At 68.1% G+C, this 94,980-nt stretch carries 92 protein-coding genes and 2 pseudogenes (1 of these 94 only partly in view); 32 read left to right on the top strand and 62 right to left on the bottom strand.

Features of this window, described 5'->3' with window-relative positions; genetic code table 11:
* A partial coding sequence (locus A5764_RS09875) for a PE family protein (RefSeq protein WP_156664597.1) occupies positions 1–396 on the bottom strand: 396 nt, incomplete at its 3' end.
* Between the two features lie 247 nt (positions 397–643).
* On the opposite strand from A5764_RS09875, the gene A5764_RS09870 reads away from it, so the two are divergent.
* The gene (locus A5764_RS09870; protein WP_082951617.1) at positions 644–1,774 is read left to right on the top strand and encodes a PQQ-dependent sugar dehydrogenase; all 1,131 of its coding nucleotides are present in this window, start codon (positions 644–646) and stop codon (positions 1,772–1,774) included.
* A 4-nt stretch (positions 1,775–1,778) separates the two neighbouring features.
* Here A5764_RS09870 and A5764_RS09865 read toward each other — a convergent pair whose 3' ends face one another.
* The 6 genes from A5764_RS09865 to gatC all read right to left on the bottom strand — a co-directional run bounded on the left by A5764_RS09865 (position 1,779) and on the right by gatC (position 8,380).
* The gene (locus A5764_RS09865) at positions 1,779–2,315 is read right to left on the bottom strand and encodes a flavin reductase family protein (RefSeq protein WP_067112357.1); all 537 of its coding nucleotides are present in this window, start codon (positions 2,313–2,315) and stop codon (positions 1,779–1,781) included.
* Between the two features lie 76 nt (positions 2,316–2,391).
* Positions 2,392–3,903, bottom strand: a complete 1,512-nt coding sequence (gatB, locus tag A5764_RS09860) for an Asp-tRNA(Asn)/Glu-tRNA(Gln) amidotransferase subunit GatB (protein ID WP_067112285.1) — start codon at positions 3,901–3,903, stop codon at positions 2,392–2,394.
* A 10-nt stretch (positions 3,904–3,913) separates the two neighbouring features.
* A complete protein-coding gene (locus A5764_RS09855; protein ID WP_231989663.1) occupies positions 3,914–5,005 on the bottom strand; it encodes a MinD/ParA family protein in 1,092 nt (363 codons plus the stop codon).
* Between the two features lie 500 nt (positions 5,006–5,505).
* Complete coding sequence (locus A5764_RS09850; protein ID WP_067112282.1) at positions 5,506–6,537, bottom strand: ATP-dependent 6-phosphofructokinase; 1,032 nt, start codon at positions 6,535–6,537, stop codon at positions 5,506–5,508.
* Between the two features lie 47 nt (positions 6,538–6,584).
* A complete protein-coding gene (gene gatA, locus A5764_RS09845; RefSeq protein WP_067112280.1) occupies positions 6,585–8,084 on the bottom strand; it encodes an Asp-tRNA(Asn)/Glu-tRNA(Gln) amidotransferase subunit GatA in 1,500 nt (499 codons plus the stop codon).
* Positions 8,081–8,380, bottom strand: coding sequence for an Asp-tRNA(Asn)/Glu-tRNA(Gln) amidotransferase subunit GatC (gene gatC, locus A5764_RS09840; RefSeq protein ID WP_067112277.1), 300 nt, complete (start codon positions 8,378–8,380; stop codon positions 8,081–8,083). Before gatC ends, gatA begins: the two co-directional genes overlap by 4 nt.
* A gap of 107 nt (positions 8,381–8,487) precedes the next feature.
* On the opposite strand from gatC, the gene A5764_RS09835 reads away from it, so the two are divergent.
* Positions 8,488–9,144: an amino acid-binding protein gene (locus tag A5764_RS09835; RefSeq protein ID WP_156664596.1), complete on the top strand. Its 657-nt coding sequence runs from the start codon at positions 8,488–8,490 to the stop codon at positions 9,142–9,144.
* 4 nt (positions 9,145–9,148) lie between these two features.
* On the opposite strand, the gene ligA is transcribed toward A5764_RS09835, so the two are convergent.
* The 4 genes from ligA to A5764_RS09815 form a co-directional block, all read right to left on the bottom strand.
* On the bottom strand, positions 9,149–11,227 hold the full coding sequence (gene ligA, locus A5764_RS09830; protein ID WP_067112271.1) for an NAD-dependent DNA ligase LigA: 2,079 nt from the start codon (positions 11,225–11,227) through the stop codon (positions 9,149–9,151).
* Positions 11,228–11,441: 214 nt separating this feature from the next.
* Positions 11,442–11,768 (bottom strand): helix-turn-helix transcriptional regulator, encoded by a 327-nt coding sequence (locus A5764_RS09825; protein WP_067112268.1) that lies wholly within the window; start codon positions 11,766–11,768, stop codon positions 11,442–11,444.
* A complete protein-coding gene (locus tag A5764_RS09820; protein ID WP_067112265.1) occupies positions 11,765–12,250 on the bottom strand; it encodes an SRPBCC family protein in 486 nt (161 codons plus the stop codon). The genes A5764_RS09825 and A5764_RS09820 overlap by 4 nt, the downstream gene beginning before the upstream one ends.
* Before the next feature lie 69 nt (positions 12,251–12,319).
* Complete coding sequence (locus tag A5764_RS09815; protein WP_067112350.1) at positions 12,320–13,345, bottom strand: methionine synthase; 1,026 nt, start codon at positions 13,343–13,345, stop codon at positions 12,320–12,322.
* A 95-nt stretch (positions 13,346–13,440) separates the two neighbouring features.
* On the opposite strand from A5764_RS09815, the gene A5764_RS09810 reads away from it, so the two are divergent.
* Positions 13,441–14,085, top strand: coding sequence for a sensor domain-containing protein (locus tag A5764_RS09810; protein WP_067112347.1), 645 nt, complete (start codon positions 13,441–13,443; stop codon positions 14,083–14,085).
* Positions 14,086–14,087: 2 nt separating this feature from the next.
* Here A5764_RS09810 and A5764_RS09805 read toward each other — a convergent pair whose 3' ends face one another.
* From A5764_RS09805 to A5764_RS09775, 7 genes are all read right to left on the bottom strand, one after another.
* Complete coding sequence (locus A5764_RS09805; RefSeq protein ID WP_067112262.1) at positions 14,088–14,372, bottom strand: hypothetical protein; 285 nt, start codon at positions 14,370–14,372, stop codon at positions 14,088–14,090.
* Positions 14,373–14,468: 96 nt separating this feature from the next.
* Complete coding sequence (mnmA, locus tag A5764_RS09800) at positions 14,469–15,545, bottom strand: tRNA 2-thiouridine(34) synthase MnmA (protein ID WP_156664595.1); 1,077 nt, start codon at positions 15,543–15,545, stop codon at positions 14,469–14,471.
* Positions 15,546–16,724 (bottom strand): cysteine desulfurase family protein, encoded by a 1,179-nt coding sequence (locus A5764_RS09795; protein WP_067112259.1) that lies wholly within the window; start codon positions 16,722–16,724, stop codon positions 15,546–15,548.
* A 91-nt stretch (positions 16,725–16,815) separates the two neighbouring features.
* Complete coding sequence (locus A5764_RS09790) at positions 16,816–17,652, bottom strand: 1-acyl-sn-glycerol-3-phosphate acyltransferase (protein WP_067112256.1); 837 nt, start codon at positions 17,650–17,652, stop codon at positions 16,816–16,818.
* Positions 17,649–18,506, bottom strand: a complete 858-nt coding sequence (locus A5764_RS09785; protein ID WP_067112253.1) for a GNAT family N-acetyltransferase — start codon at positions 18,504–18,506, stop codon at positions 17,649–17,651. Before A5764_RS09785 ends, A5764_RS09790 begins: the two co-directional genes overlap by 4 nt.
* A gap of 166 nt (positions 18,507–18,672) precedes the next feature.
* On the bottom strand, positions 18,673–19,629 hold the full coding sequence (locus A5764_RS09780) for an electron transfer flavoprotein subunit alpha/FixB family protein (RefSeq protein ID WP_067112250.1): 957 nt from the start codon (positions 19,627–19,629) through the stop codon (positions 18,673–18,675).
* A 37-nt stretch (positions 19,630–19,666) separates the two neighbouring features.
* Complete coding sequence (locus A5764_RS09775) at positions 19,667–20,467, bottom strand: electron transfer flavoprotein subunit beta/FixA family protein (RefSeq protein ID WP_067112248.1); 801 nt, start codon at positions 20,465–20,467, stop codon at positions 19,667–19,669.
* Positions 20,468–20,694: 227 nt separating this feature from the next.
* Between A5764_RS09775 and A5764_RS09770 the strand changes: the two genes are divergently transcribed.
* The 3 genes from A5764_RS09770 (at position 20,695) to A5764_RS09760 (ending at position 24,453) form a co-directional block, all read left to right on the top strand.
* Positions 20,695–21,540 carry a bifunctional 2-polyprenyl-6-hydroxyphenol methylase/3-demethylubiquinol 3-O-methyltransferase UbiG gene (locus A5764_RS09770; protein ID WP_067112245.1) on the top strand — a complete coding sequence of 282 codons (846 nt, stop codon included), beginning with the start codon at positions 20,695–20,697 and terminating at the stop codon, positions 21,538–21,540.
* Positions 21,537–23,117: a glycoside hydrolase family 57 protein gene (locus A5764_RS09765; protein WP_067112242.1), complete on the top strand. Its 1,581-nt coding sequence runs from the start codon at positions 21,537–21,539 to the stop codon at positions 23,115–23,117. The genes A5764_RS09770 and A5764_RS09765 overlap by 4 nt, the downstream gene beginning before the upstream one ends.
* Positions 23,118–23,208: 91 nt before the next feature.
* The gene (locus tag A5764_RS09760; protein WP_067112341.1) at positions 23,209–24,453 is read left to right on the top strand and encodes a glycosyltransferase family 4 protein; all 1,245 of its coding nucleotides are present in this window, start codon (positions 23,209–23,211) and stop codon (positions 24,451–24,453) included.
* A gap of 5 nt (positions 24,454–24,458) precedes the next feature.
* Here A5764_RS09760 and A5764_RS09755 read toward each other — a convergent pair whose 3' ends face one another.
* Both A5764_RS09755 and A5764_RS09750 read right to left on the bottom strand, forming a co-directional pair.
* On the bottom strand, positions 24,459–25,139 hold the full coding sequence (locus tag A5764_RS09755; protein WP_067112239.1) for a phosphodiesterase: 681 nt from the start codon (positions 25,137–25,139) through the stop codon (positions 24,459–24,461).
* Positions 25,140–25,201: 62 nt separating this feature from the next.
* A complete protein-coding gene (locus tag A5764_RS09750) occupies positions 25,202–25,906 on the bottom strand; it encodes a hypothetical protein (RefSeq protein WP_067112236.1) in 705 nt (234 codons plus the stop codon).
* A gap of 322 nt (positions 25,907–26,228) precedes the next feature.
* Between A5764_RS09750 and A5764_RS09745 the strand changes: the two genes are divergently transcribed.
* The 5 genes and pseudogenes from A5764_RS09745 to A5764_RS28210 all read left to right on the top strand — a co-directional run.
* Complete coding sequence (locus tag A5764_RS09745; protein ID WP_067112233.1) at positions 26,229–26,672, top strand: STAS domain-containing protein; 444 nt, start codon at positions 26,229–26,231, stop codon at positions 26,670–26,672.
* Between the two features lie 141 nt (positions 26,673–26,813).
* Entirely contained in the window at positions 26,814–27,335 is a 522-nt protein-coding gene (locus tag A5764_RS09740; protein ID WP_067112230.1) for a MarR family winged helix-turn-helix transcriptional regulator, read from the top strand.
* Positions 27,336–27,442: 107 nt separating this feature from the next.
* Positions 27,443–27,922: a TspO/MBR family protein gene (locus A5764_RS09735; protein ID WP_067112227.1), complete on the top strand. Its 480-nt coding sequence runs from the start codon at positions 27,443–27,445 to the stop codon at positions 27,920–27,922.
* A gap of 11 nt (positions 27,923–27,933) precedes the next feature.
* The gene (locus A5764_RS29680) at positions 27,934–28,056 is read left to right on the top strand and encodes a hypothetical protein (RefSeq protein WP_255361073.1); all 123 of its coding nucleotides are present in this window, start codon (positions 27,934–27,936) and stop codon (positions 28,054–28,056) included.
* 39 nt (positions 28,057–28,095) lie between these two features.
* Positions 28,096–28,245: pseudogene (locus A5764_RS28210) on the top strand (DUF4333 domain-containing protein); the annotation flags it as partial.
* On the opposite strand, the gene A5764_RS09730 reads toward A5764_RS28210, so the two are convergent.
* Positions 28,242–28,979 (bottom strand): acyltransferase, encoded by a 738-nt coding sequence (locus A5764_RS09730; RefSeq protein WP_067112224.1) that lies wholly within the window; start codon positions 28,977–28,979, stop codon positions 28,242–28,244. The pseudogene A5764_RS28210 and the gene A5764_RS09730 sit on opposite strands and share 4 nt — an antisense overlap.
* Positions 28,980–29,126: 147 nt before the next feature.
* Here A5764_RS09730 and A5764_RS09725 point away from each other — a divergent pair, with 147 nt between their 5' ends.
* Both A5764_RS09725 and A5764_RS09720 read left to right on the top strand, forming a co-directional pair.
* Positions 29,127–30,410: a PQQ-binding-like beta-propeller repeat protein gene (locus A5764_RS09725; protein WP_231989666.1), complete on the top strand. Its 1,284-nt coding sequence runs from the start codon at positions 29,127–29,129 to the stop codon at positions 30,408–30,410.
* Positions 30,411–30,416: 6 nt separating this feature from the next.
* Positions 30,417–30,755: a hypothetical protein gene (locus tag A5764_RS09720; protein WP_067112218.1), complete on the top strand. Its 339-nt coding sequence runs from the start codon at positions 30,417–30,419 to the stop codon at positions 30,753–30,755.
* Between the two features lie 45 nt (positions 30,756–30,800).
* Here the strand turns inward: A5764_RS09720 and A5764_RS09715 are convergent, their stop codons facing one another.
* From A5764_RS09715 to ctaD, 8 genes and pseudogenes are all read right to left on the bottom strand, one after another.
* Complete coding sequence (locus A5764_RS09715; RefSeq protein WP_067112215.1) at positions 30,801–31,484, bottom strand: esterase; 684 nt, start codon at positions 31,482–31,484, stop codon at positions 30,801–30,803.
* Positions 31,485–31,554: 70 nt separating this feature from the next.
* Entirely contained in the window at positions 31,555–32,769 is a 1,215-nt protein-coding gene (locus A5764_RS09710; RefSeq protein ID WP_231989665.1) for a class I SAM-dependent methyltransferase, read from the bottom strand.
* On the bottom strand, positions 32,766–33,740 hold the full coding sequence (locus A5764_RS09705) for a class I SAM-dependent methyltransferase (RefSeq protein ID WP_067112213.1): 975 nt from the start codon (positions 33,738–33,740) through the stop codon (positions 32,766–32,768). The genes A5764_RS09710 and A5764_RS09705 overlap by 4 nt, the downstream gene beginning before the upstream one ends.
* A 13-nt stretch (positions 33,741–33,753) precedes the next feature.
* A pseudogene (locus A5764_RS09700) lies at positions 33,754–34,434 on the bottom strand (enoyl-CoA hydratase); the annotation flags it as partial.
* The gene (locus A5764_RS09695) at positions 34,431–35,252 is read right to left on the bottom strand and encodes an NUDIX domain-containing protein (protein ID WP_067112210.1); all 822 of its coding nucleotides are present in this window, start codon (positions 35,250–35,252) and stop codon (positions 34,431–34,433) included. The gene A5764_RS09695 and the pseudogene A5764_RS09700, both read right to left, overlap by 4 nt.
* Positions 35,249–36,091, bottom strand: a complete 843-nt coding sequence (locus A5764_RS09690) for an ABC transporter ATP-binding protein (protein WP_067112207.1) — start codon at positions 36,089–36,091, stop codon at positions 35,249–35,251. The genes A5764_RS09695 and A5764_RS09690 overlap by 4 nt, the downstream gene beginning before the upstream one ends.
* A gap of 111 nt (positions 36,092–36,202) precedes the next feature.
* The gene (gene serB, locus A5764_RS09685) at positions 36,203–37,441 is read right to left on the bottom strand and encodes a phosphoserine phosphatase SerB (protein WP_067112204.1); all 1,239 of its coding nucleotides are present in this window, start codon (positions 37,439–37,441) and stop codon (positions 36,203–36,205) included.
* A gap of 26 nt (positions 37,442–37,467) precedes the next feature.
* Positions 37,468–39,228 (bottom strand): cytochrome c oxidase subunit I, encoded by a 1,761-nt coding sequence (ctaD, locus tag A5764_RS09680; RefSeq protein ID WP_067112335.1) that lies wholly within the window; start codon positions 39,226–39,228, stop codon positions 37,468–37,470.
* Between the two features lie 158 nt (positions 39,229–39,386).
* On the opposite strand from ctaD, the gene A5764_RS09675 reads away from it, so the two are divergent.
* Positions 39,387–40,463 carry an iron-siderophore ABC transporter substrate-binding protein gene (locus A5764_RS09675; protein WP_369807297.1) on the top strand — a complete coding sequence of 359 codons (1,077 nt, stop codon included), beginning with the start codon at positions 39,387–39,389 and terminating at the stop codon, positions 40,461–40,463.
* A 141-nt stretch (positions 40,464–40,604) separates the two neighbouring features.
* Complete coding sequence (locus A5764_RS09670) at positions 40,605–41,645, top strand: NAD(P)-dependent alcohol dehydrogenase (RefSeq protein WP_067112198.1); 1,041 nt, start codon at positions 40,605–40,607, stop codon at positions 41,643–41,645.
* On the opposite strand, the gene A5764_RS09665 is transcribed toward A5764_RS09670, so the two are convergent.
* The 5 genes from A5764_RS09665 to A5764_RS09645 form a co-directional block, all read right to left on the bottom strand.
* Positions 41,634–42,038, bottom strand: coding sequence for a DUF3349 domain-containing protein (locus A5764_RS09665; protein WP_067112195.1), 405 nt, complete (start codon positions 42,036–42,038; stop codon positions 41,634–41,636). The two genes, A5764_RS09670 and A5764_RS09665, sit on opposite strands and share 12 nt — an antisense overlap.
* Before the next feature lie 85 nt (positions 42,039–42,123).
* On the bottom strand, positions 42,124–42,624 hold the full coding sequence (locus A5764_RS09660; protein ID WP_067112192.1) for a hypothetical protein: 501 nt from the start codon (positions 42,622–42,624) through the stop codon (positions 42,124–42,126).
* A gap of 107 nt (positions 42,625–42,731) precedes the next feature.
* A complete protein-coding gene (locus A5764_RS09655) occupies positions 42,732–43,223 on the bottom strand; it encodes a hypothetical protein (RefSeq protein ID WP_067112190.1) in 492 nt (163 codons plus the stop codon).
* Positions 43,224–43,465: 242 nt separating this feature from the next.
* Complete coding sequence (nrdF, locus tag A5764_RS09650; RefSeq protein ID WP_197501269.1) at positions 43,466–44,440, bottom strand: class 1b ribonucleoside-diphosphate reductase subunit beta; 975 nt, start codon at positions 44,438–44,440, stop codon at positions 43,466–43,468.
* Positions 44,441–44,646: 206 nt separating this feature from the next.
* Complete coding sequence (locus A5764_RS09645; RefSeq protein WP_067112187.1) at positions 44,647–45,249, bottom strand: TetR/AcrR family transcriptional regulator; 603 nt, start codon at positions 45,247–45,249, stop codon at positions 44,647–44,649.
* 94 nt (positions 45,250–45,343) lie between these two features.
* Here A5764_RS09645 and A5764_RS09640 point away from each other — a divergent pair, with 94 nt between their 5' ends.
* Positions 45,344–46,927 (top strand): NAD(P)/FAD-dependent oxidoreductase, encoded by a 1,584-nt coding sequence (locus A5764_RS09640; protein WP_067112184.1) that lies wholly within the window; start codon positions 45,344–45,346, stop codon positions 46,925–46,927.
* Here the strand turns inward: A5764_RS09640 and A5764_RS09635 are convergent.
* On the bottom strand, positions 46,924–47,499 hold the full coding sequence (locus A5764_RS09635) for a TetR/AcrR family transcriptional regulator (RefSeq protein ID WP_067112181.1): 576 nt from the start codon (positions 47,497–47,499) through the stop codon (positions 46,924–46,926). The genes A5764_RS09640 and A5764_RS09635 overlap by 4 nt on opposite strands.
* Before the next feature lie 102 nt (positions 47,500–47,601).
* Between A5764_RS09635 and A5764_RS09630 the strand changes: the two genes are divergently transcribed.
* Positions 47,602–48,522: an SDR family NAD(P)-dependent oxidoreductase gene (locus tag A5764_RS09630; protein WP_067112330.1), complete on the top strand. Its 921-nt coding sequence runs from the start codon at positions 47,602–47,604 to the stop codon at positions 48,520–48,522.
* Positions 48,523–48,538: 16 nt separating this feature from the next.
* On the opposite strand, the gene A5764_RS09625 is transcribed toward A5764_RS09630, so the two are convergent.
* The 3 genes from A5764_RS09625 to A5764_RS09615 all read right to left on the bottom strand — a co-directional run bounded on the left by A5764_RS09625 (position 48,539) and on the right by A5764_RS09615 (position 51,903).
* Positions 48,539–49,438: an NmrA family NAD(P)-binding protein gene (locus A5764_RS09625; protein ID WP_067112178.1), complete on the bottom strand. Its 900-nt coding sequence runs from the start codon at positions 49,436–49,438 to the stop codon at positions 48,539–48,541.
* A gap of 144 nt (positions 49,439–49,582) precedes the next feature.
* A complete protein-coding gene (locus tag A5764_RS09620) occupies positions 49,583–51,136 on the bottom strand; it encodes an NAD(P)/FAD-dependent oxidoreductase (RefSeq protein ID WP_067112175.1) in 1,554 nt (517 codons plus the stop codon).
* 101 nt (positions 51,137–51,237) lie between these two features.
* On the bottom strand, positions 51,238–51,903 hold the full coding sequence (locus tag A5764_RS09615; RefSeq protein WP_067112173.1) for a TetR/AcrR family transcriptional regulator: 666 nt from the start codon (positions 51,901–51,903) through the stop codon (positions 51,238–51,240).
* 101 nt (positions 51,904–52,004) lie between these two features.
* On the opposite strand from A5764_RS09615, the gene A5764_RS09610 reads away from it, so the two are divergent.
* A complete protein-coding gene (locus A5764_RS09610) occupies positions 52,005–53,588 on the top strand; it encodes an MFS transporter (protein ID WP_067112170.1) in 1,584 nt (527 codons plus the stop codon).
* Positions 53,589–53,646: 58 nt separating this feature from the next.
* On the opposite strand, the gene A5764_RS09605 is transcribed toward A5764_RS09610, so the two are convergent.
* The 9 genes from A5764_RS09605 to A5764_RS09565 all read right to left on the bottom strand — a co-directional run bounded on the left by A5764_RS09605 (position 53,647) and on the right by A5764_RS09565 (position 64,977).
* Positions 53,647–54,387 carry a TetR/AcrR family transcriptional regulator gene (locus tag A5764_RS09605; protein ID WP_067112167.1) on the bottom strand — a complete coding sequence of 247 codons (741 nt, stop codon included), beginning with the start codon at positions 54,385–54,387 and terminating at the stop codon, positions 53,647–53,649.
* 83 nt (positions 54,388–54,470) lie between these two features.
* Positions 54,471–55,448, bottom strand: a complete 978-nt coding sequence (locus A5764_RS09600) for an AraC family transcriptional regulator (protein WP_067112164.1) — start codon at positions 55,446–55,448, stop codon at positions 54,471–54,473.
* A 293-nt stretch (positions 55,449–55,741) separates the two neighbouring features.
* Positions 55,742–58,600 carry an RND family transporter gene (locus A5764_RS09595; RefSeq protein WP_067112160.1) on the bottom strand — a complete coding sequence of 953 codons (2,859 nt, stop codon included), beginning with the start codon at positions 58,598–58,600 and terminating at the stop codon, positions 55,742–55,744.
* Positions 58,597–59,040 (bottom strand): MmpS family transport accessory protein, encoded by a 444-nt coding sequence (locus A5764_RS09590; RefSeq protein ID WP_067112157.1) that lies wholly within the window; start codon positions 59,038–59,040, stop codon positions 58,597–58,599. Before A5764_RS09590 ends, A5764_RS09595 begins: the two co-directional genes overlap by 4 nt.
* A gap of 214 nt (positions 59,041–59,254) precedes the next feature.
* The gene (locus tag A5764_RS09585; protein WP_197501268.1) at positions 59,255–60,658 is read right to left on the bottom strand and encodes an FAD-binding oxidoreductase; all 1,404 of its coding nucleotides are present in this window, start codon (positions 60,656–60,658) and stop codon (positions 59,255–59,257) included.
* A gap of 270 nt (positions 60,659–60,928) precedes the next feature.
* Positions 60,929–63,106 carry a class 1b ribonucleoside-diphosphate reductase subunit alpha gene (gene nrdE / locus A5764_RS09580; protein WP_082951613.1) on the bottom strand — a complete coding sequence of 726 codons (2,178 nt, stop codon included), beginning with the start codon at positions 63,104–63,106 and terminating at the stop codon, positions 60,929–60,931.
* On the bottom strand, positions 63,076–63,555 hold the full coding sequence (gene nrdI / locus A5764_RS09575; RefSeq protein ID WP_067112148.1) for a class Ib ribonucleoside-diphosphate reductase assembly flavoprotein NrdI: 480 nt from the start codon (positions 63,553–63,555) through the stop codon (positions 63,076–63,078). The genes nrdE and nrdI overlap by 31 nt, the downstream gene beginning before the upstream one ends.
* Before the next feature lie 71 nt (positions 63,556–63,626).
* Positions 63,627–63,866, bottom strand: coding sequence for a redoxin NrdH (locus A5764_RS09570; RefSeq protein WP_067112145.1), 240 nt, complete (start codon positions 63,864–63,866; stop codon positions 63,627–63,629).
* Between the two features lie 514 nt (positions 63,867–64,380).
* Positions 64,381–64,977: an NAD(P)H-dependent oxidoreductase gene (locus tag A5764_RS09565; protein WP_369807296.1), complete on the bottom strand. Its 597-nt coding sequence runs from the start codon at positions 64,975–64,977 to the stop codon at positions 64,381–64,383.
* A 50-nt stretch (positions 64,978–65,027) separates the two neighbouring features.
* Between A5764_RS09565 and A5764_RS09560 the strand changes: the two genes are divergently transcribed.
* Together A5764_RS09560 and A5764_RS09555 are read left to right on the top strand one after the other, a co-directional pair.
* Positions 65,028–65,630 (top strand): TetR/AcrR family transcriptional regulator, encoded by a 603-nt coding sequence (locus tag A5764_RS09560; protein WP_067112321.1) that lies wholly within the window; start codon positions 65,028–65,030, stop codon positions 65,628–65,630.
* A complete protein-coding gene (locus A5764_RS09555) occupies positions 65,618–66,667 on the top strand; it encodes a DNA polymerase IV (RefSeq protein WP_197501275.1) in 1,050 nt (349 codons plus the stop codon). Before A5764_RS09560 ends, A5764_RS09555 begins: the two co-directional genes overlap by 13 nt.
* Before the next feature lie 69 nt (positions 66,668–66,736).
* On the opposite strand, the gene A5764_RS09550 is transcribed toward A5764_RS09555, so the two are convergent.
* Together A5764_RS09550 and A5764_RS09545 are read right to left on the bottom strand one after the other, a co-directional pair.
* A complete protein-coding gene (locus A5764_RS09550; RefSeq protein WP_067112142.1) occupies positions 66,737–67,651 on the bottom strand; it encodes an SDR family oxidoreductase in 915 nt (304 codons plus the stop codon).
* A 27-nt stretch (positions 67,652–67,678) separates the two neighbouring features.
* A complete protein-coding gene (locus A5764_RS09545; RefSeq protein ID WP_067112319.1) occupies positions 67,679–68,323 on the bottom strand; it encodes a TetR/AcrR family transcriptional regulator in 645 nt (214 codons plus the stop codon).
* A 115-nt stretch (positions 68,324–68,438) separates the two neighbouring features.
* On the opposite strand from A5764_RS09545, the gene A5764_RS09540 reads away from it, so the two are divergent.
* Positions 68,439–69,920: a cytochrome P450 gene (locus A5764_RS09540; protein WP_067112139.1), complete on the top strand. Its 1,482-nt coding sequence runs from the start codon at positions 68,439–68,441 to the stop codon at positions 69,918–69,920.
* Between the two features lie 21 nt (positions 69,921–69,941).
* On the opposite strand, the gene A5764_RS09535 is transcribed toward A5764_RS09540, so the two are convergent.
* From A5764_RS09535 to A5764_RS09520, 4 genes are all read right to left on the bottom strand, one after another.
* Positions 69,942–70,436 carry a homocitrate synthase gene (locus A5764_RS09535; protein ID WP_067112136.1) on the bottom strand — a complete coding sequence of 165 codons (495 nt, stop codon included), beginning with the start codon at positions 70,434–70,436 and terminating at the stop codon, positions 69,942–69,944.
* A 262-nt stretch (positions 70,437–70,698) separates the two neighbouring features.
* Positions 70,699–71,712 (bottom strand): sensor histidine kinase, encoded by a 1,014-nt coding sequence (locus A5764_RS09530; RefSeq protein WP_156664593.1) that lies wholly within the window; start codon positions 71,710–71,712, stop codon positions 70,699–70,701.
* 109 nt (positions 71,713–71,821) lie between these two features.
* Positions 71,822–73,270 carry a FadR/GntR family transcriptional regulator gene (locus A5764_RS09525; protein WP_067112130.1) on the bottom strand — a complete coding sequence of 483 codons (1,449 nt, stop codon included), beginning with the start codon at positions 73,268–73,270 and terminating at the stop codon, positions 71,822–71,824.
* Positions 73,271–73,292: 22 nt separating this feature from the next.
* Positions 73,293–74,486 carry a thiolase family protein gene (locus A5764_RS09520; RefSeq protein WP_067112316.1) on the bottom strand — a complete coding sequence of 398 codons (1,194 nt, stop codon included), beginning with the start codon at positions 74,484–74,486 and terminating at the stop codon, positions 73,293–73,295.
* Between the two features lie 63 nt (positions 74,487–74,549).
* Between A5764_RS09520 and A5764_RS09515 the strand changes: the two genes are divergently transcribed.
* Entirely contained in the window at positions 74,550–74,894 is a 345-nt protein-coding gene (locus A5764_RS09515) for a Zn-ribbon domain-containing OB-fold protein (protein ID WP_156664592.1), read from the top strand.
* 111 nt (positions 74,895–75,005) lie between these two features.
* Here the strand turns inward: A5764_RS09515 and A5764_RS09510 are convergent, their stop codons facing one another.
* Together A5764_RS09510 and A5764_RS09505 are read right to left on the bottom strand one after the other, a co-directional pair.
* On the bottom strand, positions 75,006–77,171 hold the full coding sequence (locus tag A5764_RS09510; protein ID WP_067112124.1) for an acyl-CoA dehydrogenase: 2,166 nt from the start codon (positions 77,169–77,171) through the stop codon (positions 75,006–75,008).
* Positions 77,172–77,341: 170 nt separating this feature from the next.
* The gene (locus A5764_RS09505) at positions 77,342–78,100 is read right to left on the bottom strand and encodes an SDR family NAD(P)-dependent oxidoreductase (protein WP_067112121.1); all 759 of its coding nucleotides are present in this window, start codon (positions 78,098–78,100) and stop codon (positions 77,342–77,344) included.
* Between the two features lie 111 nt (positions 78,101–78,211).
* On the opposite strand from A5764_RS09505, the gene A5764_RS09500 reads away from it, so the two are divergent.
* From A5764_RS09500 to A5764_RS09480, 5 genes are read left to right on the top strand one after another with little or no spacing between them, the layout of a single operon-like run.
* Positions 78,212–79,753, top strand: a complete 1,542-nt coding sequence (locus A5764_RS09500) for an ATP-dependent DNA ligase (RefSeq protein ID WP_067112118.1) — start codon at positions 78,212–78,214, stop codon at positions 79,751–79,753.
* Between the two features lie 41 nt (positions 79,754–79,794).
* Positions 79,795–82,056 (top strand): carbon starvation CstA family protein, encoded by a 2,262-nt coding sequence (locus A5764_RS09495; RefSeq protein WP_067112115.1) that lies wholly within the window; start codon positions 79,795–79,797, stop codon positions 82,054–82,056.
* Between the two features lie 9 nt (positions 82,057–82,065).
* Complete coding sequence (locus tag A5764_RS09490) at positions 82,066–83,592, top strand: Hsp70 family protein (RefSeq protein WP_067112113.1); 1,527 nt, start codon at positions 82,066–82,068, stop codon at positions 83,590–83,592.
* A 30-nt stretch (positions 83,593–83,622) separates the two neighbouring features.
* Positions 83,623–84,501, top strand: a complete 879-nt coding sequence (gene ppk2 / locus A5764_RS09485) for a polyphosphate kinase 2 (protein ID WP_067112110.1) — start codon at positions 83,623–83,625, stop codon at positions 84,499–84,501.
* Between the two features lie 31 nt (positions 84,502–84,532).
* Positions 84,533–85,360, top strand: a complete 828-nt coding sequence (locus A5764_RS09480; RefSeq protein WP_067112106.1) for an oxidoreductase — start codon at positions 84,533–84,535, stop codon at positions 85,358–85,360.
* Positions 85,361–85,363: 3 nt separating this feature from the next.
* Here the strand turns inward: A5764_RS09480 and A5764_RS09475 are convergent, their stop codons facing one another.
* On the bottom strand, positions 85,364–86,320 hold the full coding sequence (locus A5764_RS09475; RefSeq protein WP_067112103.1) for an LLM class F420-dependent oxidoreductase: 957 nt from the start codon (positions 86,318–86,320) through the stop codon (positions 85,364–85,366).
* A gap of 211 nt (positions 86,321–86,531) precedes the next feature.
* Here A5764_RS09475 and A5764_RS09470 point away from each other — a divergent pair, with 211 nt between their 5' ends.
* Both A5764_RS09470 and A5764_RS09465 read left to right on the top strand, forming a co-directional pair.
* The gene (locus tag A5764_RS09470; protein ID WP_067112314.1) at positions 86,532–87,305 is read left to right on the top strand and encodes an enoyl-CoA hydratase/isomerase family protein; all 774 of its coding nucleotides are present in this window, start codon (positions 86,532–86,534) and stop codon (positions 87,303–87,305) included.
* Positions 87,306–87,326: 21 nt separating this feature from the next.
* A complete protein-coding gene (locus A5764_RS09465) occupies positions 87,327–88,622 on the top strand; it encodes an acyl-CoA dehydrogenase family protein (protein WP_067112100.1) in 1,296 nt (431 codons plus the stop codon).
* Here the strand turns inward: A5764_RS09465 and A5764_RS09460 are convergent.
* The 3 genes from A5764_RS09460 to A5764_RS09450 form a co-directional block, all read right to left on the bottom strand.
* A complete protein-coding gene (locus A5764_RS09460; RefSeq protein WP_197501273.1) occupies positions 88,619–89,302 on the bottom strand; it encodes an MspA family porin in 684 nt (227 codons plus the stop codon). The two genes, A5764_RS09465 and A5764_RS09460, sit on opposite strands and share 4 nt — an antisense overlap.
* A 444-nt stretch (positions 89,303–89,746) precedes the next feature.
* Positions 89,747–90,700 carry a phosphotransferase family protein gene (locus A5764_RS09455; RefSeq protein ID WP_197501264.1) on the bottom strand — a complete coding sequence of 318 codons (954 nt, stop codon included), beginning with the start codon at positions 90,698–90,700 and terminating at the stop codon, positions 89,747–89,749.
* Positions 90,697–91,506 (bottom strand): SDR family NAD(P)-dependent oxidoreductase, encoded by an 810-nt coding sequence (locus tag A5764_RS09450; protein ID WP_067112094.1) that lies wholly within the window; start codon positions 91,504–91,506, stop codon positions 90,697–90,699. Before A5764_RS09450 ends, A5764_RS09455 begins: the two co-directional genes overlap by 4 nt.
* Positions 91,507–91,677: 171 nt before the next feature.
* Here A5764_RS09450 and A5764_RS09445 point away from each other — a divergent pair, with 171 nt between their 5' ends.
* Positions 91,678–92,313 (top strand): HD domain-containing protein, encoded by a 636-nt coding sequence (locus A5764_RS09445; protein ID WP_067112091.1) that lies wholly within the window; start codon positions 91,678–91,680, stop codon positions 92,311–92,313.
* Here A5764_RS09445 and A5764_RS09440 read toward each other — a convergent pair.
* Both A5764_RS09440 and A5764_RS09435 read right to left on the bottom strand, forming a co-directional pair.
* Positions 92,282–92,725, bottom strand: a complete 444-nt coding sequence (locus A5764_RS09440; protein WP_067112088.1) for a DoxX family protein — start codon at positions 92,723–92,725, stop codon at positions 92,282–92,284. The genes A5764_RS09445 and A5764_RS09440 overlap by 32 nt on opposite strands.
* A 6-nt stretch (positions 92,726–92,731) precedes the next feature.
* Positions 92,732–93,646, bottom strand: coding sequence for an alpha/beta hydrolase (locus A5764_RS09435; RefSeq protein ID WP_067112086.1), 915 nt, complete (start codon positions 93,644–93,646; stop codon positions 92,732–92,734).
* A gap of 73 nt (positions 93,647–93,719) precedes the next feature.
* On the opposite strand from A5764_RS09435, the gene A5764_RS09430 reads away from it, so the two are divergent.
* Together A5764_RS09430 and A5764_RS09425 are read left to right on the top strand one after the other, a co-directional pair.
* On the top strand, positions 93,720–94,115 hold the full coding sequence (locus tag A5764_RS09430) for a glyoxalase/bleomycin resistance/extradiol dioxygenase family protein (RefSeq protein ID WP_067112083.1): 396 nt from the start codon (positions 93,720–93,722) through the stop codon (positions 94,113–94,115).
* Between the two features lie 64 nt (positions 94,116–94,179).
* Positions 94,180–94,914 (top strand): hypothetical protein, encoded by a 735-nt coding sequence (locus tag A5764_RS09425; protein WP_067112080.1) that lies wholly within the window; start codon positions 94,180–94,182, stop codon positions 94,912–94,914.
* Here A5764_RS09425 and A5764_RS09420 read toward each other — a convergent pair.
* Positions 94,904–94,980, bottom strand: partial view of an alpha/beta fold hydrolase gene (locus A5764_RS09420; RefSeq protein ID WP_067112077.1) — the end only. Its footprint extends 769 nt past the window's final position; 77 of the gene's 846 nt are visible here — the last part of the coding sequence; its start codon lies beyond the right edge, outside the window; its stop codon occupies positions 94,904–94,906. The two genes, A5764_RS09425 and A5764_RS09420, sit on opposite strands and share 11 nt — an antisense overlap.

The raw sequence follows: 94,980 nt of genomic DNA, 5'->3' as shown, positions 1-94,980 counted from the left end.
CGGGCTGGCCGCCGTCCCGTCAGCACCATTGCCGATCAGCGGGCGTCCCAGCAGCGTCTGGGTCGGCGCGTTGATCGCGCCAAGCACGTCCTGCTCCAGTGTCTGCAACGGCGACGCGTTGGCGGCCTCGGTCGCCGCATACGACAGGCCCGCGCCGCTCAGCGCTTGCACGAACTGGTCGTGAAACGCCGAAGCCCGCGCGCTGAGCGCCTGATACGCCTGCCCGTACTCACCGAACAGCGCCGAGATCGCAACCGACACCTCGTCGGAGGCCGCCGCCTGTATTTGGGCCGTCGGGGCCAGCGCCGCGTTCGCGGCGCTTATCGCCGACCTGATACCGGCTAGATCCGTCGCTGCCGCCGTCATACTTTCCGGCGTTGCGAGCACAACTGACATGGCGGGCCCCCCATCGACGCGGGAAGCTTATCCGTCCGCCCTCGGCGTGCGGGCCGTTTAGTACAAATCACATGTTTTCAGCGGCATTTGGTGATTGCAATCCAATTGCTTGCGTGATCCCGCTTGGTGCCCAACGCGCAACACAGCAGCGGGTTAGAGAGAGTGTTTGTGGGGTCGGCGGAGCTCCGGGGGCGGACACGGGCACGCATGTGGCGGCGGTGCCCGCACAGTCCGTAGCCTGTCGGTCATGCGACTAGGGCGATCAGGGCGCTCCGTGCGGGGCGTGCTCGCCGCGCTCGGCGCGGTCGTGCTGGTCGCCGGCGGCTGCGCACGGTTCAATGACGCCCAGTCGCAGCCGTTCACCACCAATCCCGAACTCAAGCCGCAGCCGAGCTCGACGCCTCCCCCGCCGCCTCCGCTGCCGCCCACCCCCTTTCCGAAGGCGTGCCCGGCCCCCGGCGTGATGCAGGGCTGCCTGGAGAGCACCAGCGGCCTGATCATGGGCACCGACAGCAAAACCGCGTTGGTCGCCGAACGCACCACCGGCGCCGTCAAGGAGATCTCCGTCAGCGCCGAGCCGAAGGTGAAGATGGTGATTCCGGTCGACCCGTCCGGCGACGGCGGCCTGATGGACATCGTGCTCTCGCCGACCTACACGCAGGACCGGCTGATGTACGCCTACATCAGCACGCCGACCGACAACCGGGTGATCCGCATCGCCGACGGCGACATCCCCAAGGACATCCTGACCGGAATCCCGAAGGGGGCCACCGGCAACACCGGCGCGTTGATCTTCACCAGCCCCACCACGCTGGTCGTGATGACCGGTGACGCGGGGAACCCGGCCGCGGCCGCCGACCCGAAGTCGTTGGCCGGCAAGGTGCTGCGCATCGAGCAGCCGACCACCATCGGTCAGGCGCCGCCGACGACGGCGCTATCCGGGGTCGGGTCTGGCGGCGGGCTGTGCATCGACCCGGTCGATGGGTCGCTGTATGTCGCCGACCGCACCCCCACCGCGGACCGGTTGCAGCGCATCACCAAAACCTCGGACGTCTCGACGGTGTGGACGTGGCCGGACAAGCCGGGGGTGGCCGGGTGCGCGGCGATGGACGGCACCGTGTTGGTCAACCTGATCAACACCAAGCTGACGGTGGCGCTGCGGCTGGCACCGTCGACGGGCGCCGTCACCGGTGAGCCCGAGGTCGTGCGCAAGGACACCCACGCCCACGCGTGGGCGTTGCGGATGTCCCCTGACGGAAACGTCTGGGGCGCAACGGTTAACAAGACGGCCGGGGATGCCGAGAAGCTCGACGACGTGGTGTTCCCGCTCTTCCCGCAGGGCGGCGGATTCCCGCGCAACAACGACGACAAGACCTAGCGCGTCACAGGCCGCCGAGTGTGAACCTCAGGCCGTATTTGCGCGGCTCGCCGGACGGCTTGTGCAAGACGAACCGCTCCGCCGCCTCGTGGCCGGGTTCGAGGTCGTCGAGGTCGGAAAGGTAAAGCACATCGTCGTGGGACTCCGGAACCCATCCGGCAACGGGTTCCACAATGTAGGCCACGTGATCTCCGATATCGATCCAATGCGCAGTCCTCCCGACGAACCACGCGATGGCCTCATCGAGAATCGGCATCCCATTGGGGCCGCCGCGCCACGAGCAGCGACCGAATTTGTCTGCCTCGTCGTCCGTTTCGCCGTCGAACAGCTCGGCCAGGGCAACGTTGTGGTGCGGCAGCACGTGCACCGCCAGGTGCTCGGATCGGCGCGCCGCAACGCAGGTGCCGCTGCCGCGGGGAAGCACGACCATAAAGCTCGGGGGCTGCACGCTGGTCTGCGTGGCGAAACTGATCAGACAACCCGACGGTTGATCATCGGCCTGGGTGGTTACGACGAGAACCGGACTGTCCAGCATCGCCATCAAGTCGTTGAACACATGACCATCATGGATCCGCACGACCTTTCCAACGCTGTTTACGTGCGATCGGTCGGCCCGGTCAGCCCTGACCGCAGGCGGTCAGGACGAGTTCACGCACCCGCGCCGCGTCGGCCTGTCCGCGGGTGGCCTTCATCACCGCACCGACGATGGCGCCGGCGGCGGCCACCTTGCCACCGCGGATCTTGTCGGCCACATCGGGATTGGCGGCCAAGGCTTCGTCCACGGCGGCCTGCGTCAGGGAGTCGTCGCGCAGCAGTTCCAGGCCGCGGGCGGTCATCACCTCTTGTGGCTCACCTTCGCCGCCCAGCACACCCTCCACCACCTGGCGCGCCAGCTTGATGGACAGCCTGCCCTCGTCGACCAGGGCGATCACCGCGGCGACCTGAGCGGGCGTAATGGCCAGCTCGTCCAGCGCGACGTTCGCCTGGTTGGCCTTCTGCACCAGGAAGTTTCCCCACCAGGCCCGCGCCTGCTCGCTGGGCGCGCCGTGCTTGACGGTCTCGATGACCAGGTCGACGGCGCCGGCGTTGACCAGGTCGCGCATGACCTCGTCGGACACACCCCATTCCTGCTGAATCCGCTTGCGGGTCAACCACGGTAGCTCGGGGATGGTCTCCCGCAACCGCTCGACCCACTCGCGGCTGGGCGCGACGGGTTCCAGGTCGGGTTCGGGGAAGTAGCGATAGTCCTCGGCGGTTTCCTTGGTGCGGCCCGGGCTGGTGTACCCCGACTCGTGAAAGTGCCTGGTTTCCTGGGTGATTCGACCACCCGCCGTCAGCACGGCGGCCTGGCGCTGCATCTCGTAACGGACGGCGACCTCGACGCTTCGCAGCGAGTTGACGTTCTTTGTCTCGGTGCGGGTCCCGAACTCGGCGGCGCCCTTGGGCATCAGCGACACGTTGGCGTCACAGCGCATCGACCCTTGGTCCATCCGCACATCGGATACGCCCAAGGCGCGCAACATGTCTCGCAACGCGGTCACGTAGGCGCGGGCGATCTGCGGTGCTCGGGCCCCCGCACCCACGATGGGCTTGGTGACGATCTCGATCAGGGGCACGCCGGCGCGGTTGTAGTCGATCAGCGACGTCGTCGCGCCGTGGATGCGACCGGTCTCGCTACCCAGGTGGGTGAGCTTGCCGGTGTCCTCCTCCATGTGTGCCCGCTCGATCTCCACCCGCCAGGTGCTGCCGTCCTCCAGGGGCGCCTCGAGGTAGCCATTGATGGCGATCGGCTCGTCGTACTGCGAGATCTGATAGTTCTTCGGCATGTCCGGGTAGAAATAGTTCTTCCGCGCGAAGCGACACCACGGCACGATCTCGCAGTCCAGCGCCAGCCCGATCCGGATCGCCGACTCCACCGCGGCCTGGTTGAGCACCGGCAGCGAGCCCGGCAACCCCAGGCACACCGGGCACACTTGGGTGTTGGGTTCGGCGCCGAAGGTGGTGGCGCAGCCGCAGAACATCTTGGTCACAGTGGACAGCTCGACGTGCACCTCGAGGCCTAGCACCGGATCAAAGCGCGCGACGACCTCGTCGTACTCCAGCAGTTCGGGCCCGGCGGCAACACTCATGCCGTCGATCCTAACGAGCGTCGCTGATCTCCGACCCGCGTGGCGCCCGCCGGGCCCCGAACCGCAAGTTTTCCTGCCCGGCCCGCGGGCCGAACATGTCGGCGATCGCACTCGCCATCTCCAGGTAGGCGCGCCTGCTTTCCCTACTCATTCGATCCAGCCCGATCTCTTTGCCGTCATGCACATGCCGGTCAAAGGGCAGCACCACGCTGGCGGCGACGCGGGCGGACAACTCATCGAGTTCCTTGGCGGCCAGGACGCCGACCTTGCCCGGCTGGACGTGGTTTATCACCAGCACCGTGGACTCCATCAGTCGCTGATACCCGTTGTTGTGCAACAGATCCAGGGCGGTCCTGGTCTTGCGTATCGCGTCGATAGAGGTGCTGGTGACCACCACCAGGGCCCGCGCCTCGGGCAGGACGGCGTCCATCACGGCCGAATTGACCGCCTTGACGCAGTCCACCAACACAACCGAATAGTGTTTGCGCAGAATCGAAAACACTTTGACGACGTCGCGACGCTCCAGCCGCCAATTGGTGCGGGCATAGTCGGGCAGGCCCAGCACCTCCAGCCCGAAGCTGTTCATGTAGGTGTGCGCCCGAACCTGCGAATAGTGCGCGACCGAGTCGTCCGAGAGCAGGTCGGCGATGCTCAGCGGGTTGCGGCGGCCGTGGCGTTCCGCCAAGTCCCCGGCGTCGAGGTCGACGGCGATCACCCGGTCGTCGCGCACCGCGGCGAAGGTCGAGCCGAGAGCCTCGACCACCACGGTCTTGCCCACCCCGCCTTTCAGGTTGAGCACCGCGATGGGAAACGCACCACCGATCGGGGTGCGGATGCGCTCCCGCAGGTCGTGTTCGTATGCCGCGTCCCTGCCGGGGCCGAGGTCGATGCCGGTGAGGCGGCGGAGCCTTTCCCGCCAGCTGGACGTTGCCGAGTCCTTCAGCTCCGGCTGGTCGAGGCCGTCGAGAGCTGTCCCACCCAGCGTCGGCTCCCGCCGAAACGGCGACACGACCCGTGGTACCGGGGCCGGGGCGGTCTGGGGAGCCGAAGCCGGCCCGGACGGCTGACGCGCGGCCGCGGCCGGGCGATAGGGCTCGGGCACCGTGGCCGGAGTCGGGTTGGCGTCGCCGCGCCAGCGTGGTGGCGGTGCGTGACGATCCGGCGATCGAGATGGCCTTGCCGGCGCGGCGGGCGGCTGAACTACTCCGCGAAGTGAACCGCGGTTGCTCATGCCTCACGGTATAACCGCTTCGAACTGGCAGAAAACCAGGAACGTCGCGCCGGCGGGGCGTGAGCTGGGGAATCCGACGGCAAATTCAGCCGGTCGTCGAGTCGGTGCTACCGGATGTTTGCAAACCCGTCGCCGGGGCGAAACGGGTCGCCACCAGTTAGCCCGCGGCGATCGCGAGGGCGGCGCAGCCGGGCGAAGCGGCTCGCCAGTTAGCCCGTGGCGATCGCGAGGGCGGCGCAGCCGGGCGAAACGGGTCGCCACCAGTTAGCCCGCGGCGATCGCGAGGGCGGCGCAGCCGGGCGAAGCGGGTCGCCAGTTAGCCCGTGGCGATCGCGAGGGCGGCGCAGCCGGGCGAAGCGGGTCGCCACCATTTAGCCGAAGAACGCGACCGCGTCGTCGTAACGGCTGTCGGGCACCAGCTTGAGCCGGCGCGTCGCGTCCGCCAGCGGCACCCGGCCGATGTCCTGACCGCGCAGCGACACCATCTGGCCGTACTCGCCCGCGTGCGCGGCGTCGGCCGCGTTGACGCCGAAGCGGGTGGCCAGCACCCGGTCGTAGGCCGTCGGCGTCCCGCCCCGCTGGACGTGGCCGAGCACGGTCACCCGGACCTCCTTGTTGATCCGCTTTTCCACCTCGGCGCCCAGCTGCGCGGCCACCCCGGTGAAACGCTCGTGGCCGAACTCGTCAATTCCGCCTTCGCGCAAGGTGATTGAGCCCGCGACGGGCTTGGCGCCCTCGGCCACCACGCAGATGAAGTGCGAATCCCCGCGCTGGAAGCGCCGTTTGACGAGCCGGCACACCTCCTCGACGTCGAACGGCTGCTCGGGGATCAGCGTCATGTGCGCGCCCGACGCCAGCCCGGCGTTCAGCGCGATCCACCCCGCGTGCCGGCCCATCACCTCGACCAGCATCACCCGCTGGTGGGATTCGGCGGTGCTGTGCAACCGGTCGATGGCATCGGTGGCGACCGTCAGCGCGGTGTCGTGGCCGAAAGTAACATCGGTGCAATCGATGTCATTGTCGATGGTCTTCGGCACACCAATCACCGGAACGTTCTCCTCCGACAGCCAATGCGCGGCGGTCAGCGTGCCCTCGCCGCCGATCGGGATCAGCACGTCGATGCCGTTGTCGTCCAGGGTCTGCTTGATCTGGTCCAGCCCGGCCCGCAGCTTGTCGGGGTGCACCCGGGCGGTGCCCAGCATCGTTCCGCCCTTGGCCAGCAGCCGGTCGTTGCGGTCGTCGTTGTGCAGCTGCAGACGCCGGTTCTCCAGCAACCCGCGCCACCCGTCCTGGAAGCCGACCACCGACGAGCCGTACCGGGCGTCGCAGGTGCGCACAATCGCCCGGATGACGGCGTTCAGGCCGGGGCAATCGCCGCCTCCGGTGAGAATTCCGATCCGCATCCCTTCATCTTGCCCGCGGGAGGCGGTCTACGGCGCGCGGTTGACCGCTAAACAGTGGGAGCCGAAGGCAGCGGGCCGCGGGCGGCCTCGTAGGCGGCGGCCACCCGGTAAAGCCGGTCGTCGGCCAGCGCGGGGGCCATGATCTGCAACCCGACCGGCAGCCCGTCGTCCGGCGACAGCCCCGAAGGCACCGACATGCCGCAGTGGCCGGCCAGGTTCAGCGGCAGCGTGCACAGGTCGAACAGGTACATCGCCAGCGGGTCGTCGACCTTTTCACCCAGACCGAAGGCGGTGGTCGGCGTCGTGGGCGACACCAGTACGTCGACGGATTGATAGGCCTCATCGAGGTCGCGGGCGATCAGCGTGCGGACCTTCTGCGCCTGGTTGTAGTAGGCGTCGTAGTAACCGGCCGACAGCGCGTAGGTGCCGATCATGATGCGCCGCTTGACCTCCGGGCCGAACCCGGCGGCCCGGGTCAGCGCCATCACTTCCTCGGCGCTGTGCGTGCCGTCGTCACCGACCCGCAGCCCGTAGCGCATCGCGTCGAAGCGGGCCAGGTTGCTCGAGACCTCCGACGGCAGGATCAGGTAGTAGGCGGCCAGCGCGTGATCGAAATGGGGGCAATCGACTTCGCTGACCTCGGCGCCCAACTCGGTCAACTGCTCGACGGCCGCCTCGAACGACGCCAGCACCCCCGGCTGGTAGCCCTCGCCGCGCAGCTGCCGCACCACCCCGATGCGCACGCCGCGCAGGTCACCGGCCGCCCCGGCACGGGCGGCGCCGACGACGTCGGGCACCTCGGCGTCCACGGAGGTGGAGTCGCGGCCGTCGTGCCCGGCGATCACCTGGTGCAGCAGCGCGGTGTCGAGCACGGTGCGCGCGCACGGGCCGCCCTGGTCCAGCGACGACGCGCAGGCGACCAGCCCGTAGCGCGACACCGTGCCGTAGGTGGGTTTGACCCCCACGGTCGCGGTCAGCGCGGCCGGCTGGCGGATGGAGCCCCCGGTGTCGGTCCCGATGGCCAGCGGCGCCTGGAAGGCGGCCAGCGCCGCCGCGCTGCCACCGCCCGAGCCGCCGGGCACCCGGTCGAGGTCCCACGGGTTGCGGGTGGGGCCGTAGGCAGAGTTCTCCGTCGAGCTGCCCATCGCGAACTCGTCCATGTTCGTCTTGCCCAGGATCGGGATGCCCGCGGCGCGCAGCCGGGCGGTGACGGTGGCGTCGTACGGCGAACGCCAGCCCTCGAGGATCTTGGAACCGCAGGTGGTGGGCATGTCGGTGGTGGTGAACACGTCCTTGAGCGCCAGCGGGACCCCGGCCAGCGCCGACGGCAGCCGCTCGCCGGCGGCCACGGCGTCGTCGACCGCGGCCGCCGCCGCCAGCGCCTCGTCGGCCGCCACATGCAGAAAGGCGTGGTAGCGGTCGTCGGTCGCCTCGATCTGGTCCAGGCAGGCCCGGGTGACTTCGGTGGACGACAGCTCCTTGGCGGCGATCTTGGCGGCCAGCGTCGCGGCGTCGGCTCGCAGCACGTCGTCGCGGTGCGCGGTCACTGGGCGTCTCCGAGGATCTGCGGGACGGCGAAGCGCCCGTCGACGGCCTTGGGCGCCTCGGCCAGGGCCTCCTGCTGCGTCAGGCACGGTGTCATCTCGTCGGGGCGTGTGACGTTTACATCCTTCAGCGGGTTGTCGGTGGCTTCGACGCCGGTAACGTCGACCGCCTGGATCTGGCTGACGTGGGTCAGGATGGCGTCGAGTTGGCCGGCGTAGCTGTCCAGCTCGGCATCGGTCAACGCCAGCCGGGCCAGCCGGGCAAGGTGCGCCACCTCGTCGCGGGAGATCTGAGACACGACCCGAAAGCCTACCTAGCCGGGAGCGTGGGGCTGGCTTCGCGCTCGCCACCAACGCCACCCAAGCCGAAATGCCATCGACACACCGCTGTGCAACAGTGTTGGCCGTGCCGTCGTATCTGTTGCGCATCGCGCTGGCCGACCGCCCGGGCAGCCTGGGCTCGCTGGCCGTGGCGCTCGGCTCGGTGGGGGCCGACATCCTGTCGCTCGACGTGGTGGAGCGCAGCTCGGGCTACGCGATCGACGACCTGGTCATCGAGCTGCCGCCCGGGGGAATGCCGGACCGGCTGATCACCGCCGCCGAGTCGCTCCCCAACGTCCGCGTGGACAGCGTTCGCCCGCACACCGGGTTGCTGGAAGCCCACCGCGAGCTGGAGCTGCTCGATCATGTCGCCGCGGCCGGCGACAACGCGTCGCGGCTGCAGACGCTCGCCGACGAGGCGCCCAAGGTGCTGCGCGTCAGCTGGTGCACGGTGTTGCGCAGTGATCACGGAGAGCTGCACCGCCTCGCGGGCAGCCCGGGATCCCCGGAAACCAAGGCGGATTCGGCGCCGTGGCTGCCGATCGAGCGCGCCGTGACGCTGGACAACACCGGCGAGTGGGTGCCCGCGGCGTGGCGGGACATGTATATGACCATGGTCGCCGCGCCGTTGGGCGACCCGCACACCGCGGTGGTGCTGGGCCGTCCCGGCCCGGAGTTTCGGCCGTCGGAGGTGGCGCGGCTCGGCTACCTCGCCGGGATCGTGGCCACCATGCTGCGCTGAACCGCTACTCCGAACCGTCCGCCGGACCTTCGTCCAGCAACCGGCGAAACCCGTCCTCGTCGAGGATCGGCACCCCGAGTTCCACCGCCTTGTCGTACTTGGAGCCCGGCGAGTCGCCGGCGACGACGTAGTCGGTCTTCTTCGACACCGACCCCGCGGCCTTGCCGCCACGCGCCACGATCGCCTCCTTGGCGTCATCGCGCGAAAAACCCGTCAGCGAACCGGTGACCACGATGGTCAGGCCCTCGAGCGTGCGGGGCACGCTGGCGTCGCGTTGGTCGGCCATCCGCACCCTGGCCGCCTGCCACTTGTCGACGATCGCGCGGTGCCAGTCCACGGTGAACCACTCGGTGACCGCCGCGGCGATCGTCGGGCCGACGCCCTCGACCGCGGCCAGCTGCTCGGTCGACGCCGACGTGATGGCTTTGAGGCTGCCGAATTCGGTGGCCAGGGCGCGGGCGGCGGTCGGCCCGACGTGCCGGATCGACAGCGCCACCAGCACCCGCCACAGCGGCTGCGCCTTGGCCTTGTCCAGGTTGGCCAGCAGGCGCGCTCCGTTGGCCGACAAGCCGCCGGCCTTCGTCCGGAACAGCTCGGTGCGCAACAGGTCGTCCTCGGTGAGCGTGAACAGGTCTCCCTCGTCGGCGATCACCCCGGCCTGCAGCAGCGCGATCGCGGCCTCGTAGCCGAGCCCCTCGATGTCCAGCGCTCCGCGCCCGGCGACGTGAAAAACCCGCTCCCGCAACTGCGCCGGGCACGACCGGGCGTTGGGGCAGCGGATGTCGGCGTCGCCCTCCTTCGCCGGGGCGAGCTGGGTGCCGCATTCGGGACACGTTGTGGGCATGACGAATTCGCGTTCCGAGCCGTCGCGCAGGTCGACAATGGGACCGAGCACCTCGGGGATCACGTCGCCGGCCTTGCGGATCATCACCGTGTCGCCGATCAACACGCCCTTGCGCTTGACCTCGGCGGCGTTGTGCAGGGTGGCCAGCCCCACCGTCGAACCGGCGACCTTGACCGGCGTCATGAAGGCGAACGGGGTGACGCGCCCGGTCCGCCCGACGTTGACGCGGATGTCGAGGAGCTTGGTCTGCACCTCCTGGGGCGGGTACTTGTAGGCGATCGCCCAGCGCGGCGCCCGCGAGGTGGCCCCTAGCCGGCGCTGCAGCGCAACGTCGTCGACTTTGACGACGACACCGTCGATTTCGTGGTCCACGTCGTGGCGGTGCTCGCCCCAGTAGGTGACGCGCTCGAGCGCGCCGGCAACGTCGTCGACCCGGGTGGTGTGCTCGGAGACGGGCAGCCCCCAGGCGCCCAGCGCGAGGTAGGCGTCGTGCAGGGTGGCCGGCCGGAAGCCTTCGGTGTGGCCCACGCCGTGGCAGATCATCCGGAGCTTGCGGCGCGCGGTGACCGCGGGGTCCTTCTGGCGAAGCGAACCCGCGGCGCTGTTGCGCGGGTTGGCGAAGGGCGTCTTGCCGTCCTCGACCAGCGCGGCGTTGAGCGCCTCGAAGTCGGCGAGCCGGAAGAACACCTCGCCCCGCACCTCGAGAACGTCGGGGATGGGGTAACTTTCGCTGACCGTCAGGCGTTCGGGGACTTCGTCGATGGTGCGGGCGTTGAGGGTGACGTCCTCGCCGGTGCGCCCGTCGCCGCGGGTCGCGGCCCGGACCAGCCGGCCACCGCGATAGACCAGGGCCAGCGCGACGCCGTCGATCTTGAGCTCGCACAGATACGGCACCTCGCCACCGACCTCGGCGCGGACGCGGGCCGCCCACAGCTCGAACTCCTCGGCGCTGAACACGTTGTCCAGGGACAGCATTCGCTCCAGGTGCTCGGCCGAGGTGAAATCGGTGGCGAAGCCGGCGCCGCCGACGAGCTGGGTCGGCGAATCGGGCGTGCGCAGCTCGGGATAGCGCTGCTCGAGGGCTTCCAGCCGGCGCAGCAGCTGGTCGAACTCCGCGTCGGAGATGATCGGCGCGTCCCGCACGTAGTAACGGAATTGGTGTTCGCGGACCTCTTCGGCCAGTTCACGCCATTCCCGCCGAACCTCGGGCGCAACCGGATCAGCCTCTGGCGAACTCACCTTCGCAGGCTATCGGAGCGCGCCGACAGGCCGGACTGCGGCGCGTCGGTCACATCTGCCACACGCGCCTCTCGCGGAGCCGGTACGCAATTTGTCCGCCTCGGCGCGACACTGGGCTCCCACCCGGCGAATTGTCGCGCTGAGGCGGACAAAAAGACACATGCACCCCGAGCCGGGACGGGTGTGGCGCATGTGGCGGACGGTTGCGGCCGGCTCAGTCCTCTTCGTCCTCTTCGACGTAAGCCCGCAACCGCTCCACCGCGGCGTCCCATCGGCGCGACAACTGGGTGAGGTAGTCACTGGCCCGGGCCAGCGGCTCGGTCTGCACCGTCCACACGCGTTCGCGGCCGCGCCGGCTGCTGGTGACCAGTCCGGCATTCTCCAGCAGAGCCAGGTGCTTGCTGGCCGCCTGCCGGGTGACCGGAATGACGCCGGTGACTTGCGATGTCGAGCTGGGCCCCAGTTCGCACAGCCGGACGATGATGCGCAGCCTGTTGGGATCGCCGAGCGCGTCAAAGAGCGGCGCGCCGACAGCGCTCATACCCGGGCGTCCTGCAGATACCTGCGCACCAGATCGGTCTGGATGGCCCAGCCCTCGGAGTTCGACTCGAACGCCGACGAGCGCCGCGCCGCGGGGATGGCGTCGAAGCCGGATTCGGTGATGGTGAGCAGCACGCCGTCGGGCGTCTCCGACAGCGCGAACTCGACCAGCGTCGTCGCGTCCTCGTCGACATCCGGCTCGCCCGCGCACGGTTGCCAGCGGTAGGCGAACCGCCGCGGCGGTTCGATGGCGACGATCTGCCACGTGCTCCGCACCCCGGCGTGCGGTTCCTGGCGCTTGGCGACCTGGTCGTCGACGGTGGTCGGGGTGATGGTCGCGGTGACGGGCTGGCCGGCGACGAACGGCCCGTCGAAGCGCACGCCGAACCAGCGGCCGAAGTGCTCGGCGTCGCTGACGGCACGCCACACCCGGTCCAGCGGCGCGCGCAGCAGTACTTGCTTCTCTATGCGATCAGTGCTCATATGCAACCTCCTGGTTGCGTATCACTACACCACACGGAACCCGCGAGACGCAACCTTTTGGTTGCAGAACTAGATCGCGTCGGGGTCTTCGGTAAACCTTTCGGCGGCCTTGCGGGCGAGCGAGATCGCGGTGCGGGCCCACTGCGGTGTCGCACCCGCCAGGCCGCACGCCGGGGTGACGCCGATGCGGTCGCGCAGCGCGGAGCGCTCGAAGCCGAGCCGGTCGGTCACCGCGACCACGGCGCGCGCCACCTCCTCCGTCGAGGGCCGCCGCTCCGGGGCGTCGGTGTCGACCACGCCCAACATGACGGTGCGGCCCGATTCGACGAACGCGGCGATGCCGTCCAGATCCGGTGCCCGCAACGCCCCGGCGGCCACGGATATCGCGCTAATTGCGCTGCGCTGCAACAGAACCCACGGCAGCTCGGGGGCACAGCAGTGCAGCATCACCTCGCCACCCACGGTAGCGACGCAGGCGTCGAGCAGCGTGACGGCCACCGCCGCGTCGAGCGCGGCGATCGGGCTCAGCGTCGTCACCCCGGAAAGCCGACCGCCCAACGCCGCCGGAAGCGACGGCTCGTCGAGCTGCACGACCACCGGGGTGTCGAGTCGCCGGGCCAGCGCCGCGCGGTGCGCGGCCACACCTTCGGCCAGCGACGCCGTCAGGTCGCGCACGGCCCCGGAATCGGTGATGGCCCGGTGGCCGTTGGCCAGCTCGAGCCCGGCGGCCAGCGTGATCGGCCCGGGCGCCTGCACCTTGACCACGCGCCCGCCGCCGCGCAGCCCGGCCGTCTCCCAGGCCTCCTCCAGCGCGTCCATGTCCTCGTCGAGCAGGCTGACGGCGCGGCGGGTCACCGCGCCGGGCCGGGCGGCGATGCGGTAGCCGCGCGGCACCGTGTCGATCGCCACGTCGACCAGCAGCGCGCCCGCGCGTCCGAGCACGTCGGCGCCCACTCCCCTGGCGGGCAGCTCGACGATGTGGGCCAGCGCATCCGCCAACTCACCGACGACCACCTCGGCGGCCTCCCGCGCGGCGGTGCCGGGCCAGGATCCGACGCCGCTGGCCCTGGCGAAAGCATGCGCGAAATCACTCACCGCCCAACCGTATTCGACGCCACGTTGCACACCGGTCGCCAGGGGGTGCGCCGGCTAGTAGGTTCATCCCAAAGAAGGTGCAAACGGTGTGGCGCATGGCAAGACAGACAAGGCGGCTCCTGCTGTTGTGCGGGTCGGGCGCGGTGCTGCTGGCGGCGGCGTGCACCCGGGTGGTGGACGGCGCGGCGGTGCCGGGATTCGGCCCGGCCGCCAAGGGCGTTCACGGCGTGAACGTCGACACCGTCCTGCTGGACCAGTCCCGGATGCGCGCCATCACCGGCGCCGGCGAGCACCTGACGATCATTCCCTCGATGGACGGCAGCCGCCCGGTGGACATCGACACCCTCGCCGAGAGCACGCCGAAGGAGTGCCGGTTCCTCTACGCCGAGACGGCGACGTTCGGGCCCGATGTCGAGGAGTTCCACAAGACCACCTTCCAGGACCCACCCGACGGCGCCTTGATCTCCGAGGGCGCCGCGGCGTATTCCGACGCCGACACCGCGCGCCGCGCGTTCGGCACGCTGGTGCACACAGTCGGCGACTGCGCGGGCGGCTCCCCGGGCCAGTTGCTCGTCGGCGACTGGAAGGCCGAAGGCGCCACACTGCACCTGGGGCCCGGCGGGTGCGGCCGCGACTACCGGGTCGCGTCAGTGGCCCTGCTCGAGGTCACATTCTGCGGCTTTCCGCAGTCGGTGTCAGACATCGTGATGACGAACATCGCCGCCAACATACCCCGCTAGCTTCACCAGTGCGCCGTCGTCAGCAGCTCGAAATTCGGGTGGCCGCACTTGATCCACATCGCCACATGTAGGACGGTGACGGCCGCCGAGACCGCCAGCGCCGAGACCGCGAGGCCGAAACCGTTCTGCTCGCGCCGCTTGACCTGGTGCAACCCGACGAGGGCGAGGATGGCGCTCAGCACCGGGCTGCCGTACATGCCCATGAGGCTCAGCACGAAGGCCGCGATGACGAGGGCGTTGGTTTGGACGGACGGCACCTCACGCGCCGCGACTTGCTGCGTGCTCACGTCTGTTGGCTCCTTTCCTGGTGTCAGGAAAAGGATCGGAAACAGCCCTTGGCGGATCCTCAACGAATTCTTGGAGAGGAGAAATCCCGGCAGCGATCAGCGCGACGTGGCGGCGATGGTGGCGCTGCCCAGCACCTCGTCGCCGTCGGGGTCCGGGCGGTACAGCGCCAGGGTCTGGCCGCGCGCCACGCCGCGGAGCGGGGTACACAACCGCACGACGAGCTCGTCCCCGACCAATTCGGCGACGGCTCCGGCCGTTTCACCGTGCGCCCGGACCTGAACCGCGCACTCGATGGGCCCTTGTGGTCTTACGCCTGCGGTGAAAACCGGGGACCGCCCGGCCAGCGCGTGCACGTCGAGGTCGGCGGCCTCGCCGACCCGCACGGTCCCGCTATCGGGATCGATCGCCGTCACGTAGCGCGGGCGGCCGTCGGGCCCGGGCCCGGCGATGCCCAGGCCCTTGCGCTGACCGATGGTGAAGCCGTGCACGCCGTCGTGGCTGGCGAGCACCGCGCCGTCGGCGCCGACGACGCTGCCGCGCCGAATCCCGATGCGCTCGCCCAGGAAGGCGCGGGTGTTCCCGGACGGGATGAAGCAGATGTCGTGGCTGTCCGGCTTGTCGGCGACGGCCAGGCCGCGACGGGCCGCCTCGGCGCGGATGCGGGGTTTGGGGGTGTCGCCGATCGGAAACGCCGCGTGGCACAACTGTTCGGCGGTCAGCACGGCCAGCACGTAGGACTGATCCTTGTCGCGATCGACGGCGCGGCGCAGCCGGCCGCCGGAGAGCCGCGCATAGTGGCCGGTGGCCACCGTGTCGAAGCCCAGCGCACGCGCTTTGGCGGACAACGCCGAGAACTTGATCCGCTGGTTGCACCGCACGCAAGGGTTCGGTGTCTCGCCGCGGGCATACGACTCGACGAAGTCGTCGATCACGTCGGCCTCGAACTTCTCCGCGAAATCCCAGACGTAGAACGGGATTCCGAGCACGTCTGCGACGCGGCGTGCGTCGGCGGCGTCTTCTTTGGAGCAGCACCCCCGCGAGCCGGTACGCAGCGTGCCGGGTGCGGTCGACAGCGCCAGGTGTACGCCGACCACGTCGTGACCGGCTTCGACCATGCGGGCGGCGGCGACCGACGAGTCGACGCCGCCGCTCATCGCGGCGAGAACCTTCACTTACGAGGCCCCCGCGGCGGCCAGCGCTGCCCGTCGAGCCCGGTCCACGGCCCCGGGAAGCACCGCCAGCACCGCGTCCACGTCGGCGTCAACGCTGGTATGCCCCAACGAGAGCCGCAACGACCCGCGGGCGCTGGCCGGGTCGGCGCCCATCGCGATCAGCACGTGCGACGGCTGCGCCACGCCGGCGGTGCAGGCCGATCCGGTCGAACACTCGATCCCGTTGGCGTCCAACAACATCAGCAGCGCATCGCCCTCGCAGCCGCGGAACGTGAAGTGCGCGTTGCCCGGCAGCCGCAGCGGGTCGCGGGCGCCGTTGAGGCTGACGTCGTCGATGCCCGCCAATACCCCGTCGACCAGCCGGTCCCGCAGCGCCCGCAGCCGCGCGCTGTGCGACTCCAGCCCGTCCACCGCGATCCTGGCCGCCGCCGCCATTGCGACGGCGCCGGCGACATCGGGGGTCCCCGAGCGGATGTCGCGCTCCTGCCCGCCGCCGTGCAGCAGCGGAACGCAGGCCACGTCACGGCGCAGCAGCAACGCGCCCACCGCCGGCGGACCGCCGAACTTGTGCGCGGTGACGCTCATCGCCGACAGCCCGCTGGCGGCGAAGTCGACGGGCAACTGCCCCACCGCCTGAACGGCGTCGCTGTGCATCGGCACGCCGAATTCGGCCGCCACGGCGGCCAATTCGCCGACCGGCAGCACGGTGCCAACCTCGTTGTTGGCCCACATCACCGACACCAGCGCGACGTCGTCGTGGCTTTCCAGCGCGTCGCGCAGCGCGGCCGCCGACACCGAGCCGTCGGCGGCGGTGGGCAGCCAAGTCACCTCGGCGCCTTCGTGTTCGACGAGCCAGTTCACCGAGTCCAGCACGGCGTGGTGTTCGACCGCGCTGGTGATGATGCGCCGGCGCAGCGGCTCGGCGCCTCGCCGGGCCCAATAGATGCCCTTGAGGGCCAGGTTGTCGCTCTCGGTGCCGCCCGCGGTGAAGATCACCTCTGACGGGCGCGCGCCCAGCTTGTCCGCGATCAGCTCCCGGGATTCCTCGATGCGGCGCCGGGCCGTCCGGCCGCTGGTGTGCAGCGACGACGCGTTGCCGACGGTGCCGAGCGCGGCCGTCATCGCCTCGACGGCGGCGGCGTGCATCGGGGTGGTGGCGGCGTGATCCAGGTAGACCATGACGCGCCCCACGATACCGGGCCGGCCCGGCAACGATGCAGGCCGGAACGGCCTGAGGAGGCGGCGGGCCAATCTGGCGCAGCCAGAGTGCTTAGGCCACCAGCACGTGGCGTGGACCGCGGCGCTGCGGCACCCCGACGCCCACCGCCGACTGGCAGCGGCGGGCCAGCACCCGCCGATCGGTGCCCGGCAGCTGCAGGGACTCGACATGCACGTGCGCCCAGGTGCGGCGCACGGTGACCAACCGGCAGATAGACCGCCACAAGGTGTCGTCACCGACGAAGGCCGGAGCGGTCGAGACGCTGCCGTCGACGTGGTGGTAGGTCAGCCGAAGCGGCTGCACCGGGCGGCCGGCGTCGATCGCGGCCTGGAACATCGCCGGGTAGAACGACCCGCATGCCACGCCGCACCAGGTAGTGCCCTCGGGGAAGGCCACCACGGTCTGACCTGCGCGGAGTCGGTGCGCGACGGCGTCTACCACCTCGGGCAGCCGCCGCAGGCTGGCCCGCTCGATGGGGATGATCCTGAGCAGGCGCGCCAGGCGCCCGGCGAACATGTCAGCGCGGGCGACGAACGATCCCGGTAGCACCGAACCGATCGCGAAGACGTCCAGCCAGGACATGTGCGGGCTGACCACCAGGACTCCACGCAGGTTCCGGATCGGACTGCCCGAAACCTTGATCCGCACCCCGAAGCAGCGCAACACGACGCGGCAGTAGAAGCGCTGCACCCGCACCTGACCCGGCAGTGGCAACGCCACCAGCGGCACCCCCGGCGCCAGCAGTAGCGCCAACGTCAGGCGAAGCGTTACCCGGAGCACCACCCGCCACCGCGAGGACGCGGGGCCGACACCGACACAGCTGCTGTCGCAGGTCGCGCGCGGCAGCCAGGCGTGGGTGGTGACGGGTGTTGCTATGGGAGCGCTCATCGTGCGCCGCCGGCCATCTCGGCCACCGCCGATACGGAGCGCAGTCGCTTGAGATATCGGGTGTCGGCTTGTCGCTTGTCCAGCAGCACGCAGAAGTCGCCGACGCCGAAGTCCGGGTCGTGCGCCGGCTCGCCGCAGACCTGTGCGCCCAGCCGCAGGTAGCCCCGCATGAGCGCCGGAACCGACGGCCGCGGCGGGGCGGGGATGTCGTCGAGGGCCCGCCCGTCGACACGCACCGGCCGATGCGGTTGGACGCGGAACTGCGGCGGCGCGGCGTGCCGGCTCAGGATGAAGTCGCGGACGCCGCGCAGCTGGCTGCCCGGCACCTGGACACCCGCACCGTCGGATTCGTCGCCGATCGGCACCGAGACGCAGCCGGTCACGTAGTCGTAGTCGTAGCGGTCCAGGTAGGCCAGGATGCCCGCCCACATCAGCAGCACCACGCCGCCGTTGCGGTGACCGTCGCGCACCACCGCGCGTCCCATCTCCACCAGCGAGGGCCGCAGCGTGTCGAAGGCGCGGACGTCGAATTCCGTTGCGGTGTAAAGCCCCCCGGCGGCGATGGCCCCGGCCGGCGCCAGCATCCGGTAACACCCGACCAGCTCACCGGTGTCGTCGTCGCGGACCAGCAGATGGTCGCAGTACTCGTCGAACCTGTCCACGTCGATGTGGTCCGTGCGGGTGGTCGGCAGGGCGAAGCCGGGTGTGCTGGTGAACACGTCGTACCGGAGCCGCTGCGCCGCCTCGATCATGCTGGGGTCGGTCGACAACAGCAGCGAGTAGCGCGGACCAGACGAGCTGGTCGGCACCCCCTCCGGCTTCTCGCTGGCTATCAGGACAGAAGCAATGCTCATGGAAAACAACGTGGCGTAATCGATGAGCTAATCGGCATCGCCGCTGTGACGTGTCGGTGCACGTCAGATGACGAAATGTGGCGAAAGTCCGCCTTCGGCCAGCAGACGCAAATGCCCCCGACACGCCGGGCGTGCGGGGGCTTTTGCGTCTGCTCGCGCTAGGAACTCAGCCCTTGCGGGCCTTGATCGCCTCGGTCAGCTGCGGGGCGACCTTGAACAGGTCGCCGACCACGCCGTAGTCGGCGATCTCGAAGATGGGCGCCTCTTCGTCCTTGTTGACCGCGACGATCGTCTTCGAGGTCTGCATGCCCGCGCGGTGCTGGATCGCGCCGGAGATGCCCAGCGCGATGTAGAGCTGCGGCGACACCGTCTTGCCGGTCTGGCCGACCTGGAACTGGCCCGGGTAGTAGCCCGAGTCGACCGCCGCGCGCGACGCGCCGACGGCCGCACCCAGCGAGTCGGCCAGGGCCTCGACCACATTGAAGTTCTCCGCGCTGCCGACGCCGCGGCCACCGGACACCACGATGGTGGCCTCGGTCAGCTCCGGCCGGTCGCCGGCGACCGCGGGCTCGCGGGCGGTGATCTTGGTGGCGTTCTCGGCCGGGGCCGGCACCTCGACGGTGACCTGCTCACCGGCCGCGGCCTGCGGCTCGGCGTCGACGGCGCCGGCCCGCACGGTCATCACCGGGGTGTCGCCGTTGGCCTGGGCCTCGACGGTGAACGCGCCACCGAAGATGGAGTGCACGCCCTTGTTGCCTTCCTTCACCTCGACGATGTCGACCAGCAGGCCGGAACCGATCCGGGCGGCGAGCCGCCCGGCGATCTCCTTGCCGTCGGCGCTGGCGGCCAGCAGCACGGCCGCCGGCGAGTTCGACTCGGCCAGCGAGGCCAGCACGTCGACCACCGGGGTGATCAGGTACTTGTCGGCGTCGTCGGACTCGGCGACGTAGATCTTGGCGGCGCCGGCCTCCTTCAGCCCGTCGGCCAGCGGAGCCGCCGTGCCGGGCGCGCCGACCACGACGGCGGCCGGCTCGCCCAGCGCGCGGGCGGCGGTGATCAATTCGGCGGTGACCTTCTTCAACGCGCCTTCGGCGTGCTCGACGAGCACCAAAACTTCAGCCATGGGTATTTCGCTCTTCTCGTCGTGTCTGGGATCGGTGCTAGATGATCTTCTGGGCGACCAGGTACTGGGCGATCTGGCTGCCGCCCTCGCCCTCGTCGGGGACCTTCTCACCCGCGGTCTTCGGCGGCTTGGGCGTCGACGACAGCACGGTCGACCCGGCGTTGGCCAGCCCGACCTCGTCGGACTCGACCCCGATCTCGGCCAGGCTCAGCACCGTGACCTCTTTCTTCTTGGCGGCCATGATGCCCTTGAAGGACGGGAAGCGCGGCTCGTTGATCTTCTCGGTCACGCTCACCACCGCGGGCAGGCTGGCCTCGAGGGTGAAGACGCCGTCATCGGTCTCCCGCTCGCCGGTGATCTTGCCGCCCTCGACCGACAGCTTGCGCAGGTGAGTGAGCTGCGGCAGGCCGAGGTACTCGGCGATGACGGCCGGCACCGCGCCACCGACACCGTCGGTGGCCTCGTTGCCGGCGATGACCAGCTCGGTGCCCTCGATGGTGCCCAGGGCCCGCGCCAGCGCCCATCCGGTCTGGACGACGTCGGAGCCGTGTAGGCCGTCGTCCCTGAGGTGCACGGCCTTGTCGGCGCCCATCGACAGTGCCTTGCGGATCGCCTCGGTCGCCCGCTCGGGACCCGCGGTCAGCACGGTCACCGACCCCTCGACGCCGTCGGCGGCTTCCTTCTCCCGGATCTGCAGCGCCTCTTCCACGGCGCGCTCGTTGATCTCGTCCAGCACCGCGTCGGCGGCCTCGCGGTCCAGCGTGTAATCGCCGTCGGTGAGCTTGCGCTCCGACCAGGTGTCTGGGACCTGCTTGATCAGGACCACGATGTTCGTCATGAGTGTGGCTCGTCCTCCTCGAAGGAGTCCCACGGCGGCCGGCCGCGGGACCTCGGTCACGCACTTTTTAACTGCACTTACGTGTTACTGACGGGTAACTTTGTGCGGTCTGCTCTCACACCATAGCGGGTCGTAGTGCAGGTTCTTTCGCCCTGTCTGCCGCTCCGGACGGGAGTGCCCGCTTCGCGGTTCGCGAATCGGACACTTCGCGTTAGCCTGCCTATGCAATGAGCGCATTCCTGCCCGACGGTCCCCCAAACGACCCCGCCGACACCGCGTCGGCGGCCTCGCCCGAGGCCCCAGCGGTGCTGACGCTGACGGGCGAGCGCACCATCCCCGATCTCGACATCGAGAACTATTGGTTTCGCCGCCACCAGGTCGTTTACCAGCGACTGGCGCCGCGCTGCGCCGGCCGTGAGGTGCTCGAGGCCGGCTGTGGCGAAGGGTATGGCGCCGACCTGATCGCCGGCGTCGCGCGCCGGGTGGTGGCGGTCGACTACGACGCCGCCGCGGTGGCCCATGTTCGCGCCCGCTACCCCAGCGTCGAGGTCATGCAGGCCAACCTGGCCGAGCTGCCACTGCCCGACGCCTCGGTGGATGTTGTGGTCAATTTCCAGGTGATCGAGCACCTGTGGGATCAGCCACAGTTCGTCGCCGAGTGCGCGCGGGTGCTGCGCCCCTCGGGGCTGCTGATGATGTCCACCCCCAACCGGATCACCTTCTCGCCGGGCCGCGACACCCCGATCAATCCGTTTCACACCCGCGAGCTCAACGCCGAGGAGCTGACCGAGCTGCTCGTCGACGGCGGCTTTGGCCCGGTCTCGATCAGCGGCCTGTTCCACGGCGCTCGCCTGCGGGAGATGGACGCCCGCCACGGCGGGTCGATCATCGACGCGCAGATCCAGCGGGCGATGGCGGCTGACCCCGGGGCACCGTGGCCGCCGCAGTTGGCGGCCGATGTCGCCGCGGTCACGTGCGACGACTTCGACCTGGTGGAAAGCGGGGTCGAGGCCTCAGGACAGCGGGATATAGATGACAGCCTCGACCTCGTCGCGATCGCGGTGCGCCCGTGAACGCGCCCGCGAGCCCGGTGCCGGGGATGTTCACCCTGGTGCTGCACACCCATCTCCCGTGGCTGGCCCACCACGGCCGCTGGCCCGTCGGCGAGGAATGGCTCTACCAGTCCTGGGCGGCGGCCTACCTGCCGCTGCTGCGGGTGCTGCGCACGCTGGCCGAGGAGGACCGGCACCGGCTCATCACCCTCGGCGTCACCCCGGTGGTCAACGCGCAGCTCGACGACCCGTACTGCCTGGACGGCATGCACCACTGGCTGGCGAACTGGCGGTTGCGGGCGACCGAGGCGGCCAGCGTGCGGTCGATCCCGAGATCCAAGTCGGCGGGTTACCAGTCGTGCACGCCGGAAGCATTGCGGGCCTTCGGGATTCGTGACGGCGCCGAGGCCGACCGGGCGCTCGACGACTTCGCCACCCTGTGGCGCCACGGTGGCAGCCCGCTGCTGCGCGGCCTGATCGACGCCGGCGCGGTGGAGCTGCTCGGCGGCCCGCTGGCCCACCCCTTCCAGCCGCTGCTGGCGCCGCGGCTGCGCGAGTTCGCGCTGCGCGAGGGCCTGGCCGACGCGCAGCTGCGGCTGGCCCACACCCCGGGCGGAATCTGGGCACCCGAATGCGCCTACGCCCCGGGCATGGAGCACGACTACGCCGCCGCGGGTGTCACGCACTTCATGGTCGACGGGCCGTCGCTGCACGGCGACACCGCGCTGGGCCGGCCCGTCGGCGACACCGACGTGGTCGCGTTCGGGCGCGACCTGCAGGTCAGCTACCGGGTCTGGTCGCCGAAGTCCGGCTACCCCGGGCACGCCGCCTACCGCGATTTCCACACCTACGACCACCTGACCGGGCTCAAGCCGGCCCGGGTGACCGGCCGCAACGTGCCGTCCGAGGCCAAGGCGCCCTACGACCCCGAGCGCGCCGACCGCGCGGTCGACGTGCACGTCGACGACTTCGTCGAGGTGGTCCGCAGCCGGCTGACGAGCGAGTCGGAGCGCATCGGCCGGCCCGCGCACGTGGTCGCCGCCTTCGACACCGAGCTGTTCGGCCACTGGTGGTACGAGGGCCCGACGTGGTTGGAACGGGTGCTGCGCGCCCTGCCGGCGGCCGGCGTGCGGGTGGGCACGCTGAGCGACGCGATCGCGGCCGGGTTCGTCGGCGACTCCGTCGCCCTGCCGCCCAGCTCGTGGGGCTCGGGCAAGGATTGGCAGGTGTGGGCCGGCGAGAAGGTGGCCGACCTGGTGCAGCTCAACACCGAGGTGGTCGACACCGCTTTGACCACCGTCGACAAAGCGCTGTCCCAGAACGCGTCGCTGGACGGGCCGCTCCCCCGCGACCGCGTCGCCGACCAGATCCTGCGCGAAACGCTGCTGACCGTGTCCAGCGACTGGCCGTTCATGGTGAGCAAGGACTCGGCCGCCGACTACGCCCGATACCGCGCGCACTTGCACGCGCATGCCACCCGCGAGATCGCGGGGGCGCTGGCCTCGGGCCGCCGCGACAGCGCGCAACGCCTGGCCGACGGTTGGAACCGGGCCGACGGCCTGTTCGGCGCCCTGGACGCGCGTAGGCTGCCCAAGTGAAGTTCTGCTTGCCCCGCGAGCGTGCGCGTCTGTACGACGACACGCCGTGCCGGGTGGCATTTTGCGCACGCTCACGACCGAGAGGGCGGGCGTGAAGATCCTGATGGTGTCGTGGGAGTATCCGCCGGTGGTGATCGGCGGGCTGGGCCGCCACGTCCATCACCTGTCGACCGCACTGGCCAACGCGGGGCACGACGTCGTTGTGCTGTCGCGCCGCCCCTCGGGCACCGATCCCAGCAGCCACCCGTCGTCGGACGACGTCGCCGAGGGCGTCCGGGTGATCGCGGCCGCGCACGATCCGCACGAATTCACCTTCAGCAACGACATGATGGCCTGGACCCTGGCGATGGGTCACTCGATGATCCGCGCCGGGCTGGGCCTGAAGAAGCCGCGCACCGAGCGTCCGTGGCGTCCCGACGTGGTGCACGCACACGACTGGCTGGTGGCCCATCCGGCCGTCGCACTCGCCCAGTTCTACGATGCGCCAATAGTTTCCACTATTCACGCCACCGAAGCCGGCCGGCATTCCGGCTGGGTGAGCGGGCCGCTGAGCCGTCAGGTGCACGCGGTCGAGTCGTGGCTGGTGCGTGAATCCGATTCGCTGATCACGTGTTCGGCGTCGATGGCCGACGAGATCACCGAGCTGTTCGGCCCCGGCCTGGCCGGAATCACGGTGATCCGCAACGGCATTGACGCGGCGCGCTGGCCGTTCGCGGCCCGCCGGCCGCGCACCGGCCCGGCCGAACTGCTCTACCTCGGGCGGCTGGAATACGAGAAGGGCGTGCACGACGTCATCGCGGCGCTGCCCCGGATCCGGCGCACGCATCCCGGCACCACGCTGACCGTCGCCGGGGAGGGCACCCAGCAGGAGTGGCTCATCGATCAAGCACGTAAACACCGGGTGCTCAAGGCGACTCGGTTCGTCGGGCACCTGGGCCACGCCGAACTGCTGGCGCTACTGCATCGCGCCGATGCGGCGGTGCTGCCCAGCCACTACGAGCCGTTCGGGCTGGTGGCCCTCGAGGCCGCCGCCGCCGGTACCCCGCTGGTGACCTCCAACATCGGCGGCCTGGGCGAGGCGGTGATCAACGGGCAGACCGGAGTGTCCTGCCCGCCCCGAGACGTGGCGGCGCTGGCCGAGGCGGTGCGCACCGTGCTCGACGACCCAGCGGCCGCGCAGCGGCGCGCACGCGCCGCCCGCCAACGGCTCACCTCCGACTTCGATTGGGGCACGGTCGCATCCGAGACCGCGCAGGTCTATCTGGCGGCCAAGCGCGGGGAACGTCAGCCGCAGCCGCGGCTGCCCATCGTCGAGCACGCGCTGCCGAACCGCTAAGCCGCTTACTCGGCATCCCGGCCCGCGCGGCTGCGCCGGTAGGCGCGGGCGCGCAGGTCGGCGAGCCATCCGGGGGAAAGGCTCAACCCGGGCGGAGTATGGACGACCGGATCGAACGACACGTCCTCGGCCGGGTCCGGGCCGACCGCAGTGGTCAACGTCAGCCTGGCCAACGGCGTGAAATCGGCCCTGCCGCAGGCCTGGTCGATGGCGAACTCGATGCCGCCGCCCCGGATCGCTTCCCGGACAGTCTCCAGAGACAACCCAGAACCGTTGACATCGCTTATGGTTCGGGCCCTCAGCCACCAAATGCCTCCGCGATAGCGCAGGGGCATCAGGCTGGTCAGCGTCTGGCCCGTCCACGACGTGGTCGGCCGCAGGGCCACCGCCCGCGCCAGCACACCGGAGCCCGAGGAGACCAGCAGGATGTCCCACGGCGTCGCAGCCACCTCCCGCGGTGCGACGCGGATCGCCAGGCCGATGAAGTCGGGCCACGCGCCCGGGGTCCCGACGGCCTTCGAGATTCGGGCGACCACGTCGGAGGACGGGATCGGCAACCCCTGGGCCGCGGGCGCGACGCGTTCCATGGAGCCTTTGGCCAGGACACCGACCGGATGGAAGAACCGGCGGCCGCGAAGGGCGGATCCCCACTGGAAGGGCGTAGCGACAAGATCGGAAACGTTCACCGGCGCCGAGTTCCCGTTCTCGGCCGAGAGAAACCCGAGAGAAACCCGAGAGAAACGTCGTCCTACCGGCCGGCCGGGCGCAGACCCGGCAACGGCTGCTGCCCGCCGCGCGCACGGGTGTCGATGTAGACCTGCGCCATCACCGCCTGCCACGATTCGATCGCGGGCGCCGATCGCCACATGCCCTCGTACAGCCCCACGATCATGGCGCCGTTGTCGTCGGTCAGCGCGTACACGGGACCGCCGAAGTCGCGGCTGTCGACGGCCATATCGGCGATGACGAAGCGGCCGTTGCTGACCGGTCCCACGGTGCCGCATTTCTGGCCGCCCGCTACCCGGAATTGGCACACCGGCAGGCCCTGTTGCGCGCTCAGCGCGGGCGTCGAGTGCAGATGGCGCCCGGTCGGCAGCAGATCCGTGGCGGCGACATCGGGCGCCACCGCGATGACTTCGTATTCGACGGCCGCCGCGACTTCCGCCGAGACGTCGCCGGAGGTCTGGCGGCGGGCAACCACCACCGTTCCGAGCAGATTCTTGTCGCGGTCGGTGACCAGTGACCCCTCATCGCACTGACCGGTGCTCAGCGCGACCCGCAGCCGCGGCTCGACGAACCCCACCATGCAGGCCGTACCACCCTGATAGATCTGCATGCCGGGATACACCGTCGCGCCCGGGCTGGCCCCGGCCGGCGCGCACGCGCCCGCACACATGATGGTGAATGCAACTGCGATCGCTGACCGAAAGTATCGGCCGCACGTCGCTTCCATTGGGCCACACCGCCCTTCGCATCCCACGGGGATCCGCCGGCTGGTTGTTACCGCGTCACATACCCGCTCTGGGCGCTACCAAACCACCGAGGGAGTCGGCATCCGGTGCGCGCCGGACGGCGTTGTTCGACTTTGGTTTTCCGCCGCCAACCTGCGGAAATCGGCGTAGAATGCCGGGAAGGTTGAGTCCACAGCTTCTTGCCTTCCGGAGCGGCGTGTGCTGCACCACCACTCCCCCGCAGCGTGATCGACGGGCATTCACATGAGCGCTATTCATCCCACGGGTACACCCGACCAAGGCCAACCTGACCGCTGCCGGTACATGGCCGACTTCAACGGCGCGCGACTGTTCGTTTACGCGCGCAGCCTGGGCACCGTCCTGCGCATTGACGGCGAGATCGACGCCTCGAATGCGTCGCACGTCGCCCGAGCGATTCGCCGCTTCGCCCGGCTGAAAACCCCGTTGATCCTCGATTTGAGTCACCTCGATTTCCTGAGCCTTGACGGGTTCCGAGCGCTGCAGGTGCTCAACCACGAACATCAGCAGACCCGGGTGCACTGCAGCGTGGTCGCCGGGGCCGCGATGCGCCCGCTGCTCGGCATCGTCGGCGACCACGGTTTGCCCGTCGTCGGGTCGGTGGCCGAAGCCCTTCAGCTCATCGAGGACATCGTCCGGTCACGCCGCGGGTTCCTCTCCGACATGGTCCAGGACCGAGAGACCAGGCACCTGGCCGCGCGTCGCAGCGATCCCGTACTGAGGCCGTAAAGCCCTAGGCACCTTCAATTTTCGCGTGCTGGGCCGCCAAACCCGACCCCGCGGCAAGCTCGGCCCGAGGAGCGGTGGGTTCTGTTAGGTCTTTCGTGAGGCGCGCGGATACGCTGTGGGTCTGATGAAGGATGCGGGTAGGTGACGAAGCGCCGCGCACACGACCCACCGCCGAGCCGCGGCGAGCTGGAGAAGCGGCTGTCGGCCGACATGCGCGCGATCACAGCGCAATCGGATCGCCTGGGCCGCCACTTCGCGCGCCAGAATGACTTGGGTACCACCGACTTTCACGCGCTCCTTCACATCATGGTCGGTGAAACCGCGGGTGCGCCATTGACCTTGGCGCAGCTGCGCCAACGTTTGGGCGTGTCGTCCGCGGCGATTACCTACCTCGTCGATCGAATGATCGACGAGGGGCATATTCGACGCGAACCCGACCCCGACGACCGACGAAAGTGGTTGCTGCGCTACGAGGACCGCGGCATGGCTACGGCGCAGGCCTTCTTCGCGCCGCTGGGCGCTCATCTGCGAGCAGCCATGGCGGATCTCAGCGATAGGGACCTCGCTGCCGCCCACCGCGTTTTCACCGCAATGATCGCTGCGATGTCGACATTCGAGGGCGAGCTCGTCAACGACTCACCCCAACGCGCGGCGCGCCGCTAATACCCAGCGGAGTCCCGCTTCAGCTGGATTGCTAAAGCTATTTAATGTTTAAGTAACTGAAATTGTGCTAGTCCTAGCCCAAAGCCATTGGAAGAACGGAGCGCAGCGTGAGAAGGTCGACATGGACCGTGACAGCGCTTGCCGTCGCGACGGCCGCCAGCGCGGGAAGCATCGCCAGCCCGGAGCGCGTGCCCGCGTGGTACTCGCTGCTCCGCAAGCCGCCCTACCAGCCGCCCGGCGCCGCATTCCCGGTGGTGTGGACGTTGCTCTACGCCGACATAGCGGTCACGTCCGCGGTGGTCATCGACCAGTTTCGGACCGCACGGCGGCCCGACCGGGCCCAGCGCTACGCCGTGGCGCTGGGCGTGAACCTGCTGTTGAACGCCGGATGGAGTTGGCTCTTCTTCCGGTATCACAAGCTCGGTGCCTCCGCGCTCGGCGCCGCGGTGTTGACGGCGAGCAGTGCCGATCTGGTGCGTCGCGCCGCGGACGCCGACCGGCGAGCCGCGGCGGCGCTGTCGCCCTATCCGCTGTGGTGCGCGTTCGCGACGGTCCTGGCCAGTGATATCTGGCGGCGCAACCGCTAGGGCACCCAATCATGCCGTCGCTGTTGCGGTTTCGCGCGACCGAAGGCCGGCCGATCACCCGGGCCGAAATGTTCGACCCGTCCGGCGATGACGTCCACCAATCTCCGCACATCACCGCCGCCGCGCAGGATTGACGAATTCCCCTATCCCGAAGATGGTCGGCATGCAAATACCTGAAGGGCGTCCAGGGCGCGACGCTGCGTTGCGAACTCACCGACGGCGCCCAGAAGTACGGCATCAACGTGACCGTCACCGGCGTCGACGCCGGCGACGTCAACTTCGATTTCAAGGTCGACGACCAGCCCGAAACGGTGAGCCGCTAGTGCGACGCCTTCTTGCGTTCGATGTCGGCTAGTGCCGCGGCCAGCTCCGCGCGCTGCGCGGCCGAGCTTTCCCAGGACAGCTGCCGGTTCTTGACCACCTTGGCCGGCGCGCCGACCGCGATCGAATAGTCGGGGACGACGCCGCGCACCACCGCGTGCGAGCCCAGCACGCAGCCGCGCCCGATGGACGTGCCGCGCAGCACCGTCGCCTTGACCCCCACCCAGGTGTCGGGCCCGATCCGCACCGGCGACTTGATGATGCCCTGATCCTTGATCGGCAGGTTGATGTCGTCCATGCGGTGGTCGAAATCGCAGACGTAGCACCAGTCAGCCATCAGCACCGAATCGCCGAGCTCGATGTCGAGGTAGCAGTTGATGACGTTGTCGCGGCCGAGCACCACCTTGTCGCCGAAGCGCAGCGAACCCTCGTGGGCGCGGATGGTGTTCTTGTCCCCGATGTGCACCCAGCGGCCGATCTCCAGCTCCGCCAGTTCCGGTGTCGCGTGGATCTCCACGCCCTTGCCGAGAAACACCATTCCCCGGGTGATGATGTGCGGGTTGGCCAGCTTGAACTTCAGCAGCCGCCAGTAGCGCACCAGGTACCACGGGGTGTAGGCGCGGTTGGCCAGCGCCCACCTCAGCGAGGCCAGGGTGAGGAACTTGGCCTGGCGCGGGTCCCGCAGGTTTGACCCACGCCACCGGCGATGGAGCGGGGCCCCCCACATGCTCGTCATGGCCGAAAAGCCTAACGGAGGCGCTACGGGTTACCCTCACCTGTACTCGATCGCCGATCGTGCCCACCACCCCGCGGAAGGACTTGGAAACCCGAGGTGCTTGCCCGACATCTCCCGCGTGGGCTTCGGCGTTGGTCATCGGCGGCGCTGGCGGGCGCGCTCGCCGTCGGGCTCGGCATCGGGGTCGGCGGATGCGGCAACACCGACTCGTGGGTCGACTCGTCGGCCGCGCAGGGCTGGCCCGCGCAATACGCCGACGCCGCCAACAGCGGATACACCGCGACGAGCGGCGCCTCCAAGCTGTCGCTGCGGTGGACGCGCTCGGTCAAGGGCAGTTTGGCGGCCGGCCCGGCGCTGAGCTCGCGCGGTTATCTCGCGCTCAACGCGCAGACGCCGGGCGGATGCTCGCTGTTTGAGTGGGAGAACGACAACAACGGCCGGCAGCGCTGGTGTGTCCGGCTGTTCCAGGGCGGCGGGTTCGCCGGCCCGCTGTTCGACGGCTTCGACAACCTCTACGTCGGTCAACCGGGGGCCTTCCTCTCGTTTCCGCTGACGCAGTGGACGCGCTGGCGCAAGCCGGTGATCGGGATGCCCGCCACCCCCCGGTTCCTCGGGCAGGGCCAGCTGCTGGTCGTCACCCACCTGGGCCAGGTGCTGGTTTTCGACTCCCACCGCGGCGAGGTGGTCGGCAGCCCGATGGACCTGGTGGAGGGCGTCGACCCCACCGATGCGACACGCGGGCTGGCCGATTGCGCGCCCGCCCGGCCGGGCTGCCCGGTCGCGGCGTCGCCGGCCTTCTCCGCGACCACCGGGATGGCGGTGGTGGGCCTCTGGCAGCCGGGCGCCCCCGCCGCCGGGCTGATCGGGCTGAAATACCACCCCGGGCAGACCCCCCTGCTATCCCGCGAATGGACCAGCGACGCCGTCGGCGCCGGCGTCATTGCCAGTCCGGTGTTGTCCGCCGACGGGTCGACTGTTTACGTCAACGGCCGCGACCAGCGGCTGTGGGCGCTGAAGGCCGCCGACGGGAAGGCGAAATGGTCGGTACCGCTGGGCTTTCTGGCGCAGACGCCGCCCGCGGTCACCCCGCAGGGGCTGATCGTCTCGGGCGGCGGCCCCGGCACTCGGCTGCTGGCGTTCAAGGACGCCGGCGACCACGCCGATCCGGTCTGGCGACGCGACGACGTCACCCCGCTGTCGTCGTCGAGCCTGACCGGCGGAGGCGTCGGCTATACGGTGGCCGGCGGCCCGCCGGCCGACGGCGCGCCCGGGATGTCGGTGCTCGTCTTCGACCCGTCCAACGGTCACACCCTGGGCAGCTATCCGCTGCCCGCGGCCACCGGCTATCCCGTCGGGGTGTCGGTCGGCGCGGACCGCCGGGTGGTGGCCGCCACCAGCGACGGCCAGGTCTACGGCTTGGCGCCGGCCTAGACATCGATGAGTAACCGCAGCCGGCCGGCCGGCATCGCCGCGACCATCGTCCTGCTGATCGTGCACGGCTTTTTGTTCGGCGCGACGGTCGCGCTGCTGGGCCTGCTGGTCATGGGCACCGACCCGTGCGGTTCGGTCAAGTGCGGCGACCCGGTGTGGATCGACCGGGCGATGCGGTTGGGCGTGTGGGGCGGCGCCGTCGTCCTGGTCGCCGACGTCGGCGTCGCCGTGTATCTCCTGATACGGCGCAAGCTCGCCTTCGTCGCCCCGATCGTCGGCTGCCTGGCGCAGGTCGGGCTGGCGATCGGCGCGGCGGCGATGGAGTCGCTGGCCGGCCCCGTTTAGTCCGAGATGGTGGCGACCCGCTGCGCCCGGCTACGCCACGAGGCCCTAGATCGCCAGCGGCGGAATGGCGTTGCGCGGCACCTGAGCCTGGACCGGACCGGCGAGCGCGGGCAGTATCTCGCCCGGGGCGAAGTAGAAGATCAGCTGGTCGTCGGTGATGACGAAGTTCTGGTAGTGCGACGGGTCATGCCCCGTCGACGGCAGTATCGCCACGCCCAAGGGGTTTTGGCGCTCCAGGTCATGCTGGACGATCGGGAAGATGCTGTCCAGCGGCGTGATGCCGGGCGCGAAGAGATTGTCGAACGTGATCGGCTGCTTGGCCCCGAGGTTGTAGTTGAACGCCTTGTACCAGGTGGACGGGTGGGCACCGCCCAGGTCCTGGAAGAACTTCAGCACCACGCTGCGGGTGTCGTGGGGCGGCTGGCCCGCGGTGTGCTGCTCGGTGGTGGCGACCATCTGGTAGAGCTGGTCGCGCGTCCCGGAACTCTGCGCGACGTTGACGAACCCGTCGCGGTTCTGCGTGATGTAGTCGGTCAGCGCCTGTTCGTCGGGATAGTCGGCGGGAAAAGTCAAGTTGAGCGTGTAGGTCGTGGCGGTGGTCTGCACGTGACACAACTGCCCGGCCTCGACGGCGCCGCCCAACTCGGCACACGACGGCGGGGCCGCGGCCGCCGGCCAGCCCGGCACGACCGCAGCGACCAGCACCGCCGCCGCGATCAGATAACGCATGTGGAATCGTCCTCGCCGACTGAAAGGGTTGCGCGCCTACAAGAGTGACGGCGACCAGCGTACCCGCGCGCTATCGGGAGGGACGGCACACGAAGGCCGTCGGACGGCCGGCGGGCCCGGAGCCGATGCGGGCGATGACCACCGAGAGCGCCCGGCCGCCGCGCGGCCGCAGCCGTCGCCGCAGCGCGTCGGGGTCGACACGGACACCACGGACCAGGATCTCCAGCGCCCCGCAGTCCAGCGCCGCCAGGGCCCGGCGCAGCCGGCGCTCGTCGAACGCCGCCTCCTCGAGCACCTCGAAGCCCCGCACCCCCGCCGGCAGCCGATCCCCGGACAGGTAGGCGATGTCGGGATCGAGCTGCCACAGCCCGTGCCGCGCGCCGTAGTGGCGCACCAGGCCGGCCCGGACCACGGCGCCGTCGGGGTCGACGATCCATCGCCCGGCCGGCCGCACCGGGCAGTCGTCGGGCTCGGCATCGGTGATCTCTTCGCCGCGATCCAGCACGCTCGCCCGCCGGCCGACGCCCGGACGCGCCAGCCCGGCCGACCACAGGCACGCTTCCCTAACCGAGCCGCGATACGACGTGAGCTCGATTTCGCCGTCGAAACCGAGCCGCCTGATTTGTTCGAAATCGATTCCCGGGGCGCACTTTACAACGAGGTCGCGGCCGCGGTAGGCGTCGATCAACTGGCCGAGCCCGGGTCGGTGATCCTCGAGGCGCAGGCGCCGCCGGCCGTCGCTGCGGCGGGCGGGGTCGACGAGCACCACCGCGTCGCGGGTGACCGGGTGCAGCGCGTCAGCGCGGCACAGGGCGGTGCCCTCCGGAAGGTTGTGGCGTGCCATCGCCAGCCGCACCGGGTCGATGTCGCTGCCCAGCGCCAGCACGCCCAAGGCTCGCAGCGCGGCCAGTTCGGTGCCGATCGAGCAGGTGGCATCGTGCACGGTGACGTCGGGTCCGCCCGGCCCAGCGGCCAGCCGGCGCGCCCGGTGCAGCGCCACCGGCGCCGCGGTGGCCTGCTGCAGCGCCTCGTCGGTGAACAGCCAGCTCGACACGTCACCCAACTGGCGCAGCTTCGTCTCGGCGCGCCGGCGCAGCAGCGTCGTCTCCACCAGCACCGGTGCCCGTTCGCCGAATCGGTCGCGCACCGCCGCGATGTCGGCGATCCGGGTCGCGTCGGTCAACTCCAGCGCTGCCACCGCGGCAAGCGCCGCGGCGCCCGCCTCGGACCGCAGGTAGCGAACGTCGTCGATGCCGAAGCGCGGCCCACCGGAACCGGGCTTCAGGAGGGTTTGACCCCGGTGACCATCACGTTGTAGAACCAGCCCTTCGGCGCCACGTGCCGCCACACGTTGGCGTCCACCCAGCTCAGGGCCTTCCAGCCGTTGAAGGCGAACCTCGCCCAGCCCCAGCCCAGCCGCCCGGGCGGCACCGAGGCCTCGAACGTGCGGACGGGCCAGCCGAACATGGCGGCGGTGAACTCTTCGCTGGCGGTCCGGACCTCGATCGCGCCGGCGTTGGTCGCCATCCGCTCCAGGTCCGCCGGAGTGAAGGTGTGCAGATCGACGATGGCCTCCAGGGCCGCGACGCGCGACGACTCGTCGAGCTCGCCCTGCGGCCGCCGCCAGCTCCGCAGACCCGGCAGCTTGGTGACGTTGGTGGCGACCCGCCACGTCAGGGTGGACAACTGGCGGGCGTAAGTGTCCCCGGCGCTGGTCGGCTCGCCGGCGAACACGAACCGGCCGCCCGGGCGCAGCACGCGTATCACCTCGCGCAGTGACAGCTCCACGTCGGGAATGTGATGCAGCACGGCGTGCCCGACCACCAAGTCGAAGGTGTTGTCGTCGTACGGGATGCCCTCGGCGTCGGCGACCCGGCCGTCGATGTCCAGGCCCAGCGATTGTCCGTTGCGGGTGGCGACCTTGACCATACCGGGCGACAGGTCGGTGACCGACCCGCGCCGGGCAACCCCGGACTGGATCAGGTTGAGCAGGAAAAATCCTGTGCCACAGCCTAATTCGAGGGCCCGATCGTAGGGCAGTTCCCGAATCACCTCGCCGGGCACGATGGCGTCGAACCGGCCCCGGGCGTACTCGACGCAGCGCTGGTCGTAGGAGATCGACCACTTCTCGTCGTAGGTCTCGGCCTCCCAGTCGTGGTAGAGCACCTGGGCGAGCTTGGTGTCGTGCCGCGCTGCCTCCACCTGCTCGGCGGTGGCGTGGGCTTTGGGCGCGGCGTCGGTCGAACTCGTCGTCATGCAGGGCAGCCTAACGGCCGCCCGGTTCCGGGTCGAAGACGGCGTTGATGCCGGCCTTGGCCGCGGCCAGCGCGTGCCGCGGGCCGTCGAGGAAGCGGCGCGCCCACACCGCGGCGGCGTCATACACGTCGTCGGGGGCGACCATGTCGTCGATCAGGCCCAGCGCCAGGGCCTCCTCGGCGTCGCAGAAGCGGCCGCTGAACACCAGTTCCTTGGCCTTGCTCGGCCCGGCCACCCGGCTCAGGCGGGCCATTCCGCCGCCGCCGGGGACCATGCCGGCGAGGATCTCGGTCGCCCCGAACTTGACGTTGTCACCGCTGACCCGCCAGTCGGCGGCCAGCGCCAGGGTGAGGCCGGCGCCCAACGCGTAGCCGGTGATCGCGGCCACGGTCGGCTTCGGGATCGCCGCGACGGCGTCGACGGCCTCGCGGCGCACCCGGGCCGCGACGTCGGCCTCCGGGGCGGTCAGCGTCCGCAGCTCGGGCATGTCGTCGCCGGCGGAAAAGATCTCGTGGCCGCCGAACAGGATCACCGCGGCGACGTCGTCGCGCCGCGCCAGCTCCGCTGCCGCGTCCGCGATCTCGCGGTAGACCTGCCGGCTCATCGCGTTGGTCGGCGGCCGCGATAACAGCAGCATGGCCAGGCCGGCGTCTTGCGAGCCGTCGCTGACCACTACGCTGACGAACTCCCTCAATGCCGCCACCCCATCCCGCCCGCCTTTCGCGCGCTGTGGTAGCGGTCGGAATCGAAGAACTCGAACACCCAGTTGTCGCCCTGGATCTCGACGTGCGGCTGCACGGTGACGATCTGGCGCTCGACGGCCAGCACCTCGGCGACGCTGTGGCCGGCCAGGGAATCGAGCTGCGTCCAGGTCGGCGGCAGCAGGAAGGTGCGTCCGGCGGCAAAGTCGTCGATGGCCGCCTGCGGCGTCGTCCAGCCGGCGCGGTCGGACTCGGTGTTCTCCCCGTCGGCCCGCTGCCCCTCGGGCAGGGCTCCCACAAAGAAATAGGTGTCGTACCGGCGGGTGCGCTCGGCCTCAGGGGTGACCCAATTGGCCCACGGCCGCAGCAGGTCGGATCGCAGCACCAGGTTTTCGCGGCGCAGGAAGTCGGCGAAGGACAGGGTGCCGGAGGCGAGCTCGCGGCGGGCGTCGCGGTACACCGAGGCGTCGCCCACGATGCCGTCCGAGTCGTCGGCCGGGCCCGCGAACAATACCCCCGACTCCTCGAACGTCTCGCGGGCCGCTGCGCACACCAGCGCCTCGGCCAGGTCGGCTTCGATGCCGAACCGCTGCGCCCACCAGGACGGCGGCGGCCCGGCCCACGCGATCTCGGCGTTGCGGTCGCGGTCGTCGACGCCGCCGCCGGGAAAGACCATCGTTCCCGCGGCGAACTCCATCCGCGAGTGCCGCCGCATCAGGAAGACGGCCAGCCCATCCCCGGCGTCGCGGATCAGCATTACCGTCGCGGCCGGGCGGGGAACGAGGGGCGGCTGCTCCTGCGGTGACGTCACGAAAGCCTCCTGTGGGCGGCGCGGGTGCGGATCCGGCGGGCGAAATAGCGCCCGTCGGCGACGTCGAGGGCGATCCGCTGACCGAACGTGGTGGACAGGTTCTCCGCGGTCAGCACGTCCGGCAGCAGACCCGCGGCGACCACCCGGCCCTCCGACAGCAGCATGCAGTGGCTGAAGCCGGGCGGCACCTCCTCGACGTGGTGGGTGACCAGCACCAGCGCGGGCGCATCGGGGTCGGCGGCCAGGTCGGCCAGCCGGGCCACCAACTCCTCCCGGCCGCCCAGGTCCAGGCCGGCGGCGGGTTCGTCGAGCAGCAGCAGCTCCGGGTCGGTCATCAACGCGCGGGCGATCAGCACCCGCTTGCGCTCCCCTTCCGACAGCGTCCCGTAGGTGCGGTCGGCGAGGTGCTCGGCGCCGAGGCTTTCCAGCATGTCGATCGCGCGGCGGTAGTCGACGTCGTCGTAGCGCTCCCGCCACCGACCCAGCACCGCGTAGCCGGCCGACACGACCAGGTCGCGCACCAGCTCGTCGCCGGGCACCCGCTGCGCCAGCGCCGACGAGCTCAGCCCGATCCGCGAGCGCAACTCCGAAACGTCGACCCGGCCCAGCCGCTCGCCGAGCACGAACGCGACGCCCGTCGAGGGGTGCTCGGCCGCCGCGGCGATGCGCAGCAGTGACGTCTTGCCGGCGCCGTTGGGTCCGATGATCACCCACCGCTCGTCGAGTTCCACCGCCCAATCCAGCGGCCCGACCAGGATGCGGTCGCCGCGCCGCAGCGACACATCGTGCAAGTCGATCAGCAGATCGGGGTCGGCTGGCTCGCTTGCGTTTTCGGGCACCCGACCATCGTGCCGTACCGCGACCCCGGAATCGGTGCCGGGTCGCCACCTCCCGCGCCCGGTGAAATGCGCAGCGACCCGCTGCGCCCGGCTTCGCCGCGCTTGCGATCGCTACGGGTCCGGCGGGATTTCCACCCGGCGCAGCTGGCCGTCGACGGCGTCGGCGGCCTCGATCTCGCCGCGGGTCACACCCAGCAGAAACAGCACGGTGTCCAGGTACGGGTGGCTCAACGACGCGTCGGCCACCTCACGCAGCGCGGGCTTGGCGTTGAACGCCACCCCCAACCCGGCCGCTGCCAGCATGTCGATGTCGTTGGCGCCGTCACCGACGGCGACGGTCTGCGCCATCGGCACCCCGGCCTGCTCGGCGAACTCGCGGAGCGCCTGGGCCTTGCCGGCCCGGTCGATGATCGGGCCGACGACCCGGCCGGTGAGCGTGCCGTCGACGATCTCGAGCTCGTTGGCGGCGACGAAGTCCAGCATCAGCTCCTCGGCCAGCGGCACGATGATCCGCCGGAACCCGCCCGAGACCACGCCGCAATGAAAACCCAAGCGCCGCAACGTGCGCAGCGTGGTCCGGGCGCCGGGCATCAGTTCCAGCTGATCGGCGACCTCGTCGATCACCGTGGCCGGCAGGCCCGCCAGGGTCGCCACCCGCTGCTCGAGCGATTCCGCGAAATCCAGCTCGCCGCGCATCGCGGCCTCGGTGATCGCGGCGACCGCCCCCTGGGCACCGGCCCGGGCCGCCAGCATCTCGATGACCTCACCCTGGACCAGAGTCGAGTCGACGTCGAACACGATGAGCCGCTTGGCGCGCCGTTCCAGGCTGTAGTCCTCGACCGCCACGTCGACACCCTCTTCGGGAGCGACGCGTGTCAGCGCGTTGCGCAGCAGGCCCTCGGCCCCCGGCGGCACCGAGACGCGCAGCTCCAGGCCGGTCACCGGGTAGTCGGAGACACCGCGGATGAGGTCGATGTTCACGCCCAGCTCGGCCACCTCGCGGGCCACCGCACCAAACGCCCGGGCCGTGATCGGCCTTCCCAGAACGAAGATGGTGTGCGTCGGGGGTTCGCGGATGATGGGCACGTCGTCGCTGCGCTCGATGCTGACGTCCAAACCCTTTGAGCGGATGGCGGATTCAACGTCCTCGCGCAATTCGGCGCCGTCGGCGACTTCCGGCGGACAGCACAGCAACACGCCCAGGGTCAGGCGACCGCGAATCACCACCTGTTCGACGTTGAGCAGCTCGACCCCGTGCCGCGACAGCACCTCGAAGAGCGCCGACGTCACACCTGGCTGATCCACGCCGGTGACGGTGATCAGCACCGACACCTTGAGTGGTGCGTTCACTCGCGACTCAAAGCCGTTCGGCGCCGCTACTGATCACTAGTCGCGCGATCCGGTTCGGTCCGTGGGCCGAATCCCTTCGGCGACTCCATGGCCGTGGCGTGACGCCCCACGTGCGCCTCGGCGCGCAGCCGTTCGACCATGTGCGGGTAGTGCAGCTCGAATGCCGGCCGCTCCGAACGGATCCGGGGCAGCTCGGTGAAGTTGTGCCGCGGCGGCGGGCAGCTGGTGGCCCACTCCAGCGAGTTGCCGTAGCCCCACGGGTCGTCGACGGTGACGACCTCGCCGTAGCGCCAGCTCTTGAAGACGTTCCAGACGAACGGGAACATCGACGCGCCCAGGATGAAGGCGCCGATGGTGGACACGACGTTGTACGGCTGGAAGCCGTCGGTGGGCAGGTAGTCGGCGTAGCGGCGCGGCATGCCCATGTCGCCCAGCCAGTGCTGCACCAGGAACGTGGTGTGGAAACCGATGAACGTCAACCAGAAGTGCAGCTTGCCCAGCCGCTCGTCCAGCAGCCGCCCGGTCATCTTCGGGAACCAGAAGTAGATGCCGGCGAAGGTGGAGAACACGATGGTGCCGAACAGCACGTAGTGGAAGTGCGCGACCACGAAATAGGTGTCGGTCACGTGGAAGTCCAGCGGCGGGCTGGCCAGCAGCACGCCGGTCAGGCCACCCAGCAGGAACGTGACCAGGAAGCCCACCGAGAACAGCATCGGGGTCTCAAAGGTTATCTGGCCCTTCCACATTGTGAAGGTCCAGTTGAAGAACTTGATGCCGGTCGGGACCGCGATCAGATACGTCATGAACGAAAAGAACGGCAGCAGAACGGCTCCCGTGGCGAACATGTGGTGCGCCCACACCGCCACCGACAGCGCGGCGATCGACAGCGTCGCGTAAACCAGCGTGGTGTAGCCGAAGATCGGCTTGCGCGCGAACACCGGGATCACCTCGGTGACGATGCCGAAGAACGGCAACGCGATGATGTACACCTCGGGGTGGCCGAAGAACCAGAACAGGTGCTGCCACAACAGGACCCCGCCGTTGGCAGCGTCGTAGACGTGCGCGCCCAGGTGGCGATCGGCGGCCAGCCCGAAAAGGGCCGCGGTCAGCAGCGGGAACGCGATCAGCACCAGGATCGACGTCACCAGGATGTTCCAGGTGAAGATCGGCATCCGGAACATCGTCATGCCGGGCGCGCGCATGCAGACCACGGTGGTGATCATGTTGACGCCGCCCAGGATGGTTCCCAGACCGGCGACGATCAGCCCCATGATCCACAGGTCACCGCCGGGGCCGGGCGAGTGGATCGCGTCGGTCAGCGGGGTGTAGGCGGTCCAGCCGAAGTCGGCGGCCCCACCCGGGGTGATGAAGCCGGCCGCCCCCATCGTGGCGCCGAACAGGAACAGCCAGAACGAGAGCGCGTTCAGCCGCGGGAAGGCGACGTCGGGTGCGCCGATCTGCAGCGGCAGCACCAGGTTGGCGAAGCCGAACACGATCGGGGTCGCATAGAACAGCAGCATGATCGTGCCGTGCATGGTGAACAGCTGGTTGAACTGTTCGTTCGACAAGAACTGCAGACCCGGCGCGGCCAGCTCGGTGCGCATGAGCAGCGCCAGCAGCCCACCGAGGAAGAAGAAGATGAAGCAGGCAACGCAGTACATGATGCCGATCATCTTGTGATCGGTGGTGGTGATCAGCTTGTAGACGAGGTTCCCTTTGGGACCGGTCCGGGCCGGGTAGGGACGGACGGCCTCGAGTTCTCCCAACGGCGGGGCTTCGGCTGTCAACAGCTCCTCCAAACATCGTCGGACAGGGGCCCGAACCCAGTAATGACTCGAATCTTAGCCTCCGAAGAACTCGCCGTCAGGGGCAGTCCTACAAACTGTCGTAAGTGGCTCCGACGTCGCCGGATGTTAGCGTCGGACCCGTGCTGGGCAGGCGATCGATCGTGGCCGCGACCGCCGTGGCCGCGGTGCTAGTCGTGGCCTGCGGCGGTTGCGGCTCGGCAAATCCCGGCCCCAAGGCGTCGACCCCGTCGCTGGTCACGCCCACCACCCAAGTCGCCGGCGCCGGGGTGCTCGGCAACGACCGCAAGCCCGACGAGTCGTGCGCGCGGGACGCCGCCGCGGCCGACCCCGGGCCGCCGACCCGGCAGGCCCGCAACGCGGCCGGGATCACCCCCGACACGGTCCAGGTGCCCGCCGAACCGCGGCGCATCGTGGTGCTCTCCGGTGACCAGCTCGACGCGCTGTGCGCGCTGGGCCTGCAATCGCGGGTGGTCGCCACGGCCCTGCCGGACGGCACCACGAGTCAGCCGTCCTACCTGGGCAACGCGGTGCACGGCCTGCCCGGCGTCGGCACCCGCAGCAACCCCGACGTGGGCGGCATCGCCGCGGCCCACCCCGACCTGATCCTGGGATCGGTCGGGTTGACGCCGACGCTGTATCCGCGGCTGGCCGGGATCGCCCCGGCGGTGTTCACCGGGCCACCCGGCGCTGCCTGGCAGGACAACCTGCGCGGCGTCGGGGCGGCCACGGCGCGCACCGCCGCCGTCGACGCGCTGCTCACCGGCTTCACGCAGCGGGCCACCCAGATCGGGGGCGCCCACGACGCGTCACACTTCCAGGCGTCGATCGTCCAGCTGACCACCAGCACCATCCGGGTGTACGGGGCCAACAACTTTCCGGCCAGCGTGCTCGGCGCGGTCGGGGTGGACCGGCCGGCCGCGCAGCGGTTCACCGACAAGCCCTATATCGAGTTCGGCGCCACCGACGTCGATCTGGCGAAGAATCCCGACCTATCCGCAGCCGACGCCGACGTCGTCTACGTATCGTGCGCCACACCGGCCGCCGCCGAGCGCGCCGCGACCGTCCTGGACAGCGGCCCCTGGCGCAAGCTGTCCGCCAACCGGGACAACCGGGTTTACGTCGTCAACGACGAGATATGGCAAACCGGCGAGGGATTGATCGCGGCCCGCGGGATCGTCGACGACCTGCGCCTGGTCAACGCCCCGATCAACTAGCCGCCCGAGCGGCCGGCCGGCAAACGTCGGCATAAGCTGGCACCCGGGGCCGTCCGCACCCGCCAAGTGGCCCGAGAACATTACCTTAGCTAAACTTCTTGAGGACGTAAGACGACGTAACCACATCGAAGAGGGATTTTCATGAGCACAGTTTCGGCCTACGCCGCCACCGCGGCGACCGAGCCGCTGACCAAGACCACCATCGAGCGCCGCGACACCGGCCCGCGCGACGTCGTGATCGAGATCAAGTACGCCGGGATCTGCCACTCGGACATCCATACCGTCAAAGCCGAATGGGGACAACCGAATTACCCCGTCGTGCCCGGCCACGAGATCGCCGGCGTGGTGATCGAGGTCGGGTCCGAGGTCACCAAGCACAAGGTCGGTGACCATGCCGGGGTGGGCTGCATGGTGAACTCCTGCGGTCAGTGCAGCAGCTGTAAGGCCGGGCTGGAGCAGTACTGCAAGCCCGGCGCGACCTTCACCTACAACTCGATCGACAAGGACGGGTCCTCGACGCAGGGCGGCTATAGCCAGGCGATCGTCGTCGACGAGAACTTCGTCGTGCGCATCCCCGACTCGTTGCCGCTGGACAAGGCGGCGCCGCTGCTGTGCGCCGGCATCACGCTGTATTCGCCCCTGCGGCACTGGAAGGCCGGGGAAAACACGCGGCTGGCCGTTGTCGGTTTGGGCGGGCTCGGGCACATGGGCGTCAAGTTAGGCGCGGCGCTGGGCGCCGAGGTGTCCGTGCTGTCGCAGTCGCTGAAGAAGATGGAGGACGGGCTGCGGTTGGGCGCCAAGCACTACTACGCCACCGCCGATCCGGAAACCTTCCGCACGTTGCGCGGCAGCTTCGACCTGATCCTCAACACCGTGTCGGCCAACCTGAACCTTGGCGACTACCTGAACCTGCTGGACGTCGACGGCACGCTCGTCGAGCTCGGCATCCCCGAGCACCCGATGGAGGTGCCGGCGTTCCCGCTGGCTATGGCGCGGCGCAGCCTGTCCGGTTCCAACATCGGCGGGATCGCCGAGACGCAGGAGATGCTGGACTTCTGTGCCGAGCACGACGTCACGCCCGAGATCGAGCTGATCGAGCCCGACTACGTCAACGAGGCCTACGAGCGGGTGCTCGCCAGCGACGTGCGCTACCGCTTCGTGATCGACATCTCACGCTTGTGACGGCGTCTTGCAGATCTCCTCGGCGGCTTCGGCGTGTTCGTCACCGGGAACAACCTCGCTGACGTCGATGCCGGCCAGCGGCCAACCGGCGGCGGCCAGTATGGCGGCGACCCGTATGACGTCCTCCCGTCCGGGGTCGGCGTGCGTCGTCTTGGTGATGAACTCGGAGATCTCTTCTTTGCCGATCGGCCCGTCCGCGTCGCCGCGGTGCTTCGCGATGATGTTGTGCACAACTTCTTCGAGCTGTTCCTCGGTCAGCGGTGTGCTGCGCAAGAGGGCGAACAGTGCCACTTGGTCCGGTCCAGGGACGCCCTGGGGGTAGCCGACGTCCAGCCAGCGGATCACCGAGCGGAGGAATTGGGCATGCTTGTGAGACGCGTGGGTTGAGGTCACCCCATTAGTGTCACGGCTCTGGCGCGACCGTGGCGTCGCAGCGCGCCCAATTCACGCGTCGTTCATCAGCCGATCAAAAGCCCGGTCACACGCGCTGGGCCCTCATATCCATGTCGATCGTGCCCTGGCACGCGCCGCTCAAGATGTTGGTGTGCATGGTGCCGGCAAGCGAGCCGTCGGGCTGGGGCGTGTAACGCACGTCGGAATGGGCAGGATTCCACTGGATCGTGGTGTCAGGCATCATGCAGTCCCATTGGAAATCGCTGTGTTGCACCCAGGACGACCCATCCCAGGTGAACTGGACCGGTTGCGGGACCGTCGGGTTGCTCGGCGGAGGGCCGCTGACGATTGTGGCGACGCATGTTCCGTTCGTACAGCTCGAGCGGAATCCGTAGGTATCGGTGTGCTGTACCTCGGGGTCACCGACCGCCATGCTGGTCCCCGACTTAGGACCGACCATGAACGTGATCGCGTACTGGCCGTTCCAGGACGCAGCGTCGGCGGAGGCGGTAGGGGCGAGGAACAGGGCCGTCGCGAGCGGCGCGGCGCACAAACCGACGAGACTGCTCAGAGCGTGTGGGGACATCGTTTCTCCTCAGGGTCCCCGTCCCCATCTCCATAGTGTTATGCCGCGCCGCGCTCCGACAAGCGCGGATGTCAGAAGTCCCAGTCCTCGCCTGATCCCGCGCCTGCTCATCGGCTGTTCTCGTCGCGCAGAGCTTGCATCGCCAAGTTGTTGATCAACTGCCGGCCAGCAGCGGTGCGTAACTGAGGCAGCATCGCGGAGACGACACCGGCGGCGGTGAGCGCGAGGCGTACCAGACCGTCGGGCGCCGTGGCTGCGTCGCGGAGCACCTCATACTCGGCGCCGGGATCCCCCGAATGTTGTGCCATGGACATCCGGGCCACGAGCCGGTTGTCACGGTCGAGACCGATCTCGTCGTCGGTAGACGCCAAGGTCAGGGTTTCACCGATCTCCGCGACTTCGTCCGGTTCGCAGAGCTGAGCCACCAGTTGCCACAGGATCGACACGGTGGCGCGGATCAGCTGTGGCAGCCGGCCAGCCGGGATGACTTCATCGTCGACGATGACGCGCATGCCCGCTTCGTCGCCACGCTCGCCGTGCTGGATGAGCGCCAATGCGCGACGGAAGTCTGCCGCACCCACATCGTCGTCACTGCTCATTCCACACATCCTGCCCGCCATACGGACGCCCCAGAAAGGGGGCGGCGGCGCTTTGGCACGGTTACAACGGCCCCTCTGGCTGCGACCGATGCAGGTCAGGCCTGAGGTTGCTTACATCGAATCCTGGATCGAAATTGTGGGCAAAATGTGGCCACGGCATGGGCACGTCGCAGTTCGGTCAAGCCGCAGACCGGGGTCCGGTCGACAGACCCGTCAGCGGCCTAGGCGACTGACCTGCGCTTTTAGAAGTCCCAGTCCTCGTCTTCGGTGTTGACGGCCTTGCCGATCACGTACGACGACCCGGAGCCGGAGAAGAAGTCGTGGTTCTCGTCGGCGTTGGGTGACAGCGCCGACAGGATGGCGGGGTTGACGTCGGTCTCGTCGCGCGGGAACAGCGCCTCGTAGCCGAGGTTCATCAGCGCCTTGTTGGCGTTGTAGCGCAGGAACTTCTTGACGTCCTCGGTCAGGCCGACCTGGTCGTAGAGGTCCTGGGTGTACTCCACCTCGTTGTCGTAGAGCTCGAAGAGCAGCTCGTAGGTGTAGTCCTTCAGCTCGGCGCGCTTGGTGTCGTCGACCAGGGCCAGCCCGCGCTGGAACTTGTAGCCGATGTAGTAGCCGTGCACGGCCTCGTCGCGGATGATCAGCCGGATCATGTCGGCGGTGTTGGTCAGCTTGGCCCGGCTCGACCAGTACATCGGCAGGTAGAACCCGGAGTAGAAGAGGAAGCTTTCCAGCAGCGTGGAGGCCACCTTGCGCTTGAGCGGCTCGTCGCCGCGGTAGTACTCCATCACGATCTCGGCTTTGCGCTGCAGGTTGACGTTCTCCTCCGACCAGCGGAAGGCGTCGTCGATCTCGGCCGTCGAGCACAGCGTGGAAAAGATCGAGCTGTAGCTCTTGGCGTGCACCGACTCCATGAACGCGATGTTGGTGTAGACGGCCTGTTCGTGCGGTGTCAGCGCGTCGGGGATCAGGCTGACCGCTCCGACCGTGCCCTGGATGGTGTCCAGCAACGTCAGCCCGGTGAAGACGCGCATCGTCAGCTGCTTCTCGTTGGCGGTCAGCGTCCCCCACGACGGGATGTCATTGGACACCGGCACCTTCTCGGGCAGCCAGAAGTTTCCGGTCAGGCGATCCCAGACCTCGGCGTCCTTGTCGTCTTGCAGCCGGTTCCAGTTGATCGCCGAAGCGCGGTCGATCAGCTTCATGTTTTCGGTCACCAGAACCCCACTTCACCAGACGTTTTGCTGCGGCACTTCAGACTTCAGACACTACCCCTGGGGTACGACAAGGCGGCTCAACACAAGAGCTTGTGTTTGCGTGTCGCACCGGCCAGCTTCGCCGAGCGTGTACCCACTGCGAAAAACCGGCGGAAATTTCGCAGTGCGTGCACGTTCGGCGCGCCAGATGGCAATGCGGCGCACCGCTAGTCCAGTCCGGTGTTGCGCAGGGTGTGGGTGAGGCCGTCTTCCAGCGCGCTCAGCGCCATGTCGGTCAGCCGACCCAGCTCGTCGATGTCGTGCTCGTCTCCGGCCATCCACGCCTCCAGCGCGACGAACACCGCGGTAGCCAGGCTGTGCGCCGCGATGTCGGCGATCATCGCCCCGTCGGCGGTGGGCGCCGATCGTTCGTGGATGAAGCGCCCGATCTCGTCGGCCACCTGATCGCGCATCCGTCGAATGTGGTTGGTGATGATCTCCTGATCGAGATCGCGCGAACGGATGGTCGCGGCCTCGCGGACCATCCGGAAGTCAAAGGGAAACGCGTCCACCGCCTTGCGCACCGACTGGGTGATGGGCTCCCCATGCGGGCGCAGCGCCAGGGCGCGGGCGAACCATTCGAAGCCGATGTCGTAGTCGGCGAAGAGCACCGCGTGCTTCGACGGGAAGTGGCGGTAGAAGGTCCGCTCGGTCACCCCGACGTCGGCGGCGATGTCGGCGACGCTGGTCTGGTGCACGCCGTGGGCGACGAAGCGCTTCATCGCCGCCTGTTGTAGCGCCTGACGCGTGCGCTGGCTACGCGATTCCACGGTGCCAGCATGCCACGAAATGTCACCATTGACGCAAATATGTCAGGTGTGACATTGTGCCTTCAGCCGAGGGATCACACTTCAAGGAGTCACCATGGCCGACTACGACGCGATCGTCATCGGGGCTGGCCACAACGGCTTGGTCGCCGCCAATGTGCTGGCCAAGGGCGGCGCGAAAGTCCTTGTGCTGGAACGGGCCAACTTTCTGGGCGGGATGGCCGCTACCCGCGAGCTGTTCGACGGCTACAAGCACAGCGTGGGCGCCTGGGCGGTGCTGATCTGGCGGCGGGAGATGACCGAACGCCTGGAGCTGACCAAGTGGGGCTTCGAGCTGATGGACCAGTGGACGTCGACGTGCACGTTCGGCCCCGGCACTGGGGCCGCGGACACGCCGTTCGTGATGTACAACGACCTCGAACGCATGACGCGCCACCTGCTCGACGACCACGGGCCCGACGTGGCGGCGGCCCTCGGCGGCCTGTTCGCCCACATCGGCCGGTTCGCACCGTATTTCGTCGATTCGGCGTTCGGTCCCCCGCTGGACGTCATCGAGGTGATCGCCGCGCAGCCCACGCCCGCCGACCGGCACGACTTCGCCCAGATGTGGTACGGCAGCACGATGGACACCGTGCGCCGCTTCCTGGCGCCTGAGCAGGCCCGCTGCATCCAGGGCTCGCTGGCCGCGATGTCGATCGACGCCTTCGACGGCGGCCCGTGGACCCCCGGCTCCAACGCTTCGACGCTGTACCACTACCTGATCGGCGGCGGCAACGTCGAATACATCATGCCGCGTGGCGGCATCGGCTCGCTGAGCGCCGCGCTGTGCCGCCGCGCCGAATCGTTGGGTGCCGAGGTGCGGCTCAAGCAGCACGTCAAGCAGATCCTGGTCGCCGACGGCCGCGCCGTTGGGATTGAATTGCGCGACGGCACAACGATTTCCGGCGACGCCGTGCTGTCGTCGCTCGACCCGTACACCACCTTTGTGAATCTGGCCGGCGCACAGTATTTTCCGCCCGATTACATTCGCAAGGTCAAGGAGATCAACTTCAACCTGGGATACATCCAGGCCCACCTGACCATCGACCAAGCGCCTCAATGGATCGAGCGGCTGCAACCCTTCATGCTCGACAACGGGCAGTGGTGCCCCACCGTCGCCTACGCGCCGTCACCGGAATACATCAGCGACGCGTGGGAGCAATACCGCAAGGGACAGCTGCCCGACGCTCCGCCCACCTATCTGTACATCCCCAGCATGGTCGACTCGTCGCTGGCGCCCGAGGGCAAGCACAGCGCAACGATCTTCACGCCGTACTTCCCGACCGGGCTGGACGCCGACGAAAACCGCAGCTGGAAAGAGCAATACGCCGACACCTGCGTGCAGATCTTCGACACCTTCGCGCCCGGGTTCGCCGACTCCGTGACGAACCGGGTGGTGTTCTCCAACCGCTACTTCGGCAGCACGTTCAGCGCCCACGCGGGCGACTACTCGCACGGCCTGCTGCAGCCCAACCAGCTGTGGACGGGGCGCGTCGTGGAGGGCGAAGACAAGTTCGCCACCCCATTGGACGGGCTTTACCTGTGCGGCCAGTGCACCCACCCCGGGCCGGGCGTGACCGGAATCCCCGGCTGGAACGGCGCCGAGGCGGCCCTCAAGCGCCTGAATGCCCGGGTCCCTTAGCCTTTCGCAGCCGGCAACAGCGAGATCAGCGTGTCGACGAGTTCCTCGGCGTTGGTGTGCCACTTGTCCAGATCCAGGTGGCCGCTCAGGTCCAGACCCGTGATGCCGTGGGCGCTGGTCAAAAGGAGCGCCCCATAGCGGCGCGCCCGCTGAGGACCGACAAGGCGGCCCATGAGTTCGAGAAACAGGTCCTGCGCGCGTTCGGCCGCCTGCCTCGCCGCGGCCGGGTCACCCGCCGGCGGGGTGAACATCAGGCGGTATAAGTGGGGCCGGCTGCGGCCGATGGCGATCAGCGATAGCAGGGCGGACCGCAACGACTCCTCGGGTGGTTCGCCGCTGGCCGCCAACACCTCGAGCGCGTCGCCCAGCTCGCTCAGGGCGTTGGTGGCCAGGACCGCGAGCAGAGCGTCCTTGTCGGCGAAGTGGCGATACGCCGCCGAGCGCGAGACGCCACTGCGAGCGCCCACCTCGCGCAGCGTCACGGCCTCGACTCCGCCCAGGTCCAGCAAGACCTCCGCCGCCTCGAGCAGCGAACGGCGTGTCGCCGCCGCACTCTCCGCTCGTGTCGTCACCCGCCGAGCATAAGCCGGTACTTGAGTTGACACCGTCAACTCAACTGCTAGTTTGAGATGACAACGTCAACTTAGATACTTTCCACCGGGATGGAGACCGCCATGAGTTCCTCGAATCGCGCCGACCGTCACGAGCTGCTGGTCGTGACCGGAGCCTCGACAGGCATGGGCGCGGCCACGGCAAGAGAACTGGCCCGCAAGGGTTTTCACGTGCTTGCCGGGGTGCGCCGCGAGGCCGACGCCGATGCGCTGCGCGCCGAACGAATCGAGCCACACATCCTCGACATCACGGTCGAATCGGACGTCGCCGCGATCGCCGACCGGGTGGCCGGCGATCCGCAGCGGCGGCCCCTGCGCGCGCTGATCAACAACGCGGGGATCGCGGTCAATGCGCCGGTGGAAGCGCTGCCGATTGCCGAGTGGCGCAAGCAGTTCGAGGTCAACCTGTTCGGCCAGGTCGCCATGATCCAGGCCCTCATGCCCGCCTTGCTCATCAGCTCCGGCACCGTGGTGAACATCAGCTCCGTCGGCGGGAAGGTGGTCTTGCCGACTTATGGCGCGTACGCCGGTTCGAAGTTCGCGCTCGAGGCGGTCAGTGACGCGCTGCGCCGCGAGGTCGGCGGTGTCGGAATCAAGGTCGTCGTGGTCGAACCGGGCGCAGTCAAGACCGAGATGGCGGCGCGCGGAATCGCCGCCGCGGAAAGACTGCAGGCAGACATGACCGCCGTCCAACTCGCACGCTACGACGACCTCGCCGCGGCCGTCACCGCACAAGCCCGATCGTTCAACGACACCGGCGTCTCGGCCGAACACGCCGCGAAGGTGATCGCCAAGGCCGCGACCGCGTCTCGTCCCCGGACTCGCTACACCATCGGACGCGACGCCGCGATCCTCGTGCGGATCAGCCGCGTCGTCTCCGACCGGGTTCTGGACCGCATCGTCCGGCTGGAGCTTCGGCGTTTTGGTGAGAGCTCGGGGTCACGCCAACAGCTCTGCGCCCCAACAGCTTCGGTCGCCACCTAATAGCCTAACCTCGCGCTCACCGACGAGCGCGGCCGCTGGCCTCGAACCGGGAGCGGGTCGCCACGACGTAGTCCTCCACCGTGGTGGGCTTGACTCCGCCGATCACCTCGACGAGGTTGTTGACCCCGGCGAAGACACCCTCGCGGTAGTCCTGTGCCACGTTGCTGATGTGCTGCACGAAATGCGCCGAGGCGCCGGCGGTGGTCAGACCGGCCGCAAAGGTGGGAATGTCGATCGGCTCGTAGCGCACCGGGATGCCCAGCGTGTGTTGGACTTTCGCGGCGATTTCATGCCAGTTGAGTTCTTCGGCGCCGAACAGCGGGTAGATCTGGCGGTCGTGCGGTTCGGGGTTTTGCAGGATCGCGGCGATGACATGGGCTTGATCGGCGGCATCGATGGGGGCGTGGCGGGCGTCGGCGAAGGGCAGCCGATACAGGCCTTCGCCGTTCTGGCGGATCCAGAACATGTTCATGAAGAACGTGAAGAAGGTGGGCCGCAGGTGGGTGGTGATCAGCGCGCTGCGGTCCAGCAGCCGTTCGGCAAGCCAATGGTGGCGCGCCGCATTGCTTTTGGCTTCCCGACTGGCCGAGATCTGTGACATATTGACCACCGCATGAACGCCGGCCTCGCTGGCGGCCTGAACGAAATTCGCGGTGGCCTCCAGCAAGCCGGGTGCGACAGGGTAGTTGAAGTAGGCCGCCCTCACTCCGGCCGCCGCGGCGCTGACCGTCGGGAAGTCGAGCAGATCGCCCTGCACGACTTCGGCGCCCAGTTCACGCAACCGCTCCGCGCGTTCATCCTCGCTGTGTACCAACGCGCGGACGCGAAGGCCGCGTTCACGCAACAACCGGACCGTATGCGCGCCGGTGTTGCCGGTGGCGCCGGTGATCAGGAACAACTCGTTGCCGCCGCTCATCTTGTCGCCTTTCTCGCGGAGAAACCGCTGGCAAAGACGCACGGCGAGGGTGAGGAATTCCCGATTACGAGTCGGCACCCTGGCCCGCTTGACCCTGGTAGTGACAGGACCAGGCTCGGTGCAGTTCTGTGGAGGCGCTTAGGCCTAACCGGCGCGGCTCAGGCCCTTTTGACGGCCCTTTTGACCGCGCGTAGGACCTACGCCGAAGAATTGATACTCCTCGGGCTTGACCGATCGGGTCGCCCGCCAGTATTCCCACGTGTAGCCGCCCCAGAGCACGGTGTTCCTGCCGTGTTCGTCGAGATACCAGCTGCTGCAGCCGCCGCTGTTCCACACGGAGCCGGCCAACCTGGTTTGCAGTTCGTCATTGAAGCGGTCCTGCGCGGCGCGCGTCGGGGCGAGCGCCTGGGCGCCCAGCTTGTCGCACTTCTTGATCGCGTCGGCGACGTAGCGGATCTGGGATTCGATCATGAACACCACCGAGTTGTGGCCCAGCCCGGTGTTGGGTCCCAGCAGAAAGAACAGGTTGGGCACGTCGGCGACGGTGATGCCGCGGTGGGCGCCGATGCCCTCCCGGTTCCAGCGGTCCACCAGGTCCTCGCCGTGCAGTCCCTTGATTTGGACGTAGGTGTAGGAGTCGGTGACGTGGAAGCCGGTGCCGTACACGATCACGTCGACCGGACGTTCGGTGCCGTCTGCGGTGACGATTCCGTCGCGGGTGATGCGGGCGATGTGGTCGGTGATCAACTTGGTCTTGGGATCGGCGACCGCTCCGTAGTACGTCGAGGAGTTCAGGATTCGCTTGCAACCGATGCGGTACTTAGGGGTCAGCTTGCGGCGCAGCTCGCGATCTTTCACCGAGCGGCGGATGTTGTACTTGGCGTAGGCCTCGATGACCCTCAGCGCGTTCGGCCGCTTGGTCATTCCAAACGCCAAAGCCTCTTGGGCCCAATAGATGCCGAGGCGCACCAACGCCCGCATGCCGGGGACGCTTGCCATGGCCTGCCGCAGCGCCGGCGGGAAATCGGGGTTGGAACGCGGCACCACCCACGGCGGGGTGCGTTGGTAGAGCTGAAGTTCGGCGACCTGCCCGACGATTTCCGGCACGATCTGGATCGCGCTGGCACCGGTGCCGATCACGGCCACCCGCTTGCCGGTGAGGTCCACGCTGTGGTCCCACTCCGCGGAATGGAATGCGGGGCCGGCGAATTCGTCACGGCCCTCGAAGTCGGGGATGGACGGGATGTGCAGGGCGCCGGCCCCCGAGATCAGGAACTGACCGACGTATTCCCGTCCCTCACTGGTGAATACGTGCCACCGGTTTTCGTCCTCGTCCCAGTGGCCGCGGTCGACCAGGGAGTTGAACTCGATGTAGCGGCGCAGCCCGTATTTCTCGGTGACCCCCTTGAGGTAGTCCCAGATTTCGGGCTGATAGGAGAACGGGTTCCTCCAGTCCGGCTTGGGCTCGAACGAGAACGAGTACAGGTGCGAGGGGATGTCGCACGCGCAGCCGGGGTAGCTGTTGTCCCGCCAGGTGCCGCCGACGTCGTCGGCCTTCTCCAGAATGACGAAGTCCACACCCTGCTTTTGCAGCTCGATCGCCATGCCGAGGCCGGAGAACCCGGTCCCGATGATGATGGCGCGGGTATGCACGGGCTCCTGCGCCTGCGGTGTCGCCGTCAGCTCGGCACTGGTCATTGTGCGATCCTTCCTGGGAACGCCGGTACCGGATACTTGGTCAACTTCAGTCTGTCCGGCGGGCGCAGGGCTGTCAACGCGGACCGATCGATCGCCGCTGTTCAGCGACCCTCGGTCAACAAGGCGATTGACCGGCGCAGCTGTTGCTCGGGCGGAGCGGGCGGCAGCGGCACCTCGGGCCGGGCACGGAACGCGTCGACCATCAGCGCCGCAAAACGGCGCCACGCATTCGGGGCCGACGTGCCGGTGGCGCGGAGCACACCGGCGTTGGCCAGCAGCATCACGACAATGTCCGCGACCACCACGTCGGACCGCAGACTGCCCTCGGCTTGTGCGCGTCCGATCAGCACCTTGACCTTTTCGACCGTCTCATTGATGCGCTGCTCCACAACACTGCTGGCGGGAAACGCCGTCGTCAACAGGTCGCGCAGCCCGGCGTCCCCGGCCTGCAACTCACACAACTCGAAGACCAACGTCGAAAATCCCTCCCACGCCTGGTGATTGGCCACCGCGCGATCCACCGTCCGGGTGTAGCGGGAGATGTTGCGCTCGAACGCGGCAGCCGCCAGATCGGCGCGGGTCGGGAAGCGCCGGTAAAGCGTGGCCACTCCCACCCCGGCGCGCATGGCGATCTCCTCCAGCGGAACGGAGAGCCCGCGCTCGGCGAACAATTCGGCGGCCGCCGTCAGGATCTTGTCCCGGTTGAGTTTCGCGTCGGCACGAAGTGGCCTGGCTCCCTTTACGCGCGGCGTTGCGCTTGAAATCACAGGTCGAGCATACCGGCACAACTGGAGGATGCCATCCACTTCCGCCTATCTTCGAAAGTAGTAAGCGGTAGCGACCCTCCACATACGAATCGAGCAAACACATGTCCATTGCATCGACTGCCCCGGAACTGGCAGAGCTGCACCGGCATCGGGCAGCGAGCCACCGCGGGATACGGGGCAACCCCTGGTGGACACTGGCCGCCGTTTCCGTCGGCGTCATCATGGTCGGCCTCGACGCGTCGGTCGTGGCCATCGCCAATCCCCGTATTGCCCTGGATCTGCGCGCGTCGCTGTCAGACCTGCAGTGGATCACCGACGCCTACATGCTGGCGTTGGCGTCGCTGCTGGTCTTCGGCGGAAAGCTTGCCGACGGGTTCGGCCGGCGACGAGCGTTCTTCATCGGGGTGATCGGTTTCGCCGCGACGTCAGTGGGCATCGGCCTGATCGGGACGGTTGGCGGCGTCATCACGCTGCGCGCCGTACAGGGCGTCTTCGGAGCGCTGTTGATGCCGAGCACGCTGGCCATCGTCCGTGCCACCTTTCCGCCCCAGAAGCTCAACACCGCCGTGGGCATCTGGGCCGGCGCATCGGGTGTGTCGATTGCAGCCGGCCCCATCGTGGGTGGTCTGCTCGTCGAGCACGTCAGCTGGCAATCGGTCTTCTACATCAACGCGCCGATCGCAGCGGTGGCCCTGCTGATCGGCGGACTGGCGATCGTCGAGAGCCGCAGCGTGGCCGGCCACCGTCTCGATGTCCCGGGCATTACGACGCTGTCCGGGGGGCTGTTCCTGATCGTCTTCGGCTTGATCAAGGCGCAGAACTGGGGCTGGCTGGCGGGCCGGACGCTCGGGCTGCTGCTGGCCGGCCTGGCGGTGTTGGCGGTGTTCGTCCTCATCGAAATGCGTGCCGCTGAACCGCTGCTGCCGATGCGGCTGTTCGCCAACCGGTCGCTGTCGATCGGCACCGCGGTGGTCGTCATCGACTTCTTTGCGCTGTTCGGCGCCATCTTCTTCCTGTCGCTCTACCTGCAGAACGTGCTGGGCTTCAGCCCGGTGGAGACCGGTGTGCGCACGTTGCCGCTTAGCCTGACGCTGATGATCACGGCCCCGCTCAGCGGATTCCTTACCGAGAAGTTCGGACCACGACCGGCCATGGTCGTCGGGCTGGCTGCCGTCGCGGCCGCACTGTTTTCACTGGGCTTCCTGCACACCGACTCCGGCTACCAGGCGCTCTGGCCCGGCTTCGTGCTGCTGGGGGCCGGTATCGGCTTGGTCCTGACCGCGAGTTCGGACGCCATCATCGGGAATGCCGACGTCGACGACGCGGGGTTGGCCGGTGGGTTGCAAAGCACTGCCGTACAGCTGGGCGGGGTGCTGGGCACCACCATTCTCGGGTCGGTGCTGTCCAGCCGTGTCGGTTCAGTTCTCTTCGACCAGCTCACCGGCGCGGGCGTTCCGGCCACGGTGGCCGCCAAGGTGACCGCCGCCAAAGAGCTTGTGGCTCAAGGCGTTAGCCCGACGGTCCCCGGCATGTCGGCCCCACTGGCGCACGCGGTGGCACAGGGCAGCCATAGCGCCTTCATGGTCGGGCTGCATGCCTCGATGGTCGTCGCAGCGGTCGCAGCCGCCGTCGGCGCGGTGCTGGCCCTGTTCGTGGGTCGGGGCAAAAACTCCGGCAGCTCATAGCAGTCCGGCGAGACAATCCGGCCATCCGTCGTGGCCGGTCGTCAACGCCGCGGCCAGGTCAGATGGCGGCGGAGTTGATGGGGACGACACTGTGAATCGGCTGGTCGGGGTCCATGGACAAGCCGAGCGCCTCAGCGGTGCCGACGATGACACCCATCATGATCGTCGTCAGGTGGGCGACGAACTGCTCGCGCGGCATGCGCCGCGGGCTCCCCGGGTCGGGCCCCAACCACCACTCGGTGGCCGACGCGGCCGACCCGAAGGCAGCGTGGCCGGCGAGTTCGAAGGCCGCGTGGTCGAGCTCCATCTCGCGCAGCTCATTGTCGAACATGTCGGCCATGGCCAACGTGATGCCGCGGCCCTCGTTGAGGATCTGCACGGTCGACTGCGGGGTGGCCGAGGAGCGACTCTGGATGAAGACCCGCAGCACGTTGGGATGCTGGTCGACCAGGGTGACGTACTCCTCGACGCTGCGCCGGACGATCTCGCGGGCGGAGTCGGCCTGGAGGTCGATCGACGGGAAGATCGCCGCCCAGAACATGTCACGCAACCGTTCGCCGATCGCCTGGAACAGGTCGGACTTGTCCTGGAAGTGCCGGTAGATCTTCGGCTTGGCGGTGCCGGCCTCCTCGGCGATCTCACGCACGCTCAGCTCGGGGCCGAGGCGGTCGATGGCGCGGAACGCCGCATCGACGATTTCGCCGCGCACCTTCTTGCGGTGTTCACGCCAGCGTTCGCTGCGCGCGTCGACCTTGACCCCGGGCTTGACGCCGGGGTGGGGTCGCGAGGGTCGAGGCATTCTCACCACGTCAAGCACTGTACCCCGTAGGAGCCGCTGACCTGGGCAGACTGGCTATGCCGGGCGGCTGGGGCTCGGCGGCGTCACCTCGGGCCACGAAGCACCTCGCTCGGAGAGCGGCCGAATTCGCGCCGGTAGTCGGCTGCGAACCGGCCGAGATTGCCGAAGCCCCATCGGTATGCGACCGCCGCCACGGTCGTCCCTTCCTCGACGGATGAATGCCGCAGGTCGGCGTGCGCCCGCGCGAGACGGATCGACTTCAGGTATGCCATCGGAGTCGTGTCCAGGTGCTTACGAAAGGCTTCCTGCAGGGCGCGGGTGCCCAACCGCGCCGCGGCCGCGACGTCACTGATCCGGACATCCTCGGCCACAGCGTCCTCGAGGTACGCGATCGCACGACGCACGGCCGGCGGTCTGACGTCACCGCTCGAACCCGCCTTGGCCGCGTGAACGATCCCGGGATAGGCCTCGACGATGCTCGCCACCAGCATCCGTCGCATCTGTGCGGACACCAAGGCCCCCGACGCCAAGAGCCCGTTCGGTCCGGCATTCCGCAGCAGGATTTGCATCACCTTCGCAACCGCCACCGTTCCCGGCTTGGACGGCTGCCAGCTCAGCGGGAATCGGACCGCCGCGGGCTCGGTCGCGCCGGTGAACTCGGCTACAGCCGACTGGAATTCGGTATGGGGAATCCGCACATGGAAAAGGTTGCAGTTTTCCTCCCAGCGCAACCGATACGCGGTGTGCGCGTCCAACACCACGTGTTCGCCGGGCAGCAGGAGCCGTTCCCCGCTGTCGGCACGGGCCGCAAATCGTCCGCGGATCTGCTGGGACACGAGGACGAAATCTCTGAACGTCGACGACTCCAGCAATGTGGTAGCAGCCCCATACGACAGCGAGTACACGCCCAGGCCGCGGGTGCCTCCCTCGGCGTGCCGCGCTCGGAACGCCGACAAGCTGCCCCTGACGGTGAGGCGGTGGGGACAGTAGACGGACCCGATTTGGGTTCGCGCGTCCTCCGGATCTGAGGTATCGGTCCGGATCCGCAGACCGTCGATCATGAGCCGGTGGCCCGTAGGTCGGCTCCCAGTCTCTCGGGCAAACGAAGTCCGAGCTTCATGGGATTGCGACGATGGCTGAAGCCGGCGGCCTGGACCGCGGACGATGACGTCGTTTTCCGCGGCATGCGGGTAACCGGCGGCGCGGTCACGGGCGGTAATCGCTTGCACAGCTGTGTCACCCCCAATCAAGCTCCTCGTTTGGACGAGGTGATCAAGTCTGCACGGGTGCTGGGCCGTTCACCCACGGCAATTGCGCCGTTCTCTCCACGAAATGCGACACGTTGGTGGTGGCTTCAACGAACATCCGCATACTCGACCGGCGCAACGTGCCGTCCGGCGGTCGCGCGCGGTGGTCTGGACCGGATCAGTCGGGGCCACCAGAAGAATGGCCCGAGCAGCCGGGCGAGGGCGGGGGTGATGAACGAGCGCACGATGAGTGTGTCGAGCAGAAGACCGATGCCGATCGTGGAGCCCATTTCGCCGACCGAGACCAATTTCCCGGAAACCATTGCCATCATGGTGACGGCGAAGACCATGCCGGCGGTGGTGACCACTTTGCCGGAATTGGCGACCGCTCTGATCAGACCGGTGTTCAGACCCGCCTTGCTTTCTTCGAGGTAACGGGCGATGAGCAGCAGATTGTAGTCCGACCCCACCGCCACCAGGATGATGAACGTGAGCGGCAGTCCTAGCCAGCTGATCGGGATGCCGAGCAGGTGCTGCCAGATCAGCACCGACAGGCCAAACGCTCCCGAATACGAGAAGGCCACGGTTCCGATGATGACCAACGCCGCGATCATGCTCCTGGTGATGAGCAGCATCACCAGGAAGATCAACGCGAATGCCGCTGTGGCCGCAATGATCAGGTCTGTTTGGGCCGCGTCCTGGATGTCCCAGTAGGTTGTCGCGGCGCCGCCGAGATAGACGCGCGCCCCGCCGAGCGTGGTGCCTTTCAACGCCTCCTTGGCGGCGGGCAGATAGGTCTGGTCGTGATGGATGCCCTCGGCAGTGAGTGCTTCACCGTCGTGGTAGATCATGTATCGGGCGGCTTTGCCGTCCGGGGACATGAAAAATCTCAGGTCGATGTGAAACGAAGGATTTCCGAACGCATCTGGTGGTAGATAGAAGAACTCGTCGTTCTTCGAACTGTCGAATGCGTAGCCCAGATCCATCATCTGACGGCTCAGCTCGTCCAATTGGGCCAACTGGGGTTCTATCGTGCTGTGCTCGGCCAGGACGACCCGGTGGAGTTCGGCGAGCTGGTCAACGTTGCGGCCGAGGAGGTCGACCAGTTGTGGTGTCACCGCGTCCTGAATCATCGCCGCTTTCAGACTCTTGTCCATCTGCTCATCGAGCTGGTCGACCTTGTCTGTCGCGTCGAACAGCGAACGCAGCGACCAGCAGAGCGGGATGTCGAAACAGTGCTTCTCCCAGTAGAAGTAGCTTCGGATCGGGCGCCAGACATCGTCGAAGTCGGCGATGTTGTCCCGCATCGAATCGGTGACGTCTTTCATGCCTTGGGCTGCGTCGGCGGCGAGATGAGCCGCGCCGGCCTGTTGCGAAGTCAATTCCTGCTGATGACGCATCAGGGCAGTCATGCGGTCGGTGATGTCGGCGATCGCGGTGAGCCGGCTGTTGACGTCGGTGAGGAACGGCAGGAGTTCTTTGATCTTCGTTCCCATCGTGCCGATGGTGTAGGTGAACGACGAATGCTCGAGTGGAGTCCCCAACGGTCGGGTGACGCTTTGGACCAATCCCACGCCCGGAGTGTGAAATATGGTGCGTGCCACCCGGTCCAGCGCGATCATATCGGTGCTGTTGCGCATGTCGTGATCGGATTCGACCATGAGCATGTCGCCGTTCAGCCTGCTGACCGGAAAGTGCCTGTCGCTTGCGGCATATCCCAGCTTCGACGGGCTGTCATCGGAAATGTAGATCCGGTCGTCGTAGTTGGGATGGTAGGTGGGAAGCGTGAGCGACCCGACGAGCACCACCACGCAACTTGCCAGCAGGACCCGGCCGGGCCACCGAACGGTTAGCGTGCCGACTTTGCGCCAGATTCCCACTCCGCCTTGACGTCTCGGCTCGAAGACCCCGAAGCGGCTGCCCAACGCCAGCACGGCCGGGCCGAAGGTCAGGGCGGCCCCGACCGCGGTGAGCATAGCCACGGCACAAGGGATCCCACAGGTATTGAAGTAGTTGAGTCGGGTGAATTTGAGGCAGAACGTTGCGCCGGCGACCGCGAGACCGGATCCGAGGATGACGTGAGACACGCCGTTCACGGCGGAATAGTAAGCGGTTTCCCGGTCTTCGCCCGCGTGGCGTGCTTCGTGGTAGCGGCCGATCAAAAAGATCGCGTAATCGGTGCCCGCGCCGAGGATCAGAGAGACCAGGAGATTCGACGCGAACTCGGATAGCCCGATGAGCTTGTGGAAGGCGAGCAAGGCGACGATGCCCCGCCCGCAGTTCAATTCGAGCATCACCATGAACAGGACGAGGAGCGCGGTTTTGATCGACCGATAGACGATCAGCAGCATCACCGTGATGAGGACGATGGTGACGAACATGATCGTGATCAGGCTCTCGTTACCGGCCTGAAGCATGTCCGCGGACAGCGGTGCCGAACCCGAGACAAAGACCTTCAGCCCGGGCGGGGTTTTGGTCTGCGAGACCAAGTCTCGCACCGCCTTGATCGATTCGTCCGATAACGCGGAGCCGAGATTGCCGGCGATCCGGACCAGCGTGTAGGACGCTTTGCCGTCATTGCTTTGCACCCCGGCGGCGGTGGTTCCCTGGCCCCACAGGTTCATCACATATTGAACGTGCTTGTCGCGCTGTAGTTTTGCGACCAAATCGTCGTAGAACGAGTGGTCGGCTTCGTTCAGCCTGTGGTCGCCCTCCAAGACGACCATCACCAGGCTGTTGCTGTCGGACTCTTTGAACACCTGCCCGATGTGGATGAGCGCTTGTGACGATGGCGCGTCGACCGGGACCAATGGACCCCGGCCGGCCTCGGTAACGGGTTCTAGCTGCGGAACGATCACGTTGAGCACGACCATCAGCGCGATCCACGCGAGGACCACGGGCACGGCGAACTTGCGCATGGTCCTCGCAACGAACGGCTTGCGCACAGTGGTGGCGTCGTGGTTCATGCGGACAGGACCTGGCACCAGACACCGGCGTGCTCGCCCGTTGCCGTGTGTTCGGAGCGCACCTGCCCGTCAACGGTGATGCGGCAGCCGATGTTTCCTCCCGCCACCTGCGCGGTGATGTCGGCGGTAGCCGTCGTCAATACCGTGACCTCCGTGTGTGTCCAGGGCAACGCCGCGACGTCGACCGCGATCGCATGAGAGTTCACGTCCCAGTAACTGACCCTCCCCCACCCCGCCAAATCACCGAAGATCTCGTATTCGATGCGTTTGGGATTGAACTGAGCTATCGAGAATTTGTTCCCCGGGCTCCGAGTTCGGTCCTGGGAGCCGAAGATGCCGTGAGCGTCTTCGATGGTGAAACCCGCCACGACGGCCACGACAGACACGACTGTCGGGAGCCAAAGCCGGCTGACCAGTCGACGATGTATGGAAACACTCATTATTGTTGCGGCCCTTACGCACCCGCGACCACGCGCGAGTGACCTCTGCTGGGATGATTGGCGAAAGTTGCGGCTGCCGCGTCGTCAATGCAGCCGAGGGCTAGCGTTCACGGGTAAAAGATAGAGGCACCGCAATTGTCGGTCTACCCGAATCACGCGGCCAACGGCCGGAAAGCGCGGCCTCGGCTACTCGCCCCGTGATCGGCGTCGATGCTCAGACGGCTGGCACCACGTTGGGGTTGAGGCGGAACATGTTGGTCGGGTCGTACGTCTTCTTGACACCGACCAGGCGCTCGTAGCACTCCGGGCCGTAGATCGCGACGGCGTCGGTCGCTTCTTCCGGAGCGAGGTTGTTCACCAGCCGCCGGTCGCCCTGCCATGGCGCCATGCCGTCGAGCAGCGCGGCGATCGACTCCTTGAGCCGCTGTTCCTCTGACAGCGGACCGACCTCGACGCCCAACAGGGCATAGGGCAGGCCTCTGGTCGCCACGGCGTTGGGCACCGCCGGCTCTCGGTCCCAGGCTCCGCCAAGGGCACGCAGTTCGGCGATCCACATGGTGGCGTCGGAGTCCGGACCGACAAGTTCGACAAGCTGGTCCTGCGCCTCCGCGGGAAACTCCCGCAACATGACACTGCGTTCGTAAAAGGGCAGTGGTTCGGTCGGCTCGTTGTGGATCGAAGCGACTGCGGCGTAGGGCATGTCCGCCACGGTGTCCAAGATTGCCGGTGCCGCTGCCCGTAGCGGCGCGATCATCCGTTCGCCATCCTCGGCCGTGCCGTCATAGGCGATCCGCAGAGCCACCGTGAACACGCCGCGAAGCGGTTCGGGTATTTCGGGCAGCGGCGGCAGCCGCAGCGCTGCGAAGGAAGAGGTCATGGTTTCCGGTGTGTTCGGGTGCCAGGCCGTCCAGGCGCGCAGCACGTCGGCCATCCGCTCTCCCGCGAAATAGATACCGCCGCCGTAGATCCGGGAAACCGGGAACAAAGTAAATTCCAGTGCCGTGACCACCCCGAAGTTGCCCTTACCGCCGCGCAATGCCCAGAACAGTTCGGGGTCGGATTCCGCGTCGACATGCCGGAATTCGCCGTCCGCGGTCACCACGTCGAGCGAGCGCACGTGGTCGGCGGCGTAGCCGTGGGAGCGGCCGAGGGTCGGGCTGATACCGCCACCCAGGGTGTAACCGGCGACTCCTACTGTGGGGCCCGACCCGTTCAAAGGTGCCAGCCCCACCTCGGCTGCCTTCTGGACAACCTCGGCCCATGTCGCTCCGGCGCCAACTCGGGCCGTGCGGCCGGCCGCGTCGATGTCGACGTCGTTCATCCGGTGCGTAGTGATCAGGACGGCACCCTGCGCCGTGCCAACCATCTGGTGGCCGGTGGCCTTCACCAGGACCGGGCGGCGCTGTTCCGCCGCGAAAGCAACGGCCGCCGCGACATCAATCGCACACTGCGCCACCACAATCACAGCGGGCTTGAGCTCGTGATTCAGGTTGAAGACGCCGCGTTCGTCGTCATATCCGGCGTCACCCGGCAGCAGAACCGAACCCGCCACCGCCATCTGCAGGGCTGCGGCAACCTCCGGCCGTACGGGCGGCAGAGACAGATCATCACAAATCACGGCGTGCATCCTCTTTTCGTAGAGCGAGACCGGGGCGGAGAATCAACAGAACGGGTCCCGGATGGGTTCGACCCCTGTACGGGCACCGCTGACCGGACACGACGGCCCGGCCAATGTCGATTACAAAGCTAGGGATAGCGATACCGCCGGTCTACCCACATAGCGCGGCCCTTGTCCGCAAAGCGCAGTCAGCTAGATGTCACGCCGCTTGGGATTCGACGGCGAACTGCCCAGGGCCGCAAGAGGTGCTGCGATCTCAGCCCGCGCGTCCTACAGCATGCAGGACACGCAGCCCTCGACCTCGGTGCCCTCCAGCGCCATCTGCCGCAACCGGATGTAGTACAGCGTCTTGATTCCCTTGCGCCAGGCGTAGATCTGCGCCTTGTTCACGTCGCGCGTGGTGGCGGTGTCCTTGAAGAACAGCGTCAGGCTCAAACCCTGGTCCACGTGCTGGGTGGCCGCGGCGTAGGTGTCGATGATCTTCTCGTAGCCGATCTCGTAGGCGTCCTGGTAGTACTCGAGGTTGTCGTTGGTCATGTAGGGCGCCGGGTAGTAGACCCGGCCGATCTTGCCTTCCTTGCGGATCTCGACCTTCGACACGATCGGGTGGATCGAGCTCGTCGAATGGTTGATGTAGGAGATCGACCCGGTCGGGGGCACCGCCTGCAGGTTCTGGTTGTAGATGCCGTGCGCTTGGACCGACTCCTTCAGCCGCTTCCAGTCGTCCTGGGTCGGAATCCGGATCCCCGCGTCGGCGAACAGCTGGCGCACCTTGTCGGTCGCCGGCTCCCACACCTGCTCGGTGTACTTGTCGAAGAACTCGCCGGACGCGTACTTGGACCGCTCGAAACCCTTGAAGTGCGTGCCGCGTTCGATCGCGATGCGGTTGGAGGCCCGCAGGGCGTGATACAGCACCGTGTAGAAGTAGATGTTGGTGAAGTCGACGCCTTCCTCGGAGCCGTAGAAGACGCCCTCGCGGGCCAGGTAGCCGTGCAGGTTCATCTGCCCCAGCCCGATGGCGTGAGAGTCGTTGTTGCCCTGCTCGATTGAGGGCACCGACGTGATGTGCGTCTGGTCGCTGACCGCGGTCAGCGCGCGGATCGCGACCTCGATGGTCTGCGCGAAGTCCGGCGAGTCCATCGCCTTGGCGATGTTGAGCGACCCCAGGTTGCACGAAATGTCCTTGCCCACTTTGGCATACGACAGGTCCTCGTTGAACTCGGACGGCGTGGAGACCTGCAGGATCTCCGAGCACAGGTTCGAGTGCGTGATCTTGCCCTCGATGGGATTGGCCCGGTTCACCGTGTCCTCGAACATGATGTAGGGGTAGCCGGACTCGAACTGCAGCTCGGCCAGCGTCTGGAAGAACTCCCGCGCCTTGATCTTCGTCTTGCGGATCCGCGCGTCGTCGACCATCTCGTAGTACTTCTCGGTCACCGAGATGTCGGCGAACGGGACGCCGTACACCCGTTCCACGTCGTACGGCGAGAACAGGTACATGTCCTCGTTCTTCTTGGCCAGCTCGAAGGTGATGTCGGGGATCACCACGCCCAGGCTCAGCGTCTTGATCCGGATCTTCTCGTCGGCGTTCTCGCGCTTGGTGTCCAGGAAGCGGTAGATGTCGGGGTGATGCGCGTGCAGGTACACCGCGCCGGCGCCCTGCCGGGCCCCCAGCTGATTGGCGTAGGAGAACGAGTCCTCCAGCAGCTTCATGATCGGGATGACGCCCGAGGACTGGTTCTCGATGTTCTTGATCGGCGCGCCGTGCTCGCGAATGTTGCTCAGCAGCAACGCGACTCCCCCGCCGCGCTTGGACAGCTGCAGCGCGGAGTTGATCGATCGCCCGATCGACTCCATGTTGTCCTCGATGCGCAGCAAAAAGCAGCTCACCGGCTCGCCGCGCTGCTTCTTGCCCGAGTTCAAAAACGTCGGCGTGGCCGGCTGGAACCGCCCGTCGATGATCTCGTCGACCAGCTTCTCGGCCAGCGCGGTGTCGCCCGCGGCCAGCGTCAACGACACCATGACCACGCGGTCCTCGAAGCGTTCCAGGTAGCGCTTCCCGTCGAAGGTCTTCAGCGTGTAGGAGGTGTAGTACTTGAACGCGCCGAGAAACGTCGGGAACCGGAACTTCTTCGCGTAGGCGCGGTCCAGCAGGGACTTGACGAAGTTGCGCGAGTACTGATCGAGAACCTCACGCTCGTAATAGTTCTCGCGGATCAGGTAGTCGAGCTTCTCGTCCTGGTTGTGGAAGAACACCGTGTTCTGGTTGACGTGCTGCAGGAAGTACTCGCGAGCCGCCAGCGCGTCCTTGTCGAACTGAATCTTGCCGTCGGCGTCGTACAGATTCAGCATCGCGTTCAGGGCGTGGTAGTCATGTTCGTCCGGCCCCCCAGCGAGATGGGAGTGCGTGCCGGCGGTTACAGGCTCTGCAGCGACGGTTGGTGGCACGTCTGTTCCTTCCAGAAGTCGGCAAGTCCCGCGCGGACGGCGTCCACATCGTCCGGGGTCCCCATCAATTCGAAGCGGTAAAGGTACGGGACGCCGCACTTGCGGGAGATGACGTTGCCCGCGTAAGCAAATTCGGCGCCGAAGTTGTTGTTGCCCGCGGCGATGACGCCGCGGATCAACGACCGGTTGTGCTCGTCGTTCAGAAAGGCGATGACCTGCTTAGGGACATAGCCCCCGGCGTTGAGATCCGGGGTGGGCCGCCCGCCGCCGTAGGTGGGCAGGATCAGGACGTAGGGGTCGTCGACCTCGATGCGGCCGTGCAGCGGTATCCGCGTGGCGGGAACACCCAGCTTCTGCACGAAGCGGTGGGTGTTCTCCGACACCGACGAGAAATAGACCAGTTGCGATCGCAAGCGCGGCGCACCCGGGCGCAGCGGGTCGCCGCTCATCCGACCTAGGCTGCGCCCCGGGGTATCCATGGCACCGCCCTCCCTTACCTAACGTCTGTCCTGCCTGTCGCCTAAGCGCTCAGCGCGGCGCCGGCGAGGGCCTTGATGCGGTCGGGCCGGAAGCCCGACCAGTGGTCGTTGCCGGCCACCACCACGGGGGCCTGCAGGTAGCCGAGCGCCATCACGTAGTCCCGCGACTCGGAGTCCACGGTGATGTCGACCTTCTCGTAGTCCAGACCCTGCTTGTCCAGAGCCTTGAAGGTGGCGCTGCACTGCACACATGCCGGCTTGGTGTACACGGTGATGCTCATGATGCCGCTCCTTTGCGGAAGGTCAACGTACTAGGGACTGGCAACTGCTTGGGTACTACGTCTGCGCTAGGTTCAGCGGCCCGTCATGGCCCCAGATTCCCGTCCTGCGGCCGTCGGGTCGAACGACCCGGCTGGCCCGGTTCCGGGAGGTTCGCCAAGCCAGCCGGGCTTGGCGAACCTGGGATCTGCCGGCCCTCGAAACACTACACCTAGTGGCTGACAAGATCCCGAGATACAACATCTTCTAAATAACAATTCTGAAATTCCCTGGTCGTAAGCGCTGTCGCGGAGAAACTTCGACGCGCGCCCGGCGTGTCGCAGATCACAGACTGGCCCGACGACGCCCATGGGCATTGGTATATCAGCGGCCACCGACATCGCCGGCGCCGGCGGCTCGCCCGCCCGCCGCTAGCAAAGCCGCCAGCACAAGCTGGCGGCTTTGGCTATCCGCGTGTGGCAACCGTGCTGATCGCCGGGGAGGGAGCTTGTTGGTTCCAACCAAATGAAGGCAAATTCAGCCGACTTCGGCGGCCAGCTTGCCCACCACGTCGCGGACGTTCTCGGATAGTTCGGAGTGCTCCGCCGGGGCCTTGCCCTCCAAGGTGCCGAACGGCACGGAGAGCTTGATCGACTCGATCACCCGGGCGCCCGCGATGCCGAACGACTTGCGGGTCTCGTCGTGCGCCCACACCCCGCCGTACCGCCCGAAGCCCCCGCCGATGACCGCCAATGGCTTGCCCTTCAGCGCGCCGTCGCCGAACGGGCGCGACAGCCAGTCGATCGCGTTTTTGATGACGGCCGGGATGCTGCCGTTGTACTCCGGGGTGACGACCAGGGCGGCATCCGCGTCGGCCGCCGCGCCACGCAGCGCGACCGCAGGGGCCAGCGGCGGGGCGTCGGCGTTCATCGCGTCGTCGATCTCCTCGTTGTAGAAGGGCAGCTCGTTGAGCCCTTCAAAGATCGTGACGGCGACGCCCTCGGGCGCGACGGCCCCTGCAAGCTCGGCGATCTGACGGTTGATCGACGCCGCGCGCAGGCTGCCCACTAGCGCCAAGATCTTGACCTCTGCCAATGTCCCGTTCCCTTCGGTTGTTGGTCTACATCCTCGCACGCCCAACCGGACCGTAGTCCAGTTTATTCCGGCGGCGTTAAAGTGCAGTGGTGAGCGGTGTCGAGCGGCTGAGCGAGTTGCACGTTTCCGTTCCCCAGGAGCGCGGGGACGCGGCGCGCAACCGCGCCCTGCTCCTGCAGGCCGCCCGAGACCTGGTCGCCGAACGCGGCGCCGACGCCGTCACCATGGACGACATCGCGGAGGCCGCGGGCGTCGGCAAGGGCACGCTGTTCCGCCGGTTCGGCAGCCGGGCCGCCCTGATGATGGTCCTGCTCGACGAGGACGAGCGGGCCAGCCAGCAGGCGTTCCTGTTCGGCCCGCCGCCGCTGGGGCCCGATGCGCCGCCGGTGGATCGGCTGGTGGCCTTCGGCCGGGAGCGGATCCGCTTCGTGCACACCCACCACGCGCTGCTGTCGGAGGCCGGCCGCGATCCGCAGCTGCGCTACGGTCCGCCGGCGACTGTGTTGCGCACGCATGTGCGGGTGCTGCTGTCCTCGGCGAACACCACCGGCAGCCTCGATTCCCAGACCGACGCCCTATTGGCCCTGCTAGACGCGGATTATGTGGAGCACAAGCTGAACAACGGCGGCCACACGCTGGAGACGTTGGGGGACGCGTGGGAGAGCCTGGCGCGCAAGCTGTGCGGGCGGTGACCGACTGGGTCCTGCACGTGGACCTCGACCAGTTTCTGGCCTCGGTCGAGCTGCGCCGCCACCCCGAGCTCGCGGGACTGCCGGTCATCGTCGGCGGCAGCGGCGACCCGACCGAACCGCGCAAGGTCGTCACCTGCGCCTCGTACGAGGCGCGCGAATTCGGCGTGCACGCGGGCATGCCGCTGCGCACGGCTGCCCGCCGCTGCCCCCCAGACTCCGGGGCCACCTTCCTCCCGTCGGATCCCGCCGCCTACGACGCGGCGTCCGACGAGGTGATGGCGTTGTTGCGCGACCTGGGACACCCCGTCGAGGTGTGGGGCTGGGACGAGGCCTACATCGGGTTCGCCGGCCAGGACCCCACCGAGCTGGCCGAACAGATCCGCACGGTCATCTCGTCGGAGACGGGCCTGTCGTGCTCGGTGGGCATCAGCGACAACAAGCAGCGGGCCAAGGTCGCCACCGGCTTCGCAAAACCGGCCGGCATCTTCACCCTCACCGACGGGAACTGGATGACCCTGATGGCCGACCGCCCGGTCGACGCCCTCTGGAGCGTGGGCCCGAAGACGGCGAAAAAGCTTGCATCCCTTGGGATCACGACGGTATGGCAGCTCGCCCACAGCGACGCGGAGCTGCTGACGGCCACCTTCGGTCCGCGCACCGGCCTGTGGCTGCTGCTGCTGGCCAAGGGCGGCGGCGACACGGGCGTCAGCGCCGAACCGTGGATTCCGCGCTCCCGCAGCCACGTCGTCACCTTTCCGCGCGACCTCACCGACCGCGCCGAAATGGACTCTGCCGTCACACAATTGGCCCGACAGGCACTCGACGACGTGCTGGCGTCGGGACGGATCGTCACCCGCGTGGCGGTCACGGTGCGCACCGCGACGTTCTACACCCGCACCAAGATCCGCAAGCTCGAGGCGCCCACCACCGACGCCGACACCATCATCGCCGCCGCCCTGCGCGTCCTGGACCTTTTCGAGCTGGACCGGCCGGTTCGGTTACTCGGCGTGCGACTCGAGTTGGTCATGCCGCGGTAGGGACGCCGGAGCTAGGCTCGATTGCCCGCCTCCTCCTCACGCCGCTTCACGGCCTGCATCGTCGGCGGGCTAGGCCCGATTGCCCGCCTCCTCCTCACGCCGCTTCACGGCCTGCATCGTCGGCGGGCTGGGGCGAAGCGCGCGCGTGAACACCATGTTGACCTGGCGCATCGCCACGCTGTAGGGCCACCACGCCAGCCGCTTGAACGCGTACAGCGCCCGGATGTCGGCCGACGTGTAGATCAGGTACCGGTTCTTTGCGACCCCGGCCAAAATCTTCTCGGCCGCCTTTTCCGCCGACACGGCATGTCCGCTGAAGCGGTCCACCCAGCGCGCGACCCGCGGGTCCTCGCGGTCCACGCCGGCGATCTCGACCGTGTTCACCAAGGGGGTGCGCACCGCGCCCGGCACCACGACCGACACCCCGATGCGGTGCCGGGCCAGATCGAAGCGCAGCACCTCGGAAAGGCCGCGCAACCCGAACTTGCTGGCGCTGTAGGCGGCATGCCACGGCAGCGCTACCAGCCCGGCCGCCGAGGACACGTTGACCAGGTGCCCACCGCGCCCGGCCGCCACCATCGCCGGCACGAACGTCTCGATTACGTGGATCGGACCCATCAGGTTGATCGCGATCATCTTGCTCCACTGCTCGTGGGTCAGCCGGTCGACGGTGCCCCACGCCGACACGCCTGCGATGTTCAGCACGACGTCCATCGCCGGATGGCGGGCGTGGATTTCGTCGGCGAATGCCGCCACCTGCTGGTAGTCGGCGATGTCCAACGCCCGGTGTTCGGGCACCCGCGCGCCCCGCTCGCGGGCGTCGGCCACGGTCAGCTCGAGACCCTCGGCATTGCGGTCGGTCAGATACAGTTCGGCGCCGTGGGTGGCCAGCCGCAGGGCCGTGGCCCGCCCGATGCCGCTGGCCGCGCCGGTGACCAGACACCGCTTCCCTGCGAAATACCGCTCAGCCGCCTGTCGCGCCATGGCGGTGACGATACCGGCGGTAACGCGTTACCGGTGACCGCCACCCCAGAGCGAATTCAGCCACAGCTGCTCGAGCACCCGCACCCGGCGCTCCACGTCATCGTCACGGCTGGTTACCAGCGGGTCGCCGGTCAAAACCAGCGACGTGGTGCCCGCCAGCGTGCGCACCAGGGTCGGGATGTCGTCGCTGATCGGGTCGGCGGTCCCGGCCGTCATCTCCGCCTCGACGACCGCGGTGATCTGGCGCAGCACCACCTCGAACTGCTGCTCGAGAATGTCGCGGATCTCCGCGTCGGTCGTGCGTGCGGCGTTGCAGGCTGTCAGCACCGGGTCGTTGTGCGCGTAGACGGCCGCGGCGCTGCGGACCATCCGCTTGGCGAACTGCTCTGGCGACTCCCCCGGCCCGCGCGGGGCAAAATACTGCGTCAGCTCTTCGAGCTCTTCGGCGGCCTCGGCCATGATCTGGGCGAGCACCGCGTACTTGGAGTCGAAGTAGAAGTAGAAGCCCGACCGCGCCACCCCGGCCCGCTGGCTGATCGTGCTGACCGACAGCTCGGCGAACGGTTTTTCCTCCAGCAGCTCGCGCACCGCCTGCATGATGGCCTGCCGGTGCTTGTCACCACGCCGGCGCGCCGGTTCGCCCGGCTCCGGATTGACGGCATGGCTGCTCACGCTCTCGACCATGCACCACGCCGCCGCAAAAGCAAACTTGACAGCCGTCAAGTTTGTCCCGAAGGATGGTTATCAGTGACCGCCGTCACCCGTCGCGTGCCGCAAAGGAGCGTTCATGCCCGCCACCATCAGCACCCCGCACTACCTGCTTGACCAGGCGCGGCGGCGGTTGACCCCGTCGATCAACAACTTCCCCGGCATGGGTCTGGTGGAGCGCAAGCTGCTCGAGACCGAGTTCCCGGAACACAAACTCGCCGACCCGCCGCCGGGCAGCGGGCTCAAGCCGGTCCTCGGCGACGCCGGACTGCCGTTCATCGGCCACATCATCGAGATGTTGCGCGGGGGACCGGACTACCTGATGTTCCTCTACCACACCAAGGGCCCCGTGGTGTTCGGGGATTCGCCGGTCCTGCCGGGCGTCGCGGCGCTGGGCCCGGACGCCGCGCAGGTCATCTACTCCAACCGCAACAAGGACTACTCGCAACAGGGCTGGGTCCCGGTGATCGGCCCGTTCTTTCACCGCGGCCTGATGCTGCTCGACTTCGAAGAGCACATGTTCCACCGGCGGATCATGCAGGAGGCCTTCGTCCGTTCCCGCCTGGTGTCCTACGTCGAACAGATGGACCAGGTCGTTTCGCAGGTGGTCGCCAACGACTGGGTCGTCAACGACGCGCGATTCCTTCTTTATCCGGCGATGAAGGAGCTGACCCTCGACATCGCCTCGATGGTATTCATGGGCCACGAGCCGGGCACCGACCGCGAGCTGGTGACCAAGGTGAACAAGGCGTTCGCGATCACCACCCGCGCCGGCAACGCGATCATCCGCACCAGCGTTCCCCCGTTCACCTGGTGGCGAGGCCTCAAGGCGCGCGAGTTGCTGGAGAACTACTTCCGCGCACGGGTCAAGGAACAGCGCGGCAAGAACGGCAATGACCTGCTGTCGGTGTTGTGCCAGACCGAGGACGAGGACGGCAACAAGTTTTCCGACGAGGACATCGTCAACCACATGATCTTCCTGATGATGGCCGCCCACGACACTTCGACGTCGACCGCGACGACGATGGCCTACCACCTGGCCGCCAACCCGGACTGGCAAGAGCGTTGCCGCGACGAATCCGACCGCCTCGGCGACGGGCCGCTGGACATCGACTCCCTGGAGAAGCTGGAGTCACTGGACCTGGTCATGAACGAGGCGATCCGGCTGGTGACGCCGGTGCAGTGGGCCATGCGGCAGACGGTGCGCGACACCGACCTGCTGGGCTACTACATCCCCAAGGGCACCAATGTCATCGCCTACCCCGGGATGAATCACCGGCTGCCCGAATTGTGGACGGACCCGCTGAAATTCGACCCCGACCGGTTCACCGAGCCGCGCAACGAACACAAGCGGCACCGCTACGCATTCACGCCATTCGGCGGCGGCGCGCACAAGTGCATCGGAATGGTGTTCGGGCAGTTGGAGATCAAGACGATCCTGCACCGCCTGCTGCGCAGGTATCAGCTCGAACTGCCCCGCCCGGGATACCACCCCGAGTGGGACTACGGCGGCATGCCGGTGCCCAAGGACGGCATGCCGATCCTGCTGCGCCCGCTCTAGTTATCTCGCGAGCCGGCGCAGCTAATCACCCGCCATCAGCCGGTTGGCGCAGGCGATCACCGCGCGCAGCGCCGACTGCGTCGGATCCTGCGACCAACCCAACGCCCACTCCGCGCGAATCCCGTTGCTGCCCTTGATAAAAGTGGCGGTGACGTCGCCCGACTGCAGCTGGTGAAACTTCAACATCTCCACGGTGATCCCGCGCTCGTGCAGCATCGTGGTGAGGGCGGCGACCGGACCGCTGGCCGCGGCGGTCGAGGCGCTGATGTGATCGCGGACGGCGATCATCGCCCGGAAGTTGCGCGGCTGCGGGCCGAGCCGCCCGGCGGGCCGCTCGGTGTCCGTGCACGCCCAGTGCCCGAGCCGCAGCGGGCCGGCGGTGTGACCGTAGGTGGCGACGAAGCCTTCCCAGGACATCGCGTCGGCCTCTTCGCGCAGGCCGCGAGGCAGCGCGGCACCGAAGTGGTCGGCGAACCATTCCGAATGCGGACGAGAAACAGGCTGAGAAAAAGGCATGGTGTCGGTCTTCCCTGATCAGCTGGAGCGACCGACGGCTGTAGCTTCCGACCCGCAGCGGGGGGTCGGTCTGGATCAGACCCCGCTGCGGGTGCTGGCTACGGCACGCTGAAGAAGACGCACGAGCGCGAGACTAGACGCCCCGAACCCGACTACGCAAATGAATTTTCCTCAGCGGAAGGGCATTCGGCCAAACCCCTTCCGCCGCAACGCAACCGCGCGGTCCGCTACCATCGCCGAACGTGAACTCGAAGTAAGCCGATCACCCGTTCGGGCCCGGCGACGGGTGAAACCGAAGGTAGGCCTGGATCGTCGTTCCGGATGACGTCGTGTGCGTGCGCACTAAGTCCGATATGGCATTGACCAGAAACAGGCCACGGCTGGCCGGGCCGTCCGGGCCCGGGTCCAGGCGTCCCACCAGCCGGTCGTCCAGCCGTCCGGTGTCGCGCGCCTCACAGACCAGGTGCTCGTCATCGCGCCAGAACGCCAGCCGGCACGCGCCTTCGGTATACATCAGGCTGTTGCTGGCCAGCTCGGTGGCGATCAATTGCAGGTCTTCGATGCCATCCCGGGACAGCCCCACCCAGCCGGCGTAGTCGACGGCGAAGGAACGTGCGGGGCGTAGGTCCGCCGACTTGCGGACCATGTAGGTGACGGCTCCCGGCTTGACGTGAAGCGGCCGGTTGCAGCGCTCGAGGACGTCGTCGGGCGCGTAGTCGGCGCTGCGGTGCAGCTCCCCGCATCTCCACAGCAGGGGATGGGTCGCGCGGGCATCGGCCAGCACGTCGTCGTTCAGCCGGCTCGCGTCGTAGAGGCACAACCCGGTGGCCTGGTACCCCTCGAGGGCCCCGTTGACCAGCGCCTCGTGCTCGATGCACGCGACGAACTCGTCGTCGCTGCGGCCGGGCCAGGCGAGTTGGCTCACGATCCGCACCCGTCGATCGGGGTGTTCGTCGGCGAAGGAGCCCTGGATCGCCATGAACCGGCTCGGGTTGCGGCCGACCTCCGCGATGTCGGCCAGCCGCAGCCCGGCCGGAAGGCCGCCGCCGGAGGCTTGGAACGCTTGGAACGCGTCCCGCAGCAAGGCCAGCTTGTCGTCGGGCAACGCGACGAGCACCGCCTCGTCCCTCGTCAAACCGTCGAGCACGAAGCGCACCACGACGTCCAAATACTCCCGCTGCGAGCGGTACAGGAGGGCGGAATGAACGAAACCCCGTTGCGCGGTTTTCGTCCCCCCCAAACCTCCTGTCATTCCGGCACTCTCGCTTTCGATCACTAGTGCCAACCCCCTGCTGGATCCGGCCATAAGACTTTTCCCATCCCCATACCCCCGAAGGCCCCTCCGTATACGCACGAACAGGTCACACCCGCGGGCAAAGCGGTCCCTAGAGCCACCAGGAGGCGGCGGCGTCCAGATGCCGGCGGAGGCGGTAGCGTGCGAGGCTGTCGTCGCCGACCTCCATCGCCTGCAGAATCCGCAGGTGAGCGTGCTCGACGGCCACGACATCGGCCCACGTGGGCGCCGGTTGCCCGGTGCTGGACCAGTTGCGGCGAAACAGCTCGACGATGATGCGAAGAAACAGTTCCAGCAGCGCGTTGCCGGCCAGTTGCGCCAAGCCGAAGTGGAACCGGAACTCCTCGGCGGCGGCCTGGCGTACATCGCCGGCGGTTCCTCGAGGGCTTCCGTCGAGCACCGACCGGTGGGCCGCCAGGAAGGCCGCCACCTCGGGTTCGGCGCGCTGCTTGACGACTTTGACGACGTTGTCGATCTCGATGGCATCGCGGACGCAGCGCAGGTCTTCGCGGGTCGGCTTGCGGTACTGCAGGTAGAGGGCGATGGTGTCGATGCTGGCCTGGGCCTGGGGCCTGGCGACGACCAGCCCGCCGCCGGGTCCGCGGCGCATCTGCGCGACCGAGTGATATTCGAGCAGCCGCACCGCTTCCCGGAACACCGCGCGGCTCACCCGGTAGCGCTCCAGCAGCGCGGTCTCCGTTCCGAACACCGAACCCACCCGCCAGCCGTCCGCGACGATCTCGTCACCGATGCTGGCCGCGAGATTTTCGGCGAGCTTGCCCCTGGGCGCCCCCGTGTTCGGCCGCCGTGGGCCGCGTGCCCGGCTTCCCCGGTGATGCTGCTGCAACCACGCGGTCACGGCTTCGACGTGGCGCTCGCTGAGCGTCTTGGCCCGCGCGGCGTCTCCGGCGGTCACGGCCGCGACGATTGCGGCGTGGGCGCTGTGCATCTGGTCGACCGCCTCGATGGCCTCCGTCGCCGAGTCGGCCCGCGACCGCAGGGCGTATCGCGTGGTGAGCCGCATCAAGATGTCGACGAACAGTTGCAGCACCGGGCTTTTGGATTGCTCGGCCAGCGCGATGTGGAACTCGTCGCGGGGCGCGGGTAAACCCGGCGGCCACTGCTCCTCCGCGCGCAACACCGCCCGCAGCCGGTCGATGCCGGCCTCGTCGATCCGCTCCGCCGCGAGGGACGCCGCCAGGGGCTCGAGCACCAGGCGCGCGTTGAGCAGGTCGCCCAGCGTGGTGCCCAGGTACTCGAGATAGATCACCACGGCGCGGGTCGCCGGACCCGCATCCGGCTCGCAAATCAGCAGCCCGCCGCCCGGTCCGCGGCGCATCCGAGCGACCTGGTGGTGCTCGACGAGGCGAACGGCTTCCCGCAGCACCGATCGACTCACGCCATAGCGTTGTTGCAGCTCCTGTTCGGAGCCCAGCGATTCCCCGACGGTCCAGCCGCGGCGAACGATGTCCGCCTCGATCTGGCGGGCCACCTTCGAGGCCAGCTTGTTCGCTCGGCCGGTATCCGGGTCAGAGCTCAATGATGCTCTCCCCCAAGCTATCTCAGCATGTCAGCAACATGCATCCGGCGACCGGGCCGCCGCCCACCGAGACCACGGCGACCTCCGGTCGTTGCGACACCTGGCGCTCGCCCCCTTCGCCGCGCAACTGCAGGCATCCTTCGTGCAGCGCCCAGTAGCCGTGCATGCGCCCGGCCGAGAGCTGGCCGCCGTAGGTGTTCAGCGGCAGTTCGCCGTCGCGGGCGATCCGCGTCCCGCCCTCGACGAACGGGCCGGCCTCGCCGTCGCCGCATATCCCCAGCGCTTCCAGCCAGGCGAGGGTCAGATACGTAAAACCGTCGTACAACTCGGCGAGGCCGAGGTCGGCCGGCGTCAGCTGGGTGCGCGACCACATCTGCGCCGCCGCATCCGACATGGCCATCTTCGGGTAGTCGTCGCGGTGGAACCAGCCACCGGCGCCGTCGGACCCGCCGATCGCCTCCACCGCCACCACGCGGTGCGGGCAGTCGCGACCATATTCCGCGTGGGAAACCACCACCGCGATTGAGCCGTCGATGGGGACGTCGCAGTCCAGCAGCCCGAACGGCGTCGACACCGGCCGCGCGCCCAGGTAGTCGGCCATTGTCATCGGGTCGCGGTACACCGCGAGGGGATTCAACGCGGCGTTGCGCCTGCCGTTGAGCGCCAACCAGCCCAGTTGTTCTTTGGTGGTCCCGTACAGCTCCATGTGGCGACGGCAGTTCAGCGCCAGCCAGTTGGCCGCCGAATAGGCGTGGGCCGCAACAAGATCCGTGACGTCGTCCATCGCGCCGACGGCCGGCTTGGGCTCCCCTTCGGGGGTGTCGAACATGCGGGCCAGCGCCGGCGCCGGGGCGTTCGCTTGCGGTTTGACCGGTACCGTGCCGCCGAGCATCTGTATCGTCCGGTAGACGACCACATGGCGGACGCGGCGCTCGGCGACCGCGCGGCACGCCGACATCACCGGACTCAGCAAGCCGCCGGTGCCGAATCCGGCTCCGCAGTCGGCAGCCTCGATCCCCAGTTGGGCGTTGACCTCCTGGGCCGGGGTGTCGCCCAGCGTCGCAATTCCGTCGATGTCACCCGCGCGCAGGCCGGCGTCGTCGATGGCGGCCCGCACCGCCTCCATGGTCAGTTCCACTCCGGGAATGCCGGTGCGACGGCCGATCCGCGAGATGCCGATGCCGGACAGAATCGCCTCTTTTTCGAAATACGCCATGCACACCACCCCGTCGACAATCCGCCACCCGCGCTCGAATTAATAGAGTGTACTGTATTGGTCGTGTCAGGCGCGCCGACGTCTCAGCTGCTCATCGAGCATTGCGAGGTGTGCGCGCGCTGGGTGCACCCCGCGACGGGTGAATGCCGCGACTGCGGCGGCCGGCTGGTGGCGCGGCCGGTGTCGGGGCGCGGCGCGGTGTTCACCTACACGGTCAACCACCACCCATACAACCCCGACATTCCGACCCCCTACGTGATCGCCATCGTCGAGCTCGTTGAGCAGAGCGGGCTGCGGGTGGCCGCCAATATTGTTGGCTGCGAACCGGATTCGGTGACTTGCGGAATGCCCGTACAGATCCAGCCGGAGAGGGGCAGCGCCGGCGCCCCGCAATTCGTCCCGGCCTGACGCCCCACGCGTCTGACGCCGCGGATGGCACGAGCGTGCGCAGCTGTACGCCACGACCGGCGTGCCGCGGTTCAAACACGCACGCTCGCGAAGCGGGAGCCGGGTGGCCGGCTAGTTGATCAGCGGGTCGCGCGGCATGCCGAGGATCCGCTCGGCGATCTGGTTGCGGGTCACCTCGGACGTGCCGCCGGCGATCGCCATGCCGCGCGCGCCCATGATCAGCCGGCCCGGCGCGGCGCCCGGCCCGTCGACCAGCGCGACCTCTGGCCCGGTCAGCGCCGCCATGATCGCGGCCCCCTCCACCATGTGCTCGGCCAGCTTCAGTTTGGTGACGTTGCCTTCCGGCCCCGGACCCGCGCCTTCGACGCTGCGGGCCACCCGGCGCAGGTTGAGCAGCCGCAGCGCGGTCTCATTGGCCAGGTAGGACCCCACCCGGATATCCGCGCCCGCCAACCGATCTGCGTGCTGGCGGGCCAGCTCTACCAGCGCGGTCGCCAGCCCCTCGTAGAACGACCCGCTGCCGCCGATGCTGACCCGCTCGTTGCCCAGCGTCGCGCGCGCGACCGTCCAGCCTGAGTTGGGCGCCCCGACGACGTCCTCGTCGGGGACGAACAGGTCGTTGAAGAACACCTCGTTGAAGTCCGAGCCGCCGGTCATCTGCCGCAGCGGCCGCACCTCGACCTCGGGCGCCTTCATGTCGACGATCACCGTGGTGATGCCGGCGTGCTTGGGCGCATCCGGATCGGTACGCACGGTGGCCAGGCCCCGCGCGCAGTAGTGGGCCCCGCTGGTCCAGACCTTTTGGCCGTTGATCTTCCAGCCGCCGTCGACCCTCGTGGCCCGGGTCTTGATGGACGCCGCATCCGACCCCGCGTCGGGTTCGGAGAACAGCTGGCACCAGATCTCATCCTTGCGCAACGCCTTCTCAACGAATCTTTCGATCTGCCAAGGGGTTCCGTGCTGGATCAGGGTCAGGATCACCCATCCCGTGATGCCGTAGTCCGGACGCTTGATGCCGGCCGCGCGGAATTCCTCCTCGATCACCAGCTGCTCCACCGCATCGGCGGCCAGACCCCATGGCTTGGGCCAGTGCGGCATCACGTAGCCGGTCGCGATCAGCCTGTCGCGTTGCGCCTGCTTGTCCAACGCGGCGATCTCCGCGGCGTCGGCGCGGATACGGGTGCGCAGCTCTTCGGCCTCCGGCGGCAGATCCACGCTGTTTTCCCGGACGGCGCCGGCCGCGATGCGCTCGAAGACATCCCGCGCCGGCGCGTCCCCGCCGAACAGCGCCGCGGTCACCAGCGCCCGGCGCAGATGCAGGTGTGCGTCGTGTTCCCAGGTGAAGCCGATGCCGCCGTGCACCTGAATGTTGAGTTCGGCATTGCGCGCGTAGGCCGGCAAGGCCAGCGCGGCCGCCGCGGCGGCGGCGAGACGGAACTGCCCCTCATCCTCGCCGGCAGCGCGCGAGGCGTCCCACACCGCCGCGGTCGCCGACTCGGCGGCCACCAGCATGTTCGCGCAATGATGCTTGACCGCCTGGAAAGTGGCGATAGTGCGACCGAACTGCTGGCGCACCTTGGCGTATGCGACGGCGGCGTCGACGCAGTCCAAGGCCCCGCCCACCGCCTCCGCGGCCAGCAGCGTCCGGGCGCGGGCCAGGGCCGATTCCCGGGCGCCCGGCATCACGTCGTCGGGCGTAACGCTCACGTTGTCCAGCCGGACCCGTCCGGAGCGCCGGGTCGGGTCGAAGTTCTCGGGCACCTCCACCGAGACGCCCTCGCGGCCGCGCTCCACCACCAGCACGTCGTCTCCGGCCGAGATCAGCAGCAGCTCGGCCAGCCCGGCGCCCAGCACGATCCCCGCCTCGCCGTCGCCGATACCATCGGAGACCGCCACCCGGCTGTCCAGACCGATTCCGGCAGTGACGGTTCCATCGATCAGCCCAGGCAAGAGCCGCGACTTCTGTTCGGCGGTCCCGTCTTTGGCGATCATCGCCGACGCGATCACGGTGGGCAGGAACGGTCCCTGCGCCACCGCCCGGCCGAGCTCCTCGATCACCACCACGAGCTCGGGCAAGCCGTAGCCCGAGCCGCCGTGCTCTTCGTCGATGTGCAGGCCCAGCCAGCCCAGCTCCGCCAGGCTCTGCCAGAAGGGGGGCCGGGATTCGTCGGTTGCGTCGAGCAGCGATCGCGCCGCCCAGCGCGCCTTTTGCGCGGTCAGGAACGCGCGGGCCACGTCGGCGAGTTCGCGATGGTCGTCGGTCAGTGCGATACCCATGGGGCACTCCTCCTCGGCTTGGCGGTGCCGACCCGCGGCGCCAGCGCCGCGCTTGCGATCGCTACCCGGCCCGCCCGTCGCGGGGCTGACGCCTGCCCCGCTCCGAGGGGGAGCGGGGCGGCTGCCTAAAGAGGATACTGTATTGCCGAGGCCATAGGACCCGGGGGCGTCTACTTGGGGGCGAACCGCTGGCCGGCGTCCAGCCGCAGGCACTGGCCGTTGAGCATCGGGATTTCCACGATGGCCGCCACCAGCTTGGCGTACTCCTCGGGCCGGCCCAGCCGTTTCGGGAACGCCGCGTCCTTGGTCAGCGCCGTCGCGAATTCGTCCGGAATGCCCTTGGTCAGCCCCGTGGCGAACAGGCTCGGCGCGATCGCCAGCACCCGGATGCCCACCGAACCTAGGTCGCGCGCCATCGTCAGGCACATCCCCGCGACGCCCGCTTTGGCGGCGGTGTAGGCGATCTGCCCGATCTGGCCCTCGAACGCCGCGATCGAGGCGGTGTTGATGATGACGCCGCGCTCCTCGTCCTCGGGCTCGTTCTTGGCCATGTGCGCGGCGGCCAGCCGGCTGATGTTGAAGGTGGCGATGAGGTTGAGGTCGACGACCGACTGGAAGGACTCGAGGTCATGGGGGCCCGACTTGGTCAGCGTGCGCTTGGCGATCCCGCCGCCGGCGGTCGTCACCGTGACGTGCAGGCCACCCAGCTTGTCGACGGCGGTCTGCAACGTCTCCTCGGTTCCCTGGAAGTCGGTAACGTCGACGGGATAGAACGCACCGCCGATCCCTTCGGCGACGGTCTTGCCGTCGGAACCCTCGCGGTCGAAGATCGCGACCTCCGCGCCGCGCTCGGCCAGCAACTCCGCGGAGGCGCGACCCATCCCCGACGCGCCACCGATGACGATGACCTTCTTTCCGTTGATCTCCATCCGGACCTCCTTCTTAAGGCTTGTCAGAATTCATGAAATTTGTAACGTTAAGTAGGCACGCTAGCGTGTCCGCCCCCGAGGCTTGTCGGCGAGCCATGCCAAGCTGAGCAAGTGCTCCTTCTGGACGTGGCAAGCACATCGCTTAATGTCGGCGGCACGTCGTCGCGCCTGACCAAGGTCGCCCACATCGCCGACCTCCTGCGCCGCGCCTCCACAGAATTGCCGGCCGACCCCGATGCGGTCGCGACCATCGTGTCGTGGCTCTCCGGCGAGCTGCGCCAGCGCCAGATCGGCGTGGGCTGGGCGTCGGTGCGCTCGCGCCCGCCGCCGGCGGCCCATCCGACGCTTACCGTCGCCGGCGTGGACGCCACCTTCTCCGAGATCGGCGCGGTGTCCGGCAAAGGCTCACAGGCCAGGCGCGCCGAGCTCGTCGCGGGATTGTTCGCCGCCGCCACCGAAACCGAGCAGGCCTTCCTGGTGCGGTTGCTCGGCGGCGAGCTGCGGCAGGGCGCGCTGGCCGGAATCATGGCCGACGCGGTGGCCAAGGCCGCCGGAATCCCGGCCGCCGCGGTGCAACGCGCTGCGATGCTGGGCGGGGACCTGCCGGCGGTCGCGGCGGCGGGCCTGTCCGGCGGACCCGCGGCGCTGGACGCGTTCACCCTGCGGGTGGGCCGGCCGGTCAGCCCGATGCTGGCCCAGACCGCCACCGGGGTGGCCGACGCGCTCGAACGCCACTGCGGCACAGCCATTTTCGAGGCGAAGCTGGACGGCGCCCGGGTGCAGATCCACCGGGCCGGCGACGAGGTGACGATATACACCCGAAGCCTCGACGACGTCACCGCACGGCTGCCCGAGGTGGTGGACGCGACGCTGGCGCTCCCGGTGCGCGACCTGATCGCCGACGGTGAGGCGATCGCGCTGCGGCCCGACAACCGGCCGCACCGCTTCCAGGTCACCGCCTCGCGGTTCGGCCGATCCGTCGACGTCGCGGCGGCCCTTGCCGCACAGCGGCTTTCGGTGTTCTTCTTCGACATCCTGCATTACGACGGCGCGGACCTGCTGGACGCACCGACCACCGAGCGGCTGGCCGCCCTGGACGCGCTGGTGCCGCCGGCGCAACGGGTCGACCGGCTGACGACCTCGGACCCCGCGCAGGCCGCCGACTTCCTGAACGCCACCCTGGCCGCCGGGCATGAAGGGGTGATGGCCAAGGCGCCGGACGCGGTATACCTCGCGGGCCGCCGCGGGGCGGGCTGGCTGAAGGTCAAGCCGGTACACACGCTGGACCTGGTGGTGCTCGCCGTCGAGTGGGGGTCGGGGCGCCGACGCGGCAAACTGTCCAATATCCACCTGGGCGCGCGCGATCCGGCCACCGGCGAATTCGTCATGGTCGGAAAGACTTTCAAGGGCATGACCGATGCCATGCTGGACTGGCAGACCGCACGGTTCACCGAACTCGCGGTCGGCGCGACGGACGGTTATGTCGTGCGGCTGCGCCCCGAGCAGGTCGTCGAGGTGGCCCTCGACGGCGTGCAGAAGTCGTCGCGCTATCCCGGCGGACTGGCGCTGCGGTTTGCCCGGGTGGTGCGCTACCGCGACGACAAGAGCCCCGCCGAGGCCGACACCATCGACGCGGTGCGGGCGCTGTATTAAAAACACGCGTTGTCAACGTTGCGCGCGTAGGGTTTTTCGCCGTGGCTATCAAAGAGCACGACAGAGACGTCAGCTTCATCCACACCGACGCCGAGCTGCCCCCCGTCGCGATCGTCGACCGCTCCCCCATCACCACCCGCCATAAAATCGTCTTCGCCGCGATCGCCGTCGTCGGCGCAGTCGCCTGGGCGATCATCGCGTTCGCCCGCGGCGAGACGGTGAACGCGGTGTGGTTCGTGATCGCGGCGATCTGCACCTACATCATCGGGTTCCGGTTCTACGCCCGATTGATCGAAATGAAGATCGTTCGCCCACGCGACGACCACGCCACCCCCGCCGAGGTGCTCGACGACGGCACCGACTACGTCCCGACCGACCGGCGGGTGGTGTTCGGCCATCACTTCGCCGCCATCGCCGGGGCCGGCCCGCTCGTCGGCCCGGTGCTGGCCACCCAGATGGGTTACCTGCCCTGCAGCATCTGGATCATCATCGGTGCGGTATTCGGCGGCGCCGTGCAGGACTACCTAGTCCTGTGGATCTCTACCCGCCGACGGGGCCGCTCCCTGGGCCAGATGGCCCGCGACGAGCTCGGCGCCACCGGCGGCGCCGCCGCCCTGTTAGGGGTCCTGGTCATCATGGTGATCCTGATCGCGGTGCTGGCGCTGATCGTGGTGAAGGCGCTGGCCCAAAGCCCTTGGGGTGTGTTCTCGATCGCCATGACCATCCCTATCGCCCTGTTCATGGGGTTTTACCTGCGGTTCCTGCGCCCCGGCCGCGTGTCGGAAGTGTCGGCGATCGGCTTCGTGCTGCTCCTGGTCGCCGTGGCGTCGGGCAATTGGGTTGCCGAAACATCTTGGGGTGCAACGTGGTTCACGCTGTCACCGGTCGCACTGAGTTGGTGCCTGATCATTTATGGCCTCGCCGCGTCGGTGCTGCCGGTGTGGTTGCTGCTTGCGCCCCGCGATTACCTGTCCACGTTCATGAAGGTCGGCGCCGTCGGGCTGATCGCGGTCGGCATCTGCATCGCGCGACCGCTGATGCAGGCGCCCGCCGTCTCGCACTTCGCCACCAGGGGTGACGGTCCGGTGTTCGCCGGCTCGCTGTTCCCCTTCCTGTTCATCACCATCGCCTGCGGCGCGCTGTCCGGCTTTCACGCGCTGATCTCCTCCGGGACGACGCCGAAGCTGCTGGAGAAGGAAGGCCAGATGCGGCTCATCGGCTACGGCGGCATGCTCACCGAGTCGTTCGTCGCCGTCATGGCGCTGATCACGGCGTCGATCATCAACCAGCACCTGTACTTCACCCTCAACGCGCCGGCCGCCCAGACCGGCGGCACCGCGGCCACCGCCGCGGACTACGTCAACAAGCTCGGCCTGTCCGGCGCGCCCGTGACCGCCGACCAGATCAGCCAGGCCGCCAGTAGCGTCGGTGAGAAGTCGATCGTGTCGCGTACCGGCGGAGCACCGACGCTGGCCTGGGGAATGTCGGAGGTGCTGCAGCGCGTGTTCGGCGGCGCCGGCCTCAGGTCCTTCTGGTACCACTTCGCGATCATGTTCGAGGCGCTGTTCATCCTGACCACCGTCGACGCGGGCACCAGGGTCGCGCGTTTCATGCTTTCCGACATGCTCGGCAACCTGGGTGGTCCGCTGTCGAAGCTGCAAAACCCGAGCTGGCGCCCCGGAGTGTGGGTATGCAGCCTGGCCGTCGTCGCCGCGTGGGGCAGCACCCTGCTGATGGGCGTGACCGATCCGCTGGGCGGGATCAACACGCTGTTCCCCCTGTTCGGCATCGCCAACCAGTTGCTCGCGGCGATCGCGCTGACCGTCATCACGGTGGTGGTCATCAAGAAGGGCCTGCTGAAGTGGGCGTGGATCCCGGGAGCGCCGTTGCTGTGGGATCTGGCGGTCACGCTGACGGCATCGTGGCAGAAGATCTTCTCCGGCGACCCCGCGGTCGGTTATTGGACCCAGCACTCCCAATACCTGGCGGCCAAAAATGCGGGCAAGACCGCGTTCGGTTCGGCGAAGAACGCCCATCAGATGAGCGAGGTCATCAGGAATACCTTCATCCAGGGCACCCTGTCGATCCTGTTCGCACTGGTCGTCGTCATCGTGCTGATCGTCGGAATTGTCGTGTCGCTCAGGGTAATTCGCGGCAACGGCAGGCCGTTGACGGAGGAAGAGCCGGTCCCGTCGAAACGGTTCGCGCCGTCGGGCCTGATTCCCACCGCCGCCGAACGCCAGGTGCAGCGACAGTGGGACGCGCCCGACAAGGTCGTGTCGAAGGCGCCCGCGCCGTCCTAAAATTGCGCGATGAGAGTCGGTATCGACTTCGGCACCACCCACACCGTCGTTGCCGCCGTCGACAGGGGCAACTATCCGGTCGTCTCCTTCGACGGGGTTGATACGTGGCCCTCGCTCATCGCGGCCAACGGCGAAGGAGAGTTGCGCTTCGGTCCGGACGCGGCGGCCGTGCGCCACCAGCCCGGGTGGTCCGTGCTGCGATCGTTCAAGCGCCTGCTCACCGAGGCCGGCCCGCAGACCGAGGTAACACTGGCGGGCCGCAATCACCGGCTGAGCGACCTGCTCACCGGCTTTCTGGCTCAGCTGAAACGCGACCTGCAGCGCGGTTCCAACGCCACCCTTGCGCCGGGCGAGACCGTCGAGGCCGCGATCAGCGTGCCGGCCAACGCCACCAGCGCCCAGCGCCTGCTGACGCTGGATGCCTTCGTGGCGGCCGGTTTCCACGTTGTCGCACTGCTGAACGAGCCCTCGGCCGCCAGCCTCGAATACGCCCACCGCTACCGCTCCACCATCACCGCCAAACGCGAATACGTCCTCATCTACGACCTCGGCGGGGGCACGTTCGACGCGTCGCTGCTGAAGATGACCGGACACGAGAACGAGGTCGTCGTCAGCGAGGGCATCCAGCGGCTCGGCGGTGACGACTTCGACGAGGCGATCGTGGACCTCGTGCTGGCCCGGCTGAGCCTGCCCGGGGCGGACCCGGCCACGCGCGAGGTGCTGCGCGAGGAATGCGCCGCCCGCAAGGAGGCCGTCGGGCCGCAGACGCGCCGTTTCCTGGTCGATCTCGCCGGGGTCGGCGAGACCGACCGGCCCCCGTTCTCCTGCCCCATCGACGACGTCTATTCCGTGTGCGCGCCGCTGGTCGACAAGACGATGTCGCTGCTGCAGCGCGTCCTGCACGACCCGACCGGAGGCCGCGAGGACGTGGCGTGGTCGGAGGTGGCGGGCATCTACGTGGTGGGCGGGGCCGGGGGCTTCCCGTTGGTGTCCCGGATGCTGCGCACCGCCTTCGGCGAGAAGCGCGTGAAGCGCTCGCCGCACCCGTTCGCGGCGACGGCCATCGGCCTGGCGGTCTTCCTGGACAAGGAGGCGGGTTTCGAGTTGTCCGAACGCTTTTCGCGGCACTTCGGGGTCTTCCGGGAGGCGCACGCAGGCACTGACGTGGTCTTCGACCCGATCGTGCCCAAGGACGCCTCGCTGCCCGGCGATGGGCGCACGCCGCTGGTGATCAAGCGGACCTACCGGGCGGCGCACAACATCGGACACTTCAGGTTCGTGGAATGCAGCCGCCTCGTCAACGGCCGTCCCGACGGGGACGTGACGCCGTACGATCCGGTCCTGTTTCCGTTCGATCCGGACCTGCGCGACCGCGACGACCTCGGGCGCCAGCCGGTCGGTCGGTGGAGCGACGGCCCGGACGTCGAGGAGCGCTACGTCGTCGCCCCAGGTGGCGCCGTGGAGGTGACGCTGACGACGCAGCCGGCCGGCTTCAAGCGCACCTTCCGACTGGAGCGCTGCGCCGCAGGTTTATGAGTCCGCACCCCACCGGGAATACCTGGGGTCATGACAGAGATTGATTTGGAAGCCCTGTCCACTCCCGAACACGGCTACACGATCAACGACGAGGACGACGATGAGCCGGTCCTGCTGGATCGGGACGGCAATCCGGTGGACACGTGGCGCGAGCGATATCCGTACGACCACCGGATGCCGCGTGACGAATACGAACGGCTGAAGCGCAGGCTGCAGATCGAGCTGCTGAAGCTGCAAAATCACGCCAAACGCACCGGGCGCCGGCATGTGATCGTGTTCGAGGGGCGTGACGCCGCCGGCAAGGGCGGCACGATCCAGCGGTTCATGGAGCACCTCAATCCCCGCAGCGCGAAGGTGGTGGCGCTGGAGAAGCCGAGCGAACGCGAACGAACGCAGTGGTATTTCCAGCGCTACATCGCCCACCTGCCGGCCGGCGGTGAGATCGTGTTGTTCGACCGCTCGTGGTACAACCGCGCCGGCGTGGAGAAGGTGATGGGATTCTGCACGCCCGAGCAGTACGACGAATTCATGGACCAGGCGCCGCTCTTCGAACATTTGCTGGTGGCCAACGGGATAGACCTGACCAAGTTCTGGTTTTCGGTGTCACCCGCCGAGCAGCGCACCCGGTTCGCCGTCCGGCTGGTCGACCCGGTGCGGCAGTGGAAGTTTTCGCCAATGGACATGGAGTCGGTGAACCGGTGGGATGACTACACCGCGGCCAAGGAGGCGATGTTCGCGGCGACCGACACCGACGTCGCGCCGTGGATCGTGGTCAGGAGCAACGACAAGAAGCGGGCCCGGATCAACGCCATGCGTTACGTTCTCGCCAAATCCGACTATGACGACAAGGACCACGAGCTAGTGGGCGAGCCGGATCCGCAGATCGTGGGCCGGGCGCTGACCGACTGAGACGCACACCCGACTGGAAGGAAACATTCCCATGTCCACCTGGCTCATCACCGGCTGCTCGACCGGGCTCGGTCGCGCGCTGGCCGAAGCCGTGCTCGGTGCCGGCCACAATGCCGTCGTGACCGCGCGCGACGTCGCGAAGGTCGCCGACCTCGCGGAGGGCGCGCCGGAGCGCGCGCTCGCGGTCGCCCTCGACGTCACCCAGCCGGCGCAGGTCACCTCGGCGGCGCGGCAGGCCGCCGAGCGGTTCGGCGGAGTCGACGTGCTGGTCAACAACGCCGGCTACGGCTATCGCGCCGCCGTCGAAGAGGGCGACGACGCAGACGTCCGGGAGCTGTTCGAGACGCACTTCTTCGGCACGGTCGCGATGATCAAGGCCGTCCTGCCGGGGATGCGTGCCCGCCGCAGCGGCGCGATCGTGAACATCTCCTCGATCGGGGCAACCGTGACCCCGGTGGGATCCGGCTACTACTCGGCGGCCAAGGCCGCCATCGAGGGGATGAGCGGGTCGTTGCGGGGTGAGCTTGCGCCGCTGGGCATCTCGGTGACGGTCGTGGAGCCCGGCGCGTTCCGTACCGACTTCGCCGGTCGCTCGCTCGCGCAGTCGGCCACCGTCATCGACGACTACGCGAGCACCGCCGGGCAGCGCCGCAAGGAAAACGACACCATGCACGGCACCCAGGCCGGCGACCCCGCCAAGGCGGCCGCCGCGATCATCGCGGCCGTCGAATCGAGCGAGCCACCCGGCTTCCTGCTGCTGGGTCCCGACGCCCTGGCGCTCTACCGCTACGTCGCGGAACAGCGCGCCAACGAGATCGCGAAATGGGAAGAGGTCACCAGCGCCACCAACTTCGACTGAGCCTCAGCCGCGCAGCGCGGGCAGCACCTCACGTTCCCACGTCGCGAAGAACCCGTCCATGTCGGGGCCGATCTGCTGCACGTAGACCTCGTCGATGCCGGCGTCGAGGTGCTTGCGCACCTGCGCGGCGTGCTTGTCGGGATCGGGGCCGCACGCGACGCTCTCGGCGACCTTGTCCGGCGGCACCAGCGACATCAGGGCTGCGAAGTCCTTCGGCCGCGGCAGTATCTGCGCGGTCTGCCCGGGCAGCGCCTCGTTGCCCCACAGGCGATGCGCCGCCTTCAGCGCGGCGTCGGGATCCTGGTCCCAGCTGACCTTGGTTCCCGCCTGGACGGGCTTGTCGCCCCCGCCGGATTCCCGAAACGCCTTGACCAACTCCGCGTCGGGCATCGCCAGCGCGTACCCGTCGCCGATGCGCCCGGCGAGCTCGGCGCCCTGCGGACCGAACCCGGAGACGTAGATCGGCACCGGACGCTCGGGTCGCGTGTAGATGCGCGCCTCCTGCACCTCGTAGTGCTTGCCGTGGTGGCTCACCTCGTCGCCGCGGTGCAGCAGCCGGATCACCTCCACCGCCTCCTCGAGCATCTCCTGGCGCACGCCGACGGACGGCCAGGCGTCGCCGAGGATGTGTTCGTTGAGCGCCTCGCCGCTGCCCACCCCGAGCACGAAGCGGCCGTCGAGCTGCACGGCCGCGGTGGCCGACGCGTGCGCGATGATCGCCGGATGGGTCCGCACCGTCGGGCAGGTGACGGCGGTGCTGACCGGCAGCGACGTGACCTCCGACAGCGCCCCGATCACGCCCCACACGAACGGGCTCTGGCCCTGCTCGTCATTCCAGGGATGAAAGTGGTCGGAGATCCACAGCGCGTCGAACCCAGCCGCCTCCGCACGCTTAGCCTGGTCGATCAGTTCCTTGGGGCCGAATTGCTCACAGGACAAGAAGTATCCGATCTTCGTCATGGCGGCGGGCTACCCGCTGCGCGGCGGCTCACGCACGGGCCTAGCAGTGAGTCACGTCGGTCATGCCCGGCCACGCCGTGGGGAGGACCACCCTTTTTGTCCGCCTCACCGCGACAACTCCGGGATAGGCGACGTGCGCCGTGGCGAGAACGGCTTCGCAGTGCAGGAGAAGATTATTCTCCTGAGCCGAGAGACCATTTACGATCGGTGGGTGCCACACACGCTGGAGCACGACCGGCCGCGCGACGGCGTCGTCGTCGTGCGGCTGAACCGCCCCGAGCGGCTCAACGCCATCAACGCCGTCATGCAAACCGAATTGGGCGAGGCGCTGGGCGATTTGGCGTCCGACCAGTCGGTACGGGCCGTCGTACTCACCGGCGCCGGCCGCGGCTTTTGCGCCGGAATCGACATGCGCGACTTCGGACCCGACGTGCCGGAGGCCACCGCGCCGGCGCAGGACCGGATGCGCTTCCAGGAGAAGATGGCCGGCTTGGCCGAAGCTGTCCGTCAATTGCCCCAGCCGGTCATCGCCGCGGTCAACGGCCCGTGCGTCGGCGCGGGGTTCGCATTGTGTCTGGCCTCCGACATCCGAATCTGTTCAGCGGCAGCATCCTTCGGCAACGCGGCCATCCTGCTCGGCCTGTCGGGCGCCGAAATGGGCATCAGCTACCACCTGCCGCGCATCGTGGGCACCAGTGTCGCGGCCGACTGGATGCTGACCGGACGCACGGTATCGGCCGCCGAAGCCGACAAGCGCGGGCTGGTCAGCGAGATCGTCGACCCCGGCCGGCTGGCCGACCGGGCCGTGGAGCTGGCCTCGCTCATCGCCGACCTGGCCCCGCTGGGCGTGCAACTGACGAAGCGCGCGCTGCAGGTCAATACCGACGCGGCCTGCCTCTCCTCGGCGCTGGAACTGGAGAACCGCAACCAGGTCATCTCGCACGCGACCGACGAAGCGGCCGCACGCCGAAAAAAGTGGCAGTAACGCAACCGAGAGGGACGACAGATGTCGTGGGACTTCTCCACCGACCCGCAGTGGGCCCAACAGCTGGAATGGGTTGACGAATTTGTGCGCAGCGAGTGCGAGCCAATCGACCTGATCGTCAAGGAGTCTCACGATCTGGGTGATCCGGTGCGGCAGGCCCTGATCCCGCCGCTGCAAACAATCGTCAAGCAGCGCGGGCTGTGGGCCACCCACCTCGGACCACACCTGGGCGGGCCAGGCTACGGCCAGGTCAAACTGGCGCTGCTCAACGAGATCCTGGGCCGTTCGGAGTGCGCGCCGATCGTCTTCGGTTCACAGGCCCCCGATTCCGGTAACAGTGAGATCCTGGCCCATTACGGAACCCCCGAGCTCAAAGCGCGCTACCTCGAGCCGCTGCTGGACAACCGCATCGTGTCCTGCTTCTCGATGACCGAGCCGCAGGGCGGCGCAGACCCGAAGGTCTTCCGCACCACCGCGGTCACCGACGGCGATCATTGGATCATCAACGGGGAGAAGTGGTTTTCGTCCTTCGCCTCGATGGCGTCATTCATCATCGTGATGGCGATGACCGATCCCGACGCGCCGCCGTACCAGCGGTATTCGATGTTCGTGGTGCCGGGCGACACCCCGGGCATCAACGTGATGCGCGACGTCGGGTTGGGGTATCAGCCACCCGGCGGCGGACGGGAAGGTTATGTCCGTTACGAGGACGTGCGGGTGGCCGCCGACCACATGCTCGGCCCGCGCGGCGGGGCGTTCGCCGTCGCCCAAACCCGCCTGGGAGGCGGGCGCATTCACCATGCGATGCGCACGGTGGGGTTGGTCCGCCGCATCTTCGACATGATCTGTGAGCGGGCGGTGTCGCGCTACACCCAGGGCGAGGCGCTGGCCAACAAGCAACTGGTCCAGGAGATGGTCGCCGACTCATGGATGGAGATCGAAGCCTTCCGGCTGCTGACCGTGCAAACCGCTTGGAAGATCGACCAATTCAACGATTACAAGGCGGTGCGGGCCGACATCTCGGCGGTCAAGGCGATGATGCAGAAGGTGCTGCACGACGTGTCGGCGCGGGCGCTTCAGCTACACGGGTCGTTGGGCACCACTCACGAGATGCCGTTCGTGCAGTACCTGGTGGAGTCGTTCGTCCTGGGACTCGCCGACGGTCCCACCGAGGTGCACAAGGTGACGCTGGCGCGGCTGTTGCTGAAAGACCGGGAGCCGGCACCCGATTTGTTCCCCTCGGAGCACCTGCTGCGGTTGCGTGCGGCCGCCGAGGCGAAGTTTGCGGACAGGCTCGCCGGAATCCCGCGCGGCTAGACCGCTTTGGTGACGCCGACGTAAGACAGCACCACGTCGGATTGGTCGGTCACCCGCGTCAGCACCGCATAGGAGCGGATGAACGACTGTCCCACGCATCCATCGATCTTCACGTGGAAATTGCTGACCATGACCCAGGGGTTCGGACCCCTGAATTCCTTCTTGACGACCGGCACCACAATCACCAAGCCGGGCTTGAGCCCCACGTTGAGCACGCCAGCGATCGGAGCAACAACCAACGGCAGAATATCCCCCGGCACACCGGTCACCGGTCCCGTCACGCCGGGAGTAACGCCGGCGGTGCCCCCGATCGTGACGCCATCGGACGTGCTCATGTCGATGCCGCAGCCGATCTCGTAGCCCACCTCGAGGATGCCTCTAGGCAGCTCCGGCCCGATGAGTGACCCGACAAACGTCCCGCTCGCGAGGTATTCGCGCGAGGAGACGGCGGTGGTCAACGGCGCCACGGGAACCTGCGCCTCGTCCTTGGCGCCCAGCCCCAGGGTCCAACCGTCGGGAGTGTTCAGCGTCACCGGAGGATTCGACGGCAACGCCCCTTCGACCGGTGGCGCTGCCACCGCACCGGCGGGTTCGGCGTCGGGGTCGGCGCTTGTCGATGGCGCCGTCGTCACCGCCATGAGCAGGCAAACCGCGACGACCGCAGCGTGGCGAACGACCACGGTTATCGGCCTCACGCGCGCCACCGTAGGCACGATGCGATTCGACTTGTGGAATTTGCTGGCCAACCGACCACAGTTGTTGTGCGTTCGTAACTGTTGTGCGATGTGGATTTGCCACTGGCGGTTGACTCTGGGATGGCCAATAATTTCAGGACAGACGGACGAAGGGAGCGGCGGTGACACTTCGTGCGGTCGCTCGCGGACTGCTGGCCGGTTCCATCAGCCTCGCGGCTTTCGCCGGCGGCGCCGGCACAGCCCAAGCGCAACCGGATACTGCCCCGCCTCCCGCTCCCCCAATCGAGCAACTGCTGACGCAGACTCTATTCACTCAGTCGCCATCGCTGTTTTCGAATCCGGCCGATCGCGGCCGTCCATCGGAAGCGAACTGGGATGGCGTCGGCATGTATTGCCAAAACCTGTATGTCAAATGCGGTTGAACCGCGGCTAATCCAGCATTGATGCGGCGCGCCCCAGCAACCTCGGTAGGCTGGGCGCCATGGCCTCCAGTTCGTCTCGCGGACAACGCCTTCGGCGGTTGTGCTTGACGATGAGCGACCAAGTCGCCGCCGACTTGAAGCATGCCAACGCACGGAACCAGCCCAAGTCGGTGATCTCGCAACCCAGTTCGCTTTGGTAAATCTCGGCGAGCTCGTCGGTCGGCGGCGCGATGCCCGCCGAGGCCGGAACACGTTGGTACGTATCCGGATCGCAGTTGATCAGAAACCACCCGACGTCAATGCGAGGGTCACCGATCGACCAGATCTCCCAATCGATCACCGCCTCGATGCGGGCGCCGACGGCCAGCAGGTTGCCCAACCGGAAGTCACCGTGGACCACGCTAGGCGCCATGGCCTTTGGCGCCCGCCGCAGCAACGCGTCGCGCACCTTTTGCCAGCCGGGTACCAGCGCCGCGTCGACGGTTCGCAGCGTCTCGCCCCACCGCCGCACCTCCGTGGCCGGGCCCACGACCGGTTCACCGCTCAGGCCAAGCTGAGCCGGCGACAGGCAGTGCAAGGCCGCCAGCACCCGGCACGCATTCCGATAGCGCTCGAGCAGATCACCGGTCGGGGTGCCGCCGTCGAAAAGCGGCTCCTCGCAGTCGCCTTCGACATGGGACATCACCAACAGCGGCGGGCTTCCCGCGTCCTCCCACAGCACAGCCGGAACCGGAACATCGGTCGCGGCAAGCGCTTTGATGATGCGGCCCTGACGCAGCACGTCACGGTGGCCGACCGGCTCGACGCCGGGCGGGGCGACCTTGACCACCACCGGGCGGCCGCTCTGCTCGCCGCGGAAGGTAAGGCTGGACGCGCCGCCGGCCAGCGGGGTGAGGTTGGTGACGTGGGCGTCGGCGAGCCGCCGCCGCAGCTCGTCGGGGTCTAGTTCGACCATTCTCATCCAGTCAGCGGGCCGCTTCTCGGCCAGCCGACCTCGGCCAGGAAGGGCTGGGTGTGTGCGATGCGTCCGGTCATGGTCTTCGGATCGCCCGTGCACAACCGGAAGGCGGTCTCGGTGATCAGTTCGATGTCCTCGGTGTCGGTCTTGGCCAGGTCCAGGGTGCCGGCCCCCGGGGTCGCCACCGGGTTGGACGGAGCGGCGGCGTTGACGGCGATGCCATCGTCGTAAAGCTCGGCGGCGAGGCTTCTCGTCAGCCGGTTGAGCGCGGCCTTGACCGTTCCGTAAATGCCGAAGCCCGCGGTCCGGTCGAATTCGGAGAACGGCGGGCCGGGCGGCAGGTCGCCGCCCACCGATGTCACGTTAAGGATCCAGCCCCGCCCGCGGTCGCGCATCGCCGGAATCGCCAACTGGCACAGGTGCAGCGGGCCCAGCACGTGCATCTCCATCATCAGCCGGGCCCGGCGTTCGGGGAAGCCGTCGAGGCTCCGCAAGAAGGTGACCGCGGCGTTGTTGACCAGGATGTCGGGCGCGCCGACGGCGTCGACCACCTCAGCGAAAAGCCTTGCGCGCTCCTCGGATTGCGACAGATCCGCCTGAACCGCGACGGCCCGACCGCCGGCCGCCAGGATCTCATCGCGGGTCTGGCTCAGCGATCCCTGGTATTTGGGATCGGGTTCCATCGTGCGGGCGGTCAACGCCACCGTGGCGCCGCGAGCGGCAAGGCGCGCCGCGATGGCCCTGCCGAGCCCTCGGCTGCTTCCGGTGACCAGGGCCACCATGCCGTCACACCGTTGGTCGCCGGTCATCGTCGACCTCCTCGGACCGCATCGTGGAAACGCCTTCTCCAAGGCAGAGAATGTCATTATCGGCGGACGAATGGAAGTCCCGGCACCGGGCGTCGGGCCATGGCCTAAATGGTGGGCACTATGGCCTTTTGGCCACTCCCCGCGGCGCCACGGCCGCCCTAACGTGGTGCCATGCAGTCAGTCCTCGACCTCCCGCGCACCGCCGCCGCCCAAGCCGCGATCCAGTTGGCACAGTCCTCCGAGTCGCCGTCGGTGTTCCACCACAGCGTGCGCAGTTATTTCTTCGGTGAGTTGCTCGCAGCCCACGAGGGCATCCGGCCCGGCGCGGAATATGACGGTGAGGCCTTGTGTTTGGCCTGCGTGCTGCACGATCTCGGCGTTGGCGCCGCGGCTCCCGGCAGGGCGCGGTTCGAGGTGGAGGGTGCCGACCTGGCGGCGGCCCTGCTGACCGAGCACGGCTACGACCGCGCGGTGGTCGACGGCGTGTGGGAGGCCATCGCCCTACACACCTCGGCCGGGATCGCGGATCGGCGTGGGGCACTCTGCTACCTGACCCGGTCGGGCATCGGTATGGATTTCGGCCGCAACGCCGGCTTCATCGACGAGCAGACCGCCGCGGCCATCCATGCCCGCTACCCGCGGCTATCCATGGCGAGGACGCTGGTCGATGCGATCGCCGCGCACGCTCGGCGCAGCGCCGAGGCGGCGCCGCCCTATTCGGTGCCCGGAGAGGTGCTGCGCGAAAGGCAGGACGACGGCGTCACCCGATTGGAAGTCATGGCGTCACACGGCCGGTGGGGCGACTGAGGCGCAAAGCATCGAGCGAATAGCTACCTCCGCCCGTAAAGACCAGCAGGAAGAAGGCGAAGCAGAAGAGGATCGCCAGGCTGCCGCCGTTGCCCGCCGGAGGATCCCCGACCGGCCAAAGCGCGTGGGGCTGATGCATCCAGAAGTAGGCGACCGCCATGTTTCCGGAGGCGATGAACGCCGCGGCGCGGGTGAACAACCCCGTGGCGATCAAGAGTCCCGCGACGAATTCGATCAAGCCGGCGTACCAGGCGGGCCACGCACCGACCTCGACCGGCACCGCGGAAGGAACGGGCCAACCGAAGAGGATCGTCGAGCCATACGCGGCGAAGAGCAGGCCGTACACCAACCGAAAGAGACTCAGAACGGCCGGCGCATACCTGGACAGTTTCGAGTTGAGGTTTCGCGTCACGATCCCCTACGTTACGGTCGCGACCCAATCGAGCAGCCGGCGCCACAACCGGTGCCGGCTCGACGCCATGTTGTGGCAGTGTGCGCTGCCGGGCAGCACGACGGTGGTGATGTCGGGGCTGCTGCAATACACGGCGGCCTCGGCCCGCGGATCCGGTGATACGTCGACGACGCCGTAGCCGAGAAACACCGGAACGTCGATCCGCGCGGCGTGCTCAGCCACAACGCCGGGGATCAGCGCGGTGCCAAAGACGCGCGGTACGACCGACTTTGCCGTGACGCAGTCGGCCGCAACGACATCGGCGGGGACGTCGGCGAGGTGGAACCAGCTCTGTAAATACTCGCGCGGGCCCTCGGCATACGGTTCGGGAAGGGCGGCAGGTATCTGCTGGGCAAGCTCGGCGCGGCCCTGCGGGCTTCCAGCCCGGGCGATGAATGCCGCATCCAGATTCAGCGGCGCGACATGATGATTGGTACACCCGAGAGCAGCCAGCCCGGCATAGCTGGAAAACAGCGATTGCTGGGTGATCGCCAGGTAGGCACCCAGCGAATGCGCTACGGCCACGGCGGGTGCCTGTTCGCCGGTCACGGCCGGCATCTCGGATACGGCGCGCGCGAGGGCGGCCGCGATATCCGCAAAATCGAAATCGCCCGCAGGTTTTGAGCTTTCGCCGGTGCCGAGCGGATCGATGGTCACGACACCGTAGCCGTTCTCGGCGGCGAAGTCGGCGAAGCTGTAGCCGCGCTGTCCCGGAATCCTGAGGTCCCAGTACTCACGGCTATAAGTGCCGCCCGGCAAGCAGACGAGCACGGCGCCGTCGGTAGCGCCGCCGCGCGCCGGATAATAGGACGCTGCCAGGGATGCAGGCTCCCCGACCACGTCGCTGACATCGAAGCGCAGCGGTCGCCCGGGGATCGTCATAAGAAGATCAGGTTTCCAGGTAACCACTCGATGTCAACCTTGAATCTCACCGGTGCGCATTGACAATGGGGTCATGGCTGACGACGCCGGCACAACACCAGCGGTGCAGAGGTCGATTATTCCGCGGATCGTCGTGCAAGACGTCGAAGGGTGCGCGTCGTTCCTGAGATCGGTTTTTGGTGCCGAGGGTGAGGTGTTCACCGACCGTCCCGCTCAATTGGTCATCGGCGACTCGATGGTGATGATCTCCTCCCTGGGTGAACGCGAGCACTTCCCGGCGTTCCTTTACATCTACGTCGACGACACCGACGAGGCCTACCGGCGTGCCGTCGACGCCGGCGCCCAGGTGATCGAGCCGCCAGCCGATCAGTTCTACGGCGACCGCCGCGCCATGGTGAAAGACAGCCACGGAAACGTGTACCAAATAGCCACTCCCGTGTCGTCGATCGGCGGCCCGAACCGCCCGTAACGAAGACGAGCTCTCTACAGAAATCCATCAAGACAACGAGAGCACTTCTTGACGGGGACACGGCATGACCAGCACGTGGATTGGGAACGCCGGCCGCACCGCCCGGATCGCGGGGCTGGCGGGTGCGGCCGCCCTTGGGATGGCCCTGGGCCTGGCGGCGGGCAGCGCGCACGCCGCCCCCAGCACGCCTGACTCGCCACGCGGCCAGGGCACGCTGTACGGCGAACCGGCGGCGGCCGCCCCGTTCTGGCGCTATCAGGGGTATGACGACGACTGCGTGGAAATGGCGGTCTCCGACGTCGTCGGCGAGCGGACCGGGCGCCAGCCCTCCGAGCAGGCCGTCATCAAGGTGGCCCAATCCATCCCGAGCACCGTCCACTCCGGGCCGATCTACACGAAACCCAACAAGCGCAAGCCCGGCAGCGGCACCTCGTTCGACGATGAACCGGCGCTGCTCGCGCACTACGGCGTCCACGCCGTGAGCACCGACAGGCAACGCGCCGCAAAGACCGGTGTACCCACCGGGACGGTGGCGCTCGAGCAGGATCTGGCCAAGGGCCACAAGGTGATCGTCGGGGTCAACTCCGAGCTGATCTGGGGTGAGCCGGTGGAGGACAAGACCTCCGACGGCGAACCACAAGCCGACCACGCCGTGGTGGTCACCGGTATCGACACCGCCCTCGGCGTCGTGCACCTCAATGACAGCGGCATCGAGGATGGCCGGGACGAACAGGTACCGATCGACATCTTCAGCCGATCGTGGGCCAGCAGCGACGAGCAGATGACGGTCACAAGCTAGGCGCCGCGGCCACTCCCAGCAGGCTTAGCAACGCGTCCGTCACCTCGCGGGGGCGTTCCTCCATGA

The organism is Mycobacterium sp. 852002-51057_SCH5723018 (assembly GCF_001667035.1).
Classification (GTDB): domain Bacteria; phylum Actinomycetota; class Actinomycetes; order Mycobacteriales; family Mycobacteriaceae; genus Mycobacterium.
Note: the sequence above shows the minus strand (reverse complement) of the source record. Positions and strands in the feature narration are given on the sequence as shown.

Coding starts and splice junctions, on each gene's coding strand:
- A5764_RS09870 (WP_082951617.1), top strand. CDS start 644: ATGCGACTAGGGCGATCAGGGCGCTCCGTGCGGGGCGTGCTCGCCGCG.
- A5764_RS09865 (WP_067112357.1), bottom strand. CDS start 2,315: ATGGCGATGCTGGACAGTCCGGTTCTCGTCGTAACCACCCAGGCCGAT.
- gatB (WP_067112285.1), bottom strand. CDS start 3,903: ATGAGTGTTGCCGCCGGGCCCGAACTGCTGGAGTACGACGAGGTCGTC.
- A5764_RS09850 (WP_067112282.1), bottom strand. CDS start 6,537: ATGCGGATCGGAATTCTCACCGGAGGCGGCGATTGCCCCGGCCTGAAC.
- A5764_RS09825 (WP_067112268.1), bottom strand. CDS start 11,768: ATGAGCGCTGTCGGCGCGCCGCTCTTTGACGCGCTCGGCGATCCCAAC.
- A5764_RS09820 (WP_067112265.1), bottom strand. CDS start 12,250: ATGAGCACTGATCGCATAGAGAAGCAAGTACTGCTGCGCGCGCCGCTG.
- A5764_RS09810 (WP_067112347.1), top strand. CDS start 13,441: ATGGCAAGACAGACAAGGCGGCTCCTGCTGTTGTGCGGGTCGGGCGCG.
- A5764_RS09795 (WP_067112259.1), bottom strand. CDS start 16,724: ATGGTCTACCTGGATCACGCCGCCACCACCCCGATGCACGCCGCCGCC.
- A5764_RS09790 (WP_067112256.1), bottom strand. CDS start 17,652: ATGAGCGCTCCCATAGCAACACCCGTCACCACCCACGCCTGGCTGCCG.
- A5764_RS09785 (WP_067112253.1), bottom strand. CDS start 18,506: ATGAGCATTGCTTCTGTCCTGATAGCCAGCGAGAAGCCGGAGGGGGTG.
- A5764_RS09780 (WP_067112250.1), bottom strand. CDS start 19,629: ATGGCTGAAGTTTTGGTGCTCGTCGAGCACGCCGAAGGCGCGTTGAAG.
- A5764_RS09775 (WP_067112248.1), bottom strand. CDS start 20,467: ATGACGAACATCGTGGTCCTGATCAAGCAGGTCCCAGACACCTGGTCG.
- A5764_RS09770 (WP_067112245.1), top strand. CDS start 20,695: ATGAGCGCATTCCTGCCCGACGGTCCCCCAAACGACCCCGCCGACACC.
- A5764_RS09750 (WP_067112236.1), bottom strand. CDS start 25,906: ATGGAAGCGACGTGCGGCCGATACTTTCGGTCAGCGATCGCAGTTGCA.
- A5764_RS09745 (WP_067112233.1), top strand. CDS start 26,229: ATGGCCGACTTCAACGGCGCGCGACTGTTCGTTTACGCGCGCAGCCTG.
- A5764_RS29680 (WP_255361073.1), top strand. CDS start 27,934: ATGCCGTCGCTGTTGCGGTTTCGCGCGACCGAAGGCCGGCCGATCACC.
- A5764_RS09730 (WP_067112224.1), bottom strand. CDS start 28,979: ATGACGAGCATGTGGGGGGCCCCGCTCCATCGCCGGTGGCGTGGGTCA.
- A5764_RS09720 (WP_067112218.1), top strand. CDS start 30,417: ATGAGTAACCGCAGCCGGCCGGCCGGCATCGCCGCGACCATCGTCCTG.
- A5764_RS09715 (WP_067112215.1), bottom strand. CDS start 31,484: ATGCGTTATCTGATCGCGGCGGCGGTGCTGGTCGCTGCGGTCGTGCCG.
- A5764_RS09705 (WP_067112213.1), bottom strand. CDS start 33,740: ATGACGACGAGTTCGACCGACGCCGCGCCCAAAGCCCACGCCACCGCC.
- A5764_RS09670 (WP_067112198.1), top strand. CDS start 40,605: ATGAGCACAGTTTCGGCCTACGCCGCCACCGCGGCGACCGAGCCGCTG.
- A5764_RS09660 (WP_067112192.1), bottom strand. CDS start 42,624: ATGTCCCCACACGCTCTGAGCAGTCTCGTCGGTTTGTGCGCCGCGCCG.
- A5764_RS09655 (WP_067112190.1), bottom strand. CDS start 43,223: ATGAGCAGTGACGACGATGTGGGTGCGGCAGACTTCCGTCGCGCATTG.
- A5764_RS09640 (WP_067112184.1), top strand. CDS start 45,344: ATGGCCGACTACGACGCGATCGTCATCGGGGCTGGCCACAACGGCTTG.
- A5764_RS09630 (WP_067112330.1), top strand. CDS start 47,602: ATGAGTTCCTCGAATCGCGCCGACCGTCACGAGCTGCTGGTCGTGACC.
- A5764_RS09625 (WP_067112178.1), bottom strand. CDS start 49,438: ATGAGCGGCGGCAACGAGTTGTTCCTGATCACCGGCGCCACCGGCAAC.
- A5764_RS09620 (WP_067112175.1), bottom strand. CDS start 51,136: ATGACCAGTGCCGAGCTGACGGCGACACCGCAGGCGCAGGAGCCCGTG.
- A5764_RS09610 (WP_067112170.1), top strand. CDS start 52,005: ATGTCCATTGCATCGACTGCCCCGGAACTGGCAGAGCTGCACCGGCAT.
- A5764_RS09605 (WP_067112167.1), bottom strand. CDS start 54,387: ATGCCTCGACCCTCGCGACCCCACCCCGGCGTCAAGCCCGGGGTCAAG.
- A5764_RS09600 (WP_067112164.1), bottom strand. CDS start 55,448: ATGATCGACGGTCTGCGGATCCGGACCGATACCTCAGATCCGGAGGAC.
- A5764_RS09595 (WP_067112160.1), bottom strand. CDS start 58,600: ATGAACCACGACGCCACCACTGTGCGCAAGCCGTTCGTTGCGAGGACC.
- A5764_RS09590 (WP_067112157.1), bottom strand. CDS start 59,040: ATGAGTGTTTCCATACATCGTCGACTGGTCAGCCGGCTTTGGCTCCCG.
- nrdI (WP_067112148.1), bottom strand. CDS start 63,555: ATGAGCGGCGACCCGCTGCGCCCGGGTGCGCCGCGCTTGCGATCGCAA.
- A5764_RS09570 (WP_067112145.1), bottom strand. CDS start 63,866: ATGAGCATCACCGTGTACACCAAGCCGGCATGTGTGCAGTGCAGCGCC.
- A5764_RS09550 (WP_067112142.1), bottom strand. CDS start 67,651: ATGGCGCGACAGGCGGCTGAGCGGTATTTCGCAGGGAAGCGGTGTCTG.
- A5764_RS09540 (WP_067112139.1), top strand. CDS start 68,439: ATGCCCGCCACCATCAGCACCCCGCACTACCTGCTTGACCAGGCGCGG.
- A5764_RS09535 (WP_067112136.1), bottom strand. CDS start 70,436: ATGCCTTTTTCTCAGCCTGTTTCTCGTCCGCATTCGGAATGGTTCGCC.
- A5764_RS09520 (WP_067112316.1), bottom strand. CDS start 74,486: ATGGCGTATTTCGAAAAAGAGGCGATTCTGTCCGGCATCGGCATCTCG.
- A5764_RS09510 (WP_067112124.1), bottom strand. CDS start 77,171: ATGGGTATCGCACTGACCGACGACCATCGCGAACTCGCCGACGTGGCC.
- A5764_RS09505 (WP_067112121.1), bottom strand. CDS start 78,100: ATGGAGATCAACGGAAAGAAGGTCATCGTCATCGGTGGCGCGTCGGGG.
- A5764_RS09490 (WP_067112113.1), top strand. CDS start 82,066: ATGAGAGTCGGTATCGACTTCGGCACCACCCACACCGTCGTTGCCGCC.
- ppk2 (WP_067112110.1), top strand. CDS start 83,623: ATGACAGAGATTGATTTGGAAGCCCTGTCCACTCCCGAACACGGCTAC.
- A5764_RS09480 (WP_067112106.1), top strand. CDS start 84,533: ATGTCCACCTGGCTCATCACCGGCTGCTCGACCGGGCTCGGTCGCGCG.
- A5764_RS09475 (WP_067112103.1), bottom strand. CDS start 86,320: ATGACGAAGATCGGATACTTCTTGTCCTGTGAGCAATTCGGCCCCAAG.
- A5764_RS09465 (WP_067112100.1), top strand. CDS start 87,327: ATGTCGTGGGACTTCTCCACCGACCCGCAGTGGGCCCAACAGCTGGAA.
- A5764_RS09455 (WP_197501264.1), bottom strand. CDS start 90,700: ATGAGAATGGTCGAACTAGACCCCGACGAGCTGCGGCGGCGGCTCGCC.
- A5764_RS09450 (WP_067112094.1), bottom strand. CDS start 91,506: ATGACCGGCGACCAACGGTGTGACGGCATGGTGGCCCTGGTCACCGGA.
- A5764_RS09445 (WP_067112091.1), top strand. CDS start 91,678: ATGCAGTCAGTCCTCGACCTCCCGCGCACCGCCGCCGCCCAAGCCGCG.
- A5764_RS09435 (WP_067112086.1), bottom strand. CDS start 93,646: ATGACGATCCCCGGGCGACCGCTGCGCTTCGATGTCAGCGACGTGGTC.
- A5764_RS09430 (WP_067112083.1), top strand. CDS start 93,720: ATGGCTGACGACGCCGGCACAACACCAGCGGTGCAGAGGTCGATTATT.
- A5764_RS09425 (WP_067112080.1), top strand. CDS start 94,180: ATGACCAGCACGTGGATTGGGAACGCCGGCCGCACCGCCCGGATCGCG.